The sequence below is a fragment of the Streptomyces mutabilis genome (assembly GCF_046628145.1).
Lineage (GTDB): Bacteria > Actinomycetota > Actinomycetes > Streptomycetales > Streptomycetaceae > Streptomyces > Streptomyces mutabilis.
This window is the reverse complement of sequence record NZ_CP176874.1, coordinates 1,130,903-1,239,799: the sequence shown is the minus strand read 5'-3', so window position 1 is coordinate 1,239,799 and position 108,897 is coordinate 1,130,903. Positions and strand designations below refer to the sequence as shown.

114 protein-coding genes, 5 pseudogenes and 1 riboswitch (1 of these 120 running past the window's edge) are annotated in these 108,897 nt (G+C 73.1%); of the genes and pseudogenes, 51 read left to right on the top strand and 68 right to left on the bottom strand.

Translation table 11 applies throughout. The features are described from left to right. Window positions 1-72: 72 nt before the first annotated feature. On the top strand, window positions 73-1,242 hold the full coding sequence (gene tuf / locus ACLIN4_RS05370) for an elongation factor Tu (protein ID WP_107478422.1): 1,170 nt from the start codon (window positions 73-75) through the stop codon (window positions 1,240-1,242). A gap of 25 nt (window positions 1,243-1,267) precedes the next feature. Next, window positions 1,268-2,113, top strand: a complete 846-nt coding sequence (locus tag ACLIN4_RS05365; protein ID WP_107478421.1) for a spermidine synthase — start codon at window positions 1,268-1,270, stop codon at window positions 2,111-2,113. A gap of 29 nt (window positions 2,114-2,142) precedes the next feature. Here the strand turns inward: ACLIN4_RS05365 and ACLIN4_RS05360 are convergent, their stop codons facing one another. Then, window positions 2,143-3,168 carry a hypothetical protein gene (locus ACLIN4_RS05360; protein ID WP_100044516.1) on the bottom strand — a complete coding sequence of 342 codons (1,026 nt, stop codon included), beginning with the start codon at window positions 3,166-3,168 and terminating at the stop codon, window positions 2,143-2,145. A 36-nt stretch (window positions 3,169-3,204) separates the two neighbouring features. Next, window positions 3,205-4,179: a hypothetical protein gene (locus ACLIN4_RS05355; RefSeq protein WP_107478419.1), complete on the bottom strand. Its 975-nt coding sequence runs from the start codon at window positions 4,177-4,179 to the stop codon at window positions 3,205-3,207. A gap of 86 nt (window positions 4,180-4,265) precedes the next feature. Here ACLIN4_RS05355 and ACLIN4_RS05350 point away from each other — a divergent pair, with 86 nt between their 5' ends. Both ACLIN4_RS05350 and ACLIN4_RS05345 read left to right on the top strand, forming a co-directional pair. After that, window positions 4,266-4,703 (top strand): DUF4442 domain-containing protein, encoded by a 438-nt coding sequence (locus ACLIN4_RS05350; protein ID WP_100044518.1) that lies wholly within the window; start codon window positions 4,266-4,268, stop codon window positions 4,701-4,703. A gap of 109 nt (window positions 4,704-4,812) precedes the next feature. Further along, entirely contained in the window at window positions 4,813-5,436 is a 624-nt protein-coding gene (locus ACLIN4_RS05345) for a DedA family protein (RefSeq protein ID WP_107478429.1), read from the top strand. 88 nt (window positions 5,437-5,524) lie between these two features. Here ACLIN4_RS05345 and ACLIN4_RS05340 read toward each other — a convergent pair whose 3' ends face one another. Beyond that, a complete protein-coding gene (locus ACLIN4_RS05340) occupies window positions 5,525-6,061 on the bottom strand; it encodes a gamma carbonic anhydrase family protein (protein WP_307653145.1) in 537 nt (178 codons plus the stop codon). A gap of 107 nt (window positions 6,062-6,168) precedes the next feature. On the opposite strand from ACLIN4_RS05340, the gene ACLIN4_RS05335 reads away from it, so the two are divergent. From ACLIN4_RS05335 to ACLIN4_RS05325, 3 genes are all read left to right on the top strand, one after another. Continuing rightward, entirely contained in the window at window positions 6,169-6,972 is an 804-nt protein-coding gene (locus ACLIN4_RS05335; protein WP_107478428.1) for an acyltransferase, read from the top strand. A gap of 114 nt (window positions 6,973-7,086) precedes the next feature. Further along, the gene (locus tag ACLIN4_RS05330) at window positions 7,087-7,659 is read left to right on the top strand and encodes a helix-turn-helix domain-containing protein (RefSeq protein ID WP_100044521.1); all 573 of its coding nucleotides are present in this window, start codon (window positions 7,087-7,089) and stop codon (window positions 7,657-7,659) included. A gap of 43 nt (window positions 7,660-7,702) precedes the next feature. Next, the gene (locus ACLIN4_RS05325) at window positions 7,703-8,260 is read left to right on the top strand and encodes a YbaK/EbsC family protein (RefSeq protein ID WP_100044522.1); all 558 of its coding nucleotides are present in this window, start codon (window positions 7,703-7,705) and stop codon (window positions 8,258-8,260) included. A 4-nt stretch (window positions 8,261-8,264) separates the two neighbouring features. Here ACLIN4_RS05325 and ACLIN4_RS05320 read toward each other — a convergent pair whose 3' ends face one another. Further along, a complete protein-coding gene (locus ACLIN4_RS05320; RefSeq protein WP_411575544.1) occupies window positions 8,265-9,317 on the bottom strand; it encodes a cation diffusion facilitator family transporter in 1,053 nt (350 codons plus the stop codon). A gap of 67 nt (window positions 9,318-9,384) precedes the next feature. Between ACLIN4_RS05320 and ACLIN4_RS05315 the strand changes: the two genes are divergently transcribed. After that, on the top strand, window positions 9,385-9,744 hold the full coding sequence (locus tag ACLIN4_RS05315; RefSeq protein WP_179342524.1) for an ArsR/SmtB family transcription factor: 360 nt from the start codon (window positions 9,385-9,387) through the stop codon (window positions 9,742-9,744). A 57-nt stretch (window positions 9,745-9,801) separates the two neighbouring features. On the opposite strand, the gene ACLIN4_RS05310 is transcribed toward ACLIN4_RS05315, so the two are convergent. Then, complete coding sequence (locus ACLIN4_RS05310; protein WP_411575543.1) at window positions 9,802-11,025, bottom strand: 4-hydroxybenzoate 3-monooxygenase; 1,224 nt, start codon at window positions 11,023-11,025, stop codon at window positions 9,802-9,804. Window positions 11,026-11,087: 62 nt separating this feature from the next. Beyond that, on the bottom strand, window positions 11,088-11,495 hold the full coding sequence (locus ACLIN4_RS05305) for a CoA-binding protein (RefSeq protein ID WP_107478414.1): 408 nt from the start codon (window positions 11,493-11,495) through the stop codon (window positions 11,088-11,090). 276 nt (window positions 11,496-11,771) lie between these two features. On the opposite strand from ACLIN4_RS05305, the gene ACLIN4_RS05300 reads away from it, so the two are divergent. Further along, a complete protein-coding gene (locus ACLIN4_RS05300; protein ID WP_411575542.1) occupies window positions 11,772-12,482 on the top strand; it encodes a hypothetical protein in 711 nt (236 codons plus the stop codon). Window positions 12,483-12,553: 71 nt separating this feature from the next. Further along, the gene (locus tag ACLIN4_RS05295) at window positions 12,554-13,180 is read left to right on the top strand and encodes a YigZ family protein (RefSeq protein WP_100044527.1); all 627 of its coding nucleotides are present in this window, start codon (window positions 12,554-12,556) and stop codon (window positions 13,178-13,180) included. Between the two features lie 129 nt (window positions 13,181-13,309). Here the strand turns inward: ACLIN4_RS05295 and ACLIN4_RS05290 are convergent, their stop codons facing one another. Further along, complete coding sequence (locus ACLIN4_RS05290; RefSeq protein ID WP_411575541.1) at window positions 13,310-13,894, bottom strand: hypothetical protein; 585 nt, start codon at window positions 13,892-13,894, stop codon at window positions 13,310-13,312. Window positions 13,895-14,072: 178 nt separating this feature from the next. Between ACLIN4_RS05290 and ACLIN4_RS05285 the strand changes: the two genes are divergently transcribed. Together ACLIN4_RS05285 and ACLIN4_RS05280 are read left to right on the top strand one after the other, a co-directional pair. Then, window positions 14,073-15,233, top strand: coding sequence for an exonuclease SbcCD subunit D (locus ACLIN4_RS05285; RefSeq protein ID WP_381914400.1), 1,161 nt, complete (start codon window positions 14,073-14,075; stop codon window positions 15,231-15,233). Continuing rightward, complete coding sequence (locus tag ACLIN4_RS05280; RefSeq protein ID WP_382085897.1) at window positions 15,230-18,223, top strand: AAA family ATPase; 2,994 nt, start codon at window positions 15,230-15,232, stop codon at window positions 18,221-18,223. The genes ACLIN4_RS05285 and ACLIN4_RS05280 overlap by 4 nt, the downstream gene beginning before the upstream one ends. A gap of 39 nt (window positions 18,224-18,262) precedes the next feature. On the opposite strand, the gene ACLIN4_RS05275 is transcribed toward ACLIN4_RS05280, so the two are convergent. Then, the gene (locus tag ACLIN4_RS05275; protein ID WP_289907800.1) at window positions 18,263-18,709 is read right to left on the bottom strand and encodes an Lrp/AsnC family transcriptional regulator; all 447 of its coding nucleotides are present in this window, start codon (window positions 18,707-18,709) and stop codon (window positions 18,263-18,265) included. A 122-nt stretch (window positions 18,710-18,831) separates the two neighbouring features. Between ACLIN4_RS05275 and ACLIN4_RS05270 the strand changes: the two genes are divergently transcribed. The 3 genes from ACLIN4_RS05270 (at window position 18,832) to ACLIN4_RS05260 (ending at window position 20,777) form a co-directional block, all read left to right on the top strand. Beyond that, window positions 18,832-19,308, top strand: coding sequence for a rhodanese-like domain-containing protein (locus ACLIN4_RS05270; protein ID WP_107479630.1), 477 nt, complete (start codon window positions 18,832-18,834; stop codon window positions 19,306-19,308). Between the two features lie 21 nt (window positions 19,309-19,329). Then, complete coding sequence (locus ACLIN4_RS05265) at window positions 19,330-19,848, top strand: immunity 21 family protein (protein ID WP_107479631.1); 519 nt, start codon at window positions 19,330-19,332, stop codon at window positions 19,846-19,848. Window positions 19,849-19,931: 83 nt separating this feature from the next. Continuing rightward, window positions 19,932-20,777, top strand: a complete 846-nt coding sequence (locus ACLIN4_RS05260) for an SDR family oxidoreductase (protein WP_289907799.1) — start codon at window positions 19,932-19,934, stop codon at window positions 20,775-20,777. A gap of 10 nt (window positions 20,778-20,787) precedes the next feature. Here ACLIN4_RS05260 and ACLIN4_RS05255 read toward each other — a convergent pair whose 3' ends face one another. Both ACLIN4_RS05255 and ACLIN4_RS05250 read right to left on the bottom strand, forming a co-directional pair. Next, on the bottom strand, window positions 20,788-22,476 hold the full coding sequence (locus ACLIN4_RS05255; RefSeq protein WP_107479633.1) for a DUF885 domain-containing protein: 1,689 nt from the start codon (window positions 22,474-22,476) through the stop codon (window positions 20,788-20,790). Window positions 22,477-22,553: 77 nt separating this feature from the next. Next, entirely contained in the window at window positions 22,554-23,045 is a 492-nt protein-coding gene (locus ACLIN4_RS05250) for an Lrp/AsnC family transcriptional regulator (RefSeq protein ID WP_382085894.1), read from the bottom strand. Window positions 23,046-23,105: 60 nt separating this feature from the next. Here ACLIN4_RS05250 and ACLIN4_RS05245 point away from each other — a divergent pair, with 60 nt between their 5' ends. After that, window positions 23,106-24,329 (top strand): trans-sulfuration enzyme family protein, encoded by a 1,224-nt coding sequence (locus ACLIN4_RS05245; protein WP_107479634.1) that lies wholly within the window; start codon window positions 23,106-23,108, stop codon window positions 24,327-24,329. Window positions 24,330-24,339: 10 nt separating this feature from the next. Here the strand turns inward: ACLIN4_RS05245 and ACLIN4_RS05240 are convergent, their stop codons facing one another. The 6 genes from ACLIN4_RS05240 to ACLIN4_RS05215 form a co-directional block, all read right to left on the bottom strand. Next, complete coding sequence (locus ACLIN4_RS05240) at window positions 24,340-25,698, bottom strand: GNAT family N-acetyltransferase (RefSeq protein WP_411575540.1); 1,359 nt, start codon at window positions 25,696-25,698, stop codon at window positions 24,340-24,342. Window positions 25,699-25,813: 115 nt separating this feature from the next. Next, on the bottom strand, window positions 25,814-25,960 hold the full coding sequence (locus ACLIN4_RS05235) for a hypothetical protein (RefSeq protein WP_290014529.1): 147 nt from the start codon (window positions 25,958-25,960) through the stop codon (window positions 25,814-25,816). A gap of 79 nt (window positions 25,961-26,039) precedes the next feature. Beyond that, window positions 26,040-26,162, bottom strand: coding sequence for a hypothetical protein (locus tag ACLIN4_RS05230; protein WP_257101830.1), 123 nt, complete (start codon window positions 26,160-26,162; stop codon window positions 26,040-26,042). Window positions 26,163-26,314: 152 nt separating this feature from the next. Then, window positions 26,315-27,901: an alkaline phosphatase D family protein gene (locus ACLIN4_RS05225; protein WP_289907797.1), complete on the bottom strand. Its 1,587-nt coding sequence runs from the start codon at window positions 27,899-27,901 to the stop codon at window positions 26,315-26,317. Between the two features lie 258 nt (window positions 27,902-28,159). After that, entirely contained in the window at window positions 28,160-29,653 is a 1,494-nt protein-coding gene (locus ACLIN4_RS05220; RefSeq protein WP_411575539.1) for a PLP-dependent aminotransferase family protein, read from the bottom strand. 43 nt (window positions 29,654-29,696) lie between these two features. After that, window positions 29,697-30,602, bottom strand: a complete 906-nt coding sequence (locus ACLIN4_RS05215) for an alpha/beta fold hydrolase (RefSeq protein WP_289907795.1) — start codon at window positions 30,600-30,602, stop codon at window positions 29,697-29,699. A 162-nt stretch (window positions 30,603-30,764) separates the two neighbouring features. Here ACLIN4_RS05215 and ACLIN4_RS05210 point away from each other — a divergent pair, with 162 nt between their 5' ends. Both ACLIN4_RS05210 and ACLIN4_RS05205 read left to right on the top strand, forming a co-directional pair. After that, window positions 30,765-31,652 (top strand): RNA polymerase sigma-70 factor, encoded by an 888-nt coding sequence (locus ACLIN4_RS05210; protein WP_107479639.1) that lies wholly within the window; start codon window positions 30,765-30,767, stop codon window positions 31,650-31,652. A 213-nt stretch (window positions 31,653-31,865) separates the two neighbouring features. Beyond that, a complete protein-coding gene (locus ACLIN4_RS05205) occupies window positions 31,866-32,627 on the top strand; it encodes a GntR family transcriptional regulator (RefSeq protein ID WP_269956423.1) in 762 nt (253 codons plus the stop codon). Between the two features lie 24 nt (window positions 32,628-32,651). Here ACLIN4_RS05205 and ACLIN4_RS05200 read toward each other — a convergent pair whose 3' ends face one another. The 3 genes from ACLIN4_RS05200 to ACLIN4_RS05190 form a co-directional block, all read right to left on the bottom strand. Next, the gene (locus ACLIN4_RS05200; protein ID WP_100046566.1) at window positions 32,652-33,806 is read right to left on the bottom strand and encodes an ROK family transcriptional regulator; all 1,155 of its coding nucleotides are present in this window, start codon (window positions 33,804-33,806) and stop codon (window positions 32,652-32,654) included. Window positions 33,807-33,906: 100 nt separating this feature from the next. Next, complete coding sequence (locus tag ACLIN4_RS05195; RefSeq protein WP_269956422.1) at window positions 33,907-34,569, bottom strand: response regulator transcription factor; 663 nt, start codon at window positions 34,567-34,569, stop codon at window positions 33,907-33,909. Window positions 34,570-34,583: 14 nt separating this feature from the next. Further along, window positions 34,584-35,741, bottom strand: coding sequence for a sensor histidine kinase (locus ACLIN4_RS05190; RefSeq protein WP_411575538.1), 1,158 nt, complete (start codon window positions 35,739-35,741; stop codon window positions 34,584-34,586). 108 nt (window positions 35,742-35,849) lie between these two features. Here ACLIN4_RS05190 and ACLIN4_RS05185 point away from each other — a divergent pair, with 108 nt between their 5' ends. The 3 genes from ACLIN4_RS05185 to ACLIN4_RS05175 are packed head-to-tail and all read left to right on the top strand — an operon-like array spanning window position 35,850 to window position 37,998. Continuing rightward, entirely contained in the window at window positions 35,850-36,770 is a 921-nt protein-coding gene (locus ACLIN4_RS05185) for an ABC transporter ATP-binding protein (protein WP_107479493.1), read from the top strand. A 2-nt stretch (window positions 36,771-36,772) separates the two neighbouring features. Beyond that, window positions 36,773-37,498 (top strand): ABC transporter permease, encoded by a 726-nt coding sequence (locus ACLIN4_RS05180; RefSeq protein WP_107479492.1) that lies wholly within the window; start codon window positions 36,773-36,775, stop codon window positions 37,496-37,498. Window positions 37,499-37,557: 59 nt separating this feature from the next. Next, window positions 37,558-37,998 (top strand): hypothetical protein, encoded by a 441-nt coding sequence (locus ACLIN4_RS05175; RefSeq protein WP_289907792.1) that lies wholly within the window; start codon window positions 37,558-37,560, stop codon window positions 37,996-37,998. Window positions 37,999-38,005: 7 nt separating this feature from the next. Here ACLIN4_RS05175 and mug read toward each other — a convergent pair whose 3' ends face one another. The 7 genes from mug to ACLIN4_RS05140 form a co-directional block, all read right to left on the bottom strand. Next, window positions 38,006-38,557, bottom strand: a complete 552-nt coding sequence (mug, locus tag ACLIN4_RS05170) for a G/U mismatch-specific DNA glycosylase (protein WP_071528787.1) — start codon at window positions 38,555-38,557, stop codon at window positions 38,006-38,008. Then, window positions 38,554-39,996, bottom strand: coding sequence for an adenylosuccinate lyase (purB, locus tag ACLIN4_RS05165; RefSeq protein WP_100046572.1), 1,443 nt, complete (start codon window positions 39,994-39,996; stop codon window positions 38,554-38,556). Before purB ends, mug begins: the two co-directional genes overlap by 4 nt. A gap of 85 nt (window positions 39,997-40,081) precedes the next feature. Beyond that, complete coding sequence (locus ACLIN4_RS05160; protein WP_100046573.1) at window positions 40,082-40,864, bottom strand: SGNH/GDSL hydrolase family protein; 783 nt, start codon at window positions 40,862-40,864, stop codon at window positions 40,082-40,084. Between the two features lie 241 nt (window positions 40,865-41,105). After that, on the bottom strand, window positions 41,106-42,119 hold the full coding sequence (locus tag ACLIN4_RS05155) for a hemolysin family protein (protein ID WP_107479489.1): 1,014 nt from the start codon (window positions 42,117-42,119) through the stop codon (window positions 41,106-41,108). After that, window positions 42,116-43,459, bottom strand: coding sequence for a hemolysin family protein (locus ACLIN4_RS05150; RefSeq protein ID WP_107479488.1), 1,344 nt, complete (start codon window positions 43,457-43,459; stop codon window positions 42,116-42,118). The genes ACLIN4_RS05155 and ACLIN4_RS05150 overlap by 4 nt, the downstream gene beginning before the upstream one ends. 204 nt (window positions 43,460-43,663) lie before the next feature. Then, window positions 43,664-44,089 (bottom strand): GNAT family N-acetyltransferase, encoded by a 426-nt coding sequence (locus ACLIN4_RS05145; RefSeq protein WP_043375498.1) that lies wholly within the window; start codon window positions 44,087-44,089, stop codon window positions 43,664-43,666. 101 nt (window positions 44,090-44,190) lie between these two features. After that, the gene (locus tag ACLIN4_RS05140; protein WP_107479487.1) at window positions 44,191-45,081 is read right to left on the bottom strand and encodes an LLM class F420-dependent oxidoreductase; all 891 of its coding nucleotides are present in this window, start codon (window positions 45,079-45,081) and stop codon (window positions 44,191-44,193) included. Between the two features lie 122 nt (window positions 45,082-45,203). Here ACLIN4_RS05140 and ACLIN4_RS05135 point away from each other — a divergent pair, with 122 nt between their 5' ends. Next, window positions 45,204-45,437 carry a toxin-antitoxin system HicB family antitoxin gene (locus ACLIN4_RS05135; protein ID WP_107479486.1) on the top strand — a complete coding sequence of 78 codons (234 nt, stop codon included), beginning with the start codon at window positions 45,204-45,206 and terminating at the stop codon, window positions 45,435-45,437. A 19-nt stretch (window positions 45,438-45,456) separates the two neighbouring features. After that, window positions 45,457-45,831, top strand: a complete 375-nt coding sequence (locus tag ACLIN4_RS05130; protein ID WP_290014507.1) for a fic family toxin-antitoxin system, toxin component — start codon at window positions 45,457-45,459, stop codon at window positions 45,829-45,831. Here the strand turns inward: ACLIN4_RS05130 and ACLIN4_RS05125 are convergent, their stop codons facing one another. The 4 genes from ACLIN4_RS05125 to bioB all read right to left on the bottom strand — a co-directional run bounded on the left by ACLIN4_RS05125 (window position 45,832) and on the right by bioB (window position 49,876). Continuing rightward, the gene (locus tag ACLIN4_RS05125; protein WP_107479484.1) at window positions 45,832-46,521 is read right to left on the bottom strand and encodes a class I SAM-dependent methyltransferase; all 690 of its coding nucleotides are present in this window, start codon (window positions 46,519-46,521) and stop codon (window positions 45,832-45,834) included. Window positions 46,522-46,640: 119 nt separating this feature from the next. Continuing rightward, window positions 46,641-47,357 carry a dethiobiotin synthase gene (bioD, locus tag ACLIN4_RS05120; RefSeq protein WP_100046579.1) on the bottom strand — a complete coding sequence of 239 codons (717 nt, stop codon included), beginning with the start codon at window positions 47,355-47,357 and terminating at the stop codon, window positions 46,641-46,643. Window position 47,358: 1 nt separating this feature from the next. Further along, window positions 47,359-48,645 (bottom strand): adenosylmethionine--8-amino-7-oxononanoate transaminase, encoded by a 1,287-nt coding sequence (locus ACLIN4_RS05115; protein WP_100046580.1) that lies wholly within the window; start codon window positions 48,643-48,645, stop codon window positions 47,359-47,361. After that, the gene (gene bioB, locus ACLIN4_RS05110) at window positions 48,638-49,876 is read right to left on the bottom strand and encodes a biotin synthase BioB (RefSeq protein ID WP_289907791.1); all 1,239 of its coding nucleotides are present in this window, start codon (window positions 49,874-49,876) and stop codon (window positions 48,638-48,640) included. Before bioB ends, ACLIN4_RS05115 begins: the two co-directional genes overlap by 8 nt. 151 nt (window positions 49,877-50,027) lie before the next feature. On the opposite strand from bioB, the gene ACLIN4_RS05105 reads away from it, so the two are divergent. Next, window positions 50,028-51,155 carry an 8-amino-7-oxononanoate synthase gene (locus ACLIN4_RS05105; protein WP_290014510.1) on the top strand — a complete coding sequence of 376 codons (1,128 nt, stop codon included), beginning with the start codon at window positions 50,028-50,030 and terminating at the stop codon, window positions 51,153-51,155. A 42-nt stretch (window positions 51,156-51,197) separates the two neighbouring features. Here ACLIN4_RS05105 and ACLIN4_RS05100 read toward each other — a convergent pair whose 3' ends face one another. Together ACLIN4_RS05100 and ACLIN4_RS05095 are read right to left on the bottom strand one after the other, a co-directional pair. Next, on the bottom strand, window positions 51,198-51,452 hold the full coding sequence (locus tag ACLIN4_RS05100) for a DUF397 domain-containing protein (RefSeq protein ID WP_107479732.1): 255 nt from the start codon (window positions 51,450-51,452) through the stop codon (window positions 51,198-51,200). A 9-nt stretch (window positions 51,453-51,461) separates the two neighbouring features. Next, window positions 51,462-52,359: pseudogene (locus tag ACLIN4_RS05095) on the bottom strand (helix-turn-helix domain-containing protein). 213 nt (window positions 52,360-52,572) lie between these two features. On the opposite strand from ACLIN4_RS05095, the gene ACLIN4_RS05090 reads away from it, so the two are divergent. After that, window positions 52,573-53,064, top strand: coding sequence for an ATP-binding protein (locus ACLIN4_RS05090; protein ID WP_107479731.1), 492 nt, complete (start codon window positions 52,573-52,575; stop codon window positions 53,062-53,064). 81 nt (window positions 53,065-53,145) lie between these two features. Here the strand turns inward: ACLIN4_RS05090 and ACLIN4_RS05085 are convergent, their stop codons facing one another. The 3 genes and pseudogenes from ACLIN4_RS05085 to ACLIN4_RS05075 all read right to left on the bottom strand — a co-directional run. Next, window positions 53,146-53,619, bottom strand: coding sequence for a C40 family peptidase (locus tag ACLIN4_RS05085; protein WP_107479730.1), 474 nt, complete (start codon window positions 53,617-53,619; stop codon window positions 53,146-53,148). A gap of 3 nt (window positions 53,620-53,622) precedes the next feature. Next, window positions 53,623-53,767, bottom strand: a riboswitch (cyclic di-AMP (ydaO/yuaA leader). A 370-nt stretch (window positions 53,768-54,137) separates the two neighbouring features. Next, window positions 54,138-54,302, bottom strand: coding sequence for a hypothetical protein (locus ACLIN4_RS05080; protein WP_179342695.1), 165 nt, complete (start codon window positions 54,300-54,302; stop codon window positions 54,138-54,140). 7 nt (window positions 54,303-54,309) lie between these two features. Further along, a pseudogene (locus tag ACLIN4_RS05075) lies at window positions 54,310-54,555 on the bottom strand (ATP-dependent Clp protease proteolytic subunit); the annotation flags it as partial. Window positions 54,556-54,821: 266 nt separating this feature from the next. On the opposite strand from ACLIN4_RS05075, the gene ACLIN4_RS05070 reads away from it, so the two are divergent. Further along, entirely contained in the window at window positions 54,822-55,103 is a 282-nt protein-coding gene (locus ACLIN4_RS05070) for a type II toxin-antitoxin system Phd/YefM family antitoxin (RefSeq protein WP_107479728.1), read from the top strand. Between the two features lie 103 nt (window positions 55,104-55,206). Here ACLIN4_RS05070 and ACLIN4_RS05065 read toward each other — a convergent pair whose 3' ends face one another. Continuing rightward, entirely contained in the window at window positions 55,207-56,196 is a 990-nt protein-coding gene (locus ACLIN4_RS05065) for an ABC transporter permease (protein ID WP_107479727.1), read from the bottom strand. Window positions 56,197-56,300: 104 nt separating this feature from the next. Here ACLIN4_RS05065 and ACLIN4_RS05060 point away from each other — a divergent pair, with 104 nt between their 5' ends. From ACLIN4_RS05060 to ACLIN4_RS05025, 8 genes are all read left to right on the top strand, one after another. Next, window positions 56,301-56,954, top strand: coding sequence for a TetR/AcrR family transcriptional regulator (locus ACLIN4_RS05060; RefSeq protein ID WP_411575537.1), 654 nt, complete (start codon window positions 56,301-56,303; stop codon window positions 56,952-56,954). 164 nt (window positions 56,955-57,118) lie between these two features. Further along, window positions 57,119-57,421, top strand: a complete 303-nt coding sequence (locus tag ACLIN4_RS05055; protein WP_100048517.1) for an urease subunit gamma — start codon at window positions 57,119-57,121, stop codon at window positions 57,419-57,421. Window positions 57,422-57,435: 14 nt separating this feature from the next. Next, complete coding sequence (locus ACLIN4_RS05050) at window positions 57,436-57,747, top strand: urease subunit beta (RefSeq protein WP_411575536.1); 312 nt, start codon at window positions 57,436-57,438, stop codon at window positions 57,745-57,747. After that, window positions 57,740-59,461 carry an urease subunit alpha gene (locus tag ACLIN4_RS05045; protein ID WP_382023314.1) on the top strand — a complete coding sequence of 574 codons (1,722 nt, stop codon included), beginning with the start codon at window positions 57,740-57,742 and terminating at the stop codon, window positions 59,459-59,461. Before ACLIN4_RS05050 ends, ACLIN4_RS05045 begins: the two co-directional genes overlap by 8 nt. 8 nt (window positions 59,462-59,469) lie before the next feature. After that, window positions 59,470-60,144, top strand: coding sequence for an urease accessory protein UreF (locus ACLIN4_RS05040; RefSeq protein WP_107479725.1), 675 nt, complete (start codon window positions 59,470-59,472; stop codon window positions 60,142-60,144). A 172-nt stretch (window positions 60,145-60,316) separates the two neighbouring features. After that, window positions 60,317-60,994, top strand: coding sequence for an urease accessory protein UreG (gene ureG / locus ACLIN4_RS05035; RefSeq protein WP_382051992.1), 678 nt, complete (start codon window positions 60,317-60,319; stop codon window positions 60,992-60,994). Further along, window positions 60,982-61,752: an urease accessory protein UreD gene (locus tag ACLIN4_RS05030; protein WP_381914420.1), complete on the top strand. Its 771-nt coding sequence runs from the start codon at window positions 60,982-60,984 to the stop codon at window positions 61,750-61,752. The genes ureG and ACLIN4_RS05030 overlap by 13 nt, the downstream gene beginning before the upstream one ends. 127 nt (window positions 61,753-61,879) lie before the next feature. After that, window positions 61,880-63,493, top strand: coding sequence for an alpha/beta hydrolase (locus ACLIN4_RS05025; RefSeq protein ID WP_411575535.1), 1,614 nt, complete (start codon window positions 61,880-61,882; stop codon window positions 63,491-63,493). A 66-nt stretch (window positions 63,494-63,559) separates the two neighbouring features. On the opposite strand, the gene ACLIN4_RS05020 is transcribed toward ACLIN4_RS05025, so the two are convergent. From ACLIN4_RS05020 to proP, 3 genes are all read right to left on the bottom strand, one after another. Further along, a complete protein-coding gene (locus ACLIN4_RS05020; protein WP_411576735.1) occupies window positions 63,560-64,579 on the bottom strand; it encodes an NAD-dependent epimerase/dehydratase family protein in 1,020 nt (339 codons plus the stop codon). Window positions 64,580-64,664: 85 nt separating this feature from the next. Continuing rightward, window positions 64,665-65,387, bottom strand: coding sequence for a lysophospholipid acyltransferase family protein (locus ACLIN4_RS05015; RefSeq protein WP_107479567.1), 723 nt, complete (start codon window positions 65,385-65,387; stop codon window positions 64,665-64,667). Between the two features lie 162 nt (window positions 65,388-65,549). Then, window positions 65,550-67,064: a glycine betaine/L-proline transporter ProP gene (gene proP, locus ACLIN4_RS05010; protein ID WP_107479566.1), complete on the bottom strand. Its 1,515-nt coding sequence runs from the start codon at window positions 67,062-67,064 to the stop codon at window positions 65,550-65,552. 142 nt (window positions 67,065-67,206) lie between these two features. Between proP and ACLIN4_RS05005 the strand changes: the two genes are divergently transcribed. Beyond that, window positions 67,207-67,662 (top strand): RpiB/LacA/LacB family sugar-phosphate isomerase, encoded by a 456-nt coding sequence (locus ACLIN4_RS05005; protein WP_100048525.1) that lies wholly within the window; start codon window positions 67,207-67,209, stop codon window positions 67,660-67,662. Between the two features lie 6 nt (window positions 67,663-67,668). Here ACLIN4_RS05005 and rocD read toward each other — a convergent pair whose 3' ends face one another. The 3 genes from rocD to ACLIN4_RS04990 all read right to left on the bottom strand — a co-directional run bounded on the left by rocD (window position 67,669) and on the right by ACLIN4_RS04990 (window position 70,343). Further along, complete coding sequence (gene rocD / locus ACLIN4_RS05000) at window positions 67,669-68,895, bottom strand: ornithine--oxo-acid transaminase (RefSeq protein ID WP_107479565.1); 1,227 nt, start codon at window positions 68,893-68,895, stop codon at window positions 67,669-67,671. Next, window positions 68,892-69,713, bottom strand: coding sequence for a dimethylargininase (ddaH, locus tag ACLIN4_RS04995; RefSeq protein ID WP_100048527.1), 822 nt, complete (start codon window positions 69,711-69,713; stop codon window positions 68,892-68,894). The genes rocD and ddaH overlap by 4 nt, the downstream gene beginning before the upstream one ends. 126 nt (window positions 69,714-69,839) lie before the next feature. Beyond that, complete coding sequence (locus ACLIN4_RS04990) at window positions 69,840-70,343, bottom strand: Lrp/AsnC family transcriptional regulator (RefSeq protein WP_100048528.1); 504 nt, start codon at window positions 70,341-70,343, stop codon at window positions 69,840-69,842. A gap of 77 nt (window positions 70,344-70,420) precedes the next feature. On the opposite strand from ACLIN4_RS04990, the gene ACLIN4_RS04985 reads away from it, so the two are divergent. The 4 genes from ACLIN4_RS04985 to ACLIN4_RS04970 are packed head-to-tail and all read left to right on the top strand — an operon-like array spanning window position 70,421 to window position 74,548. Then, on the top strand, window positions 70,421-71,182 hold the full coding sequence (locus ACLIN4_RS04985) for a LytR/AlgR family response regulator transcription factor (protein WP_100048529.1): 762 nt from the start codon (window positions 70,421-70,423) through the stop codon (window positions 71,180-71,182). 3 nt (window positions 71,183-71,185) lie between these two features. Further along, on the top strand, window positions 71,186-71,545 hold the full coding sequence (locus tag ACLIN4_RS04980; RefSeq protein ID WP_100048530.1) for a hypothetical protein: 360 nt from the start codon (window positions 71,186-71,188) through the stop codon (window positions 71,543-71,545). A 28-nt stretch (window positions 71,546-71,573) separates the two neighbouring features. After that, complete coding sequence (locus ACLIN4_RS04975) at window positions 71,574-73,334, top strand: cation acetate symporter (RefSeq protein ID WP_107479564.1); 1,761 nt, start codon at window positions 71,574-71,576, stop codon at window positions 73,332-73,334. Between the two features lie 8 nt (window positions 73,335-73,342). After that, window positions 73,343-74,548 carry a sensor histidine kinase gene (locus ACLIN4_RS04970; protein WP_411576734.1) on the top strand — a complete coding sequence of 402 codons (1,206 nt, stop codon included), beginning with the start codon at window positions 73,343-73,345 and terminating at the stop codon, window positions 74,546-74,548. Window positions 74,549-74,575: 27 nt separating this feature from the next. Here ACLIN4_RS04970 and ACLIN4_RS04965 read toward each other — a convergent pair whose 3' ends face one another. The 6 genes from ACLIN4_RS04965 to ACLIN4_RS04940 form a co-directional block, all read right to left on the bottom strand. Continuing rightward, a complete protein-coding gene (locus tag ACLIN4_RS04965; RefSeq protein ID WP_019327487.1) occupies window positions 74,576-74,746 on the bottom strand; it encodes a membrane protein in 171 nt (56 codons plus the stop codon). 13 nt (window positions 74,747-74,759) lie between these two features. Next, window positions 74,760-76,385 carry a septum formation family protein gene (locus tag ACLIN4_RS04960; protein ID WP_411575534.1) on the bottom strand — a complete coding sequence of 542 codons (1,626 nt, stop codon included), beginning with the start codon at window positions 76,383-76,385 and terminating at the stop codon, window positions 74,760-74,762. Between the two features lie 58 nt (window positions 76,386-76,443). Further along, entirely contained in the window at window positions 76,444-77,394 is a 951-nt protein-coding gene (locus ACLIN4_RS04955) for a cytochrome c oxidase assembly protein (protein WP_290012321.1), read from the bottom strand. A gap of 174 nt (window positions 77,395-77,568) precedes the next feature. Beyond that, window positions 77,569-78,594: a 6-phosphofructokinase gene (locus tag ACLIN4_RS04950; protein WP_019327485.1), complete on the bottom strand. Its 1,026-nt coding sequence runs from the start codon at window positions 78,592-78,594 to the stop codon at window positions 77,569-77,571. A 187-nt stretch (window positions 78,595-78,781) separates the two neighbouring features. After that, on the bottom strand, window positions 78,782-79,510 hold the full coding sequence (locus ACLIN4_RS04945; RefSeq protein ID WP_100049587.1) for a type 1 glutamine amidotransferase: 729 nt from the start codon (window positions 79,508-79,510) through the stop codon (window positions 78,782-78,784). Window positions 79,511-79,533: 23 nt separating this feature from the next. Next, window positions 79,534-80,772 (bottom strand): Mur ligase family protein, encoded by a 1,239-nt coding sequence (locus ACLIN4_RS04940; RefSeq protein WP_100049586.1) that lies wholly within the window; start codon window positions 80,770-80,772, stop codon window positions 79,534-79,536. Between the two features lie 176 nt (window positions 80,773-80,948). Between ACLIN4_RS04940 and def the strand changes: the two genes are divergently transcribed. Next, complete coding sequence (gene def / locus ACLIN4_RS04935) at window positions 80,949-81,521, top strand: peptide deformylase (protein ID WP_100049585.1); 573 nt, start codon at window positions 80,949-80,951, stop codon at window positions 81,519-81,521. Here def and ACLIN4_RS04930 read toward each other — a convergent pair. Then, on the bottom strand, window positions 81,518-82,174 hold the full coding sequence (locus ACLIN4_RS04930; protein WP_100049584.1) for a TetR family transcriptional regulator: 657 nt from the start codon (window positions 82,172-82,174) through the stop codon (window positions 81,518-81,520). The two genes, def and ACLIN4_RS04930, sit on opposite strands and share 4 nt — an antisense overlap. Window positions 82,175-82,343: 169 nt before the next feature. Here ACLIN4_RS04930 and ACLIN4_RS04925 point away from each other — a divergent pair, with 169 nt between their 5' ends. After that, a complete protein-coding gene (locus ACLIN4_RS04925) occupies window positions 82,344-83,570 on the top strand; it encodes an acyl-CoA dehydrogenase family protein (protein ID WP_100048770.1) in 1,227 nt (408 codons plus the stop codon). Here the strand turns inward: ACLIN4_RS04925 and ACLIN4_RS04920 are convergent. The 8 genes and pseudogenes from ACLIN4_RS04920 to ACLIN4_RS04885 form a co-directional block, all read right to left on the bottom strand. Next, a pseudogene (locus ACLIN4_RS04920) lies at window positions 83,533-83,724 on the bottom strand (hypothetical protein); the annotation flags it as partial. The gene ACLIN4_RS04925 and the pseudogene ACLIN4_RS04920 overlap by 38 nt on opposite strands. Window positions 83,725-83,744: 20 nt before the next feature. Beyond that, window positions 83,745-84,959, bottom strand: a complete 1,215-nt coding sequence (locus tag ACLIN4_RS04915; protein WP_411575533.1) for a cytochrome P450 — start codon at window positions 84,957-84,959, stop codon at window positions 83,745-83,747. Between the two features lie 61 nt (window positions 84,960-85,020). Beyond that, window positions 85,021-85,233: pseudogene (locus ACLIN4_RS04910) on the bottom strand (type III polyketide synthase); the annotation flags it as partial. 242 nt (window positions 85,234-85,475) lie between these two features. Next, window positions 85,476-85,712, bottom strand: a complete 237-nt coding sequence (locus tag ACLIN4_RS04905; protein WP_107479698.1) for a DUF6213 family protein — start codon at window positions 85,710-85,712, stop codon at window positions 85,476-85,478. Between the two features lie 25 nt (window positions 85,713-85,737). Next, complete coding sequence (locus tag ACLIN4_RS04900; protein ID WP_381939953.1) at window positions 85,738-87,123, bottom strand: NADP-dependent succinic semialdehyde dehydrogenase; 1,386 nt, start codon at window positions 87,121-87,123, stop codon at window positions 85,738-85,740. Window positions 87,124-87,220: 97 nt separating this feature from the next. Further along, window positions 87,221-87,679: an NUDIX domain-containing protein gene (locus tag ACLIN4_RS04895; protein WP_107479700.1), complete on the bottom strand. Its 459-nt coding sequence runs from the start codon at window positions 87,677-87,679 to the stop codon at window positions 87,221-87,223. Next, window positions 87,676-89,214: an ATP-dependent DNA ligase gene (locus ACLIN4_RS04890; protein WP_381914432.1), complete on the bottom strand. Its 1,539-nt coding sequence runs from the start codon at window positions 89,212-89,214 to the stop codon at window positions 87,676-87,678. Before ACLIN4_RS04890 ends, ACLIN4_RS04895 begins: the two co-directional genes overlap by 4 nt. Window positions 89,215-89,338: 124 nt before the next feature. Continuing rightward, a complete protein-coding gene (locus ACLIN4_RS04885; RefSeq protein WP_179342721.1) occupies window positions 89,339-90,319 on the bottom strand; it encodes an NAD(P)/FAD-dependent oxidoreductase in 981 nt (326 codons plus the stop codon). Between the two features lie 61 nt (window positions 90,320-90,380). Between ACLIN4_RS04885 and ACLIN4_RS04880 the strand changes: the two genes are divergently transcribed. The 6 genes from ACLIN4_RS04880 (at window position 90,381) to ACLIN4_RS04855 (ending at window position 95,715) form a co-directional block, all read left to right on the top strand. After that, window positions 90,381-90,953, top strand: coding sequence for a helix-turn-helix domain-containing protein (locus ACLIN4_RS04880; protein ID WP_100048765.1), 573 nt, complete (start codon window positions 90,381-90,383; stop codon window positions 90,951-90,953). 138 nt (window positions 90,954-91,091) lie between these two features. Further along, the gene (locus ACLIN4_RS04875; RefSeq protein WP_411575532.1) at window positions 91,092-92,072 is read left to right on the top strand and encodes an NADPH:quinone oxidoreductase family protein; all 981 of its coding nucleotides are present in this window, start codon (window positions 91,092-91,094) and stop codon (window positions 92,070-92,072) included. Beyond that, window positions 92,069-93,250, top strand: a complete 1,182-nt coding sequence (locus ACLIN4_RS04870; RefSeq protein ID WP_381914434.1) for an acyl-CoA dehydrogenase family protein — start codon at window positions 92,069-92,071, stop codon at window positions 93,248-93,250. The genes ACLIN4_RS04875 and ACLIN4_RS04870 overlap by 4 nt, the downstream gene beginning before the upstream one ends. Beyond that, the gene (locus tag ACLIN4_RS04865; protein ID WP_107479879.1) at window positions 93,247-94,329 is read left to right on the top strand and encodes an acyl-CoA dehydrogenase family protein; all 1,083 of its coding nucleotides are present in this window, start codon (window positions 93,247-93,249) and stop codon (window positions 94,327-94,329) included. The genes ACLIN4_RS04870 and ACLIN4_RS04865 overlap by 4 nt, the downstream gene beginning before the upstream one ends. A 204-nt stretch (window positions 94,330-94,533) precedes the next feature. Further along, window positions 94,534-95,397 carry a phosphatidylinositol-specific phospholipase C/glycerophosphodiester phosphodiesterase family protein gene (locus ACLIN4_RS04860; RefSeq protein WP_107479880.1) on the top strand — a complete coding sequence of 288 codons (864 nt, stop codon included), beginning with the start codon at window positions 94,534-94,536 and terminating at the stop codon, window positions 95,395-95,397. A gap of 123 nt (window positions 95,398-95,520) precedes the next feature. Next, window positions 95,521-95,715: a hypothetical protein gene (locus tag ACLIN4_RS04855; RefSeq protein ID WP_100048760.1), complete on the top strand. Its 195-nt coding sequence runs from the start codon at window positions 95,521-95,523 to the stop codon at window positions 95,713-95,715. 37 nt (window positions 95,716-95,752) lie between these two features. Here ACLIN4_RS04855 and ACLIN4_RS04850 read toward each other — a convergent pair whose 3' ends face one another. Then, complete coding sequence (locus ACLIN4_RS04850; protein WP_107479884.1) at window positions 95,753-96,121, bottom strand: DUF779 domain-containing protein; 369 nt, start codon at window positions 96,119-96,121, stop codon at window positions 95,753-95,755. 137 nt (window positions 96,122-96,258) lie between these two features. On the opposite strand from ACLIN4_RS04850, the gene ACLIN4_RS04845 reads away from it, so the two are divergent. Together ACLIN4_RS04845 and ACLIN4_RS04840 are read left to right on the top strand one after the other, a co-directional pair. After that, complete coding sequence (locus ACLIN4_RS04845) at window positions 96,259-96,732, top strand: MarR family winged helix-turn-helix transcriptional regulator (protein ID WP_107479881.1); 474 nt, start codon at window positions 96,259-96,261, stop codon at window positions 96,730-96,732. 130 nt (window positions 96,733-96,862) lie between these two features. Further along, window positions 96,863-98,455, top strand: coding sequence for an MFS transporter (locus ACLIN4_RS04840; RefSeq protein WP_307653157.1), 1,593 nt, complete (start codon window positions 96,863-96,865; stop codon window positions 98,453-98,455). Between the two features lie 51 nt (window positions 98,456-98,506). On the opposite strand, the gene ACLIN4_RS04835 is transcribed toward ACLIN4_RS04840, so the two are convergent. The 5 genes from ACLIN4_RS04835 to ACLIN4_RS04815 form a co-directional block, all read right to left on the bottom strand. Further along, the gene (locus ACLIN4_RS04835; protein ID WP_100044849.1) at window positions 98,507-98,896 is read right to left on the bottom strand and encodes a luciferase family protein; all 390 of its coding nucleotides are present in this window, start codon (window positions 98,894-98,896) and stop codon (window positions 98,507-98,509) included. A 134-nt stretch (window positions 98,897-99,030) separates the two neighbouring features. After that, window positions 99,031-100,122: a lytic polysaccharide monooxygenase gene (locus ACLIN4_RS04830; protein WP_382053489.1), complete on the bottom strand. Its 1,092-nt coding sequence runs from the start codon at window positions 100,120-100,122 to the stop codon at window positions 99,031-99,033. A gap of 160 nt (window positions 100,123-100,282) precedes the next feature. After that, on the bottom strand, window positions 100,283-101,419 hold the full coding sequence (locus ACLIN4_RS04825) for a GH12 family glycosyl hydrolase domain-containing protein (RefSeq protein WP_289907771.1): 1,137 nt from the start codon (window positions 101,417-101,419) through the stop codon (window positions 100,283-100,285). Window positions 101,420-101,656: 237 nt separating this feature from the next. Continuing rightward, the gene (locus ACLIN4_RS04820; protein WP_100044852.1) at window positions 101,657-102,682 is read right to left on the bottom strand and encodes a LacI family DNA-binding transcriptional regulator; all 1,026 of its coding nucleotides are present in this window, start codon (window positions 102,680-102,682) and stop codon (window positions 101,657-101,659) included. Window positions 102,683-102,845: 163 nt separating this feature from the next. Beyond that, entirely contained in the window at window positions 102,846-103,931 is a 1,086-nt protein-coding gene (locus ACLIN4_RS04815) for a MerR family transcriptional regulator (protein WP_289907770.1), read from the bottom strand. Between the two features lie 103 nt (window positions 103,932-104,034). Here ACLIN4_RS04815 and ACLIN4_RS04810 point away from each other — a divergent pair, with 103 nt between their 5' ends. Next, a complete protein-coding gene (locus ACLIN4_RS04810) occupies window positions 104,035-104,793 on the top strand; it encodes a YqjF family protein (RefSeq protein WP_107479255.1) in 759 nt (252 codons plus the stop codon). Between the two features lie 34 nt (window positions 104,794-104,827). Further along, window positions 104,828-105,238, top strand: a complete 411-nt coding sequence (locus ACLIN4_RS04805; RefSeq protein ID WP_411575531.1) for an SgcJ/EcaC family oxidoreductase — start codon at window positions 104,828-104,830, stop codon at window positions 105,236-105,238. Window positions 105,239-105,335: 97 nt separating this feature from the next. On the opposite strand, the pseudogene ACLIN4_RS04800 reads toward ACLIN4_RS04805, so the two are convergent. The 5 genes and pseudogenes from ACLIN4_RS04800 to ACLIN4_RS04780 all read right to left on the bottom strand — a co-directional run. Beyond that, a pseudogene (locus ACLIN4_RS04800) lies at window positions 105,336-105,452 on the bottom strand (3-oxoacyl-ACP reductase); the annotation flags it as partial. Then, window positions 105,449-106,420: a fumarylacetoacetate hydrolase family protein gene (locus tag ACLIN4_RS04795; protein ID WP_411575530.1), complete on the bottom strand. Its 972-nt coding sequence runs from the start codon at window positions 106,418-106,420 to the stop codon at window positions 105,449-105,451. The gene ACLIN4_RS04795 and the pseudogene ACLIN4_RS04800, both read right to left, overlap by 4 nt. A gap of 100 nt (window positions 106,421-106,520) precedes the next feature. Then, window positions 106,521-107,459 (bottom strand): VOC family protein, encoded by a 939-nt coding sequence (locus ACLIN4_RS04790; protein ID WP_411575529.1) that lies wholly within the window; start codon window positions 107,457-107,459, stop codon window positions 106,521-106,523. A gap of 4 nt (window positions 107,460-107,463) precedes the next feature. After that, window positions 107,464-108,483: an amidohydrolase family protein gene (locus ACLIN4_RS04785; RefSeq protein ID WP_290012312.1), complete on the bottom strand. Its 1,020-nt coding sequence runs from the start codon at window positions 108,481-108,483 to the stop codon at window positions 107,464-107,466. Further along, window positions 108,480-108,897 carry the 3' portion of an FAD-dependent oxidoreductase gene (locus tag ACLIN4_RS04780; protein WP_107479257.1) on the bottom strand. 713 nt of this gene lie beyond the right edge of the window, so 418 of the gene's 1,131 nt are visible here — the last part of the coding sequence; the start codon falls outside the window, past its right edge; the stop codon is at window positions 108,480-108,482. Before ACLIN4_RS04780 ends, ACLIN4_RS04785 begins: the two co-directional genes overlap by 4 nt.

The following is a 108,897-nucleotide window of genomic DNA, read 5'->3' as shown; positions in this document are numbered from 1 at the left end:
GACCCCGCAGGGGGAGGGTCGGCCAGTCCCCCCTGGGGTCCCACCACCGCCACGAGGCTTCGAGGAACCGCCATGTCCAAGACGGCGTACGTCCGCACCAAACCGCACCTGAACATCGGCACGATGGGTCACGTCGACCACGGCAAGACCACCCTGACCGCCGCCATCACCAAGGTCCTCGCCGAGCGCGGCGCCGGCACCTTCGTGCCGTTCGACCGCATCGACCGCGCCCCCGAGGAGGCGGCGCGCGGCATCACCATCAACATCGCGCACGTCGAGTACGAGACCGACACCCGGCACTACGCCCACGTCGACATGCCGGGCCACGCCGACTACGTCAAGAACATGGTCACCGGCGCCGCCCAGCTCGACGGGGCGATCCTGGTGGTCTCCGCGCTGGACGGGATCATGCCGCAGACCGCCGAACACGTCCTGCTGGCCCGGCAGGTGGGCGTCGACCACATCGTGGTCGCGCTCAACAAGGCCGACGCCGGCGACGAGGAGCTCACCGACCTCGTGGAGCTGGAGGTGCGCGAGCTGCTCACCGCGCACGGTTACGGCGGCGACGCCGTGCCCGTCGTACGGGTCTCGGGACTGAAGGCCCTGGAGGGCGACCCCCGGTGGACGGCCTCCGTGGAGGCGCTGCTCGACGCCGTGGACACGTACGTGCCCATGCCCGAGCGGTACCTGGACGCGCCGTTCCTGCTGCCGGTGGAGAACGTGCTCACCATCACCGGCCGCGGCACGGTCGTCACCGGCGCCGTCGAGCGCGGCACCGTCCGCGTCGGCGACCGGGTCGAGGTGCTGGGCGCGTCGGTCGAGACGGTCGTCACCGGCCTGGAGACCTTCGGCAAGCCGATGCAGGAGGCGCAGGCCGGGGACAACGTGGCGCTCCTGCTGCGCGGCGTCGCCCGCGACACGGTGCGCCGGGGGCACGTGGTCGCCGCGCCCGGCAGTGTCGTCCCGGCACGGCGCTTCCGGGCCCAGGTGTACGTGCTGTCGGCGCGCGAGGGCGGGCGTTCGACGCCGGTCGCCACCGGGTACCGGCCGCAGTTCTACATCCGGACCGCCGACGTGGTCGGGAACGTGGACCTCGGCGAGGCCGGCGTCGCCCGGCCCGGGGAGACGGTCACGATGACGGTCGAGCTGGGGCGGGACGTGCCGCTCGAGACGGGACTCGGGTTCGCCGTCCGCGAGGGCGGCCGGACCGTGGGGGCGGGGACCGTGACCGCCGTCGGCTGAGGCCGGTCCTTGACACAATGGGCGGGTGAACGAAGCCATACCCGTCATGCGTGTCACCGACCACGGCACCGCCAAGCTCATGCCCGACGTCGACCGGGAACGGGCCTGGCTGCTCACCGTCGACGGGGCTCCGCAGTCCTACGTCGACCTGGACGAGCCGGCGCACCTGGAGTTCGAGTACACGCGCCGGCTCGGCCACGTCCTGGACACGGTCGCCGAGCCGGGGCGTGCGCTGGACGTGCTGCACCTGGGCGGGGGCGCGTTCACCCTGCCCCGGTACCTGGCCGCGACCCGGCCCGGATCCCGGCAGGACGTCGTGGAGGCCGACCGGGGGCTGCTGGATCTGGTCGCCGAGCACCTGCCGCTGCCGGACGGCTCGGGCATCACCGCGCACGGCGCCGATGCCCGGGCCTGGCTGGAGGCCGCCCCCGGGGACTCGGCCGACGTCCTGGTCGCCGACGTCTTCGGGGGCTCGCGGGTGCCCGCGCACCTGACCTCCGTCGGCTACGCCCGCCAGGCGGCACGGGTGCTGCGCGCCGACGGCGTGTACGTGGCCAACCTGGCCGACGGGGCGCCGTTCGGCTTCCTGCGGAGCCAACTGGCCACGTACGCCGCGTTCTTCGCGGAGTCGGCGATCATCGCCGAACCGGCGGTGCTGCGCGGGCGCCGGTTCGGCAACGTCGTCCTCGTCGCCGCGCAGCGGCCCCTCGACACGGCCGCGCTGGCCCGGCGTACCGCCGCCGACGCCTTCCCGGCCAGGGTCGAGCACGGGCCCGCGCTGCGGGACTTCACCGGCGACGCGCGACCGGTGGGGGACCAGGAGGCCGTGCCGTCGCCCGTGCCTCCCGCGGGGGCGTTCGGCATCGGCTGAGCGCCGGGACGGCGTCGCGCGTCGGGTCCCTACGATTCGGTCGGCGGTTCCTCGGTGAGGCGGACGGTGCTCAGGATCTTCTGGATCGTGGCCTCCGGCAGCTCCTCGTCGACGCCCTTGGCGCCGTACAGGTTCCAGGTGACGAAGTCGCCCGCGCCGTTCTTGAAGGCGAAGGTGATCGCCTTGCCCTCGGTGTCGCACTTGCCCTTCTGGGGCGTGCCCTGGGAGTACGCCGAGATGACGCTGCCCGCGAGGCCGGAGGCGGTGGTGTACGCCTTCGGCTTGCCGTACTTGACGCTCTTCTTGTCCGGCTGGGTGTAACCGCCGAAGATCCACCACGGCACTCGCGTCTCGGCCGCCATGTCCGCGTCCTTGGCGCCGTTCTCGCCGCGGGTACCGGCGGTGGCGAGGGCGGTGCTCTCCTTGCGGCCGTCCTTGTTCTCGTCGGTCGTGCACCACTCGGACTTGAGGTACGCCGGCGCGGTGACGGTGGTCCGGTCGGTCTTGCCGTCCTCTTCCCACTCGAAGCCGACGCTGGTGTCGGTGCTGTCGAGCTCCCAGTCGGCGGGCACGTCGAACATGGTGCCGAAGCGCGGGTTGGCGACGACCTGCCAGCCGTCGATGGTCGCCTTCAGCTCGCCGCCGCCGCGCGGGTTGTCCCCGGAGCCGGAAGCGCTCGGATCCGCCGACGGGGATTCCGACTTGCCGGCGGTCGCGGTGGGCGAGGGCTTCTTGTCCTTGCCGTCGTCGGCCTGGTCGTCCTTGTCACCGCCCAGCACCAGGAAGCCGGTGACTCCGGCGGCCACCACGACCGCGAGCGCCGCGACGATCGCGACCAGCTTCGTCCGGTTGCCACCACCGCCACCACCGCCGCCGGTGGCCGGCAGCGGAGCGGTGACGGGCTGCGGCGTGCTCCACTGCTGCTGCCCGTACGCGCCGGGCTGCTGCTGGTAGCCGGGCTGCTGATACGGATTCGGCTGCTGGTACCCCGGCTGCTGGTACGGATTGTTCTGCGGGTTCTGCTCGCCCCCGGGCGGCTGCTGTCCTGGCCACATGAGCAGTCACCCTAATGCCGCCCAGACACGATTCGGTCACTGCCCTTTGTCAGGGACGTACCGAACCGTGGCGAGGATCTTCCGGACGGTGCCGTCCGGCACCTCGTCCTCCACGTCCGCGGCGCCGTAGAACGACCAGGAGACGAGATCGCCGTCGGCGGTCTCGAAGGCGAACGTCGTCGCCTTGCCGTCCACGTCGCACTTGTCCGTCTTCTCGACCCCGGACGACCGGGAGGTGGCGACGCTGCCCGCGATGCCGGACGTCGTGGTGAACGAGGTCACCGGTCCCGTCGTCACCTTGTCGCGCGCCGGCTGGGCGAAGGCCCCGTACACCCAGGCCGCCGAGTCCTCGCGGGCGATCTCCTCGGTGCCGCGCGCACCGTCGTCGCCGCGGGTGCCCGCGCTCGCCAGGGGGGTGTGGTCGACCCGGCCGTCCCGGTCGCTGTCCGCCGCGCACCACTTCTCCTGGAGGACGGCCGGGGCCTTCATGGCGACCAGGGGCGTGTCCTCGGGGTCGTCGTTCTCCGACACATAGGTGACCCAGGTGGGTGCCTGCGGCGCCCAGGAGGCCGGTACGTCGAAGGCGATGCCCAGGTCGGGGTTGGTGACGACCTGCCAGCCCGCGACGGTCGGCCGTGGCCCGTCCGCCCCGTTCGCCGGGTCGTCGACGGCGGACGCGGACGGCGAGGAGGCGGTGGGGCCGGGTTCGGCCCGGTCCTCCCCGCCGACCAGGAGGACCGTCCCGGTGACGGCGGCGACCACGACGACCGCGGCGGCCACGATCGCCACCGTCTTCGTACGGCCGCCGCCCGATCGCCCGCCGGACGGCGGTCCGCCCGTGAACGCGGGGGTCTGCCACGGAGCGGCGGGCTGCTGCCCGGGGTGCGGGGCCGCTCCGGCGTACGGGTTCGGGCCGCCGTGGGGCTGGTGCGCCTGGTGGCCGGACTGCCGGTAGGGGCCGGGCTGCTGGGGGTCGGGTCCGCCGGCGGGCGGCTGCTGTCCTGGCCACATGATCGGCAAGCATACGGCGATCGCTCCGCAAGCCTGGCCCTCGGATGCTACTCGCGGGTAACCTGCCGTCCATGAGCGCAGACCAGATGTCGATAGGCGAGTTGCTCGCCGCCACGGTGCCGATGGTCCGGACCCTGAACCTCGAGTACCTGGAGACCACCCCGGAGAAGGCCGTACTGGCCCTCCCGGACCAGAGCGAGTACCGCAACCACGTCGGCGGACCGCACGCCGGAGCCATGTTCACGCTGGGCGAGTCGGCCAGCGGCGCGATCGTGCTGGCCGCCTTCGGCGACCAGCTCTCCCGGGCGGTACCGCTGCCGGTCACCGCGGAGATCGCCTTCAAGAAGATCGCGCTCGGCCCGGTCACGGCCACCGCGACGCTCGGCCGTCCCGCCGCCGAGGTCGTGGCGGAACTGGACGCGGGAAGCCGCCCAGAGTTCCCGGTCACCGTCGCCATCCAGCGGGAGGACGGCGCCGTCACCGGTGAGATGACCGTCACCTGGACCCTGCGTCCCAACGGCTGACGCCCCGCGAACCGGTAGGCTTCCCGGGTCGCCTCGGTCGAGGCGACCCGGGAAGCGGCGAGGCCCACCCGGAACCCATCAGCGGGGGCGCGAACCGGAGGGTGTGGCGTTGCACGTCCAGGAGTGGCTCGACACGGTGCCGGCGGTGGCCGTGTACGCCGTCGTGAGTCTCGTCATCGGTCTGGAGAGCCTGGGCATCCCGTTGCCGGGCGAGATCATCCTGGTCTCGGCGGCCCTGCTGTCCTCCCAGCACGGCGGCATCGACCCGCTCCTCCTCGGCGCCTGCGCCAGTGCCGGCGCGGTGGTCGGCGACTCCATCGGGTACGCCATCGGCCGCAAGGGCGGCCGGCCGTTGCTGGCCCGGCTGGGCAGGAAGTTCCCCAAGCACTTCAGCGAGGGGCACATCGCCACCGCCGAACGGTCCTTCCAGAAGTGGGGCATGTGGGCCGTCTTCTTCGGCCGCTTCGTCGCCCTGCTGCGCATCTTCGCGGGGCCGCTCGCCGGTGTGCTGCGGATGCCGTACTGGAAGTTCCTGATCGCCAACGTCCTCGGCGGCATCGTCTGGGCGGGCGGCACCACCGCCGTCATCTACTACGTCGGCGTCGTCGCCGAGTCCTGGCTGAAGCGCTTCTCGTGGCTGGGCCTGGTGCTGGCGGTCGTCATCGGCGTGACCTCGATGCTCGTCCTGAAGCGCAAGGCGGGCAAGGCCCAGCCGGTGACCGCCGGGGAGTGAGGCGGCCCGAAGGGGGCGCGGAGGCTGTGCCGATCTGCGGCTGCGCCGCGCGGGCGCGGGCGGCCACAGGCAACCCGCGGGCGGCGTCCTACCGACCGCCTCCCACCGCTCCCCGGTGCTCCACAGCCAGCGCCGCGTACATCGTGCCGTTCAGCGTGACCCCCTGACGCTCCTCCTCCGTCAGCTCCCGCTTCACCTTCGCGGGCACCCCCGCGACCAGCGAGCCCGGCGGCACCCGCATCCCCTGCGGGACCAGCGCCTGCGCCGCGACCAGCGAGCCCGCGCCGATCACCGCGCCGTTCAGGACCGTGGCGCCCATGCCGATCAGGCAGTCGTCCTCGACCGTCGCGCCGTGCACCACGGCGTTGTGCCCGATGGAGACCCGCTCGCCGACGGTGACGGGGAAGCCCGGGTCGGCGTGGAGCGTGCAGTTGTCCTGGACGTTGCTGTCCGCGCCGACGGAGATCCGCTCGACGTCGCCGCGCAGCACCGCCCCGTACCAGACGCTCGCGCCGGCCTGCAGCGTCACATCCCCGATGACCGAGGACGTCGGCGCCACGAAGGCCTCCGTGTCCACCTTCGGGTCCTTGCCGCCGATGCCCGTGATCAGCGCCTGCTGCGTCATCTTCGCCTCCTGCTCGGGTGATGTACGGCACCGTACGCCACCCGGTGGGGTGAAGATCACAGGCCTCGGCAGTCATGGCCGTACCGCACGCCGACTACCGTGAGCGGGTGCCGAAGCGCAAGAACACGTTCTCGTCCTGGACCGGCCGGCTCGCGCAGCGGGCCGTCCACGCGGGCTGGGCCTGGGTGCAGCGCACCGGCTCGGTCACCGCCGCCCGCCCCGGACGCTTCCGCTTCGGCGCGCTGGGCACGGGCACCCGGCTCGCCTTCCCCCTCGGCACGGTCTTCGGCGAGCCCTGGATCCACGTCGGCGCCCACTGCATCATCGGCGAGCAGGTCACCCTGACCGCCGGCCTCATGCCTGACCTCGACCTCGGCCCCGAACCGATCCTGCGCATCGGCGACGGCGTCGTCCTGGGCCGCGGCAGCCACGTCATCGCGGACACCGCGGTCACCATCGGCAGCGACTGCTACTTCGGCCCGTACGTCTACGTCACCTCCACCAACCACTCCTACGACGACCCGCACCAGCCCATCGGCAAGCAATGGCCCCGGATGGACCCGGTGGAGATCGGCCCCGGCTGCTGGATCGGCACCGGCGCGGTGATCCTGCCCGGCGCGCGCGTCGGCCGGAACGTGGTGGTGGCCGCCGGCGCCGTGGTCCGGGGCACGGTCCCCGACCACGCCGTGGTGGCGGGCGCCCCCGCCCGCGTCGTACGGCGCTGGACGCCCGACGACGGCTGGCAGCCGCCACTGCGGACCCCGGCCCCCGTGCCGATCCCGGACGGAATCACGCCGGGACAGCTGAGGGCGCTGTCGGCGCTGGACGACGAGGCGGTGGCCCGGCTCGCCGAGCTGGACGACCGGTCGGCGACGGTGGGGAAGCCGGCGGAACCGGCGGGCGAGGGCTGAACGTCGGGCGCCTCGCAGTACAGTTCGGTGAACGTTCGGGTGCGGCCCGGCCGACGGTGGTCCGGGGCACGGCACCGCGTCGTCCGAACCAGTGAACCAACGCATGGACGGAATGTGGCGGACCTCGACCTGCTGACCCAGTCCCTGGCGCGCAACGTCAGGCGCTGGCGCTCCGAGCGCGGCTTCACCCTGGAGGCGCTCGCCGCGCGGGCCGGTGTCAGCCGCGGCATGCTCATCCAGATCGAGCAGGCCCGCACCAACCCCAGCCTCGGCACGGTCGTGAAGATCGGCGACGCGCTCGGCGTCAGCATCACCACCCTCCTCGACTACGAGCAGGGGCCCACGGTCCGCGTCGTCCCCGCCGAGCAGGCGGTACGGCTCTGGCACACGGACGCCGGCAGTTTCAGCCGGCTGCTCGCCGGGGTGGAGGCGCCCGGGCCGCTGGAGATGTGGGAGTGGCGGCTGATGCCGGGCGAGAGCAGCCCGTCCGACCCGCACCCCACCGGCACGGTCGAGCTGGTGCACGTCACCGCCGGGGAACTCATGCTCACCGTCGACGGTGTGGCGCACCGCGTCCCAGCGGGCGCGAGCGCCTCCTTCGAGTCCGACACCCCTCACACCTACGGCAACGAGGGCGACGCACCGATGGAAATGATCATGGCGGTCTCGGTGCCGCCCGTCCGCTGAGACGACCGTCCGTCGTGGCGCCCGCCGTTGCTAGCGTGCGGCCATGCACGCACCCATCGGAAACTTCGACAGTGCCGAGCCCGCCCCGGACGCCCTCGACGAACTGACCCGCCCGGTCGCCGACGCCGTACGCCACTGGCGCGGCAGCGTCCCCGCCGACCAGATCGTCTACGTCGACACCGAGCCGGAGTGGGCCGACACCGCCACCTTCGTCGAGCACTACGGCCGCGAGCTGCTCGAACAGTCCGCCAACTGCGTCGTGGTCACCGGCAAGCGGGGCGGCGGCACGACGCTCGCGGCCTGCGTGGTCCTCTCCACCACCCGGGTCGACGTCAACGGCGTCGTGCGCCGCCACCTCGGCGCCCGCAAGGCGTCGTTCGCGCCGATGGACACGGCGACCGGCGAGACCGGCATGGAGTACGGCGGCATCACCCCCGTCGGCCTGCCCGCCGACTGGCCCGTGCTGGTGGACTCCGCCGTCGTCGACCTGCCGTACGTCCTCGTCGGCAGCGGACGCCGGCGGGGCAAGCTGCTGGTGCCGGGCAAGGCATTCGCCGAGCTGCCGGGGGCCGTGGTGCTGGAAGGGCTCGGCGTCGCCTGACCGCTCACGCGCCGGCGTGGTGGGCGAGCGCCAGATGCGGGTCCGTCTCGCCCGGGGTGGGTGCCGGATCGGCGTGGACCAGGGCCGCCGTCAGCCGCGGCACGGCGTGCAGCAGGGCGTGCTCGGCCTCCACGGCGATGCGGTGGGCCCGGCGGACCGTCACCTCGCCGTCCACCACGAGAGCGACCTCGGCGCGCAGCCGGTGCCCGATCCAGCGCAGCCGCAGCTCACCCACCCCGCGCACGCCGGGGACCTCACCCAGTACCCGCTCGGCACGGTCCACCAGCGCCGGATCGACGGCGTCCATCAGGCGCCGGAACACCTCGCGGGCCGCGTCGCGCAGGACCAGCGTGATCGCGGCCGTGATCGCCAGCCCCACGACCGGGTCGGCGAGGCGCCACCCGAGCGCCGCGCCGCCGGCGCTCAGCAGCACGGCCAGTGACGTGAAGCCGTCCGTGCGGGCGTGCAGCCCGTCGGCGACCAGCGCGGCGGAGCCGATCTCGCGGCCCACGCGGATCCGGTACCGGGCCACCCACTCGTTGCCGGCGAAACCGGCGAGGGCGGCCACGGCCACCGCCGGCAGGTGCGCCACCGGGCGCGGATCGAACAGCCGGTCCACGGCCGTCCACGCCGCGAGGACCGCGGACGCGGCGATCGTCAGGACGATGACGACGCCCGCCAGGTCCTCCGCACGCCCGTAGCCGTAGGTGAACCGCCGGGTGGCCGCGCGCCGTCCCAGGACGAAGGCGACGCCCAGCGGCACGGCGGTCAGCGCGTCCGCCGTGTTGTGCACCGTGTCGCCCAGCAGCGCGACCGATCCGGAGGCCGCCACCACGGCCGCCTGCGCCATGGCCGTCGCGCCGAGCACCGCAAGCGACACCCACAGCGCGCGCAGCCCGCGGGCCGAGGACTCCAGCGCGGGGTCCAGTTTGTCGGCGCTCTCGTGGGAGTGCGGGGTGAGGCGGTGCGCGAGACGGTGCCACCGGCCGTGGGACGGAGTCGGTTCGTCGTGGCGGGGGTGACGGTGGTGACGGTCGTGCCGGTGCGGGTCGCTCACGGGGTGCCCCTTCCGGTTTCCGGTGCGGTGGGTGGACGCCGGGCGCCCACGACGCCATTATGTGCGTATGAGCGCACGCATGCACCTGTCACCTGCGGACGATGCGCACCCGCGCACACCGGGCGAGGAGCAGTTCGCGCTCGCCGCCGAGGTGCTCGCCCTGCTCGGGGACCGCACCCGCCTCACGCTGCTGCACGCCCTGACGGACGGTGAGGCCGACGTCACGACCCTCACCGAGGTGTGCGGGGCGGCGCGGCCCGCGGTCAGTCAGCACCTGGCCCGGCTGCGCCTCGCGGGGCTCGTGAGCACCCGCAAGGAGGGCCGCCGGGTGGTGTACGCGCTGCGGGACGGGCACCTGCGCCGCCTGCTCGACGAGGCGCTGAACGTGGCCGACCACCGGCTCCGCGACCGGCCGCTGCACGATTGACCCCGGGCACGGGCCGCTCCACGACTGATCCCGGGCGCAGGCCGCCGCGCGGATGTCTCAGCCCGACGTGCGGGTGCCGAGGTACTGCTCGGCGAACGCGGTCGCCGCGACCGGTGAGGTGAACAGGCGGCGCATCCGGGCGACCGCGGCACCCGCCCGGTACGGGTCGCCCGACGCCGTGCCGTGGTACAGCTCCGCCAGCCACTGGGAGAACTCCTGGTAGTCCCACGCCTGGGCGACGCACGCGGCCGAGTAACCGGACAGCCCGGTGTCGTCGCCCCTGGTGAGGTGGGCGACCAGTGCGTCCCCGAGCAGGAAGGCGTCGTGCAGGGCGAGGTTCAGGCCCTTGGCGGCGATGGGCGCGGTGAGGTGGGCCGCGTCCCCGGCCAGGAAGAGCCGCCCGAAGACCATGGGCTCCACGACGTAACCGTGCATGTCCAGGACGCGCTTCTCGATCAGCCGCCCCTCCTCGAGCGGCCGCGCGCCCGACGCGGCGAGCCGCCGGCGCAGCTGGGTCCAGACCCGGTCGTGGGACCAGTTCTCCGGGTCGTCGCCCGGCGGGCACTGGAGGTAGTACCGGGTCACCTCGGGGCTGCGCGCCATGTGGCCGGCGAAGCCGCTCGGGTGCATGCCGAACACGACGCAGTCGGAGGAGGGCGGGGCCTCGGCGAGGAGCGCCAGCCAGCCGACGCCGTAGTCGTGGCGAGCCGTGCGGACCCGCCCGGACGGCAGCATCGCACGCGTCACCCCGCGCGCACCGTCGCAACCCGCCACGAACGCGGCCTCCACGACCCGCCGTTCACCGGAGTCGGGGCACACGTACGACACCGAGGGCCGGTCCGACTCCAGCCCGTGCAGGCGGACGCCGCGGACACCGAAGCGGATCCGCCCGCCCCGCACGTCCGCGTACTCGCGCACCAGATCCGTCACCAGGAACTGCTGCGGGTAGATGTAATGGTGGGAACCGGTCAGCGCGGTGTACTCGAACCGGTGCCGCTCCCCGGCGAACCGGAACTCGAACGCGGTGTGCCGCTGCGCCCGCTCCAGCAGGACCCGAGCGAGCCCGCGCCGCTCCAGACCCCGCACGGCCCACTCCTCGATGACCCCGGCCCGGGGCCGCCGCTCGATGAACGCACGGGTCTCGGTCTCCAGGACCAGGCAGTCGATTCCGGCGGCCCGCAGGATGTTGCCGACGGTGAGCCCGGCGGGTCCGGCGCCGACCACGACGACCGGAAAGCGTTGTGAGGCACCCGAGTCGGTGTCGGGGGTGGCTGCGGTCACCCGGACATTATGTCGGCGGCGCGCGGCTCAGGGGGAGAGCCGGGCGGCGGATCGGGCCGGGCTCAGCCGAGCCGGGGGATCTCGATGGCGGGGCAGCGGTCCATCACCATCTCCAGGCCCGCCCCCCGGGTCCGCTCGTAGGCGGGCTCGTCGATCACGCCGAGCTGGAACCAGACGGCCGCGGCGCCCTTCGCGACCGCCTCGTCGGCGACCGCTCCGGCCAGCTCGCTGTTGACGAAGACGTCCACGACGTCCACGTCGAAGGGGATGTCCGCGAGGGAGGCGTAACCCTGCTCGCCGTGCACCGTCTCCGCCTTGGGGTGCACGGGTACGACACGCTTGCCGAACCGCTGCAGCACCTCGGCGACGCCGTACGCCGCGCGCTGCCGGTTGGACGACAGGCCGACCACGGCCCAGGTGTCGCCGAGCTCGGTGAGGATCTTGCGGACGGTTGCCTCGTCGCCGTGCACCGGCGGCCTCCTTGGACTCGTGGACGACTCGCGTGTCGGGCCTTCCGGTGGGACAACGGACGGCGCCGCCACGGGATTCCCGCGCGGCGGGGAGGGGCGGGAGTGATCGGCGGGGAGGGGCGGGAGTCAGGATCGCCTGGGAGGGGCGGGGTTCGCGAGCGGCGGGGAGGAGCGGGAGTCAGGATCGGCGGGAAGAGGCGGAATTCGCGAGCGGCGGGGGAGGGCCGGTGAGCGCGTCCCGCTGCGGCCCGGCCCCGTCCCGCCTACGCTCGCCCCGTGCTGCGCATCATCGACGCCCGAACCGGACAGCCCGTCCCCGCCGCCCCCGCCCGGCGGAGCCCGACCCGGGTCCAGGCCCACGCGCCGGGCCCCGGGGCGGCCGGCCTGCGCGTACTGCTCGTCGCCGACCTGCTGATCCGCGCCCTGGAACTCGACGGCACCCCCGCATGGGCGCTGCTGTCCCACGCGGACGACGTGGACCGGCTGCGCGACGAGGCGACCGCCCTCGGCATCCGCCCCTTCGAGGACGCCGGTGCCTCCGGCCCGGGCGTCGGCCGGACCGTGCACGTGGTGCACGAGGGCGGTGCCGCTGCGGAGGGGACGACGGTCGCGGTGGCCCCCGCGGACCCGGCCGCACCCGACCTCTCCGATCCCGACGCCCTGCGTCTCGCCCTGCTGGAGCGGCACCACCACGCGCGCGTGCGGCTCGATCCGGCCGCGCTGGACGAAGCCCGGGCCACCCTCGCCCGCTGGCGCCGGGCGGTCGCCGCCTGGGCGCGGCAGCCGTCGCGCCCCGTCCCCGGCGAGGTGCGCGACCGGCTGCGGGCCGCCTGGGAGGACGACGTGGACGCGCCCGGGGTGCTGCGGGTCCTGCGCCGGGTGGAGACCGACCCCGGCCTGCCCGACGGAGCCCGGTTCGAGACGTACGCCTACGCCGACCGGTTCCTCGGCCTCCACCTCGCCCGGGACGTCGGGGCCCCGGAGTGACCGCGGTCACCGCCCCCGGCCGGGACGACCGCGCCGGAGGGCGGGACCCGGCGAGCGCATAGGCTGGCCGGATGCAGGACGAGTACCGCACGGTCGCCCGCGCGGGTGTGCACGAAACCGAGATCAACCGCTCCCGTTTCCTGTGCGCCCTCGCCCCGGCCGCCACCGAGCAGGAGGCCCAGGAGTTCATCGCGGGCGTACGCAAGGAGCACGCCGACGCCACCCACAACTGCTGGGCGTACGTCATCGGCGCCGACGCCGCCGTGCAGAAGGCGAGCGACGACGGCGAACCGGGAGGCACCGCGGGCGTCCCGATGCTCCAGATGCTGCTGCGCCGCGACATGCGGTACGTCGTCGCCGTCGTCACCCGGTACTACGGCGGCGTCAAGCTCGGTGCGGGCGGCCTCATCCGCGCCTACGGCGGCGCGGTCGGCGAGGCCCTGGACGACCTCGGCACGCTCACCCGCCGCCGGTTCCGCCTGGCCACGGTGACCGTCGACCACCAGCGGGCCGGGAAGCTCCAGAACGACCTGCGCACGGCGGGACGCGCGGTGCGCGACGTCCGGTACGCCGAGTCCGTCACCATCGAGATCGGCCTCCCCGAGGGCGACGTGGACGCCTTCCGGGCATGGCTCGCGGACGCCACCGCGGGATCGGCCGGCTTCGAACTGGGCGGAGAGGCGTACGGGGACGCCTGACGGAGGACCGGGCGAAGACCCCCGCGCGGGCTGGTCGAGAACGCCGGCCCCCTCCCGGTCTCCGCGCCCCGACGGACCGCTGCCCCGTGCCGTGCCCCCGGCGCTCAGCCGAAGCCGTGTCCCCGGCGCTCAGCCGAAGAGGTCCAGGGCATCCGCCCAGGAGCCGTCGGAGGAGGAGCGGGCGCGCATCGGTCGCGGCTCCGGGTAGGCCGCCGTCGCGGCCCTCGCGCGGACGATCTCCGGCCCGCCGCACGCCGCGACGGCGAAGGCGCCGAAAACCTCGGCGAACGCGCCCGGGTCGCGGAACTCCACGCCGAACGCCCGGCCGTCCAGAAGCGGCACCCACACCACCCGGTCGAACCGTCTCCACTCCAGAACGGGCTGGTCGTCCCCGGTCGACCGCCCCTCCAGCCAGAGCCGTGCCACGTGCAGCAGGTTCACCTCCTCCATCGGCAGCCGCTTGCGCCGCACACGCAGTTCACGCGTCGTCAGGGTGACCCGCTGGTCCTTCTTCGCGTACCAGACGACACCGACCCCGAACGGCACCCACAGCAGGATCCCGATCAGCGGCCAGACCAGAGCGTCGCCCCACGACCGGAGCAGTCCGCCGTCCAACAGGTACAGGACCCCGAAGACCAGCACCCACTTCGCCGTCATGCGCCAGAACCCGGTGCCCTGCCGGTACAGGACTCGCCGCTTACTCGTCATCGTCATGCCCGCACGCTATCCACCGCCGTGTGAGTCGGCGCCGGGGTGGCGGGGTGATCCGAGGCGAGTGGGGGATCAGGGGGCGGCATGCGTTAGCGTGGCATGCGTTGATGGCGAGCCTCGTGCTGGTTCGTGCTGGTCCTGGAAGTGCAGTGGGGGTAAACGTGCAGCTCAGAGCGATTTCATGAGATTGCTGCACACTTCCGACTGGCATCTCGGCCGGGCGTTCCACCGGGTGAGCATGCTCGGTGCCCAGGCCGGGTTCATCGATCACCTCGTCGGGACCGTGCGCGAGCGCGGCGTCGACGCCGTGGTCGTGTCGGGAGACGTGTACGACCGTGCGGTGCCGCCGCTGGCCGCGGTCGAGCTGTTCGACGACGCGCTGCACCGCCTCGCCGGCCTCGGCGTGCCCACGGTGATGATCTCCGGGAACCACGACTCGGCCCGCCGCCTCGGCGTCGGAGCCGGGCTCATCGGCCGCGCCGGCATCCACCTGCGCACCGACCCGGCGGGGTGCGGGACCCCGGTGGTGCTCCACGACGCGCACGGCGACGTGGCCCTCTACGGCCTGCCCTACCTCGAACCGGCCCTTGTGAAAGCCGAGTTCGGCGTGGAGAAGGCGGGCCACGAGGCCGTGCTCGCGGCCGCCATGGACCGGGTCCGCGCCGACCTCGCCACGCGCCCGGCGGGCACCCGTTCCGTCGTCCTCGCGCACGCCTTCGTCACCGGCGGCGAGCAGAGCGACAGCGAGCGGGACATCACCGTCGGCGGAGTGGCCGCCGTGCCCTCCGGTGTCTTCGACGGCGTCGACTACGTGGCGCTCGGCCACCTCCACGGCTGCCAGACCCTCACCGAGCGCGTCCGCTACTCCGGCTCCCCGCTGCCGTACTCCTTCTCGGAGGCCGCGCACCGCAAGAGCATGTGGCTCGTCGACCTGGACGCCGACGGCTCGGTCACCGCCGAACGCGTCGACTGCCCCGTGCCCCGCCCGCTGGCCCGGCTGCGCGGCACCCTGGAGGACCTGCTCGCCGACCCCGGGCTCGCCGCGCACGAGGACGCGTGGGTCGAGGCGACCCTCACCGACCCGGTCCGCCCGGCCGACCCCATGGCCCGGCTGGCCGAACGCTTCCCGCACACCCTGAGTCTCGTCTTCGACCCCGAGCGCGCCCCGGACGACCCCGCGGTGTCCTACGCGCGGCGTCTCGCGGGCCGCGGCGACCAGGAGATCGCCGAGGACTTCGTGACCCACGTCCGCGGCGCCGGACCCGACCGACACGAACGGACCGTACTGCGGGACGCCTTCGACGCGGTGCGCGCCGACGACACCCTGCGGGAGGCCCGGTGAGGCTCCACCGGCTCGACATCACGGCCTTCGGGCCCTTCGGCGGATCGCAGAGCGTCGACTTCGACGACCTGTCGGCGGCCGGGCTCTTCCTGCTCCACGGACCCACCGGCGCCGGCAAGACGTCCGTCCTGGACGCCGTCTGCTACGCGCTGTACGGCTCGGTGCCCGGCGCGCGCCAGAGCGGTCAGGGCTCGGCCCTGCGCAGCGACCACGCCGACGTCCGTACGCGCACCGAGGTGCGCCTCGAACTCACCGTCGCCGGACGGCGGCTGGAGGTCACCCGGCAGCCGCCCTGGGAGCGTCCCAAGCTGCGCGGCAAGGGCACGACCGTGGACAAGGCCCAGACCTGGCTGCGCGAGTACGACGCGGGCGCCGGCACCTGGAAGGACCTCAGCCGCTCCCACCAGGAGATCGGCGAGGAGATCACGCAGCTGCTCGGCATGAGCCGCGAGCAGTTCTGCCAGGTCGTGCTCTTGCCGCAGGGCGACTTCGCACGCTTCCTGCGCGCCGACGCGGAGGCCCGCGGCAAGCTGCTCGGCCGGCTCTTCGACACCCGGCGCTTCGCCGAGGTCGAGAAGCGCCTCGCGGAGCGGCGCCGCGCGACCGAGACGCAGGTGCGCGAGGGGGACGCCGCCCTGCTGGCCGACGCCCACCGGATGCAGCAGGCCGCCGGTGACGCCATGGAGTTGCCGGAGCTGGCCCCGGGCGAGCCGGGACTGGCCGAGGCCGTGCTCACCGCCGCCGCCGTCGCCCGCTGCACGGCCCGGGAGCTGCTGGACATCGCCGACCGACGGCTCACCGCCGCCGAGTCCGCCCAGGCCGCCGCCGAGCGCGACCTGGCCGGCGTACGGGAACTGGACCGGTTGCAGCGGCGCTTCGCGGAGGCGAGGGAGCGGGCGGCGCGGCTGGCCGAGCGGGCCGACGCCCACCGCGCGGCGCAGGAACGCATGGAGCGGGGGCGGAAGGCCGAAGCGGTGGCCCCGGCCCTGGAGCTGCGGGACGCCGCCGATGCCGAACACCGGCGGGCGGCGGACGCGGAGGCACGCGCGCGTGCCCGGCTGCCGCAGGAGCTCGCGGACGCCGGCGCGGCGGGCCTCGCCGCCGCCGCGCGCCGGGCCGCGCAGGAACTGGGCGGCCTCGAATCGGCCCGGCGGGCCGAACAGCGCCTCGTCGAGCTGACCGAGGAGCGGGCCGAACTGGACCGCCGGGAACGCGCCGACGAGGACACCCTGCACGAGGCGGAGGCCTGGCTGGCCGGGTGGGAGACGGCCCGTGAGCGGCTCCAGGCACGCGTCAAGGACGCCCAGGAGGCCGCGACCCGCGCCGAACAGCTCGCCGTACAGCGCGACCCGGCCCAGCGCCGGCTGAAGGCCGCCCGGCAGCGGGACCGGTTCGCCCTGGACGCGGAGGAGACCGGGCGGCAGGCGCTCGTCTCGGCCGAGCGAGCCGTCGAGGCCCGCGCCCACTGGCTCGACCTCAAGGAACAGCGGCTGAACGGCATCGCCGCCGAACTCGCCGCCGACCTCACCGACGGCGCACCGTGCGCGGTGTGCGGGGCCACCGAGCATCCGGCCCCCGCCCGGAAGATCGCCGGGCACGTCGACCGCGAGGCGGAGGAGCGCGCGCTCGCCGCGTACCAGGAGGCCGAGCAGTGCCGCGCGGAGGCCGAACAGCGCCTGGGCACCGTACGGGAGGCACTGGCCGCAGCCACCGCGGAGGCCGGGGACGCGCCCACCGCGCGACTGGCCGAGCAGGCCGAGGAACTGGAGCGGCTGTACGCGGTTGCACGGGCCACGGCCTCCGGACTGCACGCCGCGCAGGAGGAGCTGCGCCGGGCGGAGCAGGAGCGCGAACGGCGCGTCGCCGCCCAGCAGCAGGCCGCCGTCCGAGCCGCGTCCCGGGTCGCCAACCGGGAACGGCTGGAGACGGAACGGGCGGCGCTGGAGGAGGAACTGGTGCGTGCCCGCGGCACCGCCGGCAGCGTGGCGGCCCGGGCCACGCAGCTCGAGCGCCGGGCCGCGTCCCTCACCGAGGCCGCCGACACCTCCCGCGTCGCCGAGGACACGGCACAGCGGCTCAAGGACGCCGACGCCCGCCTGGCCGACGCCGCCTTCCGCGCGGGCTTCGACACCCCGCGCGAAGCCGCCGCCGCCCGGCTCGACGACGCCGCCCACCGCGAACTGCAACGCCGGCTCGACGCCTGGGACACGGAGGAGGCCGCCGTCCGCGCGGTCCTCACCGAGGCCGACACCGCCGCGGCGGCCCAGCGCCCGCCCGCCGACCCGGCCGCGGCGGAACGCACCGCCGCCGAAGCCGGCCGGCGGCTGCGCGAGGCCGCCTCGGCCCGTGACGCCGCCGCCCGGCGCTGCGCCGAGCTGGAACGGCTGTCCGCCCGCGCCACCGCGGCCGTACGCCGGATCGCCCCGCTGCGCCGGGAGCACGAGCGCGTCGCCCGCCTCGCCACCCTCACCGCGGGCACCTCGGCGGAGAACGAACGCCGGATGCGCCTGGAGTCCTACGTGCTGGCGGCCCGCCTCGAACAGGTCGCCGCCGCCGCGACCGCGCGCCTTCAGCGCATGTCCTCCGGCCGCTACACCCTCGTCCACTCCGACGACCGCACCGGACGCGGTCGCAGCGGCCTCGGGCTGCACGTCGTCGACGCCTGGACCGGCCGCGAGCGCGACACGGCCACGCTGTCCGGCGGCGAGACGTTCTTCGCCTCGCTCGCCCTCGCGCTCGGTCTCGCCGACGTCGTCACGGACGAGGCCGGCGGCGTCCGCCTGGACACCCTCTTCATCGACGAGGGCTTCGGCAGCCTCGACGACCAGACCCTCGACGAGGTCCTCGACGTCCTCGACGCACTGCGCGAGCGGGACCGCAGCGTCGGCATCGTCAGCCATGTCGCCGACCTGCGCCGCCGCATCCACGCCCAACTGGAGGTCGTGAAGGGGAGGTCGGGGTCGGTGCTGCGGCAGCGGGGCACCGGCTGAAGGCCGGCGTCCGCGAAAGGGCGCAGCGGGCCCAGCGGCTCAGCGGCTCAGCGGCCGGCGGGGGAGCGGTGACGAGTAGACGACGCTCGTGGTGACCGATCCCAGCGCGCTGATCCGGCCGGACACCTCCTCCAGATGCCGCATGGAACGGGCCGCGACCTTGATGACGAAGCAGTCGTCCCCCGTCACGTGGTGCGCCTCGAGGATCTCGGGAGTGACCGCCACCAGGTCGTGGAACGGCTTGTAGTTGCCGGTCGGATACCTCAGCCGCACGAAGGCCAGGATCGGGAGCCCCAGCCGCTCCGGGTCGACGACCGCCGAGTACCCCTGGATGATCCCCGCCTCCTCCATCCGCCGCACCCGCTCGGTCACCGCGCTCGCGGACATGGAGACGGCACGGGCCAACTCCGCGTAACCGGCCCGCCCGTTGCGCTGGAGGGCGTCGAGGATGAGCCAGTCGGTGGCGTCCGGGAAATCCGTGGCCATCCGGAAAAATTAGCAGGGAATCCCCGGCGGATGCGCGAGATGAACCGGTGGATCTCCCTTCTGGGACGCGCTCGCCGACCATAGGTTTGCGGTCAGGAGAGCCACCGAGGAAAGGCCGGACCTTGAGCGCTACCACCACGAACCCCGTCCTGCGCATCGCCCCGCCGTCCCCCGCCGAGACCGCCGCGTACTTCCGCGCGAGCCTCGCCTTCCACGCCGACGTCTCCGACGTCGCCGGCGCCCTCGCGGCCGACGGCGACCCGGGGTTCGTCCTCGTGGACACCCGCTCCACCGAGTCCTGGGACCAGGGCCACATCCCCGGCGCCGTCCACCTGCCCACCGCGCTCGTCCCCGAACGGGCCGGCCGACTCCTCGACCGGGCCGTGCCGGTGGTGACGTACTGCTGGGGCCCCGGCTGCAACGGCGCGACCCGCGCCGCCCTCGCACTCGCCGAACTCGGCTACCAGGTCAAGGAGATGCTCGGCGGCTTCGAGTACTGGGCGCGCGAGGGCTTCGCGCACGAGACCCGGCGGGGTACCGCGCGCCGCTCCGCCGACCCCCTGACCGCCCCGGTGGACGCGGCCGACTGCGGCTGCTGACAGGCGTGTAGGTTCTGCCGCATGGTGCGATACGCGGAGCCTGGCGCGGTGCAATGGGTGGAGTCGGGCGGCGGTCCGCTCATAGCGGTCCCGGAGACGGTCCTGCCGTTCTGGACCGGCGCCGACGGCGGGGACGCCGCCTCCGACTACGACCGGGCGTGCGAGGTCGACGGCCACGTCGGGCTCCTCCCGGTCGGCGACCGCACCGCCCTCGTCCTCGGCGACGAACCCGCCTCCACCGCCTATCTCGCCGCTCACGGAACCTTCGTCCGCTGGTGCGCCGCGGACTCAGAGGAGGAGGCGCTGGCCGGCGTCCCCGCCGCTCTCGACACGGCCGACTGGGAGCCGGAGGTGTCCTGGCACGTGCCCGGGCCGGTCCTCCTCTTCGACGCGGCCTGGCCCGGCGCCGCCTGCGACCGGGCGGATCACGTGCGGGTCGCCCTCGACCCCGGCCGGTACGCGGTGCGGGCGGCGGAGGTCCGCCCCGGACCGGAGACCTGGCTGAACGTCGTACAACTGCGGCGCCTCGCCGACCGGTAGCCGAGGCAGCCGACCGCGCGCCGCGCAGCGCCGCGGGAATATTGCCATGCGTACCGGCGGTGCGCCGCCCATCATGGGTGCCCATGCCACGACTTCCGCACCCCACCCCCGAAGAGCTGCGCCGCGACCCCCTGCCCCTGCGCGGCCGCACCGCCCTCGTCACCGGAGCCAGCCGACGCGGCGGCATCGGCCACGCCGTGGCCCGGCGGCTCGCCGCCTACGGGGCCAGTGTCTACCTGCACCACCACGTCCCGCACGACGCCGCCATGCCCTGGGGCGCCGACCGGACGGAGGACGTCGTCGCCTCCGTGCGCGCCGCGCTCGGCGACCCGGACGCCACCGTGGTGGCCGGCCCCGGTGACCTCGCCGACCCCGCCGCACCGGGCGAACTCCTCGCCACGGCCGCCGAAGCGCTCGGCGGGCGGCTGGACGTCCTGGTCGCCAACCACGCCCTCAGCGGCTCCGACGGCACCCTCGACACGATCGACGCCGCGATGCTCGACGCCCACTGGCAGGTCGACACCCGCTCGGTGCTGCTGCTCGTCCAGGCCTTCGCCCGGCACCGCGCCGCGCTGCCGCCCCGCACGCCCGGCGGACGCGTCGTGATGATGACCTCCGGCCAGGACATCGCGTCGGGCATGCCCGGCGAGGTCGCCTACGCGCTGCAGAAGGGAGCGCTCGCCTCCATCACGCGGACCCTGTCGACGGCCCTCGCCGAGCACGCGGTGACCGTGAACGCGGTCAACCCCGGGCCGGTGGACACCGACTACATGACCGGTGAGGACTACGACGCCATCGCCGCCCTCTTCCCCGCCGGGCGGTGGGGCATGCCCGACGACCCGGCCCGCCTCGTCGCGTGGCTCGCCACGGACGAGGCGGAGTGGGTCACCGGGCAGGTCGTCGACTCGGAGGGCGGTTTCCGGCGGTGAGCGGCCCGGCTCAGAGCCGCGACAGCTCGTCCACCAGGTCGTCCAGGCCCAGCGACCCCTGGGACAGCGCCGCCATGTGCCAGGCCTTCGGGTCGAAGGCGTCACCGTGCCGCTTGCGGGCGTTCTCCCGGCCCAGCAGCCACGCCCGCTCGCCGAGCTTGTAGCCGATCGCCTGGCCCGGGATCGTCAGGTACCGGGTCAGTTCGCTCTCCACGAAGTCCGCCGGACGGCTGCTGTGCGCGCCGAAGAACTCCTGCGCCAGCTCCGGTGTCCAGCGCTCACCCGGGTGGAACGGCGAGTCCGCCGGGATCTCCAGCTCCAGGTGCATGCCGATGTCCACGATGACCCGGGCGGCCCGCATCATCTGCGCGTCCAGGTAACCGAGCCGCTGCTCCGCGTCCGTGAGGAAGCCCAGCTCGTCCATCAGCCGCTCCGCGTACAGCGCCCAGCCCTCGGCGTTGGCGCTGACCATGCCGACCGAGGCCTGGTAGCGGGACAGGTCCTCGGCGACGTGCGTCCACTGGGCGAGCTGGAGGTGGTGACCGGGGACGCCCTCGTGATACCAGGTCGAGACCAGGTCGTAGACCGGGAAGCGGGTCTGTCCCATCGTCGGCAGCCAGGTGCGGCCGGGGCGGGAGAAGTCCTCCGACGGCTGCGTGTAGTACGGGGCCGCCGCACTGCCGGGCGGGGCGATCCGCGACTCCACCTTCCGCACCCGCTCGGCGAGTTCGAAGTGGGTGCCGTCCAGCGCGTCGATCGCCTGGTCCATCAGGCCCTGCAGCCAGTCGCGGACCTCGTCGACGCCCTCGATGTGCTTGCCGTGCTCGTCCAGGTGCGCCAGCGCCACCCAGGGCGTCTCGGCGCCCGGAAGGATCTTCTCGGCCTCCTGCTTCATCTCGGCGAGCAGACGGTGGTACTCCGACCAGCCGTACGCGTAGGCCTCGTCCAGGTCCAGGTCCGTGCCGTTGTAGTAGCGCGACCAACGGGCGTAGCGCTCGCGGCCCACCGTGTCCGGGGCACCCTCGATGGTCGGCGCGTACACGTCGCGCATCCAGTCCCGCAGCTCCACCACGGCGGCGGTCGCCTCCCGGGCCGCCTCGTCCAGCTCCGCGCGCAGCGCGTCGGGGCCGGCGGACGCGAAGTCCTCGAACCAGCCCCGGCCCTCGCCCGTGTCCGCCCACTCGCCGAGCTGCTCGACGAAGGTGGCGGTCGGGCGTGGCGACGCGTACAGCTTGCGCTCCAGGCCCAGGGCCAGGGACTCGCGGTAGCCCCCGAGCGCCGCCGGCACCGCGCGCAGCCGCTCGGCGATCCGCGCCCAGTCCTCGTCCGTCTGCGTCGGCGTCACCGTGAAGACCTCACGCACCGAATGCGCGACGGTGCCCAGATTGCCGACCGAACGCAGGCCCTCGTCCGCCTCGTGCACGGCGAGTTCGGCGGTCAGCCGCTCCCGGAGCAGCCGGGCGCAGCGCCGCTCCACGTCGCTGTCCCCGCCGGGTCGGCGCTCCGCCTCGTCCAGCCGGGCGAGCGTGGCCCGCGCCAGCTCCGCGAGGGCCTCCTGACCCGCGGGGGAGAGGTCGGGCAGGCGGCTGGAACACTCCTCCACGCCGAGGAACGTACCGGTGACCGGGTCGAGGGCGATGAGCTCGTCGACGTAGGCGTCGGCGACCTCGCGGGGCAGCGGGCTCTTGGTCTCTGACATGCGGACATCCTCATACGGATACCGGTGCCGCGTCAGCCCGCTCTGCCCGGTCGCCGCGGTGGGCGGCCGGATTTCGCTCAGGGCGTGGTGGCGGGCGCGGGGGGCGGCAGCAGGGGGCCGCACTCCCACTGCTGGAAGATCAGCCGCGTCTCGACGCGGGCCACCTCCCGCCGGGAGGTGAACTCGTCCAGGACCAGCCGCTGCAGATCCGTCATGTCCGCGACCGCCACGTGGACCAGGTAGTCGTCCGGGCCGGTGAGGTGGAAGACGGTGCGCGACTCCGGGAGCGCCCGGATCCGTTCCACGAACGGTCCGACCAGCTCACGCCGGTGCGGGCGCACCTGTACCGACAGCAGTGCCTGGAGCCCGCGCCCGAGCCTCGCCGGGTCGAGTTCGAGCCGGTGCCCGAGGATCACCCCCGCCCGCCGCAGCCGGGTCACCCGGTCCAGGCAGGTCGACGGGGCGACCCCGACCTGGGCGGCGAGATCGCGGTAAGTGGTCCGGGCGTCGTTCTGCAACAGCCGCAGCAGATGCAGATCCACCGGGTCCAGTACGACAGATTCCGCCATTGGCCGAACGTAGCACGGTCCTCGGACCCTGTGACCCGTTCGGTGTTCACTCTTCGGTCCATGGACTCCGCGCGCACGCACAGGTCACCGTCCGACGACGTACGCTCCACCGCACCCACGGGCAGGGCACTGGCCACCGAGGCCGTGCACGCCGGTCGCGACGATCTCGCGGCCCTGGGACTGCACGCCCCGCCCATCGACCTGTCCACGACCTATCCGTCGTACGACAGCCGCGGCGAGGCCGCCCGTATCGACGCGTTCGCCACCACCGGCGCCGACCCGGACGGCCCGCCGGTCTACGGCCGCCTCGGCAACCCGACCGTCGCCCGCTTCGAGACGGCGCTGGCCCGGCTGGAGGGCACTGAGGCCGCGGTCGCCTTCGCCAGCGGCATGGCCGCGCTGAGCGCCGTGCTGCTGGTGAGGGCCTCGATGGGGCTGCGGCACGTCGTCGCCGTGCGGCCCCTGTACGGCTGCAGCGACCACCTGCTGACCGCCGGCCTGCTGGGGTCCGAGGTCACCTGGACCGACCCGGCGGGCATCGCGGACGCCCTGCGTCCGGACACCGGCCTGGTGCTCGTGGAGTCGCCGGCCAATCCCACGCTGGCCGAGGTCGACCTGCGGGCCGTCGCCCACGCCTGCGGCTCGGTGCCGCTGCTCGTGGACAACACCTTCGCCACCCCCGTGCTCCAGCGGCCGGCCGAGCACGGCGCACGGCTGGTGCTGCACAGCGCCACCAAGTACCTCGGCGGACACGGGGACGTGCTGGCCGGTGTGGTGGCCTGCGACGAGGAGCTCGCCGGCCGGCTGCGGCAGGTCCGTTTCGCCACCGGCGGCGTACTGCACCCGCTCGCCGGCTACCTGCTGCTGCGCGGACTGTCCACCCTGCCCGTGCGGGTGCGGGCCGCCGCCGCGAACGCCGCCGCGCTCGTCGAGCGTCTCGCCGCCGATCCGCGCGTGGCCCGCGTGCACTATCCGCGCGTCGGCGGGGCGATGGTCTCCTTCGAGGTCCACGGCGACCCGCACGAGGTCATCGGCCGCGTCCGCCTCATCACCCCTGCCGTCAGTCTCGGCAGCGTCGACACGCTCATCCAGCACCCGGCTTCCATCAGCCACCGCATCGTGGACGCCGACGACCGCCGGGACGCCGGGGTCGGTGACCGGCTGCTGCGGCTGTCGGTCGGCCTGGAGGACGTCGACGACCTCTGGGCCGACCTGGACCAGGCCCTCGGGGAGCGGGCCGCCGAGGCGGTCCCGCTGCGGGAGGCGCTGGCGCGGACCGACTGAGGGCGCCGGCTCAGTCCTTGCCGATCCGCTCTCCGCGCGGCGGCCGCGCCGCCGCCCGGGCCGCCGGGTCCAGGCGTGCCGTGATGACCAGGGTCCCCTCCTCGATCTGGTAGTCGAGGGGGAGGCCCAGGCCGCGCATCGCGGCGACCATGCCGGTGTTCGACGCCTGCGTCACCGCGTACACGTGCTCGCAGTCCGTCTCGGCCGCCATGGCCACGAGCCGGCCGAGGAGTTCGCCACCGATGCCCCGGTGCTGCCACGCGTCCTCGACCAGCAGCGCGACCTCCGTCTCGTCGCCGTCCCACAGCAGGTGACCGAGCCCGACGATCCGTCCCGACGCCGTCTGCGCGGCGAGGGTACGGCCGAAACGCGGGCTGAGCAGATGGTCGAGATACCGGTCGACGTCCCCGACCGGGCCGTGGTACCGCATCCCGAGCGTCCGAGCCGAGCACCGCTCGTGCATAGCCTTCGCCGCTGCGACGTCACGTGTGTCGGCCCGGCGGACGGTGATGTCGCTCCCCTCGGGCAACGTCAGCACGTCCCGGCTGCGCGGGATGCGCGGACCGAGCCGGGCGTCCAGCTCGACCAGTGCCCGCGCCCGGGCGAACTCGGCCGGGGTGAAGGGCAGGTACGGCCGCTCCACACTGATCAGCCCGCCCTCCGGGGCCCGCAGCCGCAGCACGGTGTCCTCCAGCGAACCTTCCGGCGGTACGTCACCGGCCGTACCCGCGCCGACCGTCGCGGGAAGCGACCGGATGGTGCAGCGGCCGAGCAACTGCCGCAGTGCCAGAGGCAGTTCCGCCGCGTCCTGGGCCGTCCGGGCGGCCAGACCGAGCACTCGGGTCGGTGCGTCCACCAGGTCGTGGGCGTCCGCCCGCTCGGTCCACGTGTCGGCACCGCCCGCCGCCGACACCACGCCCGCCAGCTCCGAGGCCGTCAGCCCGCCAGGGGCACGGAGCAGGAACTCGTCCACCGTGCCCTCGGCCAACGGGTGTGTCTGAAGGCTCAGGATGTCGACCTGCCGTTCGGCGAGGGCCGCGCACAGCACGGCCAGCGAGCCGGGCGTGTCGCGCACCGTCGTCCGCATCCGCCACAGCGCGCTCTCCGCGACGTCGGAACCGGCACCGGAGCCGGCGTCGGTGCCGGTCGCGGCGGAGGCCTCGACGATGCCGGCACCGTTCCCGGGCGCCGCTGACGCCGGCGGCCGGGCGCCGGTATCGTCCACCGGCGGGGCGTGCCCGTGGCGGCGTGACCACCAGGCGTGGAAGCCCGCCGTGATGATCAGGGCGGCCACCGAGGCCAGCACCATGACGGGCACCGCGGGGCCGTGCTCGACGAGGCGGGCAACGGCGTTCGTCACATCAGACATGTCTCGAGCCATGCGGCCACTGTGAAGGAACGGTGTTGCGTGATCACGAACCCTCTGTGTCCGATGAGTAAAGAAGGCTTCCCGGACTTTCGTTGCATTTTCCGGCGGTGTGGCGTCAGGCGGCGGCGACCTCCCCCGTCAGCGTGCTCCGCAGCCGCCTGGCCCGGGACACCAGCCGGGACGCACCGCGCCGGTCCGCCGCCTCCGCCAGGTGCGGCAGGTCGCCCCGGGCCCCCGTCCGTTCGGCGCACTCGGCCGCCACGGTCAGCCGCTCCAGTGGCGTCCGTCGAGCCGCCCGCCGTCGGCCCACCAACGGCGGGCGATCACCGGTTCGAGAGCCTTCAGCAGGGCGTCGCGGTCCCGGTGGGCGTGCCGGACGTCTCCAGCCCCAGGCGTCGTCCGCCCGCCGAGGACTCCAGCACGGAGGGTCGTCGGTAGGCCACGGCCTGCAAAGATCGCGTCACGCGACAAACCGTAGAGGCGACCACTGACAATCGGTACGACCTGTGGAAACGGCCCCGCCGCCAGAGAAGTTGGGCGGCGCGGGCCACATGCGGAAGCGGGCCGCGCACCGGGGGATGACGCCGGCGCGCGGCACACTCGACAGGCTACGGGACTACTGGCCGACCCGGCCCGGCTGGAGCACCTTCGTGAACAGCACCGTGCCGTCCTGCTCGCGCAGCCGCACCGTCATCTCGGCGCTGTCACCGTCGATGTCGACCTCGCCGAAGAACTGGTAGCCGCCCGCGGGGGAGACGTTCGAGGCGGTCGGCGCCTTTACGAACACCCGCTCCGGGCCGAAGGTGCCGTCCAGGGCGCTGGCCGGGAAGGCTCCCGCGTTGAGGGGCCCGGACACGAACTCCCAGAACGGCTCGAAGTCGGTGAAGGCGGCGCGCGAGGGCTGGTAGTGCTGGGCGGACGTGTGGTGCACGTCGGCCGTCAGCCACACCGTGCCGGTGATACGACGGTGCTTGACGAACCGCAGCAGCTCGGCGATCTGCAGCTCGCGTCCGAGCGGCGCGCCGGGGTCGCCCTGCGCGATCGCCTCGATGTTCGCCTTCCCCTCGCCGCCGTCGGGCACGACCAGGCCGATCGGCATGTCGGCGGCGATGACCTTCCACACCGCACGCGACCGCGACAGCTCACGCTTGAGCCACTCCAGCTGCTCGCGGCCCAGGATTCCCTGCGGATCCACCGTCTCGTCGCCGGGGGAGTTGGCGTTGCGGTACGTGCGCATGTCGAGCACGAACACGTCCAGCAGCGGGCCCTGGCGCAGCACCCGGTGCACGCGGCCCTCCCGCGCGCCGGGGCGCAGGGTGGAGATCGGGAAGTACTCGGCGAACGCGCGCCGGGCCCGGGCGGCCAGGACGTCCACGCTCTTCTCCGTGTAGCGGCTGTCGGTCTCCGCGATGGTCTGACCCGGGTACCAGTTGTTGCGTACCTCGTGGTCGTCCCACTGGATGATCGACGGCACCTGCGCGTTGAAGCGCCGCAGGTTCTCGTCGAGCAGGTTGTAGCGGAAGTTGCCGCGGAACTCGGCGAGGGTCTCGGCGACCTTGGACTTCTCCTCGGTGGTGATGTTCCGCCAGGTGCTGCCGTCGGGCAGCTCGGCCGTCGCGGCGATGGGGCCGTCGGCGTAGATGTTGTCGCCGCTGCACAGGAAGAAGTCCGGGTCCAGGGCGCCCATGGCGTCGTAGATGCGGTAGCCGCCGAGGTCCGGGTTGATGCCCCAGCCCTGGCCCGCCAGGTCGCCGGACCACACGAAGCGCACCGACTCGCGCCGGCGGACCGGCACCGTGCGGAAGGTGCCGGGCACCGGTTCGCCGGTGCGGCGCGGGTCGTCAGGGTCGGCGAGCAGCACGCGGTAGTGGATCTGCTCGCCGGGCGGCAGGCCGCGCAGCCGGGTCGTGCCGGTGAAGTCCGTGTCCGCCCCCAGCAGCGGGCCGTGCCATCTGCGCGGTTTGCGGAACGACTCGGTGGCGGACGTCTCGACGATCATCCGGGCCGGCCGGTCGGAGCGTACCCACACCAGACCCGAGTGGGAGGTCACGTCCCCCGTCTGCACGCCCCAGCCCGCACCCGGCCGCCCGGAGCGCGCGAACGCAGGCGCGGCGCCGAGGGCGGTGGGCAGGGTCAGGGCCGCCGACGCGGCGAGGGAGCCGCGCAGCACGCTGCGGCGACCGGGCAACGGACGGTGTGACATGGATGCGCCTCCAGGGACGGGATCCGGCCAGTGTGGGGGCCGGTGTGCAGAGCCAGACCTACTGGTGCGGCGCGGCGACCACGGAAACTCCGCGTGAACAACCGGCCGTCCGCGCGCGTGTGCGCGCGCCGCTCTGACCTGTTCCTCGCCGGTGACGGTCCCGGCCGTCCGCGCGTGTGTGTGCGTGGCGCTCACCGCGCGGTCTCCCGGGCGGCCACGCGACCACCCGCCCGCGTGTGTGGCATCTGGTGAGCCCGGTCACATCGCCTTCGCCATCCACTCCACCCCGGTCCGGATCCGTCCCGGCGTCAGATGCGCGTACCCCAGCACCAGGCGCACGGCCTTCCCCGCCCCATCGCTCGCTCCGTGCCCGTACTGGGCCAGCGAGCGCACCGCGACGCCGGCTTCCGCCACGCGCGCGAGGAAGCGCTCCTCGGGGCCGTACCGCTCGGGGAGCGTGGCGATGGCGTGGAGCCCCGCGGCGATGCCGGAGACACGGGAGCCGGGGAAATGCTCCGCCAGGGCGGCGACCAGCACGTCGCGCCGCTCCCGGTAGGCACGTTGGCACAGGCGCAGCTGGCGGTCGTACTCGCCGCGCTCCACGAAGCGGGCGAAGAGCGCCTGGTCGAGGGCCGGATGCCCGAGGTCGGTGGTGCGTTTGCGTTCGACCACGTCGTCCGCCAGCCACTCCGGCACCAGCAGCCATCCCAGCCGCAGCCCCGGGGCGAGGGACTTGCTGACCGAACCCGTATAGGCGACGCGTTCGGGATCGAGCCCCTGGAGCGCGCCCACGGGAGCCCGGTCGTAGCGGAAGTCGCCGTCGTAGTCGTCCTCCAGGACGAGACCGTCCACGGACCGGGCCCAGTCCAGCAGTCCGGCGCGCCGCCGCGCGGAGTAGGCGATGCCGGTGGGGAACTGGTGGGCCGGCGTCGTCACGACGGCCCGGACGCCCGACTCGTGCAGCGGGCCGAGGGCGAGTCCCTCGTCGTCGAGGGGCAACGGCACGGTGGCGACGCCGGCCGCCGCGTACAGGGCCTCGTGCTGCGGGCTGCCGGGGGACTCGACGCCGGCGGTGCGCACCCCGCGCGCGTGGAGCACGCTCGCGAGCAGCGCCGTCGCCTGCGCCACGCCGGAGACGACCACGAGCCGCTCCGGGTCCGCCACCACGCCCCGGCGCCGGGTCAGCAGCTCGGCCAGCGCGGTCCGCAGCCGGGGAAGCCCGCGCGGGTCCGGGTAGCCGAGGGCCTCGTGCGGCAACTCCGCCAGCACGCTCCGCTGCGCGGCGCCCCACGCCGCGCGGGGGAACAGCGACAGGTCCGGTGTCCCCGGCACGAAGCCGGCACGGTCGCCTCCGGAGCGCGGGGCGAGATCACGCGCGCGGGGGAGTGCGGCCCGTACCGCGTCACCGACCCAGGTTCCCGCGCCCCGCCCGCTGCGCAGGTACCCCTCGGCCGTCAGCTGTTCGTACACCTCCGTGATCAGTCCCCGCGACACCCCGAGGTCGGTCGCGAGGTCGCGGCTCGACGGCAGGCGGGTGCCCGGCGTGAGCCTGCCCGAGCGGACCGCCTCCCGCAGCGCGGCCTGCAGGGCCCGGCCGCGCGTACGTGCCGGTGCGGAAGCGGCGGGCAGCAGCAACTCCCAGGCCGCGGTGCCGTCCACCGCGGTGACGGTGGTGGCGTCGGAACCGATGGCGTCGCCGGTGTGGCCGGCGGAGTCCGGACGGCCGTCCGGACCGGTCGGTACTGGCGTCATGAAAGCAGTCCCCCGGGCATCGCTCTTCGCGAACGCCGCCACTTTACGAGGGCTTGGCCCCGAGGGGGCGCGGCCCCGGTGCGTGGGACGGGGTGACCGACGAGGCGCTCGCCGCCCGGGCGCGGCTGCCGTCCAGGACGACGCGGGCGACCAGCGCCGGGTCGTCGTTCATCGGGACGTGGCCGCAGCCGGGCAGCCGGACCAGCCGGGCCCGCGGAATGATGTGCTTGGCCCGGATGCCCTGGCGGGGCAGGAGCAGCCGGTCCCGGTTGCCCCACGCCACGGTGACGGGGACACCGGGGAGGTCGTCGGTGAACTGCACCGTCCGTCCGGCCCGCAGGGTCTCGGCGAAGCCCTCGGCGTGCGCGAGCGCGAGCGTCTCGGCGACCACGGCCTCGGGGGAGCGGCGGGCGGGGCGGGCGTAGATCGTGCTGGTCAGCGCGGTGCGGCCGACCGCCGTGCGGGACAGACGCTCGACCAGGGGGAGGGGCAGGCTCCGGGCGGCGCGGCGCATCCCCGTCAGCACCCCGAAGGCGTAGCGCCGCTCGGCCTGGTTCCAGAATCCCGCCGGGGACAGGGCCGTCACCGACCGCACCAGACTCTCCCGGCCCATCTCCAGGGCCAGCAGGCCGCCCAGCGAGTTGCCCGCCGCGTGCGGCCGGTCCAGTCCCAGCGCCGCGCAGAACGCGGCGAGCACCGCGGTGGTCGTCGGCAGGTCGTGCGGCAGTGACGGCGGCAGCGCGGACGACTCCCCGAACCCGGGCAGGTCCACGGCTATCACCTCCCGCTCGGTCGCGAGGATGTCGATCACCGGGTCCCAGGCCTGCCGGTGGTGACCTATCCCGTGCAGCAGGAGCAGCGGTTCACCGGTGCCCACACGCGCGTAGGAGAGGGTGATGTCCTGCGGACCGTACTGGGTGGGGGCCGTGAAGGAGACTGTTGCGGACATGGGGCTCCTTGTCGGGAACGTGAGTGCGATGGCGGCGTTGCGTAGACAGCCTGTCAGCAAGAGCTACCGACGGGTAGCCCCCGGTGCGGCCGTTCTGCGGAGGACGCCGGGTGTGGGCGATTCCGCCTGGACACCGCCGCACGCGTCCGCTGGGATGGACCCGTGACCACCGAAACCGCGACCGACATCTTCGAAGAGCACCGTCCCGTCCTCGTGGGAGTCGCCTACCGCATGCTGGGCCGCCTGGCCGACGCGGAGGACGTGGTCCAGGAGGCATGGTTGCGCTGGTCCGGCGCCGACCGGTCCGCCGTCCGGGAGCCGCGCGGTTACCTGGTGCGGACCACCACCCGCCTCGCCATCGACCGGCTGCGGCAGATCAAGTCGCGCGGCGAGACGTACGTCGGACCGTGGCTGCCCGAGCCCTACGCCACGGACTTCGGCGACGCCGTCCCGGACACCGCCGAGCGCGCCGTCCTCGCCGACTCCGTGTCCCTCGCCGTCCTCGTGGTGCTGGAGTCGCTGTCCCCGCTGGAGCGGGCGGTGTTCGTCCTCCGGGAGGCCTTCGGCTACCCGTACGCCGAGATCGCGGCCATGCTGGAACGCGGGGAGGCCGCGGTCCGCCAGCTCGCCGGGCGGGCCCGCAAGCACGTCGACGAACGGCGGCCCCGCTACGACGTCGACCCGGCGCAGCGCCGGGACCTCACCGAGCGCTTCCTCGCCGCCGCCACCGACGGCGACCTCGAAGGGCTGCTGGCGATGCTCGCGCCGGACGTCCGGCTGGTCGGCGACAGCGGAGGCAAGTCCAGGGCGCCGCTGCGCGTGCTGCACAGCGCCGACAAGGTGGGCCGCTTCCTGCTCGGTGCCGCGCGGAAGGGGATACCCGACCCCTCCTTCCGCTTCCTGGAACTCAACGGCGGCCCGGCCCTGCTGGTCCTGTCCGGGGGCAAGCCGGACTCCGTCCTCCAGCTGGACGTCGCCGACGGCCGCGCACAGTCGATCTACATCGTCCGCAACCCCGACAAGCTGCACCACCTCGCCGGCATCGCATAGCGCCCGGGTCCGCGGCAGACCCCGGACCCGCCCGCCCCGCCGGCCACGCAAGGCACAGAGCCCCCGTCCCGTGACGGGGGCTCTCGCCGTCCAGTCACCGGATTGGTCTTGACCAAGGGTGTGGGCCGTTTTATCGTCGCAGAGAACTGCAACAACCTTTAATAAACAAGGGCGTCAAAACGCCGCCGGACCACGGCGATTGCGGAGGACAGGGTGGGGACCACGCAGTTGGAATCGGTGCCGGAACCGAAGTACTGGCACCTCAGGACCGTACTGAGCGAGGCCCTGGACTCGGAGTTCTCGGTGGGCGAGATCCTGCCCAACGAGCGGGACCTCGCCGCCCGCTTCGGCGTCGCCCGCGCGACGCTCCGCCAGGCCCTGGAACAGCTCGAACTGGAAGGCCGCCTCCAGCGCCGCCGCGGCGTCGGCACGACCGTCGCCCCGCCGCGCGTCGGCGTGGCCGTGGGCACCGCGCAGCACACCTGGCCGGGTGCGGCCGACGACGCCTGGGAACCCACCGACTGCGAGTTCGCGGCGCCGCCCGCGGCGGTCGCCGACGCCCTGGGCACCGCCCGGGACGAGCCGGTGCACACCGTCCGCCGCTCCCGCGTGACGCACGGCCAGCCCGTCGCCGCCGAGCTGCTCTACGTCCCGCCGTCCTCGGTGCCCGACCTCACCGCCATCGACACGCCCTCCGGCACCGCACGCGCGCGTGCGGTGCTGCGCGAACTCCAGCGCGGCGAACTGGAGGGCAGGGACAGCGCCGTGGAGCTGGGATCGGTCGGCGCCGAGGACGCCAAGGAGCTGGACCGCCTCCCCGGAGCGCCCGTCCTCGTCGTCACCACCCGTTACCTGGCGCAGGGCCGCACCGCGGCGCTCTCCGTCGCCACCTACCGCGCGGACACCTGCCGGCTGACCTTCGGGGACTCCGGCGACGTCGAGATCCACCACGGCCCCCAGAGCCGCGCCTCCTGACCTCCCGGGCCGGCGCCCCGCAGGTCAGCGGCGGGCCGTCGCGCCCTCCACGGCGAACAACTGCTCCTCCACGTGGTCGAGGGCCAGCCGCAGCGCGCCCGTCGCCACGGCTGCCTCGCCGAGGAGCGAGAGGGCGACCTTCGGCGGGCGCAGGCAGTAGCGGGCCAGCTCACGGCGGAGCGGCTCCAGCACGCCGTCCAGCCCGGCCGCCCAGCCGCCGACGACGACGAGCTCCGGGTCGAGGGCCAGCACCAGCGCGGCCACATCGTGCACCAGCCGCTGGATGAAGCGCTCGACGGCCGCGCGGGCCCGCTGGTCGCCGTCACGGGCCTCGGCGAAGACCTTGGCGACCGCCTGCTCGTCCAGCGGGTGCAGCGGCTGGTCCGTGGTGGACAGCAGCGTCTCCGGCGTCACGTCCCGGCCCAGCAGATGCAGCGCGCCGATCTCGCCCGCGGCCCCTCCGTACCCACGGTGCAGCCGGCCGCCGATCAGTGAACCGGCCCCCGGGCTGAGGCCGGCCAGCACGAAGACGACGTCGTCGGACTCCGTGGCGGCGCCCTTCCAGTGCTCGGCGACCGCCGCCGCGTTCGCGTCGTTCTCCACCAGCACCGGGCACTTGAAGGAACGGCTCAGCCGCTCGCCGAGGCGCAGCCCCGTCCACTCCGGCAGCGCGGTGCTCAGCCGCACCGTGCCGTCCGCCTCGACGATCCCGGGCGAGGCGGCGCCCACGGCCCGCAGCGAGCCACGCGCGACCCCGGCCCGGCGCAGCAATTCGGCGACCGCGGTACGCAGCCGCTCCAGCCGCTCGTCGGCCGGGGCGCTCTCGTCGACGTCCTTGGCCTGCGCGCCGATCACCCGGCCGTCCAGGTCGGACAGGAGCGCGGCCACGCGGTGCGGACCGATCTCCAGACCCAGCAGGTGTCCGGCCTCCGCCCGGAACCGGAACCGCCGCGCGGGCCGCCCCTGCCTACGGGCCGTCCCCTCGTCGGCGGCCGCCTCGACGACCAGACCCGCCTCTATCAGCCCCTCGACGACGCCCTCGACGGTGGGCCGGGACAGTCCCGTCACCCGGGTGATCTCGGTCAGCGTCGCGCAGTCCGTGGCCCGCAACGCGTGCAGCACGACAGCGGAGTTGATTCTCCGCAGCAGCGACGGATCCCCACCGGTCAGCCCGCCCAACGTCCGTCCTCCCAGCTCGTGCGCGTGTTGGGCGGATCGTACTCGGCCCGCTCCGCCCCGGCGAGTGCCGGTCCGCCCGGACCCCGCCGGCCCGGACGCCTCACCCGGGTGCCACGAACCCCGACTCGTACGCCGTGATCACCGCCTGGGTGCGGTCCCGCGCCCCCAACTTCCCCAGTACCGCGCTCACGTGCGACTTCACCGTCTCGGTGCCGACGACCAGTCGGGCGGCGATCTCCGCGTTCGACAGCCCGCGCGCCATCAGCCGCAGCACCTCGCCCTCCCGCTCGGTCAGCCGCGCCCGCTCCAGCCGCGCGCGGGCGGCGCGGTTCCCCCCGCCGTCGCCGTACTCGGCGGCGAGCTGCCGCACCGACGCCGGGAACAGCAGGGACTCGCCCTCGGCGATCAGCCGCACCGCGTGCACGATCTCGGCCGGCCGGGCGCGCTTCAGCAGGAACCCGTCGGCGCCGGCGCGCAGGGCCTCGTACACGTACTCGTCGTTCTCGAAGGTCGTCACCACGAGGATCTTCGGCGGGTCGGTCATCGTCCGCAGCAGCGCCCGCGTGGCCTCGATCCCGTCCAGCAGCGGCATCCGTACGTCCATGGCGACCACGTCCGGCCGCACCTGCCGCACCAGCGGAATCACCGCCGCTCCGTCGGCCGCCTCACCGACCACCTCGATGTCCGGCTGCGCCTCCAGAACCGCCCGCAGACCCGCGCGTACGAGGGGTTCGTCGTCGACGATGAGCACTCTGACCGGCATCCGGCCAGCGTAGATCAGCGCGGTGGCAGCTCGACGCGCACCTCCCAGTCACCGGCGCCGTCGGGGCCGGTGTGCGCCCGGCCGCCCAGCAGCGCGGCCCGCTCGCGTATGCCGCGCAGTCCGCTGCCGCGGCCGGGGGCTGCTCTGCCGTCCGGCAGTGGATTGCGCACCTCCAGGGTGAGCGCGCCGTCCGCCACCTCGACGCGCACCCGGGTCGGTACGGCGCCCGCGTGCCGGAGCACGTTGGTCAGCGCCTCCTGCAGAATGCGGTAGCCCTCGCGCGACACCGGGCCCGGCAGGGTCTCCAGCGGACCGGTGACCTCGGCGTCGACCTTGGCGCCCGAGGCGCGGGCGGACTCCAGGAGCCGGTCGGCGTCCGCGAGCGTCGGCCGGGCGCTCAGGGGCTGCTCCGCCTCCCGCAGGACGCCCAGCACACGCTCGAGATCCTCCAGTGCCGCCCGGCCCGTCTCCTCGATCGCCGTCAGAGCGCGGTCGGTGAACTCGGGGCTGTTCGCCGCGCGGGCGGCTCCCGCCTGGACGACGGCGACGGTCAGCGCGTGGCCGATGGAGTCGTGCAGCTCGCGGGCGATGCGGTTGCGCTCCAGGAGCTGTTCGGTGCGTTCCTCCAGAGCGCTGAGCCGCTCGACGGAGGAGGGGCCGAGCAGCGCCCGGGCCCCCGCCGTCGCCAGGAACCCGAGGCCGACCACGGCGCCGTACAGCGCGAGGAGGGGAAGCGGCGCGAGGAGCGCGTACGCCCAGTGCGGCGCGGCGTCCTTCAGGAGCGGGATGTCGTCGATCCGGTGCCCCAGGGAGAGCCGGACCAGCTCCACGGAGACGATCGGCAGCCAGACACAGGCACCCGCGGTCAACAGGCCCAGCAGCAGGCGGCCTTGCAGCCACACCACCGTGCGCAGCCGGTCCCGCCAGTTCGCCGAGGGGGCCATGGAGAAGCCGTCGTCCTGGTGACCGGGCGTGAGGAGCCACCGTGCCTGCACGCCCTCGCCGGTCCGCACCGCCGGAATGAGACCGACCGGGATCATCAGGGCCGCCGGCACCCACATGTTGGTGTCGTCGACGAGTGCCCACACGCTCACGATCAGCATGGGCACCCACAGGTACAGCAGCCGTGTGTAGGTGGCTCCTCGCAGGAGCGGGCGGAGAAAGCGGACCATTGCCTCATCGTGCCAGGCGCCACTGACAGCGGCCCTCCCCCGCACGGGGGAGACGATCTCCACCGCCGGGGGAGGACCCGCCCCCGCACGGACCGCCACGCTGGTGCCATGACCAGCATCGACGTCCAGAACCTCACCAAGGAGTACGGCACCCGACGAGCCGTCGACGACCTCACCTTCACCGTCCGCCCCGGCCGCGTCACGGGCTTCCTCGGTCCCAACGGCGCCGGGAAGTCCACCACCATGCGGCTGGTCCTGGGTCTGGACCGGCCGACCTCCGGCACGGCGGCCGTCGGCGGGCGTCCCTACTCCGCCCTCCACGAGCCGCTGCGACACGTCGGTGCCCTGCTCGACGCGCACGCCGCCCACGGCTCGCGCACCGCCCGGGACCACCTGCGCGTCCTGGCGGCGAGCAACCGCATTCCCGCGCGCCGGGTCGACGAGGTGCTGGAGGAGACCGGGATCGCGTCGGTGGCACGCCGCCGGGTGAGGACGTACTCACTGGGGATGCGCCAGCGGCTCGGCATCGCCGCCGCGCTGCTGGGCGACCCCGAGGTGGTGATGCTGGACGAGCCCTCCAACGGACTGGACCCCGAGGGCATCATCTGGATCCGTGAACTGCTGCGCCGGCTCGCGGCCGAGGGACGCACCGTCCTGGTCTCCAGCCACCTGATGAACGAGACCGCGTCCTTCGCCGACCACCTGATCGTCCTCGGCCGGGGCCGGCTGCTCGCCGACACACCGATGCGGGAGTTCATCGACGCGCGCGTGCAGCCGAGTGTCCGCATCCGGACCTCGGACGCGACCGCGCTCAAGGCAGCTCTCGCCCGGCACGGGCACGACGCGGTGGAAGACGACGACGGGTACTGGACCGTGCCGCACGCACGCGTGGACGACGTCGGCCGCGCCGTGTCCGGTGCCGGCGTCCCGATCCTCGAACTGAGCTCGGCGGAGGGCACCTTGGAGCAGGCCTACCTCGACCTGACGGCCGCCGAGACCGAGTTCACCGCACCGCACCAGGAGGCCTGACCATGCACTTCGCACCCGTACTCCGCTCCGAGGCGCTCAAGGTCCTCACCCTGCGCTCGCTGTGCGGCACGCTGCTGGCCGTGTTCGCGGTCACCACCGCCTTCTCCGCGCTGGCGGGAGTCTCCGACACCTCCGATGCGGACTTCGACCCGCTGTTCATGGCCCTCTCCGGCGTCATGCCCGGTCAGATCGCCGCCATCGCGTTCGGCGCCATGGTCGTGTCGTCCGAGTACCAGGGCAACGGGATCCGCCTCTCCCTGGCCGCCGTTCCGCAGCGTGGGCGGTGGTTCGCGGCGAAACTGGTCGTCGTCGCCGTGTCGGCCCTCGTCGTCGGCCTGCTGACCTCGTTCGCCGCCCTCCTCGCGGCCCGGGCGGGCCTCGGCGCGGCGGCGGACGGGCTCACCGCGGGCGAGCAGGTGCGCGGCGCGGTGGGCTGCGGGATCTACTTCATGCTGATGGCCCTGCTCGCGGCGGGCCTGACCACCCTGTTCCGCAGTGGCGTGGCCACGCTGTCCACCCTGATCCCGTTCATCCTCGTCATCGCTTTCGTGATCGGGGACGCGGCGGGCGGTGTCACCGAGTTCCTGCCGGACCAGGCCGGGCAGGTGGTGATCCATCAGACGCACGACGGAACGCTGGGCCCCTGGACGGGACTGGCGGTGACGGCCGGTTGGTCGGTGGCCGCCCTTCTCGTCGGCGCCTGGCGGCTGCGCGGCCGGGACGCCTGACCCCGGCCGGCCGGCTGACGCCCCGCCAATTGTCAGTGGCGGCCGGTTTACTGGACGGCATGGACATCGCGCGGCACATCGCCCTCATCGACGAGCTGTGCTTCCGGCCCTTCCCGGCGGAGCACGGCCCGTCGGACGGGGGCACGGCGGGGCCCGGTCACTTCGTGGCGGTGCTGGAGAGCAGCCACGGCCTGCGCGACGGCGACCAGGGGGAGCGGGCGGTGACCGTGGAGCAGTACGAGAAGTACCGCGACGCCCTCCACGAGCGCCTCGCCCCGCGCTGGGGGGAGACGGATCCTTGGAATCTCCAGACGGTCCTCCTGCGGACCGAACGGGAGGAGATACCCGAGCCGTGGGCCGCCCTCAGCGCCCGCGCGCGCCTGGCCCACCTGTGGGAGGCGGAGGGGACCGGCCGCTGGGTCGCGGTCGCCGTCGCCGACCGGGACGAGACGGACGAGGTGCAGTTGCTGGCCGTCGTCACCCAGGAGGCGCCCCCGTGAACGCCCCCTACGCGTCCGCGTCCGCCGCGGCCCGCAGCCGCGCGAACTCCTCCGCCATCGTCCGCGCGGTCCAGTGGGCGTTGAGTCCGCTCGGATTGGGCAGTACCCACACGCGCGTGTCCCCGATCGTCCGCTCCTGCGGACCCACCTGGGCCTTCCGGTCGTCGAACGCGGCGCGGTACGCGGTGACACCGACGACGGCCAGCCAGCGGGGACGCAGCCTCGCCACCTTCAGTGCCAGCAGTCGGCCGCCCTCCCGGTACTCCTCGGCGGTCAGCTCGTCCGCCCGCGCACTGGCCCGCGCGACGACGTTCGTGATCCCGAGCCCGTACGACAGCAGCTCGCCCTGCTCCGACGGCTTGAGCAGCCGCGGGGTGAAACCGGACAGGTGCAGCACCGGCCAGAAGCGGTTGCCGGGGCGGGCGAAGTGGTGGCCGGTCGCCGCCGTCATCAGGCCGGGGTTGATGCCGCAGAACAGCACGCGCAGGCCGTCCGCGACGACGTCCGGTACGAGACGGTCGCGGGCGGCCTCCAGCTCAGCCGGGGTGAAGCGCGTCAGAGGATCGCTCCGGGGGTGTAGCCCGCGGCCTCCGGGCGCTGCTTGACGATCTCCTCGATCCGGCCGACGACGACGCCGACCTGGTCGGCCGCCGCGCCGGTGAACGACAGCTTGTCGGCCATCAGCGCCTCCAGCCCGGCGCGGTCCAGGGGGATGCGCTCGTCGGCGGCCAGCTTGTCGAGGAGTTCGTTGCGCTCGGCGCCCTGCTCACGCATCGCCAGCGCGGAGGCCACGGCGTTCTCCTTGATCGCCTCGTGCGCGACCTCGCGGCCGACGCCCGCCCGCACCGCGCCCATCAGCACCTTGGTGGTGGCGAGGAACGGCAGGTAGCGGTCCAGCTCCCGGGCCACGACGGCCGGGAAGGCACCGAACTCGTCCAGCACGGTCAGGAACGTCTCCAGCAGCCCGTCCAGGGCGAAGAAGGCGTCGGGGAGGGCCACCCGGCGCACCACCGAGCAGGACACGTCGCCCTCGTTCCACTGGTCGCCCGCCAGCTCGCCGGTCATCGACGCGTAGCCGCGCAGGATCACCATCAGGCCGTTGACGCGCTCGCAGGAGCGGGTGTTCATTTTGTGCGGCATCGCGGAGGAGCCGACCTGGCCGGGCTTGAAGCCCTCGGTGACCAGCTCGTGCCCGGCCATCAGCCGGATCGTCTTCGCCATCGACGACGGCGCCGCCGCCAGCTGCACCAGCGCGGTGACGACCTCGTAGTCCAGGGAGCGCGGGTAGACCTGGCCGACCGAGGTGAAGGCCTGCGAGAAGCCCAGGTGCTCCGCGATCCGCTGCTCCAGCTCCGCGAGCTTGCCGGCGTCCCCGCCGAGCAGGTCCAGCATGTCCTGGGCGGTGCCGACCGGGCCCTTGATGCCGCGCAGCGGGTAGCGGCCCAGCAGCTCCTCGACCCGGCCGTACGCCACCAGCAGCTCGTCGGCGGCGGTGGCGAACCGCTTGCCCAGCGTCGTGGCCTGCGCGGCGACGTTGTGGGAGCGGCCGGCCATGACCAGCTCGGCGTACTCGCCGGCCAGCTTGCCGAGGCGGGCCAGCACGGCCACCGAGCGGTCGCGGATCAGCTCCAGCGACAGCCGGATCTGGAGCTGCTCGACGTTCTCCGTCAGGTCCCGGGAGGTCATGCCCTTGTGGACGTGCTCGTGCCCGGCGAGGTCGTTGAACTCCTCGATCCGCGCCTTCACGTCGTGCCGCGTGACCTTCTCGCGCTCGGCGATCGAGGCGAGGTCGACCTGGTCGAGGACGCGCTCGTAGTCGGCGATCGCGGCGTCGGGCACCTCGATGCCGAGGTCCTTCTGTGCCCGCAGCACGGCGAGCCAGAGCTGCCGCTCCAGCTTCACCTTCTGCTCGGGCGACCAGAGCGTGGCGAGCTCGGCGGAGGCGTAGCGTCCGGCGAGGACGTTCGGGATGCGGGGCTTGGCGGGAGCGGAAGTCACGTGTACGGATTCTACTGGCGATTCCTGCAGGCCAGCGCCACGGGGTTCCTCGTCGGAACCTACGAAGGCGGCGTGCCCCGGACGATCATGGCGTCAGTTCCCCGTAAGGCAGCAGCTCCGGTCGCTTCGGGGGGCGCCCGTCCCCGGACGACCGGCCCGTCAGCCTGCGGCCGATCCAGGGCAGCAGGTGCTGCCGGGCGAACCGGACGTCCGCGGTCCGGCGCATGACCCAGCCGGGCGGCGGCGTCGGCGGGACGGGCGCGTGCCACTCGGGGTCCTCCGGCTCGTAGCCGAGTGACTGCCACACGGCCTCCGCGACCCGGCGGTGCCCCTCGGCGGTCAGGTGCAGCCGGTCCACGTCCCACAGCCGCGGGTCGGCGAGCGACTGTGCGCCGTAGAGGTCGACGACGACGGCGCCGTGCTGCCGGGCCAGGTCGTCGATGATGGCGAACAGCGCCTCCATGCGCGGCCGGAACCGCTCCAGTACCGGACCCTGGCGGCCCGGGCTGCGCATCAGCACCAGCTGCTTGCAGTTCGGGGCGAGCCGCTCCACGGCCTGCGTCAGCAGATCCCGCACCCGGGCCATGTCGCACTTGGGACGCAGGGTGTCGTTGAGGCCGCCGACCAGCGTGATCACGTCGGCTCCCATGGCCGCAGCCACGTCGACCTGTTCGTCGACGATCTGCCCGATCAGCTTGCCGCGCACGGCGAGGTTCGCGTACCGGAAGCCGGGGGAGCGGGCCGCCATCCGGGCGGCGAGGAGGTCGGCCCAGCCCCGGTAGGAGCCGTCGGGCAGCAGGTCCGACATGCCCTCGGTGAAGGAGTCACCGACGGCGACGAGACTGGTGTGGGTGGGGTTCGTCTGCATGGCGACAGAAATGGTAGCCCCACGCACATACCCGACGGTCGGTCGCCCTCCCGATCGACCGGTCCTCCGCCGCCTTGGAGGGCTGACCCTCGTCGCCTTGGGAACGATCGGCCCCCCGTCGCCTCGGAACCGCCGGTCCCGTCGCCTTCCGTCACCTCGGAACCGACGCTCCCGTCTCCTGGAACGGCGGTGGTCGTCACCGTCCGGACGCCCGGTCCCGCCGCGAGCCCGTCCCACCGGTTCACGCCCGCTGCCCGAACAGCTCCCTCAGCACGTCCTCCATGGTCACCAGCCCCGCCAGCCGCCCGTCGGACCCGAGGACGGCCGCCAGATGGGTGCGGCTGCGGCGCATCGCGGTGAGCACGTCGTCCAGCGGGGTGCTCTCCCGCACCCGCGCGATGGGCCGCATGTCCCGCAGCCGGAACGGCAGGTCCCGCGGCGAGGTGTCCAGGGCGTCCTTCACGTGTAGGTAGCCGACGATGCGCCGCCCGTCGTCCACGACGGGGAAGCGGGAGAAGCCGGACTGCGCCGAAAGCCGCTCCAACTGCTCCGGAGTGATGCCCACGCGCGCGTGGACGACGCGTTCCAGCGGCAGGACCACGTCCCGCACCGGCCGCCTGCCCAGTTCCAGCGCGTCGTGCAGCCGCTCCTGGGCCCGGTCGTCGATCAGCCCGGCCTCGCTGGCGTCTTTGACGATCTCGGCCAGCTCCGCGTCCGTGAAGGTCGCCGATACCTCGTCCTTCGTCTCCACCCTGAGCAGCTTGAGCAGTGCGTTCGCGAAGGCGTTGACCGTGAAGATCACGGGGCGCAGCGCCCGGGACAGCGCCACCAGCGGGGGCCCGAGCAGCAGCGCGCTGCGCACCGGCTCGGCCAGGGCGATGTTCTTCGGGACCATCTCGCCGAGCAGCATGTGCAGGTACGTCGCCAGCGCGAGGGCGATCACGAACGACACCGCGTGCCCCGCGCCGGACGGCACGCCCACCGCGTGGAACACCGGCTCCAGCAGGTGCGCGATCGCCGGCTCGGCGACCACGCCGAGCACCAGCGTGCACAGGGTGATGCCGAGCTGGGCCGCCGCCATCAGCGCCGACACGTGCTCCAGGCCCCACAGCACGCTCTTCGCCCGCCGGTCGCCCTCCTCGGCGTACGGTTCCACCTGGCTGCGGCGCACGGAGATCAGCGCGAACTCGGCTCCCACGAAGAACGCGTTGACGACGAGCGTCGCCAGGCCGATCAGGAGCTGTACCGCGGTCACCGCCCCGTCCCCCCTTCGCCCTCGTCACGCGCGTCGTCGAGCGGCGCGTGCAGCAGCACCCGGGCCGCCCTGCGTCCCGTGGCGTCCACGACGTCCAGCCGCCAGCCCGCGACCTCCAGGACGTCGCCGACGGCGGGGATGCGTCCCAGCCCGGCCGCGACGAGCCCGGCGACCGTCTCGTACGGCCCCTCGGGCACCTTGAGCCCCAGACGCGCCAGCCGGTCCACGCGTGCCGCGCCGTCGGCCCAGTACAGCGCGTGGCCCTGCTCGTCGGTGCCGGCCGGATCCAGCTCGGGCGTCTCGTGCGGATCGTGCTCGTCCCGCACCTCGCCGACGACCTCCTCGACGATGTCCTCCAGCGTCGCCACGCCCGCCGTCCCGCCGTACTCGTCGATCACGACGGCCATCGTGCGCCGCCCGGAGAGCCGGTCCAGCAGCCGGTCGACGGTCAGCGACTCCGGGACCAGCAGCGGTTCGCGCATCAGCTCGGCGACCGGCATCCCCGCCCGCCGCTCGGCCGGCACCGCCAGTACGTCCTTGACATGCGCGGTGCCCACCACGGCGTCGAGCGTGTCCCGGTACACGGGAAACCGGGACAGCCCGGTCGCCCGCGTCGCGTTCGCCACGTCCTCGCAGGTGGCCCGGGCGTCGAGGGCGATGACCTGGACGCGCGGGGTCATCACGTTCTGCGCGGTCAGGTCGGCCAGGTTCAGCGTCCGTACGAACAACTCGGCGGTGTCGGCCTCCAGTGCCCCTTCCTTGGCCGAGTGCCGGGCGAGAGCCGCCAGTTCCTGCGGACCGCGGGCGGACGCCAGCTCCTCGGCGGGCTCGACGCCGAAGCGGCGCACGAGCCGGTTGGCCGTGTTGTTCAGGTGGGTGATGAAGGGCCGGAAGGCGGCGCTGAACCAGCGCTGCGGACCGCCCACCCGCTTGGCGACGGCCAGCGGCGAGGAGATCGCCCAGTTCTTGGGCACAAGCTCGCCGACGATCATCAGGAAGACCGTCGAAAGCGCCGTGCCCAGCACCAGCGCCAGCGAGGAGGCGGCCGAACCCGACATCCCCGCGCTCTCCAGCGGGCCCGAGATCAGCGCCGCGACCGAGGGCTCGGCCAGCATGCCGACCACCAGGTTGGTGACCGTGATGCCGAGTTGCGCCCCCGAGAGCTGGAACGTCAGGTTCCGTACGGCCTTCAGCGCGCTCGTCGCGCCCCGCTCGCCGCGCTGAGCGGCCCGCTCCAGTTCACCGCGCTCGACGGTGGTCAGCGAGAACTCGGCCGCGACGAAGGCGCCGCACGCGAGCGAGAGCAGGACCGCCACCAGCAGCAGGAGCACTTCGGTCATCGGGTCACCTCGGATCCATGATCGGCCAGGACGCGGAGGCGCGCGCGGTGTCGTGCTCCGGTGGAGGCACCGACGGAGGTACCGAGGGAGGCACCGAGGGAGGCACCGGTGGAGGCGTCGGCGCGGACGCCGAGGAGCAGCGCCGGGTCCGGCACCCTGAAATCGCCGATGCAGGCTCGCTCATGCGCCGGTGGTCACAGCCTTTCAGTCGGTGAGGGGCTTCACCCAGCGTCGCCACTGTTCCTCGGGCGCGTACCCGGCGGCCCGCCAGGCATGCTGGGCCCGCTCGTTGCGCAGCAGCACCATCGCGTCCCCGCGACGTCCGCCGAGCCGTACGAACCGCTCCTCCGCGGCGGTCAGCAGGGCCGATGCGATGCCCTGGCGCCGGTGGTCGGGATGCACGGCCAGCCGGTACAGGTGGCAGCGCCAGCCGTCGAAGCCGGCGATCACCGTGCCCACCAGGTCCCCGCCCCGCTCGGCGAGGATCAGCGACTCGGGGTCGCGGGCGACGAGCCGCTCCACGCCCTCCCGGTCGTCGCTGATGCTCGTCCCCTCGGCGGCCGTCTTCCAGAAGGCCAGTACGGAGTCCAGGTCCTCGGGCCCGGCGGCCCGTATGCGCAGATCGGTCATGCCGCGATCCCACCACGAGCGGCGCGCGCCGATCCGCGAATTCCGGCATGCGGACTGCCGAGACCATGGGGGCCGTCAGGCCCGCCGGAACCGTGCGGCCCTCAGGCGCCGCGCAGCGCCCGCATCACCGGGGCGAAGGCCTCCATGTACGGCTCCAGCACGGTCAGGTACGTGAACCCGTACCGCTCACGCTGCGCCCGCACCTGCGCGGTGATCTGCTCCAGGGTCCCGGCCAGGAAGATGGGCAGCTCCAGCAGCCGGTCCGCGGTCAGATGCGGCACGTGTTCCAGGAGGGGGCGGACGGCGGCCGCACGGTCCTCGGTCACGACGACCATCTGGATGAGCAGGTTCAGCTCCGCCGGTTCCTCGCGGCCCGCCGCGAACTCCCGGTACCGGGCGACGCGCTCGTCGAGCTCCTCGGCGGTGATGGGCGCCAGCTGTCCCGTCGTGCTGCCCCGCACCGTACGCCCACCCGTGAACGCGGCGATGTCGGCGTGCCGGGCCGTCAGCTCCAGCATCCGGTCGCCATTGCCGCCGATCAGCAGCGGCACCCCGGACTTCTGCGCCGGGCGCGGCAGGTACTCCTCGTCGCCGAGCAGCCGCTCCAGCTCCTCGACGGTGCGCCGCAGATGGCCGACCCGCTCGCCCGGCGAGCCGAACGGCAGCCCCGCCGCGTCGTGCTCCGCCTGTACGTAGCCGGTGCCCAGCCCCAGTTCCAGGCGTCCGCCCGTCAAGGCGTCCGTCGTGGCCACCTCCCGCGCCAGCAGGGCAGGGTTCCAGAAGCCGGCGTTGAGCACGAAGGTCCCCAGCCGGGGGCGCTCGGTGGCCCGGGCCGCGGCGACCAGCGCCGGGAACGGCGCCACCATGCCGAGGTGGTCCGGTACCTGGATGACGTCGTACCCGAGCTCCTCGGCCCGTCGGCACTTCGCGTTCCACTCGTCGGCCGATGCGGAGATCGTCAGGTTGACACCGAAGCGGTACGGGCGAGACATCAACTCTCCTGTCAGGGACGGGAATTCCGGTCGCCCGGAGTCAATCACCCGGGTGCCTCGGCCGCCAGTGCGTTCATGCGCCGCCCTTGCCGCTGCTAGCGTTCCGGCGCTAGCTTCAAGGTATGGCGAAGACCAGGAAGGCCCAGCTGAACGTGCGGGTGGACGAGGGCACCGCCCGGGCCGCCCGGGAACGGGCCGTGGCGCGGGGGATGAGCGTCAACCGCTACATCGAGGAACTGGTCCGGCAGGACACCGGCGAGGCCGGCCGCACCTTCGTGGACGCGGCCGCCGACTTCATGCGGCGGTACGAGAAGGTGTTCGCCGAGGAGGTCGGCGAGGGACAGGGCCGCCGCTGAGCCGTCGTACGCCACCCGGATGAACGACCTCACGATCGATCTCGCCTGGCTGCTGATGCTGGCCGAACAGCGCACCCCCGGAGACCCCCAGGTCACCGACTGGGGAGCCCTCGTCGCGGCCGTCGCCCGCCACCGGGCCGAGATATTCGACACCCCCGTCTATGACGGTCCGCACGCCCGCGCGGCCGCACTTCTCCAGCTGCTGATCCACGTCCCCGCCCTGGAGCGCTCCAACGCCCTGTTCGCCTCGGCGGTCGCCTACGCCTACCTGGTCGCCAGCGGGGTCCGGATCGTCACCACGGCCGAGCACGTGCGGGACCTGGCCCTGCTGGTCAAGAACGGCGACGCGTCGGTCGACGACATCGCGGACGAGCTGCGCCGGTGGAGCGCGTGACTACGCTCCGTCGCCGGGCGGGCGCCACGCCGTGCCGAGCACGCAGTACGAACTCGGCAGGGCCGGTCCGTCCTCCGGCATCATCGTCCGCCGGTAGGGGCCCAGCGTGAACCCGGCCTCCCGCAGCGCGGCGACCGGCTCCCGGGACAGGTGACAGCCGCCGCTCAGCCGGGGCCACAGCGACCGGTCCAGTGCGCGCTGGGTGAAGGTCATCACCCGGCCGCCGCCCCGGCCGTGCTCGAAGAACCGCACTTCGCCGCCGGGCCGCAGCACCCGCCTCAGCTCGCCCAGCGCCCGTGGCACGTCGCGGACACTGCACAGCACCAGCGACACCACGGCCGCGTCGAAGGCCTCACTCTTGACCGGCAGCGCCTCCGCCGCGCCCGGTGCCACGTCCACCGGCACCTGGGCGCGCAGCGCCGCTTCCACGGCCAACTGCCGCAGCACGCGCTCCGGTTCGATCGCGACCACCTCGGAGACGGTGCCCGGGTAGTGGGAGAAGTTCAGCCCGTTGCCCGCGCCGACCTCGATCACCCGCCCGGACAGCCCGTCGAGCAGCCGCTCGCGCACGCGGCCCATGCCCATCCGGGTCTCGGCGCTCACACTGAACCGGGCGTAGCAGCGGGCGAACAGCGGGTGGTGCACGGCATCCCGCGGCACCGCGCGGGAACGGGCGGGTCGCACCGGCATGGGGCCTCCCTCACGAGGTGGTGCCTCACCGCGATTGTCCCCCGCGCACACGCCCCGCACCCACCGCGCGGCGGCCGTTTTCCCGGCGCCCGGGCGCCGCCCCGGACGCCCGCCCCGGTTCAGGGCGCCTCGCGTCTCCCGAACGCCTCCGCGTCCCACGTGCCTTCCAGCCGGGGCGCGAGCCAGTGCGGTGCCGCCGAGCGGAAGGCGGGCGGCGGGAGGGCCGCCGCTTCGGCGGGGACGGCGCCGAGGAGCGGTGCGCCGGCCACGTCGGGGAGGTCCGCCAGGTTGCAGCGCGCGGCGAGGTCGGGGGCGCCGGGCCAGCTGCCGATCACCACGCCCGGCAGCTCCAGGCCGCGGCGGCGCAGCTCACGCGCGGTCAGCTCGGTGGTGTTGAGCGTGCCCAGCCCGGCCGGAGCCACCAGCAGCACCGGCGCGCCCAGCAGACCGGCGACGTCCGCCAGCGTCCCGCCTTCGGCGTCGAAGCGCACGAGGAGCCCGCCCGCGCCCTCGACCAGCACCAGGTCGTGCTCGGTGGCCAGTTTCCCCGCGGCCTCCGCCACCTCGTGCGGGCGCACGGGCGCCCGGCCGGCCCGGCGCGCCGCCGTGGCCGGAGCCAGCGGCTCCGGGAAGCGGGCGACCTCCGCGGTCGTCACCGCGCCCGCGAGGCGCGCCACCTCCCGCGCGTCCCCGGGCTCGTCCGGCCCTACGCCCGTCTGTGCGGCCTTCAGCACGGCCACCGACCGGCCGGCCGCCAGCGCCGTCGCGGCTACGGCGGCGGTCACGACCGTCTTGCCGATCTCCGTGCCCGTTCCCGTGATCACCAGTACCGGCATGTCATCCCTCCCGTGCCGCCGCGCACACCGCGCGGGCGATCCGTGCCACGTCCGCGTCGCCCGTGACGTACGGCGGCATCGTGTAGACCAGGTCGCGGAACGGCCGCAGCCACACGCCCTCGCGCACCGCCGCGGCCGTCGCCGCCCTCATGTCGACGGCGTGGTCCAGCTGCACCACCCCGATCGCCCCGAGGACGCGTACGTCCGTCACGCCCGGCAGTCCGGCGGCCGGCGCCAGACCGTCGCGCAGTCCCGCCTCGATCCGCTTGACCTCCGCGAGCCAGTCCTGCCCGAGCAGCAGCCCGATCGACGCGCACGCCACGGCCGCCGCCAGCGGATTGCCCATGAACGTCGGTCCGTGGGCCAGCACCGGCACCTCGCCCCGGGAGATCCCGTCGGCCACCTCGGACGTGCACAGCGTGGCCGCCATCGTCAGATAGCCGCCGGTCAGCGCCTTGCCCACGCACATCACGTCAGGCGTCACCGCCGCGTGATCCGCCGCGAAGAGGGCGCCCGTACGCCCGAAACCGGTCGCGATCTCGTCGAACACCAGCAGCACGTCGTGCGCGTCGCACGCCTCCCGCAGCACCCGCAGATACGCGGGGGAGTGGAAGCGCATCCCGCCCGCGCCCTGCACCACCGGCTCGACGATCACCGCGGCCAGGTCGTCGGCGTGCCGTTCGATCAGTGACCGCAGACGGTCCGCGTACGTCTCCTCGAACTCGACCGGCGGCGCGTCCGCGAAGACCTGGCGCGGCAGGACGCCCGCCCACAGTTCGTGCATCCCGCCCTCGGGGTCGCACACCGACATGGGCTGCCAGGTGTCGCCGTGGTAGCCACCGCGCCAGGTGAGCAGGCGGCGCTTGTCCGGGCGGCCCAGCGAGCGCCAGTACTGCAGGCACATCTTGACGGCGACCTCGACCGACACCGAACCGGAGTCGGCGAGGAAGACGTGCTCCAGCCCTTCGGGCGACATGTCGACAAGGAGTTTCGCCAGCCGCACGGCGGGCTCGTGGGTGAGCCCGCCGAACATCACGTGACTCATCCGCTCCAGCTGCTCGCGCGCGGCCTCGTTGAGCACCGGGTGGTTGTAGCCGTGGATCGCCGACCACCAGGACGACATGCCGTCGACCAGTTCGCCCGAGCCGTCGGCCGGCCGCAGCCGCACCCCGCTCGCCGACTCCACGACGAGCGGGTCCTGCCGACCTGGCATCGGGCCGTACGGATGCCACACGTGCCGCCGGTCGAGCGCCAGCAACTCGTCCACGGTCAGTCCGGGCTCAGGCATTGGGCGCGAGATCCGTTCCGGCTCCACGGCGGCGTACGGCGACCAGATCCGTACGGGGCTCGCCGGCCACCGCCGGTCCGGCGGGCGCGGCGGAGCCGCGGCCCCCTTCGGCCGGGACGGAACCGCAGACGCTCCCGCCCTCGTGCGACGACCCGCAGCCCCCGCTCTCCCCGTGCGACCCGCAGCCGCCGCCTTCCCCGTGCGACCCGCACCCGCCCCGGCCCGCGACCCGGTGCTCCGGCAGCGTCACCTCTCCGGCGCCCTCCACCTCGAACCCCGCGTCCGCGATCATCTCCAGGTCCGCCCGGCCCGCCTGCCCCTCGCTGGTGAGGTAGTCGCCGAGGAAGATGGAGTTGGCCAGGTGCAGGGCGAGCGGCTGCATCGTGCGCAGGTGGACCTCGCGCCCGCCCGCGATGCGCACCTCGACGTCCGGGCAGACGAACCGCGTCATCGCCAGGATGCGCAGGCAACGCTGCGGGGTGAGGTGCCACTCCTTGGCGAGCGGCGTGCCCTCCATCGGGATCAGGAAGTTGACCGGCACCGAGTCCGGGTCCAGTTCGCGCAGCGAGAAGACCACGTCGACCAGGTCCTCGTCGCTCTCGCCCATGCCCGCGATCAGCCCGGAGCAGGCGGACAGCCCGGCGGCGTGCGCCTTGTTGACCGTGTCCACCCGGTCGGCGTACGTGTGCGTGGTCGTGATGTCCCCGTACGTCGCCTCGGACGTGTTGAGGTTGTGGTTGTAGGCGTCGGCGCCGGCCTCGCGCAGCCGCTCCGCCTGGCCGTCGGAGAGCAGGCCCAGGCAGGCGCACACCTCGACGGCCTCGTTCTGCTCCTTGATGGCCTTGATGGTGTCCGAGACCCGGTCCACGTCCCGGTCGGTCGGCCCGCGCCCGCTGGCCACCAGGCACACCCGCTTGGCGCCCCCGGCCACGCCCGCCGCGGCGGCCTGCGAGGCCTGGTCGGGCTTGAGCCAGGTGTACTTCAGGATCTCGGCCTTGGAGCCGAGCCGCTGCGAGCAGTAGGAGCAGTCCTCGGGACACAGGCCCGACTTGAGGTTGACGAGGTAGTTGAGCTTCACCCGTCGGCCGAACCAGTGCCGGCGCACCTTGCCGGCCGCGGCCACCACATCGAGCAGGTCGTCGTCGGAAGTGGCGAGGACGGCAAGGGCCTCCTCGCGGGTCGGCGACTCGCGCCGAAGCCCCTTGTCCACCAGCGTGTTCAGCAGGTCCATGAGAGCCGATCCTGTCCTAAGGGGCCACCCGGGGCCAAGGAGAGTTTGCACAACACTGACAGATCACCGTGTGGGTATTGCCACACCTCGCGGGGGTGGCGGTACCGCTATCGTCTGTCCACTGCCTACAAAACCGACGGAGGACCGATCCATGGCGTTCGGCTGGATCGACGAGCAGGCCCTGGCGCGCCGCCGGGCGGGCCTCGTACGGACTCTGCGCCCCCGGCCGGCCGACTCGCCGCTGCTGGACCTGGCGAGCAACGACTACCTCGGACTGGCCCGGCACCCGGAGGTCACCGAGGGCGCGGCGCGGGCCGCGCGGGGCTGGGGCGCCGGGGCGACCGGCTCCCGGCTGGTGACCGGGACGACCGAACTGCACACCGAGCTCGAACGCGAACTCGCCGACTTCTGCGGCTTCGAGGCCGCGCTCGTCTTCTCCTCCGGCTACGCGGCCAACCTCGCCGCGGTCACCGCGCTGGCCCCGCACGGCTCCCTCGTCGTCTCCGACGCGGGCAACCACGCCTCGCTGATCGACGGCTGCCGGCTGGCGCGCGGAACGACCCAGGTCGTCGCGCACGCCGACCCGGACGCCGTGCGAAAGGCGCTGGCGACGCACGACGGTGACGCCGTCACCGTGTCCGACACGGTCTTCTCGGTCGACGGAGACGCGGCGCCGCTGGCCGGACTCGCGGAGGTGTGCCGGGAGTTCGGGGCCGGTCTGGTCGTCGACGACGCCCACGGTCTCGGGGTGCTCGGCGAGGGCGGGCGCGGGGCCGCGCAGGCGGTGGGTCTCGCGGGCGCCGACGACGTCGTGGTGACGGTGACGCTGTCCAAGTCGCTCGGCAGTCAGGGCGGTGCCGTGCTCGGTCCCGCCCGGGTGATCGACCACTTGGTCAACGCGGCCCGGACGTTCATCTTCGACACCGGACTGGCTCCCGCGGCGGCGGGCGGGGCGCTGGCGGCGCTCGGACTGCTGCGCCGCGAGCCCGAACGGGCGGCGCGGGCGCGGGCGGTGGCGGCGGAACTGCACGCCCGGCTGACCGCCATCGGGCTCCAGGCGGTACGGCCGGACGCCGCCGTCGTCTCGGTGCGCGCCCCCTCCCCGGAGGGGGCCGTACGGTGGGCGGCCGACTGCCGTGCGGCCGGCCTGGCCGTGGGCTGCTTCCGACCTCCTTCCGTGCCCGACGGCATCTCACGGCTCAGGCTGACCGCTCGTGCGGACCTCTCCGGGGAACAGATCGAACGCGCGGTACGGGTCATCGGCGAAACGCGACCATGAGTCGGCGTGACACGGCCGTGCGCCGCCCGATGCCCGGCCGGATCAGTCGCGGTGGACCGCGGCGGTGAACGACGCCCAGCTCCCGGGGGAGAAGAGCAGCGCGGGTCCCGCCGGGACCTTGGAGTCGCGCACGGCGAGCAGTCCGGTCCAGGGACCGGACGACGGCCGGGCCGTCTCCACACAGTTGTTCGCTCCGGTGCTGTAGCTGCTGCGCAGCCACCGCAGACCGGACAGCTCGGTACTGACGGGGACGCTCCGCACACGTTCCGTCGCGGAGCCTGACGTGGTGCCTGACATGGTGCCTCCTTACGCGCCTGCCGCGGTCGCGGCGATGAAGTCCAACGAGTCCTCGGGCGAAAGGGCATGAACCAGAAGGGCGTTGAAGGCCTCGGTATAGGCCTCTAGGTCTTCTTTCCGTTCGAGATGCAGGCTACTCGTCAAGTGGTCGAGAACAACCACGTCGAGATCAGAAGTGTTCGAAAATGAGAAGATTACGAAAGGGCCGGTGACGCCGATGTGCGCCCCGGCGGCGAACGGGAGTACCCGGAGCCGGACATGGGGCAGGCGCGCGGCCTCGACCAGTCGGTCCAGCTGACGGGCCATGACCTCCGGACCGCCCACCTCGCGGCGCAGTACCGCCTCGTCCAGGACCGCGCTCAGCTCCAGGGGCGGCTCGGCCCGCAGCACGTCCTGCCGGGCCAGCCGGACCTCCACCAACGTGTCCAGCCGCTCCTCGGGCAGTCCGTCCACCGCGGCGCGCGTCACCGCGCGGGCGTACTCCGGCGTCTGCAGCAGGCCGGGGACCACCGTGGTCTCCCGGCGTCTGCAGCAGGCCGGGGACCACCGTGGTCTCCAGTGTGCGCATCGCGCTCGCCTGGGACTCCAGGCTGATGAAGTCGCGGTAGGTCGGCGGGAGCACCCCGCGATAGGCGTGCCACCAGTGGTTGCGGCCGCCCGGCTCGTCGGTGCCGGCCAGCACCACCAGCAACTCCCGCAACTGGGCGTCGTCCACACCGTAGGCGTCCAGCAGTAACCGCACGTCGGCGGGTTTCGCCCCGCTCGTGCCGGTCTCGATCCGGCTGACCTTCGACTGGTGCCAGCCCACCAGCCGGGCCGCCTCACCGCTGGTGATCCCCGCCGACGTCCGCAGGGCGCGCAGTTCGGCGCCCAGCTTCCGGCGGCGCACCACGGGACCGTGCTGCATGGACCACTCCTTACTCCTTATGAGCCGCCCGAATACGCTCTGCCGTCGCAGAGTTCACCGCTTCGAGCGACAGATATATGCATATGTTGGTGGATCGCCACCCTCCATCGCCCCGGTGATGGCACTCTGGCGGCGAAGCACCAGTCCGGGACCGTACTCGAACCATCCGCTCCGTGTCGGACTGCGGTCCCGTGGGAAAGGGACGACGTCGCCATGGCAGACCATCTGGAAGCATCCGTCACTCTGCCGAGCGATCCGGCCTCGGTGGCCGCCGCGCGGACCTACGTGGTCGGCACGCTGGAGGAGTGGGGCCTGCCGGCGGAGGCGGAGGTGTCCGAGACCGTCCGGCTCGTCGTCTCCGAGCTGGCGACCAACGCGGTCCAGCACACCTTCGGCCAGTCGCCCACCTTCACGGTGGACCTCGTGCTCGACCACGACGAGTGGCTGCGCGTCGGCGTCACCGACAGCCATCCGCGTTTCCCCAAACGCCTGCCGGCCGCCGTCCAGCAGGACAACGGCCGGGGCATGGTGATCATTCGCTGGCTGGCGGCGGAGTGCGGCGGCAGGCTGAGAGTGCGCCCCACGCGCGAGGGGGGCAAGACCGTCTCCATCGAACTTCCCTGGACGCCGCCGGATCGTCCGGTGACTCCCGAACCGGCCGCGGCCGTGGGGCGGAGCGCGGGACGTCAGGAGCCCCGGCGGTGACCGCGGGCACCGGGCGCGCGCGTACCCGGCACCCGGGAAGGGCGACGGCGCGTCAGGACACCGTCGCCCTTCCCGGGCGGGCTACTTGACCCGGCCGTACCAGACGCTGCCGGTCCAGATCTTCTGCAGGCGCACCACGTCCCCGGTCTTCGGGGCGTGCCAGATCTTTCCCTTCCCGGCGTAGATGCCGACGTGGTAGACACTGCGGCCCGAGTGGAAGAAGACCAGGTCGCCGACCTTGCGGTTCTTGGCCGAGATGTGCCGGGTCTTGTTGTACTGCTGGGCCGCGGTGCGCGGCAGCTTCTTGCCGGCCTTCTTGAACGAGTACAGCGTCAGCCCGGAGCAGTCGAACCTGCTTGGTCCGGTGGCGCCCCATTTGTAGGGTGAACCCTTCTTGGAGGCCGCGATCTGGAGCGCCTTCGTCGCGTGGCTCGCGGCGGCCGCCTCGGAGGCGACACCGGGAACCACGACGGAGCCGCCCACTGCGGCGAGGGTGAGAGCGGAGGCCGTACCGGCACGGACCATCAGCGACGGGACTCGATTGAGCGCAGACATGCGCAACCCTTCGTCAGCCGCCTGTGAAGGATGACCTGTCGGATTCGGGCTGGCGAAGTTGCCCGGCCGCACGGGTGCGGCTTCACCCCAAGGGCTGCTCGGCCCGGTGCCTGCCTCACGGAGGCGACCGTTCCGGCGACCCGTCGTGCTCGGGTCCTCCACTCCTGCCGATCCACTCCTGTCGACCGGTCGTCCGGGCGGCGGCAGGACTCGGCGTCCGCCCGGACCGCCCCGCCGCTGCGGCGGGGGCTTGTCGTCAGTCACGGATCTTGTCCCGCCCGGGGGGAAATTCCCAACGGAACGTGCCCTTTGTGTTGTTACTCACCACTCACCCGTTCGGGTGGACGGTTCTCTGTTCGACCCCCCGTCGGGTGCGGTGGCGATGCCGGGACCAGCGGCGGAGTGAATCGTTCCGGCTTCTGGGCACGAGGTTTGCGCAAGCCCGGGCAGCCGGAAATCGGAGGTGTTCCTACGCCGAAAGGGGGTACGCCGTTTGGTCCGTTTCGGCGCCGCGCCGCTCAAGTGCCGGGACCCGGCGGGAGGCTGACCCGCGCCGTGCGCCGCTCGCCGTCCAGGGTCGGGTTGATGCGTCCGAGCAGGTCGACGACCTCCAGGTAGCGGTCGATCAGTTCGGCCTCGGCGCGGGTGAGGGCGGGCAGCGGAGGCGGTTCCGGGGGCAGCATCGGCGGCTCACCTCGCGCCGGGCGTGCCGGGCGCGACCCCGCGGCCGGGCACGATCCGGTCCACCAGGCCGTACTCCAGGGCCTGCCGCGCGTCCAGGATCGTGTCCCGCCCGATGTCCGCGCTCACCTGCTCCGGGGTGCGGCCGGTGTGCCGAACGAGGATCTCCTCCAGGAGGCCACGGACGCGGGTCAACTCGTCGGCCTGGATGGCCAGGTCGCTGGCCTGCCCCTGAACGGGTCCGGTCAGGGCCGGCCCGGCACCGGTGCGCTCGGTGAACTCGGGCAGGGCGTGGCGGGCGGACGGGCGGGTCATGACGAACCCCTCCTCGTGGCAGGCGTGACAGAACCGTCGCCGGCTGCGTTGTCTCTGTAAAAAATGTACAGGACGTACGTCGAGTGAGGAGAGTGCCGAGAGGGAACGGGTTCGCCGGCAGCGGGGCGTCGGGCCGACGGCGGGCGGTGTTCGCCGCCGCTCGGTGGCGCGGCCGGTCGCCGGGGCCCGAACCGTAAGCTGGGGCCATGGCCTACGAGATTCCGGTGACGCAAGCCAGGGCTGAGCTCGCCGACCTGATCAACCGGGTGGTGTACGGCGGTGAGCGGGTCGTCGTGACCAGACACGGCAAGCCTCTCGTCGCCCTGGTCTCCGCCGCCGACCTCGAGCGACTGGAGGCCCCGCAGGATCCCCCCGGGGACCGGGTGGCCACCTCGGTCTCGCGCGTCGGCGACACCGCCGCCTCCGCGCCCCGGGAGGGCCATCGCTTCGGCATCGCGGCGGAACGCCGGGGGCCGAACCCGTCCTAGGAGTCGTGGCCCGCCCGCCGGGACGGGCCGACGGGGCCGGTGCGTGCGTCGACGAGCCGTGCCCCCGGCCCGGTGGCCGAGGGTCACGGCGTATGAGTCGGGCTCAGGCGACCGGGGCCGGAGCCGGTGCCCCGTCCGGTGCCGGTGCGTCACCGCGCGTGCGGCGCCCCAGGGCCCCGCCCACCACGACCGCACCCAGGCCCAGCAGCGTCCACCAGGTGAGTGTCAGTGCGGGGCCGGTGGCGGCGGCACCGTCGAAGAACGACACCGATCGCAGCAGTGAGGCGCCCGCGCCCGGCGGCAGCCACTGGCCGATCGCCCCGGCCGGCTGGGGCAGGAGCTCCGGCGCCGAGGAGGCTCCCGAGAAGGGGTTCCCCAGCAGCATCATCACCGCTCCGCTCAGCGCGAGACCCGCGCGGCCGAGCAGTGCCGCCAGCCCGGCGGTGCCCGCGCCCACGGCCAGGACCGACAGTCCGAACACGCCGGCCACGGTCCACCAGTCCCCGGTGACCGCCCCGAGCCAGCTGTGCGCGATCGCCGCCGCGACCAGGCCGGTCAGCGCGGCGGCGCCGACCAGGGCGACGGCCGCGCGGGCGCCGCGCAGCCCCAGCAGGGTCACCACCGCGCCCGTCGCGATTCCGGCCAGCGCCAGCGGCAGCACGCTCGCGCTCAGGGCCGCGCCGCGCGGATCCGCGCCGGGTGCGGGCACCACGTCGACGACCTGGACCGGGGCCCCCGCGGCGGACGCCTGCCCGGTCACCGCCTGCCGCAACAGCTGGGCGACGGTGGGGCTCGCCGCGGAGGCCGTGAGGAGCTTCGGGTCCTTGCCGCCGGCCACCACCGCGCCGTAGACGGTCCGGTCCTCGACGGCGTCGCGGGCCGCGGCCTCGTCGGCGTAGCGGTGGATCTCGAAGGCGCCCTCGCGCTGGGTGAGCCGCTGTTCCACCTGGGCGACCGCGGCGGGCGGACCCGCCACCCCGAGCGGCAGGTCGCGGGGTGCGGTACGGGAGGCCGGCCAGGCGAAGGCCCACAGGGCCAGCGCCACCAGGACCGGGACCAGGACGATCACACCGATCACGCGACGAGTGTCCATGAGGACTCCTCAAAAAGAAGGATCGTTCGTTTTGGTTATGTCACCACCGTGCGACCGTCCGCGGCGCCTTGTCAAGAAGGAACGTTCGTTTTAGGTTGGGCTTCATGGCCCGCGTATCCCAGGAACACCTCGACGCCCGCCGCCGGCAGATCCTCGACGGCGCCGCGCTCTGCTTCGCCCGCAACGGCTTCCACGCCACGTCGATGCAGGACGTGCTGAAAGAGGTCGACCTCTCGGCGGGAGCCGTCTACCGCTACTTCGGCGGCAAGGAGGAGCTGATCGAGGCCATCGTCGCCGAGGTCCTGGGCGCCATCCGGGACGTGTACGAGCGTGCCGCGCAGGAGGACCCGCCGGCCATGCCCGACGAACTCATCGCCCGCACGCTGGAGCACATGGCGCGGGAGCGGCCGGCGCTGACGGACGACGACCAGTGGCTGTTCCCGCGCCTCATGATCCAGGCCTGGACCGAGACGCTGCGCAACGAGACGCTCTCCGCCCTGCTGGACGAGGGCTTCGCCAAGGTCCTGGCGTCCTGGGCCAAGGTCGTCGCCCGCTACCAGGAAGCGGGCATGATGCGCGACGACGTCGACCCGGACGCCGTGGCCCGGACGCTGATGGCGACGGTGCAGGGCTTCGGGGCCCAGTACGCGCTGTTCGGCAGCTTCTCCCCGGAGGCGCTCCAGGAGGGCGTGCGAGGGCTGTTGAGCATGCGGGAGGCCGCCGACGGCACCGGTAATCAGTCGGTCAAGAAAGGGTGACGTGACGGAAACACTGTAGCCCTACTCTCCACCCCTATCCACCTGCGGTTTTTGAACACCGGCGTGTGCATTGCGGCGCATTCATGTGTGTTACATCTAGAGCCGTCGCGGTGGACGCGGCAGCCGGACGCCCGGTCCTGGCGTCATGCCCTGTGAGGTGGTAAATGCAACTGACCCCGCACGAGCAGGAACGACTGCTCATCCATGTGGCCGCGGACGTGGCCGAGAAGCGCCGCGCTCGCGGTGTGAAGCTCAACCATCCCGAGGTGGTCGCCCTGATCACCTCACACATCCTCGAAGGTGCCCGGGACGGCCGTACGGTCGGTGAACTCATGGCCTCCGGGCGCAAGTTGATCCAGCGCGACGAGGTCATGGAGGGGATCCCCGAGATGATCCACGACGTGCAGGTCGAGGCCACCTTCCCCGACGGCACCAAGCTGGTCACCGTCCACGATCCGATCATCTGACGGGGACGGCAGCCATGATTCCCGGAGAGATCCTCTTCGCCGACGAGCCGGTCGCCTTCAACGAGGGACGCCCGAGCGTCCGTCTGACCGTGCTCAACACCGCCGACCGGCCCGTCCAGGTCGGCTCCCACTACCACTTCGCCGAGGCCAACCCCGGTCTCGACTTCGACCGCGGCGCGGCCCGCGGCAGGCGGCTGCACATCGCCGCCGGCACCGCCGTCCGGTTCGAGCCGGGCATCCCGGTCGACGTGGAACTCGTCCCCCTCGCGGGCGCCCGCGTCGTCGTGGGTCTGCGCGGCGAGACCGGAGGTGCCCTCGATGCCTGAACTGACCCGTACCGCCTACGCCGACCTGTTCGGCCCGACCACCGGTGACCGCGTCCGCCTCGCCGACACCGACCTCCTCGTGGAGATCGAGGAGGACCGCTCGGGCGGCCCCGGCCGCTCCGGCGACGAAGCCGTCTTCGGTGGCGGCAAGGTGCTGCGCGAGTCCATGGGCCAGTCCCGTGCCACCCGCGCCGACGGAGCCCCCGACACCGTTGTCACCGGTGCCCTGATCATCGACCACTGGGGCATCGTCAAGGCGGACATCGGCATCCGCGACGGCCGCATCACCGGCATCGGCAAGTCCGGCAACCCGGAGACCATGAACGGTGTCCACCCCGACCTCGTCATCGGTCCCGAGACGGAGGTCATCGCGGGCAACGGCAAGATCATCACCGCGGGCGGCATCGACACCCACGTCCACTTCATCTCGCCGGTCGCCGTCGACGAGGCGCTCGCCTCCGGCATCACCACCCTCATCGGCGGCGGCACGGGTCCCGCCGAGGGCAGCAAGGCGACGACCGTCACGCCCGGCTCCTGGCACCTCGCGCGGATGTTCGCCGCCCTGGAGGCCAGCCCCGTCAACATCGGCTTCCTGGGCAAGGGCAGCACGATGTCCAAGGAGTCCATGCGCGACCAACTGCGCGCCGGCATCCTCGGCTTCAAGATCCACGAGGACTGGGGCGCGACGCCCGCGGTGATCTCCGCCTGCCTGGACGTGTGCGAGGAGTCCGGCGTCCAGCTCGCCGTCCACACCGACACCCTCAACGAGGCCGGATTCGTCGGCGACACCTTCGACGCCGTCGCCGGCCGCACCCTGCACGCCTTCCACGTCGAGGGCGCCGGCGGCGGCCACGCACCTGACATGATCACGGCCGTCTCGCTGCCCAACATGCTGCCGGCGTCCACCAATCCGACCAGGCCGCACACCGTCAACACCGTCGAGGAACACCTCGACATGCTGATGGTCTGCCACCACCTGAACCCGGCGGTCCCCGAGGACCTGGCCTTCGCCGAGTCCCGCATCCGGCCGAGCACCATCGCGGCCGAGGACATCCTCCACGACATGGGGGCGATCTCCATCATGTCGTCGGACGCCCAGGCCATGGGCCGCATCGGCGAGGTGATCCTGCGCACCTGGCAGACCGCGCACGTGATGAAGCGGCGGCGCGGATTCCTCCCCGGTGACCACCGGGCCGACAACCTGCGCGCCCGTCGCTATGTCGCCAAGTACACCATCAACCCCGCCGTCGCCCAGGGCATCGAGCACGAGGTCGGCTCCGTGGAGACCGGCAAGCTGGCCGACCTGGTGCTGTGGGACCCGAAGTTCTTCGGCGTGAAGCCGCAACTGGTCCTCAAGGGCGGACAGATCGCGTACGCGCAGATGGGCGACGCCAACGCCTCCATCCCTACCCCGCAGCCGGTCCTGCCGCGCCCCATGTTCGGCGCCCTGGGCAGTGCTCCGGCCGCCAACTCGGTGGCCTTCGTGGCCGAGGCGGCCATCGAGGACGGGCTGCCGCAGCGCCTGGGCATCGGACGGGAGTTGGTGCCCATCCGGTCGACCCGGGGCCGTACCAAGGCGGACATGCGGCAGAACGACGCCCTGCCGCGCGTCGAGGTCGCCGCGGACTCCTTCGCTGTGACCATCGACGGCGAGCTCGTCGATCCCGCGCCCGTCGCCGAACTGCCGCTCGCGCAGCGGTACTTCCTCTTCTGAGCGGCGTCATGAGCCGCGCAGCACTGCTCGTCCTCGCGGACGGCCGCTTCCCCGCCGGAGGGCACGCCCACTCCGGCGGGGCGGAGGCCGCCGTCCGGGCGGGACACATCACCGACGCCGCGAGCCTGGAGGAGTTCTGCCGGGGGCGGCTGCACACGAGCGGGGCCGTGGCGGCATCGCTCGCGGCGGCGGCGTCCCTCGGCGCCGACCCCGGGGAACTCGACCTCGCCGCGGACGCACGTACGCCCTCGCCCGCCCTGCGGGTGGCGGCGCGCAGACTCGGCCGGCAGCTCATGCGGGCGGCCCGGGCGACCTGGCCGCATCCCGAACTCGACGCGCTGGCGCGGCGGTTCCCGAAGGGCGCCCACCAGCCGGTCGTCATGGGGCTGACCGCCCGCGCGGCCGGGCTCGGGCCGCTGGACGCGGCGTACTGCTCCGCCTACGAGGGCGTGAGCGGGCCGGCCACAGCCGTGGTGCGGCTGCTCTCGCTCGACCCGTTCGACGCGACCGGCGTACTCGCGCGGCTCGCGCCCGACCTGGACCGGGTGGCGCGGGACGCCGTGGACGCGGGGCGGGCGGCCGTGACCGAGGGGGTCGACGTGCTGCCCGCGCGGTCCGCGCCGTTGCTGGAGATCGGGGCGGAGGCGCATGCCGCCTGGGCTGTGCGGTTGTTCGCCTCGTAGAGGGGTTCTTCCGCCCCCGCCGCCCTTTCCCGTTCCCGAATCCAGGGCTCTGCCCCTTCGACCCCGCCAGGGGGCTCCGCCCCCCTGGCCCCCCCTTCGGCCCTGAACGGCCTCGTCCTCGAACGCCGGACGGGCTGCGTCAGCCGGCCTCAGCTTTCATAGGAGCCGTATCGTGCATCTTGGTGATCACCACACCACCACCCCCGCCGTCTCCGCCGACGCCCACCGGCCCGACGGCACCCGCCGTGCCCTGCGTATCGGGCTCGGCGGGCCCGTCGGGTCGGGCAAGACCGCGACCGTCGCCGCGCTCTGCCGGGCGCTGCGCGCGGAGCTGTCCCTCGCCGTAGTCACCAACGACATCTACACCCGCGAGGACGCCGAGTTCCTGCTCCGCGAGGCGGTACTGCCGCCGGAGCGGATCAGCGCCGTGGAGACGGGCGCCTGCCCGCACACCGCGATCCGGGACGACATCTCCGCCAACCTCGAAGCGGTCGAGGACCTGGAGGAGGAGGTCGGGCCGCTGGACCTCGTCCTGGTGGAGTCCGGGGGCGACAACCTGACCGCCACCTTCTCCAAGGGCCTCGTCGACGCCCAGATCTTCGTGATCGACGTGGCGGGCGGCGACGACATCCCGCGCAAGGGCGGGCCCGGCGTCAGCACCGCCGACCTGCTGATCGTCAACAAGACCGACCTCGCCCCGTACGTCGGCTCGGACCTCGCGCGGATGGCGGCCGACGCGAAGGCGCAGCGCGGTGAACTGCCCGTGGTGCTGCAGTCGCTGCGGAGTGAGGACGGGGTGCGGGACGTGGCCGACTGGGTGCGCGCCCGGATCGCCGCGTGGACCGCGTGACGACCCCGGCCGGCGTACGGGCCAGGGCGCGCGTCCTCGCCCGCGGTGACGGGCGGGGCGGCACCGCCCTGCCCGTGCTGGAGGGCGAGGGCCCGCTCGCGGTGCGGCGGACCCGGGGGAGCGGTGCCGAGGCCCACGTCATGCTCGTCGGTGCGATGAGCGGGCCGCTGGGCGGTGACCACTTCACGGTGACCGCCGAGGCGGCCGAGGGTGCCCGGCTGCGGGTCGGCTCGGCCGCCGCCACGCTCGCCCTGCCGGGCCAGGACAAGGCCGGGGCCCGCTACGACGTGCGGCTCACCGTCGGAGACGACGCGGAACTGCGCTGGCTGCCGGAGCAGTTGATCTCCGCGTACGGCAGCGACCTCTCCGTCGCCACCCGCGTCGACCTCGCCGCCACGGGGCGGCTGCTGCTGCGCGAGGAGCAGATGCTCGGGCGGTCCGGTGAGGAACCCGGACGGCTCAGCAGCCGTCTGACCGTACGGGTCGCCGGCCGGTGCGTCCTCGACCAGGAGCTGGCCTGCGGTTCGGGCGCGCCGGGTGGCTGGGACGGCCCCGCCGGGCTGGCGGGACACCGTGCCGTGGGCCAGCTGGTCGTCGTACGGCCGGAGTTCGCTGCCGAGCCGCCGCGGGCGAGCGCCTTCGCGGAGGGCGCGGCCGTGCTGCCGCTCGCCGGGCCCGCCGCGCTGGTGACGGCCGTGGCGCCGGACGGGCTGCGGCTCAGGCGGCTGCTGGAGGCGGGGCTGGCCACGCTGGGCTGAGGCCCGCCGACCGAACGCCCATATCCGTTTATCGGATTGGCAAAGAAGTAGTACTGCCTCTGTTCTCAGGGAACGCACAGCCGCGAAGATCCCCGTACTTGTCGCGAACACGTACGGGGAGGGCCACTTGAGGAAGAGCAGACTGGGGCGGAGGACGGCGGCGCTCGGCACGGCCGGCGCGCTCGTCACCGCCACCCTGATAGCCGGCGCCGTCACGGCGCCCGCCGCGAGCGCCGCTCCGTCGACCGGCCAGGGGAACGCCAAGGGCGGGGACCGGGAGGCCAGGGGAGCCGCCATCGCCGCGGCCCGCGCCGCGAAGGCCGGCGTCGACTGGCAGGACTGCCCCGCCGACTGGAACCTGCCCAAGCCCATCCAGTGCGGCTACGTCACGGTGCCGCTCGACTACGCCGAGCCGTTCGGCAAGCAGATCGAGATCGCCGTGGACCGCATCGGCAACACCGGCACGAAGGCCGAGCGCCAGGGCGCGCTCATCTACAACCCCGGCGGCCCCGGCGGCTCCGGCCTGCGCTTCCCGGCCCGCGTGACGAGCAAGAGCGCCGTATGGGCGAAGGCGGCGAAGGCGTACGACTTCGTCGGCTTCGACCCGCGCGGCGTCGGCAAGTCCACGCCCATCTCCTGCGTCGACCCGCAGGAGTTCGTCAAGGCACCCAAGATGGACCCCGTGCCCGACTCCGAGGCCGACAAGCGCGCCCAGCGCAAGCTGGCCCGCGAGTACGCCGAGGGCTGCCACGAGCGCAGCGGCTGGATGCTGCCGCACATGACGACGCCGAACACCGCGCGCGACCTCGACGTCATCCGTGCCGCCCTCGGCGAGAAGAAGCTCAACTACCTCGGCGTCTCCTACGGCACCTACCTCGGCGCGGTCTACGGCACCCTCTTCCCGGACCACGTGCGCCGGATGGTCGTCGACAGCGTCGTCAACCCGTCCCGCGAGAAGATCTGGTACCAGGCCAACCTGGACCAGGACGTCGCCTTCGAGCAACGCTGGAAGGACTGGCAGGACTGGGTCGCGGAGAACGACGCGACCTTCCACCTCGGCGACACCCGCGCCGAGGTCCAGGAGCAGTGGCTGAAGCTGCGCGCCACCGCCAAGGAGGAGCCCCTCGGCGGGGTCGTCGGCCCGGCGGAGCTGATCTCCTTCTTCCAGAGCGCCCCGTACTACGACTCGGCGTGGGTGCCGGTCGCGACGGTCTTCAGCAAGTACGTCGCCGGTGACACCCAGGCCCTCGTCGACGCCGCCGCCCCCGACCTCACCGACACCGCGGGCAACGCCTCCGCGGAGAACGGCAACGCCGTCTACACCGCCGTCGAGTGCGCCGACGCCAAGTGGCCCACGAACTGGCGCAAGTGGGACCGGGACAACACCCGGCTGCACCGCGACCACCCGTTCATGACCTGGGCCAACGCCTGGATGAACCTGCCGTGCGCCACCTGGCCGGTCAAGCAGCACACCCCGGTGGACGTCAAGACCGGCAAGGGACTTCCCCCGGTGCTGATCGTCCAGTCCGAGCGGGACGCGGCCACCCCGTACGAAGGCGCCGTCGAACTGCACCAGCGGTTCGAGGGATCGCGCCTGATCACCGAACGGGACGCCGGTTCGCACGGTGTGACCGGCCTGGTCAACCCGTGCGTCAACGACCGGGTCGACACCTACCTGCTCACCGGGAAGGTGGACGCCAGGGACGTGACCTGCGCCCCGCACGCCACGCCCAAGCCGTAACGCCTGCGAGGCACCACGGGGGGGGGGAGGGGCGGCCGGACCGATCCGGCCGCCCCTCCCTCGTCCTCACGCCCGCCGTGCCGCCAGCCAGGCGTCCTCCGCCGCGTAGTCGAAGAGGTCGCCGTAGTTCGCGGACATCTTCGGGTACGCCTCCCGCCAGTCCCGCCCGGCCAGCCGCTCCTCGATGAACGCGACCGTCTCCGGCAGGGTCTCGGCGTACTCCACCACCGGGCGGTAGCCCAGCTCCCGCCGCGCCGCCGTCATGTCGCACACGACCGGTACGGGCACCGACCACGGAGTGTCGCCCACGCCGCCCGCCGGCGGACCGTCCAGCAGCACGTCCTCGGTCTCCACGCCCATCACCGCGTCGATCGCCGCCCCGATCTCCGCGACTGTCGGCGCCTCTTCGTCGACCGCGTTCAGGACGCGCGTGCCCGGCCGCGGCGCCGCCAGCCGGATCAGCTCGGCGATGTTGTGCACGCTCGCCGGGTGGAAGCGGCTCGCACCGCCGTACGCGAGGACGCGCCGTCGCCGGCCGTCCAGGTTGCGCTTGACGAAGTACAGCTCGCGCGGGGTGCGGCAGTACGGCCCGTGGACCGCGCCCGCGCGCAGCAGCGTGACCGGCAGCCGGTCGCCCGCCGCGAGAAGTTCCCGCTCCAGTGCCGTCTTGCGGGTGATGTACGACGTGTCGCCCGGAGGAACCGTCCGCTGCTCCTCGGTGACCGGTACCGGGTACTCCGGGAAGCCGTCCGGTTCGGCCTGCGTGTCGAAGTTGCGGCCCTTGTCGTCCTCGTAGACCGACATGCTGGAGATCACCACCGCCGAGCCGACCCGTCCGGCGAGCGAGACCAGCTGCCGCGCGTGGCCCTCCCCGAACGCCACCATGTCCACGAGGACGTCGCAACCGTCGCCGACCGCCGCGGACAGGGCCGCGTCGTCCTCCCGGTCGCACGTCTCCGCGCGCACCTCCTCGGGCCAGCCCGCGTCCCGGCCGCCGCTCCGCGAGAGGGCCGTCACCTCCCAGCCGTCCCGGGCCAGCGCCCCCACGGCCACCCGTCCGATCTGTCCGCTCGCTCCGAGTACCACAGCACGTGTCATGGCGGCGACCGTAGGCGCAGGTCCGGCCGTCGGGCACGTTCTTCTGCCGACGGCAGACGCGGTACCGGGCGCCCTACCGGTGCGGTCGCCGGGGGAACCTCGGCCCCTTCGCCGTCTTCTCGGCCTCCTCGGCCTTCACGTCGGCCGCGTACCGGTCCACGTACTCCTGCCCGGACAGCGACAGGATCGCGTACATGATCTCGTCGGTGACGGCGCGCAGCACGGCCTTCTCGCCCTCCAGCCCTTCGTAGCGGGAGAAGTCCAGCGGTTCGCCGAACCGGATCACCACGGGGTGCAGTCTGGGGATCTTCCGGCCCGGGGGCTGCGCCTCGAAGGTGCCGATCATCGCGCAGGGCACCACCGGCACCCCGGCCCGCAGCGCCATCACCGCGACCCCGACCTTGCCCTTGTAGAGCCGCCCGTCGTGCGAGCGGGTGCCCTCCGGATAGATGCCGAGCAGCTCGTCCCCGGACAGGACGCCCAGGCCCTCGCGGATCGCGGCCCGGCCCGCCTCCTTGCCGGAGCGGTCCACGGGGATCTGCCCGGCGCTGCGGAAGAAGAACGCGGTCAGCCGGCCCTTGAGGCCCGGGCCGGTGAAGTACTCGGCCTTGGCGAGGAAGGTGATGCGGCGCCGGAGCACGGCGGGCATCAGGAAGTGGTCCGAGAAGGAGAGGTGGTTTCCCGCGACGATGGCCGCCCCCGACGCCGGGACGTGGTCCAGGCCCTCGATCCGGGGACGGAAGAGCAGCCGCAGCAGAGGGCCCAGCAGCACGTATTTGAGGACGTAGTAGAACAAGGCGTCGCTCCTCACCCCGGCGGGACGGCTCGTCGCCGTGTTCTCACTGGTCAACCGGCGTCTGCCGGGCTGCCAGTGTAGGTGCGGGCCGGGCCGTCCGGAACCGGACGTGCCCGGCCCGCGGCCGCGTCGTGGGGTCGGGACCCCGGCACCTCGGTGCGGTCAGAACTTCGGCGTCGGCGCCTGCGCCTCGACGATCTCCGCAGCCTCCTCGTCGGTCTGCACCGACGGCGGCGACCCCTCCAGGGGCTGCTGCGCCGTCTCCTTCATGCAGGCCACGGCCACGACACCGACGAGGGCGGCGGCCATGGCGTAGTACGCGGGCATCATGTCGGAACCGGTCACGCTGATCAGGGCGGTGATGACCAGCGGCGTGGTGCCGCCGAACAGGGAGGCCGACAGGTTGTAACCGACCGACAGGGACCCGTACCGGACATTGGTCGGGAACATCGCCGGAAGCGCCGCCGACATTGTGCCGAGCAGGCAGACCAGGGACAGGCCGAGCATCAGCATGCCGGCCGAGACGGCGAGCAGGCTGCCCTCCTGCACCAGGACGAAGGCCGGGGCGGACAGCACGAAGAAGCCGATCATGCCGGTCATGAGCAGCGGCTTGCGGCCGAAGCGGTCGGAGAGCCGGCCCACCTGGTTGATGATCAGCATCAGCAGCACCATCGTCGCGACCAGGATCATCAGCCCGTGGCTCTCGCTGTAGTGCAGCTCGTCCGACAGGTACGTCGGCATGTACGACAGCAGCATGTAGTCGGTGATGTTGTACGCGCCGACCAGCGCGATGCACAGGATCAGCATGCGCCAGTGCGTGCGGAAGATCTTCGCGAGGTCGCCCCGGGCGGTGGTCTCCACCGCGGTCGCCGCCTCCGAGATGTGGACGTTGGATTCCTGCAGCTGGAGGAAGGCGGGCGTGTCGTCCAGCTTCAGCCGCAGGTAGATACCGACGATGCCGAGCGGCGCCGCGACGAGGAACGGGATGCGCCAGCCCCAGGCGTCCATGGTGTCGCTGCCCAGCCAGGCCGTCAGCGCGGTCACGAGGCTCGCGGCACCGGTGTACCCGGCCAGCGTGCCCAGCTCCAGGAAGCTGCCGAAGAACCCGCGCCGCTTGTCGGGCGCGTACTCGGCGATGAAGGTGGAGGCGCCGCCGTACTCGCCGCCGGTCGAGAAGCCCTGCAGCAGGCGGAACAGGATCAGCAGCACCGGGGCCCAGAAGCCGATGGAGTCGTAGCTGGGGATGAGCCCGATGGCGGCGGTGCCGATCGCCATGAGGATCATCGTCAGGGCCAGCACCTTCTTGCGGCCGATCTTGTCGCCCATGGGCCCGAAGACCATGCCGCCGAGCGGACGCACCAGGAACGCCACGGCGAACGTGGCGAACGAGGAGAGCAGCTGCGCCGTGTCACTCCCGGACGGGAAGAAGACGCGGCCGATGGTGCCCGCCAGATAGGCGTAGATGCCGAAGTCGAACCACTCCATGGCATTGCCGAGCGAGGCCGCCTTCACGGCCCTCTTGACCGCGGCCTCGTCCGTGACCGTGATGTCCGACCGGCGCAGTCGGGGGTTCTGCCGGCGCCTGATGGCCCGGAACAGGGCCGGGTGGCGGCGGATCGCCGCGGCGTCGGATTCCTGGCCGTTCTCGTTGGGGGACGTGGCGGCCTCCCTTTCCACGTGCAGACACCCGGGCGGGGCACTGCTCGGTCGTACGATTCTCAGCTCGTACCCGTTCCCCCGATCATGCTGGGTATGGCCGTGACGTCGGTCATGTGGTTGGGCCGATGAGGTGAGCGGGCGGGCCGACTAGGCTTCGCACATGCGGATCGCCGTCTCTTCCGACATGGACGAACCCGTCGCCCGCCTCCTCGTCGAGGAGCTGCGCGCACGCGGACACGAGGTGCTGGCGCACGGAGCCCTGAGCCCCGGGGCGGACCCCCAGTGGGCGGTGTGCTCCGAGCGGGCGGCGCGCGAGGTCGCCGACGGCACCGCCGACCAGGCGGTGGTGTGCTGCTGGACCGGCACCGGCGCGTCCATCGCCGCGAACAAGGTGCCCGGCGTACGGGCGGCCCTGTGCACCGACGCGTACTCGGCGGACGGCGCCCGCCGCTGGAACGACGCCAACGTCCTCGCGCTCAGTCTGCGGCTGACCTCGGGGCCGCTGCTGGGGGAGATCCTCGACGCCTGGTTCGCGGGTGCGCCCAGCGAGGAGGCGGAGGACCGGGGCAACGTGACGTACGTGGAGCGGCTCGACCGGGGCCGAGCCGCTCCGTAGCCGCGCTCAGGACGCGGTGAGGACCTTCTCCAGCGTCCCGAGCGCCCCGCGCAGTTCCTCGGCGGTGACGGTCAGCGGCGGGGCCAGGCGGATCGTGGAGCCGTGGGTGTCCTTGACGAGGACGCCCTCGCGCATCAGGCGCTCGCTGACCTCGCGGCCGGTGCCGAGCGCCGGGTCGACGTCGACGCCCGCCCACAGCCCGCGCGCCCGGAAGCGGACCACGCCCTTGCCGACCAGGGCGTCCAGACCCTCGCGCAGCACCTCGCCCAGTTCGGTCGCCCGGCGCTGGAACTCGCCGGTCTCCAGCAGCTCCACCACCGCCGTGCCCACCGCGGCCGCCAGCGGATTGCCGCCGAACGTCGAGCCGTGCTCGCCCGGATGCAGCACCCCCAGCACCTCCCGGCTGCCGACCACCGCCGACACCGGCACGATCCCGCCGCCCAGCGCCTTGCCGAGCAGCACCACGTCCGGCACCACCGACTCGTGCCCGACGGCGAGGGTGTGCCCGGTGCGGCCCAGCCCCGACTGGATCTCGTCGGCGACGAACAGGCAGCCGGCCCGGCGGGTCAGCTCCCGCACGCCCGCCAGATAGCCGTCGTCCGGGATGTTGACGCCCGCCTCGCCCTGGATCGGCTCGATCAGCACGGCCGCCGTCGTCTCGTCGACCGCAGCCTCCAGCGCCGCCAGGTCGTTGTACGGGACGATCTTGAAGCCGGGTGTGAAGGGGCCGAAGCCCGAACGGGCGGTCTCGTCCGTCGAGAAGCTGACGATCGTCGTCGTACGCCCGTGGAAGTTGTCCGCCGCGACCACGATCGTCGCCCGGTCGGCCGGGACGCCCTTGACGTCGTAGGCCCACTTGCGGGCCACCTTGATGCCGCTCTCCACCGCCTCCGCGCCGGTGTTCATCGGCAGCACCATGTCCGTGCCGGTCAGCGCGGACAGCCGCTCGGCGAACTCCGCGAGCCGGTCGTTGTGGAAGGCGCGGGAGGTGAGGGTCAGCCGGTCCAGCTGGCGGTGGGCGGCGTCGATCAGCGCCGGGTGGCGGTGGCCGAAGTTGAGCGCCGAGTAACCGGCCAGCATGTCCAGATAGCGGCGGCCCTCCACGTCCTCGACCCAGGCGCCCTCGGCACGGGCCACCACGACGGGCAGCGGGTGGTAGTTGTGCGCGAGGACGGGCTCCTCGGCGCGGATCAGCTCCTCGGAGCCGCGGTCCGTGCGGACGGGTGCGGTCATGAGCGGGTCTCCCGGATCTCCTGGGTGCAGCACTTGATGCCGCCACCGGCCTTGTGGAACTCGGACAGGTCGACGGGGACGGGGACGTAGCCGCGGTCGCTGAGCCGGTCCGCGAGTTCCCCGGCCCCGGGGGCGATGAACACGTTGCGTCCGTCACTGACGGAGTTCAGCCCGAACGCCATGGCGTCCTCGCGGGTCGCGATCACCGCGTCCGGGTACAGCCGCTCCAGCACCTCACGGCTGCCGGGCGAGAAGGCCCCCGGGTAGTACGCCACGTTCTCCTCGTCGAGCACGAACAGCGCCGTGTCCAGGTGGTAGAAGTACGGGTCCACCAGCGTCAGCGAGATCACCGGCACCCCGAAGAACTCCTGCGCCTCCCGGTGCGCCTCGGGCGTCGTGCGGAACCCCGTGCCGGCCAGGATCCACCGCCCGGCCGGGACCAGGTCGCCCTCGCCCTCGCAGACCGCCTCGGGGTGCTGGACCTCGAAGCCCTCCGTCTTGAACCACGCCTCGTAGGCCACGGACTCGCCCCGGCGCTCGGGCGCGTGGAAGTGCGAGCCGAAGACCCGGCCCTCGACCACCACCGCGCAGTTCGCGGCGAAGACCATGTCGGGCAGGCCCGGCACCGGCGCGACGGTGTCCACGGTGTGGCCGTGCGCGCGGTAGGCGTCGACCAGTGCCTGCCACTGGTCCAGGGCGCGGATGACGTCGACCGGTCGGCCGGTGCTCATCCACGGGTTGATCGCGTACTGCACGGCGAAGTGTCTGGGTTCGCAGACCAAGAAGCGCCGCCGGCGCGGCACACGGTTCTCGGGCACAGAGGGGTACCTCCGCTTCCTCACGGTGTGTGACTGGGGGTTGACACCACGGTAGGAAGCGGCGACCACGCCCGACAAGCGACAAAGGCTGCGTGTCCACGCACCATCGCTGCGTTGTGCACCGGGTCAGCGCACGTCTGCTGCGCCCTCCGGGGCGAGAAGGCCGGCTCCCGCCTCCGGACTGTCCGGGATCAGGTGGGACAGCACCATCACACTGATCGTCTTGCGGATGAACGGCTCCGCACGGATGCGCTCCAGCACCTCCTCGAAGTGCTCCACGTCCCGCGCCCGCACGTGCAGCAGCGCGTCCGCGCCGCCCGTCACCGTCATTGCCGCCGTGATCTCCGGATAACCGCGCACCACCTCCGCCAGCCGCCTGGGCGGCGCCGCCCCCTCGCAGTACACCTCCACGTACGCCTCGGTGCGCCAGCCCAGCGCCGAGGGCCGTACCGTCGCCGTGAACCCGGTGATCACGCCGGTCTCGCGCAACCGGTCCACCCGGCGCTTGACCGCCGTCGAGGACAGCCCGATCTCCGCGCCGATCTCGGCGAAGGACGTCCTGGCGTTCGCCATCAGGGCGGTGACGATCTTCCGGTCGAGTTCGTCGAACGGGCTGGGCCTGCTGTTCATGCGGGCACTGTATCCAGCGGATACGTCCACCTCGGGGGCGTGTTCAGGCGTACGGATTACTCCTACACTCCACCTTCATGCTGCGCGCCCTGGCTGTCGACGACGAACGCCCCACGCTCGAGGAACTCGTGTACCTGCTGAACGCCGATCCCCGCATCGGCACGGCGGAGGGCGCGGGCGACGCGACCGAGGCGCTGCGCCGCATCAACCGGGCCCTGGAATCGGGCCCCGACGGGCCGGACGCCATCGACGTCGTCTTCCTCGACATCCAGATGCCCGGCCTCGACGGGCTGGACCTCGCCCGGCTGCTGACCGGCTTCGCCCGGCCGCCGCTGGTCGTCTTCGTCACCGCGCACGAGGACTTCGCCGTCCAGGCCTTCGACCTCAAGGCCGTCGACTACGTGCTCAAACCCGTCCGCAGGGAACGGCTGGCGGAAGCGGTCCGCCGGGCCGCCGAACGCCGCGGCACCGCGACGTCCCCGGCCCCGCGCATCCCCGTGCACGAACCCGACCCCGACCACATCACCGTGGAGCTGGGCGGCGTCACCCGTTTCGTCCCCGTCGACGACATCACCCACGTCGAGGCCCAGGGCGACTACGCCCGCCTGCACACCGACAAGGGCAGCCACCTCGTCCGCATCCCCCTGTCCACCCTGGAGGAGCGCTGGCGCGCCCGCGGCTTCGTCCGCATCCACCGCCGCCACCTCGTCGCCCTGCGCCACATCGGCGAACTCCGCCTGGACGCCGGCAGCGTCAGCGTCCTGGTCGGCACCGAGGAACTCCAGGTCAGCCGCCGCCACACCCGCGAACTGCGGGACCTGCTCATGCGGAGGCCGTGAACCGTGCCCCAGGACCCCACCGAACGCCGCGTCACCGTCACGGGCCCGCCCAGGCGCACCAAACGCGCCTCGGGCTACTACCGCCCGCGCACCGAGATCGACGAGCAGACCACCCTCGGCCACACCTACGTCCGCTCCCTCATGCGCAGCCAGCTGCGCGCCGGCCTCGCCGCCCTCGCGGTCCTCGGGCTGCTGGTCGGACCGCTGCCGCTGCTGTTCGCGGCGATGCCCGACGCCCGCCGCCTGGAATGGGCGGTGCTCGGCTTCGGCCTGTACGCCCCGCTCGTCCTCCTCGCCCGCTGGTACGTGCGCCGCGCCGAACGCAACGAACGCGACTTCGTGCGCCTGGTCGAGGACCGATGATCTCGTCGGACGAGCCCGTGAAGGCGCCATGAACTCCAGCTACGCCATACCCGCCGTCGCCCTCGTCGTCGTGGCCACCGTCCTCGTCGGCGCCTTCGGCCTGCGCATCTCCCGCACCACCTCGGACTTCTACGTCGCCTCCCGCACCGTCGGCCCGCGTCTGAACGCCGCCGCCATCAGCGGCGAGTACCTCTCCGCCGCGTCCTTCCTCGGCATCGCCGGCCTGGTCCTGGTCCAGGGCCCCGACATGCTCTGGTACCCGGTCGGCTACACCGCCGGCTACCTCGTCCTGCTCCTCTTCGTCGCCGCCCCGCTGCGCCGCTCCGGCGCCTACACGCTGCCCGACTTCGCCGAGGCCCGGCTCGCCTCCCAGGGGGTACGGCGGCTGGCGGGCGCGTTCGTCGTCGGGGTCGGCTGGCTCTACCTGCTGCCCCAGCTCCAGGGCGCCGGACTGACCCTGACCGTGCTCAGCGGGGCCCCCGACTGGCTCGGCGGGGTGATCGTCGCCGTCGTCGTCACCGCCATCGTCGCGGCCGGCGGCATGCGCAGCATCACCTTCGTCCAGGCCTTCCAGTACTGGCTGAAACTCACCGCGCTGCTCGTCCCCGCGCTCTTCCTGGTCCTGGCCTGGCAGGGCGACGGCGCCCCCGGCCGCGCCTTCGAGGAACCGGCCACCTTCCGCGAGCAGCGCTCCGTGCGGGTCGACGACACGCTCACCCTCAAGCTGGAGAAGCCGCTGACCGTCACCGCCGACGGCACCGTGGACGGCCGCGCCCACGACGGCACCCGGCTCGACCTGCCCACCGGCACCCATCGCATCGAGGCCGGCACCCGTCTCACCTTCGCGAAGGACACCGCCGTCCCGGCCGCCGGACGCGGCGCCGACGACGCCCTGTCGCCCTCCCGGGCGGAGAGCCGCACCGAACGCCCGCTGTACGCCACGTACGGCCTGATCCTCGCCACCTTCCTGGGCACCATGGGCCTGCCGCACGTCGTGGTCCGCTTCTACACCAGTCCGCACGGCGTCGCCGCCCGCCGCACCACCGTCGCGGTCCTCGGGCTGATCGGCGCCTTCTACCTGCTGCCGCCCGTCTACGGAGCCCTCGGCCGCCTCTACGCCCCCGAGCTGACCCTCACCGGGGACGCCGACGCCGCCGTCCTGCTGCTGCCCGACCGGGTGATCGGGGGAGTGGGCGGCGACCTGCTGGGCGCGCTGGTGGCGGGCGGTGCCTTCGCCGCGTTCCTGTCCACGGCGTCCGGGCTGACCATGGCGGTCGCGGGCGTCCTCACCCAGGACGTGCTGCCGTCCCGGGGCGTGCCGCACTTCCGGCTCGGCACGGTCCTCGCCATGGCGGTGCCGCTGGCTGCGAGCGCGCTGGTCGGCGGGCTGCCGGTCGCCGACGCGGTGGGTCTCGCCTTCGCGGTCTCCGCCTCCTCCTTCTGCCCGCTGCTGGTCCTCGGCATCTGGTGGCGGCGGCTGACCCCGCCCGGTGCGGCGGCCGGGATGCTGGTGGGCGGCGGCTCGGCGCTGCTCGCCGTCGCCGCCACCATGGGCGGTTTCCCGGGCGGCGGCGGTGCGCTGCACGCGCTGCTGGCCTGGCCGGCGCTGTGGTCGGTGCCGCTGGGCTTCCTCACCATGGTGCTGGTCTCGCTGGCCACCCCGGCACGGGTACCGGCCGGGACGGCCGCGATCCTGGCCCGCTTCCACCTGCCGGAGGAACTGCGCGCGGAGGAGCTGCGCGCGGAGGAACTGCGTGCGGAGGAGCTGCGCAAGGAGGTGACGCCGTGAGCGGCTCCGTGAGCGGCTTCCTGGCCGGTCTCGCCGTCGCCCTGCTGCCCCTGCTGGCCGCGGGCTTCTGGCTGGGCCGGCGCACGGCCCGCCCGCAGCACCTCGGCGGGCTCGGCACCCCGGTCGAGCACGCCACCTTCCAGACCCTGCACACCGCATCCCTGGCCACACCTCCGCTGCGGGCCGGGCTGACCGAGGAGACGGCCGGCAAGTCCGCCCGCAAGCTGCGCTCCCTGCTGGGCACGGACGCGCTGTGCCTGACCGACCTCAAGGAGGTCCTGGCCTGGGACGGGGCGGGCGCCCACCACCGCACCGAGATCATGGAACGTCTGGCCGGCCCGCTGGAGACCGGCCGCGGCGAGGCGTTCCCCCTCACCTGCGACAGCCCCGACTGCGCGGTGCGCTGGGCGGTCGTCGCCCCGCTCACCGTCGACGACCGCGTGCACGGCGCCCTGGTCGCCTGCGCGCCCCGCGAGTCCGCCGTCCTGGTCCGGGCCGCCGGGGAGGTCGCCCGCTGGGTCTCCGTCCAGCTGGAACTGGCCGACCTCGACCAGTCACGCACCCGGCTCATCGAGGCCGAGATCAGGGCCCTGCGCGCGCAGATCTCCCCGCACTTCATCTTCAACTCGCTCGCGGTGATCGCGTCCTTCGTGCGCACCGACCCCGAGCGCGCCCGGGAGCTGCTGCTGGAGTTCGCCGACTTCACCCGCTACTCGTTCCGCCGGCACGGCGACTTCACCACCCTCGCCGACGAGCTGCACGCCATCGACCACTACCTGGCCCTCGTACGCGCCCGCTTCGGCGACCGTCTCTCCGTCACCCTCCAGGTCGCCCCGGAGGTGCTGCCGGTCGCCCTGCCCTTCCTCTGTCTCCAGCCCTTGGTCGAGAACGCCGTCAAGCACGGGCTGGAGGGCAAGTCCGACCGCTGCCGCATCCAGATCACCGCGCAGGACGCGGGCGCCGAGGCACTGGTCGTCATCGAGGACGACGGCGCGGGCATGGACCCCGACCTGCTGCGCCGCATCCTGGCGCGCGAGGTCAGCCCGTCGGGCGGCATCGGGCTGTCCAACGTCCACGACCGCCTCCGCCAGGTCTACGGGGACGATCACGGCCTCGTGATCGAGACGGCCGTCGGCGCGGGCATGAAGATCACCGTCCGGCTGCCGAAGTACCAGCCGGGCGTGCACTCGGCGGGCCGCGTCGGCCGCGAGTGAGTGTGTGCGAGCGCCCCCGCGCGGGGCTCAGGCGCTGCGCGTGGCGACCATCCCCACGGTGATCAGTCCCAGTACGACCCAGCCGAACCACAGCCAGCCGTTGCTCCCGAGCGCCACCGTGTAGGCCGTCACCGCGACCAGGCCTCCGATGGTGAGCGCCCCCATCGTCTTCGTCGAACTGTCCGTGGAACCGGGCATCGCAACACCCTCCTCATGGTCCGTTCCCCTCCATGGTGCCCCCGTTCTGCCTCCGTACGGTGCAGACGACGAGATGTGCCCCGGATTTCCAGGCGCCGGCGGCCGTCCGGGAGCCGGCCTCGTACAGGGAGGGATCGAATCCGTAGTCGCGGGGCGGGACCTCCCGCGCGCACGCCTCGTCCGCCGCCGAGGGCGCCTCGGCGAGGGTGACGTCCTCGGCCAGCCGGGTGAAACCCAGCACCTGGGCGTCGTACCGGCCGCCGCAGGACACCAGCCGGACCTCCCGCGCGGAACGCACGTCCAGGCAGTCCCGGCGCTGCATGGTGGCGGTGTCCGCGAACACCGAGCCGACCTCACGGTGCCGGCCCAGCGGCCCGTGCACCGGCCCGTGCGCCCCCAGCACCAGACAGGCGGTGCGCCGCCGGGCGGTCTCGAACCCGTCCTCGGCCGGCACGACCGCCACGCTGCGCACGCCGGCCAGCCGGGCCCGGACCTCCCGCGTCCGCTCCTCGCACCGGGCCGGCCCCAGCTCACGGGCCTCCGCGGCGGAGGACGCGGGCACGAACGCCATCACCTGGCCGTCGGGTGCCTCGCCGCGACAGTCCGCGTCCACGGTGAGGCGCGGCGTCCCCGCGAACCGGGTGCCGCCCGGCCAGTGGGCGCGCACGCAGTCCCCGTCCTCCAGCGGCGCCACGAGCCCCACGGCACCGCCGTACGGCGCCCCCGTCCCGGCGGGCCCACGGTCGGCCAGGGCGTACCAGACGCCGCTCAGGGCGAGCACCGCGCCGAGCCCGCCGGCCAGGGCGGCCCGCAGGGCCCGCGGGCGACGACGCCGGTGGGCGCCGGCGGCCGGGGAGGCGGTGGGGCGCCCGTCGGCCCGGTCCGCCCCTCCGGGCGCGGGTGCGGGCGGTCCGGGCACGGCCGCCGCGGACCAGGGCGGCTGCGATCCGGGGTCGGTCCGCGGCCGGGCGTACGTCTCGGTCTGCGGGGTGACGATCCAGGACAGTTCCGCTTCCGCCTCGGCCACCGTGACCCGGGGCGCCGGATCGGCGAGCAGCCTCTCCAGCAGCGGGCCGAGCGCACCGGCCCGAACCGGCGGAACGGGTACGCCGAGGCCGGAGGGCTCGCGGCCCTCGACGGCGTAGTGGAGCGTGCGGCCCAGCGAGCGCAGAGCGTCGCCGTGCCCGGGGCCGTCCGTGCCTCGGTCCGTCAACAGGATCCGCCCGTACGGCGCGCCCGTGCGGTCCGGCGCCAGCAGGATGCCGGCCGGTTCCACGCCGAGTTCCCACCCGGTGGCCGACGCGTCGAGTACGGCGAGCCCGATCCGGGCGCACTCGGCCGGGGCCAGCGGACCACGCCTGGCCACCGCCTCCGTCAGGCTGACGGCGCCGGGGACGTACTCCATGACGATCCACGGGGCGCCCTCGTGCTCCACCACGTCATGGACGGTGACCACGTGCGGATGGGTATGCCCACCTGGCAGGTTCCGGACGCCGGCGCGGGCGGCCCGCAGCGCGACCTCGCCGCCCAGCCGCTGATCGTGGGCGAGCCACACGTGGCCCGCCCCGCCATGGCCGAGCGGACGCAGCAGCAGATAGCGGCCGGCCACGCCCCGGCCCGAAAAGAGGTGACGCGTCATACCGCTCCCCCCGGGCGGTTCCCCCGACGCGCCACATGCTACTGAACGAGGACGCCGTTCAGCCGCCGCGTGTGTTCAGTGAGGCCAGATAGGCGTTGTACGCCTCGAGTTCCTTGTCACCGTCGCGGTCGGCGGCCCGGTCCTTGCGCCGCGCCTGCCGCTCCTCGGAGGCGTACCACTGGAACAGCAGGGCGAGCAGCACCAGCACGGACGGGACCTCGCTGAAGGCCCAGGCGATGCCGCCGGCCGCGTTCTGGTCGGACAGGGCGTCGATGCCGAGCGAGGCGGGCGGGTTCTTGAACGTCTCGACCATGGGCCCGGACGCCATCATCAGCGCGATGCCGAAGAACGCGTGGAACGGCATGCCCGCGAACAGCTCCAGCATCCGCATCACGTAGCCCGGCCGGTGCGGGCCAGGGTCCACGCCCATGATCGGCCAGAAGAACACCAGCCCGACGGCGAGGAAGTGCACCATCATCCCGATGTGCCCGACCTTGGAGCCCATCAGGAAGTCGAAGAGGGGGGTGAAGTACAGCGCGTACAGGCTCGCGATGAACAGCGGGATGGTGAACGCGGGGTGCGTGATGATCCGCATGTACCGGCTGTGCAGCAGCATCAGCAGCAGCTCGCGGGGGCCCTTGCGGCCGCGGCCCGCCGTGGGCAGCGCGCGCAGGGCCAGGGTGATCGGCGCGCCGAGCAGCAGCAGGATCGGCGACACCATGCTGATGATCATGTGCTGGACCATGTGCACGCTGAACATGACCATGCCGTAGTCGTTGAGCTTGGTGCACATCATCAGCAGGACGCTCAGCACACCGACGACGAAGGACGCGGTCCGGCCCACCGGCCACTTGTCCCCGCGCCGGGTCAGCCGGACGACACCCCAGCCGTACAGCGCCAGTCCCAGGAGACAGGCGATGAGGAAGAAGGGGTCCGCCGACCACGCGAGACCTCGCCCCAGCGTGAACGGCGGCAGATCCATCATCATGCCGTGCCCGCTGTGATCCATCCGCCGGCTCCTGTTTCGTGGGGGTTGAGCGCGGTTGAGCGCCGTCTGTCCGAAGCAAGACTAGAACCGCCCCCGGCCACTGTTGTGACCGGGGGCGGTGAAGCGCCCCGTCAGGGGCGCGGGGAACTGCGCGAGCAACCACGTACCAGCTGCGGACGGCGTGTCACGGCAACCTCAGAGAACACACTCCGCCTCCGCGTACCGCGCGTCCGGCACCGTCTTGAGAGACTCCACCGCCTCGGCCAAGGGCACCATCCTGATGTCCGTGCCCCGCAGGGCCGTCATCATCCCGAACTCACCACGGTGCACCGCCTCCACCGCGTGCCACCCGAACCGCGTCGCCAGCACCCGGTCGTACGCCGTGGGCGTCCCGCCCCGCTGCACGTGCCCCAGGATCACCGGCCGCGCCTCCTTGCCGAGCCGCTCCTCCAGCTCGACCGAGAGCTGGCGGGCGATGCCGGCGAAGCGCTCGTGGCCGTAGACGTCCTTGCCGCCCTCGTCGAAGTCCATCGTGCCGGGCTTCGGCTTGGCACCCTCCGCGGCGACCACGATCGCGAACCGCTTGCCCGCCGAGAACCGCTCGCCGACCTTCGCGGTCAGCTCCTCGATGTCGAACGGCCGCTCCGGGACGACCACGGCGTGGGCGCCGGCCGCCATGCCCGAGTGCAGCGCGATCCAGCCGGTGTGACGGCCCATGACCTCGACGATGAGCACCCGCTGGTGGGACTCGGCGGTGGTCTTCAGGCGGTCCAGGGCCTCGGTGGCGACGGTGACGGCCGTGTCGAAGCCGAAGGTGACGTCGGTGACCGCTATGTCGTTGTCGATGGTCTTCGGCACGCCGACGATCGGCAGCCCGTTGTCGGACAGCAGGCGGGCCGCCTTGAGCGTGCCCTCGCCGCCGATCGGGATGATCGCGTCCAGGCCCAGCTCCTCGACGTGGCCGCGGGCGCGTTCCACGCCGTCCCGAAGGTGCTCGGGGCGGACCCGGGAGGAGCCGAGGATGGTGCCGCCGCGGGCGAGTATGCCGCCGACCGCGTCGAGGTCGAGCTTGAGGTAGTCGCACTCCAGGAGGCCCTTCCAGCCGTCCCGGAAGCCGATGACCTCGTCGCCGTGGTCGACGACGGCACGGTGCACGACGGACCGGATGACGGCGTTCAGGCCGGGGCAGTCGCCGCCGGACGTGAGGACACCAATGCGCATAGCCCGAAATACCTTCTCAAGTGGCACGGGTCCGGACCGCGCTGTCCGGCTCGATCCCCGCCACCCTAGCGGCATCGGGGGGCGGGACCGAACCGTGCGTCCGCCTACTGGACGTGCCCGCTCACCTGTGCGGATGACGCATCAGACGGGCCGTCCCGGTGGGTGTCGGGCAGGCGTCTGGCAGCCGTCAGGCGGGCTGCTGCGCGGCCGCGATCCGCTCGTTGCGGAGCGCCTCGTACCACCGGTCGTCGGTCGGCGGCAGCGCGTTCACGTCCAGGGCCAGCTTCAGCAGCAGGTCCGCGATCTGCGGGTTGCGCGCCAGCACCGGGCCGTGCATGTACGTGCCGAAGACCGTGTCGTTGTACGCGCCCTCCGTGCCGTCCCCGGTGCCGTTGCCGTTGCCGAAGCGGACCTGGGCGAGCGGACGGGCGCTGGGCCCGACGTGGGTGACGCCCTGGTGGTTCTCGAAGCCGGTCAGCGGGGGCAGGCCAAGGCGCGGGTCGATGTCGCCGAGGACGTCGCCGACGCACCGCGCGCCCTCGCCGCGGGTGGAGACCACGTCGAGCAGGCCGAGGCCCGGCTCGCGCTGGCCGAGGTCGTTGATGAACTCGTGGCCCAGGATCTGGTAGCCGGCGCAGACGGAGAAGACGATCGCGCCGTTCTCCACCGCCCGGTACAGGCCGCCGTCGCGGCGCAGCCGCTCGGCCGCGAGCCGCTGCGGGCGGTCCTCGCCGCCGCCGATGAGGTAGATGTCGCCGGAGGTCGGGATCGGCTGGTCGCTGCGCACGTCGAGCCGGGCCACGTCGAGGCCGCGCTGCCGCGCCCGGCGCTCCACGACCAGGGCGTTGCCCTGGTCGCCGTACGTGCTGAGCAGGTCCGGGTAGATCCAGACGATGCGCAGTTGGTTGTCGCTCACGAGAGTCCCCTGAAGTTACGCGGTCAGTTGCCGACGCGGCGGCGCAGGTCCTGGAAGGCGGTGTAGTTCGCGATGACCTCGATCCGGCCGGGCGGGCACAGCGACACCGCCTGGTCGAGGTCCTCGCACACCTGGAACTGCTGGTTCGCGACCTCCAGGCGCACCGCGAGGTCCAGCTTCCGGTCGCCGATCACGCAGATCGGGTGGCCGCTCAGCCGGGTGTAGTCGACGTCCCACAGCCAGGACGTGTCGGTGCCGTCGGCGCCGCGCGCGTTCACCGAGAGGATCACCGGGGCGGGCGGCGGGTCGATCAGGGAGAAGGTCTCCAGCCAGCCCGCCGGGTTCTTGGCGAGCAGCAGGCGCAGGTCGCGCCCCTGGAACTGGACGACGTCGTAGCGTCCGGCGACCGCCTGGACCTGGTACATGCGCTCCAGGGCGACCTGGGGCGGTACCCCGAAGACGGCGGCGACGGCGGCCGACGAGGCGGCGTTGGCCTTGTTGGCGCGGCCCGGCAGCTGGAGGTGGATCGGCCAGGCGGAGCCGTGCGGGTCCAGGACGTGGTCGCCGGACAGCGCCCAGCTCGGCGTCGGACGGCGGAAGCCGCACTCGCCGCAGAACCAGTCGTCGCCCGGACGCTGCATCACGCCGCCGCAGGACGGGCAGGACCAGGCGTCGTCCTTCCACATCTGCCCGGCGGCGACCCAGATCACGTTGGGGGAGGAGGACGCGGCCCACACCACCAGCGGGTCGTCGGCGTTGGCGACGATCACGGCCTTCGAACCCGCCAGGCCCTCGCGCCAGTTCTCGGCGAGCATCCGGGTCTCGGCGGCGCGGTCGAGCTGGTCGCGGGAGAGGTTGAGCAGCGCGATGCACTTCGGCTCGGTGGCCTGGGCGACGCCGACGAGGTACTTCTCGTCGACCTCGATGACTCCGTACCGGGCGTCCGAACCGGCCGCGAGGGCCGAGGTGATGCCGGCCGGCATGTTGGCGCCGAGCGCGTTGGACACCACCGGGCCGGCCGCCTTGAGCGCCTCGGCGATGAGCCGGGTGGTGGTGGTCTTGCCGTTGGTCGCCGAGACGAGGGTCACGTCCAGGTGCTGGGCGAGCCGGGCCAGGAGGTCGGGGTCGAGTTTGAGCGCGACCCGGCCGCCGATCACCGAACCGCTGCCGCGCCCGGCGGCGCGAGACGCCGCCGCGACCGCCTTGCCCGCGGTCACGGCGATCTTGGCCCGCGGCGTGAGCGGGTCCGAGTTGCCTGCCATCAGTTCTCGATCCTCCTTGCGTACGCGCCGCGCCTGAAGCCTGTGAAGCCTGACGGCCACGTGGTGGGACCTCAGCCTATCGAGATCCATTCGCACTCCCGAATCGCGGCACCGGCCACGGGGTTCCGACGGTGGCGCGAGCCGCCGGGGAACACAGGGACCTTACTCTTGCCGCCATGCGACACGGCTCCATCCCGGGCTCCCACGGGCGCGTCCGGCCCCTCAGTCTCCTCGGCGACCCCGTCCTGCACGCTCCCTGCGAGGAGGTGACGGACTTCGGTCCGGAACTCGCGGCGCTCGTGGAGGACTTGTTCGCCACGATGTACGCAGCTCGCGGTGTGGGTCTGGCCGCCAACCAGATCGGCGAACCGGTCCGGGTCTTCGTGTACGACTGCCCGGACGACGAGGACGAGCGCCACCTCGGGCACGTGGTGAACCCGCGGCTGGTGGAGAGCGGCGGGCCGGTGGTGCGCGGGCCCGAGGGGTGTCTGTCGCTGCCGGGGCTGGAGGCCGGGACCGAGCGCCACGACGAGGCGGTCGTGGCGGGTCTCACAGTGACTGGGGAGCCGGTCACCGTGCGCGGTACGGGATTCTTCGCGCGCTGTCTCCAGCACGAGTGCGACCATCTGGAGGGCGGTCTCTACGTCGACCGCCTCACGGGGTGGCGCAGGCGCCGGGTGCTGCGGCAGGCGGCCAGGGCGTCCTGGAGCCGTACCGGGACGCCGGAGCGGGCGAGGGACCGGGGCTAGAACCCGGGGCCGCCCGCCTTGTCCCCGGCCTCGGCGAGCCGGCCCCACAGCAGGTCGGCCAGGCTGCGCACCAGCTCCTCCCGGGAACACGGGCGTTCGCCCAGCCACCAGTCCCCGGCGGCGTGCATCATGCCGACGATCCCGTGGCCCCAGACCCGGGCGAGCTGCTGGGTACCCGGCCCCACGTCCAGGCGCTCCTCGATGACCTGGGCCAGCTCCTCGCCCATGCGGCGCAGCAGCGGTGCCGAGTGCTTGCCGACGTCGAAGCCGGACTCGGCCTGGTCGCCCGGAGCGGTGCTGCCCTCGGCCGGATGCATCAGGAAGCGGTACACCTGCGGGCGTGCCTCGATGGCCGCCAGATAGGTGTCCAGGGTGGACTCGACGCGCCTGCGCCGCTCCGCCGGGGCGTCCAGGGCGGCCCGCAGCGAGGACAGGAGCGCGTCGGTGTGCCGTTGCGCGAGGGCGGCGTAGAGTCCGCCCTTGTCGCCGAAGTGGCGGTAGAGGATGGGCTTGGTGATGCCGGCCTCGGCGGCGATGGCGTTCATCGAGGCCTGTGGGCCGTCGCGCAGCACCACCCGGTCGGCGGCCTCCAGAAGCTCGCGCCGTCTGCGGTCGGCGGACCGCTGCTGATCGGTCCGCTGTGTGGTGTCCATGTGCTCTCCCCACCCGTGCTCGTTCGGTGACGCCTGCGCAAACTAACACCCACGGGACGTGGGGCATCGAACGGGAGGGCGACGGGTTCTCGGGAGTTGACTTTTACTACCCGTCGGTAACAGACTCGGGTTACCGCAAGTAACATGCACGTGCGTCACTGGAGGGGACATGGCCGAATTCACCATGGAGCTGAGCGACGAACAGAAGGAGGTCCGGGACTGGCTGCACGGCTTCGCGGCCGACGTCATCCGCCCCGCGGCCGCCGAATGGGACGAGCGTGAGGAGACTCCCTGGCCGGTCATCCAGGAGGCCGCCAAGGTCGGCATCTACTCCCTCGACTTCTACGCCCAGCAGTACTTCGACCCCACCGGCCTCGGCATCCCCATGGCGATGGAGGAGCTGTTCTGGGGCGACGCCGGCATCGCCCTGTCCATCGTCGGTACCGGCCTCGCCGCCGTCGGCGTCCTCGCCAACGGCACCGAGGAGCAGATCGGCACCTGGATCCCCCAGATGTACGGCGACGCGAACGACGTGAAGGTCGCCGCCTTCTGCTCCTCCGAGCCCGACGCCGGCTCGGACGTGGCCTCCATGCGCACGCGTGCCGTGTACGACGAGGCCAAGGACGAGTGGGTCCTCAACGGAACGAAGACGTGGGCGACGAACGGCGGCATCGCCAACGTCCACGTCGTCGTCGCGGTCGTCGACGCGGAGCTGGGCTCCAAGGGCCACGCGTCCTTCATCGTCCCGCCGAACACCCCGGGCCTGTCCCAGGGACAGAAGTTCAAGAAGCACGGCATCCGCGCCTCGCACACCGCCGAGGTGATCCTCGACAACGTGCGCGTCCCCGGCTCCTGCCTGCTCGGCGGCAAGGAGAAGCTGGACGCGCGTCTGGCCCGCGCCCGGGAGAAGGCCAAGAAGGGCGGCGAGCGCGTCAAGAACGCCGCGATGGCCACGTTCGAGGCGTCCCGTCCGGCAGTCGGCGCCATGGCGGTGGGTACGGCCCGGGCCGCGTACGAGGTGGCGCTGGATTACGCCCGGACGCGTGAGCAGTTCGGCCGCCCGATCATCGACAACCAGGGCGTGGCCTTCCAGCTCGCCGACATGCGCACCTCCATCGACGCCGCGCGGCTGCTGGTGTGGCGGGCCTCCTGGATGGCGATCAACGGCAAGCCGTTCACGGCGGCCGAGGGGTCGATGTCCAAGCTCTTCGCGAGCGAGACGGCGAAGAAGGTGACCGCCCAGGCGGTCCAGATCCTGGGCGGCAATGGCTACACGCGGGAGTACCCGGTCGAGCGCATGCACCGGGACTCCGCGATCTACACGATCTTCGAGGGGACGAGCGAGATCCAGCGGCTCGTCATCGCGCGGACGCTGGCGGGGATGCCGATCCGCTGACGTGCCTGAGCGGCGTCAGCTGCTCGATGGCGTACTTCGCGCGCAGCGCCTCGATCGCCGCGTGGTCCGGCGGGCCCCCGTCCCCGAGGATCTCCAGCAGCTCCTCGAAGTAGCGCTCGTGGTCCGGGGGCGGGCCGGCGTGGAAGAACATCTGGCCGGCTCGCCCGGGCCCGCTCACCAGGTCACCGGCAGGGCCTCGGGCCCGCGGATCAGCGCGCCCTTCTTGAAGGAGACCTCCTCGGGCGGCACCGCGAGCTTCATGCCGGGCACCCGGTCCAGGAGGGTGTCGACCAGCAGCTCCGACTCCAGGCGGGCCAGCATGCCGCCGGGGCAGTAGTGCGGGCCGAAGCCGAAGGACACGTGCGGGTTGGGGCTGCGGGAGAAGTCGATCGTGTCCGGGTCCGGGAAGACCTCCGGGTCGCGGTTGGCCGCCAGGTAGGACACGTAGACCGCGTCGCCCGCCCGGATGCGCACACCGTGGACCTCCACGTCCTCCAGCGCGATCCGGGACAGCCCGACCGCGTTGCGGTGGGGAATCCAGCGCAGCAGCTCGTCGATGGCCCGGGGACGGATCCCCGGCTCGGAGCGCAGGCGTTCGGCGAGTTCCCGGCGGGTCAGCAGCAGGTAGAACATCTGCCCGCTGTTGTTGGTGACCGCCTCGCCGCCGATCTGCAGCAGGACGGCGAGCCCGACCGCCTCCGTCAGGGTGATCTCCTCCCTGGCCACGGCGGCACCGAGGAGCGAGGCGACGTCCTCGCCGGTGCTGTCGGACCGCAGCCCGATGAGGTCGGCGAAGTAGTCGTTCATCTCCTGTTCGGCACGCTCGCTGACCTCCGCGCCGTGCGACGAGGAGAGGATCAGCCGCGTCCAGGTGTGCATGCTGTGCCGGTCGGCCGCCGGGACGCCCATCAGCTCGCAGATCACCGCGATGGGGAAGGGGCTGAGGACCGCCTCGGTGAGGTCGGCGGGCGGGCCGGCCTTCAGCATGGCGTCGACGAGTTCGTCGAGCATGGAGCGGGACCGGGAGCGCACCCGCTCGACACCCCGGGCCGTGAACGCGGCGGCGACCGAGCGGCGCAGCCGGGTGTGGTCGGGCGGGTCGAGGAAACCGACCGCGCCGCGCGCCGGGACGAAGTGCGGGGCGAGCCGGGTGACCTGCCGGTCCATGACCGCCTCACGGCCGAACCGGGGGTCGTCGGTGACCAGCCGGACGTCCTCGTGCCGGGTCACCAGCCACGCCCAGCCCTCGCCGTCGGGCAGCGAGACGCGGGTGACGGGCCCTTCCCGCATCAACTCGGTCAGGACGGGGTCGAAGTCGGTGCCCGGCAGGTCGACGGCCGGCCAGTCCCGGACCGGCGGAGCGGCCCGGTCGATCGCTTCTTCAGTCACGCTTGCCTCACGCCTCGCAACTCGTCGGAGGTCCGCTCGTCGGCGGTCTGTCAGCGACCGAGTCCAGGTCCGAGGCGTCCCAGCCGTGGGTGCCCGCGAGATCCATCAGGGCGGGCGCCAGCGGTTCCATGGTGGCCGGCACCCGCTTGTCGAGCAGGAATTGGAAGCCGGTCGCCTTGACGTCGTACATGATCCACTCTTCGGTCTCGGGGATCAGGTACGAGCCGTTGCGCTCCAGCCGGACGCCGGTGCCGCCCCGCCCGCGGACCACCGCCGGGACCCGGGCCTTCGCCTCCCGCTCGTAGGTCTGCACGAAGTCGCCATCAACCGTGCCTGCTTTCGCCTCGCGGAAGGCTCGCGCCCCCCGGCCGGAAAGTGCCGCACCCGTTTCGGGGTGTGTTCACTCACGATCACTCACGCGGGCGGCGATCTCTCGCCGGGCTACTCCGTCCCGGGGACCGGACCCCGGACCGGTCGTGACCGGGGGCGGGCACGGCGCAGGCGGACGGCGGTGCGTCAGGTGGACTGGCCGCTGCTGTGGGCGATGCAGGCCACGTCGATCCGGTCGGCCAGCTTGGCCAGCTCGATGGTCAGCGCCGCGACCGTGTCCTCGTCGAGACTCTCCTCGCCCGCCTCCACCAGCCGCAGCCAGCGCCCGCCCACCGTGCGCAGCAGCTTGCTCACGTCGGACGCGGCGACCTGGAGCGTGCCGCGGTCGTCGACGATCAGAGGCAGGGTCACTTCGCGGTTCACAAAGGGGATCGTAGTCGCGGAAGGCTCACGCTCCGTGCCACACGGTGGTGATGTTGCAGAACTCCCGGATTCCGTGCCCGGACAGCTCACGCCCGTAGCCCGACCGCTTGACCCCGCCGAACGGGAACGCCGGATGGGACGCCGTCATCCCGTTGACGTACACGCCGCCCGCCTCCAGGTCCCGCACGAAGCGCTCGACGTCGGCGTCGTCGCGGGTCCAGACATTGGAACTGAGCCCGAAGTCCGTGTCGTTGGCGATCAGCACCGCCTCGTCCAGGTCGGCCGCGCGGTACAGCGTGGCGACCGGGCCGAAGGCCTCCTCGCGGTGGATGCGCATGTCGCGGGTGACGCCGGCCAGCACGGTCGGCGGGTAGTACCAGCCGGGTCCGTCGGGGCGTTCGCCTCCGCACAGCACCTCGGCGCCGCCGCGCACCGCGTCGTCGACCAGCTCCACCAGGTCCTCGACGCCCCGCTCGCTGGAGAGCGGGCCCACCTCGGTCTCCTCGTCCATGGGGTCGCCCACCCTCAGCGCCTTCATGCCCTCGGTGAAGCGGGCGACGAAGGCGTCGTAGACGTCGGTGTGCACGATGAACCGCTTGGCGGCGATGCAGGACTGCCCGGCGTTCTGCGTGCGCGCGGTCACGGCGACCTCGGCGGCCCGGTCGACGTCGGCGGACGGCATGACGACGAACGGGTCGCTGCCGCCCAGCTCCAGCACCGTCTTCTTGATCATCTCGCCGGCGGTGGAGGCGACCGCGCGGCCGGCCGGCTCGCTGCCGGTCAGGGTCGCGGCCCGCACGCGCTCGTCGCGCAGGACGTCGTCCACGGCCGCCGAGCCGATCAGCAGGGTCTGGAAGCAGCCCTCGGGGAACCCGGCCCGGTGGAACAGGTCCTCCAGGTACAGGGCCGTCTGCGGGACGTTCGAGGCGTGCTTGAGCAGTCCGACGTTGCCGGCCATCAGCGCGGGGGCGGCGAACCGGATCACCTGCCAGAGCGGGAAGTTCCACGGCATCACCGCGAGCACCGGGCCGAGCGGCCGGTAGCGGACCAGGGCACGGGAGGCGCCGGAGTCCTTCACGTCGGCCTCGGCCGGCTCCTCGTCGGCGAGCAGCTCCGCCGCGTGGTCGGCGTACCAGCGCATCGCCTTGGCACACTTCGCGGCCTCCGCGCGGGCCTGCTTGACCGGCTTGCCCATCTCGGTGGTGATGACCTTGCCGATCTCCTCCCGGTCCGCCTCCAGGAGGTCGGCGGCACGGTGCATGAGCCGGGAGCGCTCGTCGAACGCCGTCGTGCGGTACGTGCGGAAAGTGGCCTCCGCGAGCTGGAGCCGGCGCTCGATCTCCTCCTCGCCCATGGCCTCGTACGTCCTGAGCGTCTCGCCGTTCGCCGGGTTCACCGTCGCGATGGGCATGGCCGACCTCCCTGGGTGCGCGTTCGTGCTTCGACCTTGGCGCGCGGTGGGGGGTGCCGCAACGCGTACGGGTCCCGTCGCCGCCGGTCGACTCTCGTCAGTGCGAGTGCTCAGCCAGCCGGTCGAGAAACGCGGCCTGCGCCTTGACGATCACCTCGCGCGCCCGGTCCACCGCGAACCACGCCACCCGGTCCAGCTCCGGGAACTCCTCGATCCGTCCCGACCGCGGCGGCCACTCCATGCGGAAGGTGCCGGGGACGACCGTCGCCGGGTCGAGGTCCGCCTCGACGGCCCACGCCGTGACCACCTTGCCGCCCGCCTGCCGCACCTCGCCGAGCGGTACGGCCCCACCCTCGGGCGGCGGCAGCCCCAGCTCCTCCTCGAACTCGCGCCGGGCCGCCTCCCACGCGGGCTCCGCCGGGTCGTACTCGCCCTTCGGGATCGTCCACGCCCCCGCGTCGCGCCGGGCGTAGAAGGGGCCGCCCATGTGACCGAGCAGCACCTCGGTGCCCTCGGCGCCGGGCCGGTGCAGCAGCAGACCCGCGCTGCGCCTCACGGGGCCACTCCGGGGTGGGTGGCGAGCAGCGCGTCCACCGTGTCCGCGTCCTCGGGGCGCTTGTCCTCGCGGTAGCGGAGCACGCGGGCGAAGCGGAGGGTGACGCCGGCCGGGTAGCGGGTGGAGCGCTGGAGGCCGTCGTAGGCGATCTCGACGACGAGTTCGGGGCGTACGGTCACGCCCCAGGGGTGCTCCTGGACGGCCAGTTCCTGGAGCCGTTCGGTCTGCCAGGCCAGCAGCGCGTCGGTCATGCCCTTGAAGGTCTTGCCGAGCATGGCGAAGGAGCCGTCGGCGGTGCGGGCGCCCAGGTGGAGGTTGGAGAGCTTGCCGGTGCGGCGGCCGTGGCCCCACTCGGCGGCCAGGACGACCAGGTCGAGGGTGTGGACGGGCTTCACCTTCAGCCAGGACGCGCCGCGCCGGCCCGCGCTGTAGGCGGCGTCGAGCCCCTTGACCACGACGCCCTCGTGGCCGCGAGCCAGCGTCTCGGCCTGGAACTCCTCGGCGGCCCGCACCCCCTCCGGCCCCTCCACCACGGTGCGCCGCACCCGCGTCGGCTCGGGCACCAGCCGGGCCAGCTCCGCGTGCCGCTCGGTCAGCGGCAGGTCGAGCAGGTCGCGGCCGTCGACGGAGAGCGCGTCGAAGAACACGACGGAGACGGGCACCGTCCGCGCCGCAGTGGCGACGTCCGTGCGGGAGCCGACCCGCCCGGCGGTCTCCTGGAAGGACCGGGGGCGTCCGTCCGCGTCGAAGGAGATCACCTCGCCGTCGAGGACGAATCGCTCGCCCGGCAGTTCGAGGGCCGCCGCTCTCACCTCGGGCAGCCGGTCGGTGATGTCGTCGAGCGTCCGGGTGTAGAGCCGCACCGAGTCGCCGTCCCGGTGCACCTGGACGCGGATGCCGTCCAGCTTCTCCTCGACCGCGCAGGCGCCCAGCTTGCCGACCGCCTCGGCGACCGACGACGCGCTGTGCGCCAGCATCGGCAGGACCGGGCGGCCCACGGTGAGCCGGAACCGGTCCAGGGCGCCGGGCCCTTCGGCGAGCAGGGCCTCGGCCACCGTCTGCAGCGAACCGGCCAGCATCACCGCGCGCCGTACGTCGGCGGGCGGCGCTCCGGTCGCCGCGGCCAGGCCCTCGACGGCCGCCGCGTCCAGGGCGCCCTGCCGGGTCTCACCGGTGAGCAGACCGATCAGGAACCGCTGCTCCTCCTCGGTGGCCGCGCCCATCAGCTCGCCGACCAGCCGTGTCCGCTCGGCCTGCGAACCGGCGCCGGACACCGCGCCGAGCCGGGTGAGCCGGGCGTCCACGTCGCGCACCGTCAGGGTCGGCCCGGCGGCCGGGGGGACCGGGCGGCTCAGCACCTTCCAGCCGACGCCGATCCGGCCCTGGGGGAGCCGTCCCGCGAGGTAGGGGATGACGACCGGCACGTCCTCCGGTTCCGTGTGCCGGAACAGTTCCGCGAGCAGGGCCGTCTTCCGGGACCGCGCCGAGGTGGCGGCGACCTCCCGGGACACCTGGGCCAACCGGGCGAGCAGCATGCAGTCAGAGTGCACCGGGGAGGGCCGTAACACACCTGCGGACGGGCCCGGGCCGCCCCACCGGGCGGCTGTGCGAAGCAGGCCCGTCGGGCCCTCCGTACACGGATGCTCCCCCTCGACGCCCCTACTCCGCGACGGCCGCGTCCAGGTCCGACATGATCAGGTCGCCGACGACGGCCGATGCCGCGCGGTAGCCGCCGCTCGCCGCGTGGACGACCTGCTCGGCGAAGCCCATCGCGTTGCCGGCGGTCCACACGCCGGGCACAGAGGTCCGGCCCGTCGGGTCCACCACGGGGTAGGCCCCGACCGGGGTCTCCCGCAGCTCGGCGCCGAGCCGCTCCATCAGGCCGGTCTGCGGTACGGCCTTCGGCGCGACGAACACCACCGAGCGGTCGTGGACCGTGCCGTCCGCCAGCCGCACTCCGGTGAGCCGGTCGTTCTCGGTACGCAGGCCGGAGACCTCGCCGGGCACCACCTTGACTCCGGCCGCGGCGAGTCGGCGCAGGTCGTCGTCGGACAGTTCCTCCTCGGCGACGGTGTGCAGGAAGAGGGTCACGTCGTCGGACCAGCCGGACACCATCAGCGCCTGGTGCACGCTCATCGGGCTCGTGGCGAGGACGCCGAAGCGCTCGTCGCGCACCTCCCAGCCGTGGCAGAACGGGCAGTGCAGCACGTCCCGGCCGAACCGCTCGGCGACGCCGGGGACCTGAGGCAGCTCGTCCTTCAGCCCGGTGGTGACGATCAGCCGACGTGCGCGCACGGTCCGCCCGCCGGCCAGCGACACGGTGAAGTCGTCGTCCCGCGTCACGTCCACCGCCCGGTCGCGGACGAGCTCGACGCCGTACCGCGCGATCTCCTCCCGGCCCAGCGCCAGGAACTCCGCCGGTGCCATCCCGTCCCGGGTCAGGAAACCCTGCATGTGGTCCGAGGGCGCGTTGCGCGGCTCACCGGCGTCGACGACCAGGGTCCGCATCCGCGAGCGGCCCAGGACGAGCGCGGCGGACAGGCCGGCCGCGCCGCCGCCCACGACGACCACGTCGTACCGGTCGTTGTCGGTGAACTCATTGTTGCGGTCCTTGTTACGGGTCACGGTGACCACCTCCACGGACAAGGTCGCTCGATATCGCGGGATTGACAAATGAACTTGCTGGTTCTGCAATAAGTGCATGACCGCAGACGATGTTCTCGCCGGTGTCGGACCCAGGCTCCGGCAGGTGCGCAAGGAACGGGAGGTGACCCTGGCGGCGCTGTCCGAGGCGACCGGCATCTCGGTGAGCACCCTGTCGCGGCTGGAGTCGGGACTGCGCAAGCCGAGCCTCGAACTGCTGCTGCCGATCGCCCAGGCCCACCAGGTGCCGCTGGACGAGCTGGTCGGCGCCCCGCCGGTCGGCGACCCGAGGGTGCGGGCCAAGCCGATCGTCCGCCACGGCCGCACCCACTGGCCCCTCACCCGTCAGCCGGGCGGACTGCAGGCGTTCAAGGTGCTGGAGCCGCAGCGCAAGGAGGAGCCGGACCCGCGGACCCACGAAGGCTACGAGTGGTTGTACGTCCTCTCCGGCCGGCTGCGGCTGGTGCTGGGCGACCACGACGTGGTGCTGTCGGCGGGGGAGGCCGCCGAGTTCGACACCCGCGTCCCGCACTGGTTCGGGTCGACGGGGGAGGGGCCGGTGGAGTTCCTGAGCCTGTTCGGTCCGCAGGGGGAGCGGATGCACGTACGGGCGCGGCCCGCGCAGGTGTGACCCGCGAGGGCGCGATGCGGGCGGACGCCACCCGCGAGGCCGTGGCATGCGACTCCTCGCGAGCTGTTCCCTGATCGGCAAGCGACCGCTTAGTATGCGGAGGATCCGGTCGGACGACGCAGTCGGTGGAGGCCCCGCATGCAGGCATGGCAGGTGCACGAGAACGGCGAGCCGGGCGAGGTGATGCGCCTCGCGGACGTGGCGCCGCCGACCCCCGGCGAGGGCCAGGTCCTGCTGAGGGTCCGCGCCGCGAACATCAACTTCCCGGACGCGCTGCTGTGCCGGGGCCAGTACCAGGTCAGGCCGCCGCTGCCGTTCACGCCGGGCGTGGAGATCTGCGGCGAGACCGAGGACGGCCGGCGCGTGATCGCCAACCCGGCGCTGCCGCACGGCGGCTTCGCCGAGTACGCCCTCGCGGACGTCCGCGCCCTGCTGCCCGCGCCGGACGCCCTGGACGACGCCGAGGCCGCCGCCCTGCACATCGGCTACCAGACCGGCTGGTTCGGCCTGCACCGCCGGGCCCGGCTGGAGGCCGGCGAGACGCTGCTCGTCCACGCCGCCGCCGGAGGGGTCGGCAGCGCGGCCGTGCAGCTCGGCAAGGCCGCCGGCGCCACCGTCATCGGCGTCGTCGGCGGCTCAGACAAGGCGGCCGTCGCCCGCGAGCTGGGCTGCGACGTGGTCGTCGACCGGCACGCCGAGGACGTCATCGCGGCCGTCAAGGAGGCGACCGGCGGCCGGGGTGCCGACGTGATCTACGACCCGGTGGGCGGCCAGGCCTACGCCCAGTCCGCCAAGGTCGTCGCCTTCGAGGGCCGGATCGTCGTCGTCGGCTTCGCGAGCGGCACGATCCCCAGCCCCGCGCTGAACCACGCCCTGGTGAAGAACTACGCGATCCTCGGCCTGCACTGGGGCCTGTACAACACCAAGAACCCGAAGCTGGTCCAGCACTGCCACGAGCAGCTCACCGAACTGGCCGCGCGGGGCGCGATCAAGCCGCTGGTGAGCGAGCGGGTGCCGCTCTCCGGCGCCGCCGACGCCGTGCAGCGCGTCGCCGACGGCAGGACGACCGGCCGCGTGGCCGTCGTACCGGAGAACCTGGAGAAGGGAGCCGCCGCATGACCGACGCAGCGGAACTGCGCCGCCTCACCGAGGAACTGCTGGCCGCCCATCCGCCGGCCACCACCGACCGCCTCGACTTCCTGAGGGCCCGGTTCGACGCCGGCCTCGCCTGGGTGCACTACCCGCAGGGCCTCGGCGGGCTCGGCGCCCCACGCTCGCTCCAGGCCGTCGTCGACGCCGAACTGGACGCCGCCGGCGCCCCCGACAACGACCCGCGGCGCATTGGCATCGGCCTCGGCATGGCCGCCCCGACCGTCCTCCAGTACGGCACCGAGGAGCAGAAGCGCCGCCTGCTGCGCCCGCTGTGGACCGGCGAGGAGGTCTGGTGCCAGCTGTTCAGCGAGCCCGGCGCCGGGTCCGACCTGGCCGCGCTCGGCACGCGGGCGGTCCGGGACGGCGAGGAGTGGGTGGTCAACGGGCAGAAGGTGTGGACGTCCAGCGCGCACCTCGCCCGCTGGGCCATCCTCATCGCCCGCACCGACCCGGACCTGCCCAAGCACAAGGGCATCACCTACTTCGTGTGCGACATGACCGATCCCGGCGTCGAGGTCCGGCCGCTGCGCCAGGTCACCGGCGAGGCCGAGTTCAACGAGGTCTTCCTCACCGACGTACGCATCCCCGACACCATGCGCCTGGGCGAGGTCGGGGACGGCTGGCGGGTCGCGCAGACCACGCTGAACAACGAGCGCGTCGCCATCGGCGGTTCCGCGATCCCCCGCGAGGGCGGCATGATCGGCAAGATCGCCGCGACCTGGCGCGAACGCCCCGAACTGCGCACCCACGACCTGCACCAGCGGCTGCTCGGCCTGTGGGTCGAGGCCGAGGTGGCCCGGCTCACCGGCGTGCGGCTGCGCCAGCAACTGGTGGCAGGCCAGCCGGGCCCGGAGGGCGCCGGCATGAAGCTGAACTTCGCCCGGCTCAACCAGGAGATCAGCGGCCTGGAGGTCGAACTCCTCGGCGAGGAGGGCCTGCTCTACGACGACTGGACCATGCGCCGCCCCGAACTGGTGGACTTCACCGGCCGCGACGCCGGATACCGCTACCTCCGGTCCAAGGGCAACAGCATCGAGGGCGGGACCAGCGAGGTCCTGCTGAACATCGTCGCCGAGCGCGTACTGGGCCTGCCCGCCGAGCCGCGCACCGACAAGGACGTCGCATGGAAGGACCTCGCCCGATGAGCGCACAGCCGGATCTTCTCTACTCGGAGGAGGAAGAGGCGCTGCGCGCCGCCGTCCGGGACCTGCTCACCGACCACTGCGACCCGGCCGGCGTCATCGCCCGCACCGAGTCGGAGACCCCGCACGACGTACCCCTGTGGAAGACGCTCGCCGGCTCGATGGGCCTGGCCGGCCTGCTGATCCCCGAGTCGCTGGGCGGCCAGGGCGCCACCCACCGGGAAGCGGCCGTCGTACTGGAGGAACTGGGCCGCTCGGTCGCCCCGGTGCCCTACCTGACCAGCGCGGTCGTCGCCACCGAGGCGCTGCTGGCCTGCGGGGCCGACGACCTGCTCACCGAGTCGGCCTCCGCCACGACCGTCGCCGCACTGGCCGTCGGGCTGCACGTCGCCCCGGGCGGCACCGTCCCGCACGTCCGGCTCGAGGACGGCGCGCTGCACGGCGAGTTGACCGGGATCGCGGACGCCGCGGTCGCCGACGTACTGCTGGTACCGGCGGACGACGGGGGCCTGTACGCGGTCCGCGCCGCCGACGCGACCGTCACCCCGCAGGTGTCCCTGGACCTGACCCGGCCGGTGGCCCGCGTGTCCCTCGCCGGCGCGACCGGGCACCGGCTGGGCGAGAGCGGCCCCGCCGTGCGACGCGCCCTGCGGGCCGGTGCCGGCCTGCTCGCCTCGGAGCAACTGGGGCTCGCCGACTGGCTGCTGACCGAGACGGTCCGCTACCTCAAGGAACGCAAGCAGTTCAACCGGCAGGTCGGCGGATTCCAGGCCCTCAAGCACCGGCTCGCCCGGCTGTGGCTGGAGGTCGCGGGTCTGCGCGCCGCCGCCCGCAACGCCGCCGACGCCCTGGCGACCGGCACGGACACCGACGTGGCGGTCGCCGTGGCCCAGGCGTACGCGGCCCGGGTCGCCGTGCACGCCGCCGAGGAGGCCCTGCAACTGCACGGCGGCATCGGCATGACGTGGGAGCACCCGGTCCACCTGTACCTGAAGCGGGCCAAGGCCGACTCGATCGCCTACGGGACGGCGGGCGCCCACCAGGAGGCGCTGGCCGAGTCGGTGGACCTGCGAGCACCCTGACGTCCGGCCGTCCCGCCCGGTCCATGCCCGTCCCGTCAGGGGCGGGCATGCTCCGTGCCCGTCGCCCCGCTTCCGTGTCCGTCCCCTCGCGCACATGAACGACCGGTGGCGGTCCGGCCAACTCCCCGCACGGCTCTGCTCCCTATGGGCATCGGGACCCCATACTCACAGGCGTCCCGTACGGCACCTCCAGGGAGGCAGAGCATGGCCCTCACCACCCGACGCAGAGCCCTCACCACCCTCGGCGCCGCCCTCGCGGGCGCGGTCGCCCTGCCCGCCGGCACCGCGCTGGCGAGTGAAGGCAGGCACGGGCCGCGCCCGTTGTGGCGTGCCCACGCCCACAACGACTACGAACACCCCCGCCCCCTCCTCGACGCCCTCGACCACCGCTTCGGCAGCGTCGAGGCCGACATCTACCTGATCGAAGGTCAACTCCTCGTCGCCCACGACCCCGAGGACCTCGACCCCTCCCGCACCCTGGAATCCCTGTACCTCGACCCCCTGGCCGCCCGCGTCCGGGCCAACCACGGCCGGGTCTACCGGCGGGACCGCCGCGCCCTGCAGCTCCTGATCGACATCAAGACCGAGGGCGCGTCCACCTACCTCGAACTCGACCGCCACCTGCGCCGCTACAAGCACCTGTTCACCACCTGTGCGCACGGCCGGGTGTTCCCGGGTGCCGTCACCGCGGTGATCTCCGGCGACCGGGCCGCCCGCGCCCCCATGGAGGCCCAGCGCACCCGCCGCGCCTTCTACGACGGCCGGCTCGCCGACCTCGGCAGCTCCGCACCGGCCTCCTTCGTCCCGCTGATCAGCGACAACTGGACGCTCAACTTCACCTGGCGCGGCGTCGGCGCCTTCCCGGAGCCCGAGCGGCGCAAACTGCGGGACATCGTCGGCGCGGCGCACGCCCGCGGGCAGCGGGTGCGGTTCTGGGCCACGCCCGACCTGGCGGGCCCCGCCCGGGACGCCGTGTGGACCGAACTGCTCGCCGCCGGGGTCGACCACCTCAACACCGACGACCTCGCCGGCCTCGAGGCGTTCCTCGACGCCCACCGCGACGCCTAGGCGGCCGGGACTCCGACCGGACACCACTCGTTCGGAGGACAGGTCAGCCGCCCGGACGAACCCTCCGCTACGCCACACTTGCGGCCGAACGCCGCGAAGTGGACGTGGCGGAGGAGGTTGACGATGGCCGTTTCCATCTCTGTGGTGCTGTTGCTGTCCGTCCTGGCGGTGATCTTCCTGCGTAACGGCGGGCTGAAGGTCTCGCACGCCCTGGTGTGCCTGCTGCTCGGCTTCTACCTGGCCGGCACCAGCGTCGCGCCGACCATCAGCAGCGGTCTGACCGCGACGGCGGACATCGTGGGCAGCCTCAGGCCGTGACCCGGGCGCACCGGTGGCCGGGTGAGCTACGGGCCCGCTACGCGCCGACGACGCGCGAGCGGATCAGGAAGCGCACCCCCTCGGGCGCCTCCAGCGAGAAGCCGCTGCCCCGGCCCGGCACGACGTCCACGATCAGCCTGGTGTGGCTCCACACCTCGTACTGGCTGCGCGACATCCAGAAGGGCACGGACTCCTCGACGTCCTCGACCGTCAGCTCGGCGAGCAGGACGTCCGCGGCGCCGGTGCGGAACTCGCCGGCCGGATAGCACATGGGGGCGCTGCCGTCGCAGCACCCGCCGGACTGGTGGAACATCAGCGGGCCGTGCGCCTCACGGAGCCGCCGCAGCAGTGCGGCCGCCTCCGGGGTGAGCTCGACGCGGGGGGTCTCCTCGTATGTGTCGCACATGCCGCCCATGCCAGCACGGAGGAGGTTGCGGAAGGGTTGCGCGCGCCACTCGGCGGCGCGCCGGCGGACGGCCGTGGTCCACGACCCTTCGATTACCTCTTTTGACATACCTATCCAGTCATATCTATTGTGTCCGGGTGACCGACTCCAGCACCCCTCGCCGGGACATCGACCGTGTGGCCTCCGGCCTCGCGGCGTGCCTCCCCGCGCTGCACCGGGCGCTGGACCGACAGGTCACCGCGCGGTACCCGCACCCCAAGCCCCCGGAGGGGCAGATCGCCCTGCTGCGGTTCGTCGCCCAACGCGAGGGCGCCACGGTGGGCGAGGCCGCCGAGGCCCTGCTGATGAAGCCGAACAACGTCAGCGCCCTGGTCTCCCAGCTCACCGAGCAGGGAGACCTGGAGCGCCGGCAGGACAGCGCCGACAAGCGGGTCGCCCACCTCCACCTCACGGCCGTCGCCCGTGAGCGGCTCGCCGAGGTCCGGGCACTGGAGACCGCGTTCATCCGTCAGGCCCTGGCGTCCCTCACCGAGGGTCAGCAAGGCGCGCTCGGCTCCGCCCTGGACGCCCTCGACGCGCTGACGCGGCACCTCCACCCCGCCGCCCGCTGAGCGGGCCCGGTCCAGGCATTCCCGCCGGCCGCGGGCACACCGTCGTGCCCGCGGCCGGCCCGCCGTGCTCCAGGGGGCCGCCCCACGCGTCCCCGCAACACCCCCTGAACCTGGAAGAGAAGGCTCATCCATGTCGTCCACATCCGTGGATCGCCCCACCACGCCCGCGGCCGAGACCGCCCCACCGGCCTCCGGCCGACTGCGGTCCAACCCCTGGCTGACCCTCCTCGCCGTCGCCTTCGGACTGTTCATGGTCCAGCTCGACGGTTCCGTCGTCGCCATCGCCAATCCCGAGATCGGCAGCGACCTGCACGCGTCGACCGCCGAACTTCAGTGGGTGACCAACGCCTACCTGCTCGCGCTCGCCGCCACCCTCATCCTGGGCGGCAAGCTCGGCGACCGGTTCGGCCGCCGCACCTACTACCTGGTGGGCGTCGCCGGCTTCACCCTCGCGTCGATAGCCATCGGCCTGTCCGGTTCGATCGAGGGCGTCGTCGCCTTCCGCGCCCTCCAGGGCCTCTTCGGCGGACTGCTGATGCCCAACACCCTCGGCCTGCTCCGCTCCGTGTTCCCGCCGAAGAAGTTCGGCATGGCCGTGGGCATCTGGGCCATGGTCTCCGCCGTGGCGACGGCCCTCGGCCCCATCGTCGGCGGCCTCCTCGTGGAGCACGTCGACTGGGAGTCGGTCTTCTACATCAACGCCCCCATCGGCGTCATCGCCATCGTCTTCGGCATCCTCGTCCTGCCGGAGAGCCGCAGCGCCACCGGACGGGAACGCTTCGACATCCCCGGTCTTGTCCTGCTCGCCCTCGGTCTGCTGGCCGTGGTCTTCGGCGTGGTCAAGGGCGAGACCTGGGGCTGGACCTCCGCCGGCACCCTCGGCTGCGTCGCGGCCGGCCTCGTGCTCCTGCTCGTCTTCGGCTGGTACGAGACCCGCGTGGCGCACCCCCTGCTGCCGATGCGCCTGTTCCGCAGCCGTGCGCTGACCGTCGGCGCGATCATCACCGCGCTGAACTTCTTCGTCATGCTCGGCGTGATCTTCTTCGTCATGCTCTACCTGCAGAACGTGCGCGGCTTCACGCCGGTCGAGGCGGGTGTGCGGACGCTCCCGCTCAGCCTCGCCTCGCTGGTCGCCTCGCCGCTCGGCGCCGCCCTGACCCAGCGCTTCGGGCCCCGCCTGACCATGCCGCTGGGCATGCTCCTCCAGGCGGCCTCCTGCTTCGGCATGCTCACCTGGCAGACCGACTCCTCCTACGCCACCATGTGGCCGCCGTTCATCGCGCTCGGCCTCGGCGTCGGCATGGTGATGTCCGCGTCCTCCGACGCCATCGTCGGCAACGCACCCGTCCGGGACGGTGGTGTCGCCGGCGGCCTGCAGGCCACGACCCTGCAGATCGGCGGCGCGCTCGGTACGTCCGTGCTGGTCTCCCTGATCAGCGGCAAGGTCGGTGCCACGCTCACCGGCGAGCTGACCGGCGCGGGCGTGCCGCCGGCCGTGGCCCACGGCATGCGGGAGGCCAAGGACGCCGTGGCGATGGGCGTGGCGCCCGTCTCCGGCGACATGCCGGCCGGCCTGCGGGCCGCCGTGGTGGAGGGCAGTGGACAGGCCTTCATGAACGGCGTCCACGCGGCGGTGGTCGTCACCGGCGTCCTCTGCGTGCTCGGCGCGGTCATCGCCGCGGCCGGCATCGGGCGCCGGGTGGAACGGTCCGCTGACCACTGAGACCGTGCACGGCGGTGCCCGCTTCGAGGCGGGCACCGCCGCCGGTGTCTGTCAGACCTCCCCGGCCGTGGCGCGGGGGAGCACCGTCACGCGGTGGAAGTTGCACTCCGAGGCCGGATCCGCCGGAGGCCGGGACTGATGTGCCTTCAGTGCGATGCTCACCAGGCTCAGCAGCAGGTCGACGTCCGCGTCGCAGTCCAGGTGCACCGTCACCCAACGGGAGCCGGGGACCAGGCGGATGGCGCTGGAACCACCGAGGTCGTACTGGAAACGCTGGATGGCCCGGTGGGTCAGATGGAGGTCGACGTCCCGGTCCGAGTGGAAGTGGACGATCTCGTCGCGGACGGAGCGCACGGCCCGTCCGGTTCCGCAGCTGGCCGGACCCGTGGTGAGGTCGGGCCAGGCTTGCAGCCGCTCGAGGGCGCGCTGGGCCAGAGTCATGCCCCCATCGTCGCCCGATCACCGCGCCGCAACCAGAGGTTGAGCGATTTGTAACCGGCACGTGAGGTCGCAGGCGCGGTGACAGCCGGGGGGGAGGCGCCCCGCGAGCGGGCGCGGCGCCTCCCCGGGCCGCACTACGGCATCACGCAGCCGATCGTCCCCACGGGGAAGTCGTTGCCCGTGGACGTGGCGGTGAAGCCGAAGGTCACGCTGCCGTCCGGTGGGATCACGCGGTTGTGGTCCACGTTGCGCACCGTGACCGTACCGTCGGTGCCTTTGGACAGCGAACCGTTCCAGGCCCCGCCGAGCGTGGTCCCGTCGCCGGGCCGCCACCGCACGGCCCAGCCGTTCAGCGGCTCCGTGCCGTGGTTCATCACCTCGACGGAACCCTGGAAACCGCCGTTCCAGGAGTTCTCCACGTTGTACACGGCCATGCAGTCGCCGGAGTGGGTGGGCGGCGGGGTCGTCGGGTCCGTCGGGGTGGGTGTCGGTCCGGGGGTGCCCTCAGAGCCGCGGATGCCGGTCACCTCACCGTTGCCGCCGTCGAAGACGACGTCGGAGCAGGAGAAGAAGTTCTCCTGGCTGTCCGAGCGCACCCACTGCATGAAGATCAGCGCGTCACCCGAGCGGCCCGAGGGCAGCGCCAGGTCCCAGTAGTAGTGGCCGCCGTCGGTGCCGGGCGACCCCTGCTGGGGCGGGTCGGTCACCGTGTCGATCAGCTCCAGGTCGTCCCAGCCCAGCTCGGACGTGGGCGACCAGCCCGGCTTGGTGAGGTAGACCCGGAAGTCACCGGGGTGGGCGGCCCAGTTGCTGTACTGCACCTTGATCGTCGAGCCGGACGTCAGATGCGTGCGGGGCCAGTCGCCGCGAGCGGCGTTGTAGGCGGAGAAATCGTACGGGGAACGGTCGCCGGCACTGCACAGCGTGCCGTCCGGCACGTAACCGGCGCCGCGTCCGCCGGCGTTGGAGTCGAGCACGGCGAACCAGTTGTACAGCGCCGTCGCACCGCTCTGGTCGAGCGCCGCCTGGCAGGCCGGGTTGGTCGGATCGAGGGCGCCGGTGCCGGTCTTGGCGTCCAGCTGGCAGAGGTAGGTCCGGGAGCCGGGCATCATCGCCACCCCGTGCGCCTCGGCCCGTCCCTGTCCGAGCAGGAAGGTCACGCCGAGCGCGCTGAGCAAGGTGGCCAGTACCGCCGCGAGGGTGAGGGATCTGCTGCGTCGAGCCATGGGGTCTCCTGTTCCGGATGCTTCGGGGTACTTCGTCCTTCTGTCGTCGATGATTCGCCTTGATGATCAAGACATGACAAATGCGGGGCGGTGTTGGAGCCCCCGCCCGTCCGGGGAAGGCGTGTCGGCCGGACGGGCGGGGGAGCAGGGGGCCGGGCGGTTACGCCGTGGTGCAGGGGGTGCCGTTCAGGCTGAAGCCGTCCGGTTCCGTGAACGCGCCGCCGTACGTGCCCTGGAAGCCGAACGTCGCGCTGCCGCCGGGTGCGATCCGGGCGTTGTGCCCCACGCCGGTCGCCGTGACGGTGCCGGCGGACGGGGTGACGGTGGCGTTCCAGGCGTTGGTGATCCGCTGGCCGGAGGGGAGGGTGAAGGCGAGCCGCCAGTCGTCGACGGCGGCCGTTCCGTTGTTGCCGACCGTGACGTCCGCGGTGAAACCGCCCTGCCAGACGTTCGTGCCGTACGTCACCTCGCACGCCACCGGGTCGCCGGGACCGGGATCGGGGCCGCCCGGAGTGCCGCCTGTCTCGACGGTGGAGGAGAAGGACTTCACGGTGAGCCCGGTGCCGTTCTGCCACGGCTCGAACCCGGCCTGAACGCTCGTCAGGTACCAGTCGTCCTCCGCGAGTCCGCGCGCGACGGTCGCCCGGACGAAGTCCATGACGTCGAAGCTCCAGTCGGTGATCGCCGACGGGGCCACGAAGGACAGTACGTCGTTGGCGCCGTTGCTGCCCGTCCACACCTCCCAGCTCCGCCCGCCCACGGAGGCCGTGCCGACCCGGGAGCCGATGGGCTGGATCGGGCCCACCCGGTTGAACCAGATCATGATCTCGGTCCGGTTCACCCCGTCCGTCCGGGGGGTCGGGTCGAGCCAGATGTCGTACGAGGCGTTGTAGACGGCGTCGCCGACGTAGCCGTACGAGATGCTCGAGGGTGCCTCGGAGACGGTGTCGAGCCGGGCGGGGAGCTCGGTGCCCGGCGAACAGGTCGTGTAGTGGCAGCCGTTGAAGACCGACGGGTACGACTTCGGCGCCCCGTCGGTCGGCACCGAGCCGTCCGCCTGGCTCACCCGGAAGCCGGTGTCGGTGGCGGTGACGCACTGGGTCGCGCTGGTGCCCCAGCGGTTGTTCTGGACGACGTACCGTCCCTGGATCGTCGTCGTCCCGAACGGCTCGCAGACGGTGGTGTCCGCCTGGGCCGGCGCCGCCGCGGTCACGAGCGACGCGATCACCGCCAGGGTGGCGAGCAGCGCGCCCGATATGCCGCGCAGGGTGCGGACTTGGGGCCGTAACGGTCGCATGGGGGCCTCTCCGGAAGGGTGCGGGGGGAAAGAGGGGCCGGTGCGGGAGCGCTCCCGACTCCCCACTGATGGGAGCGCTCCCACTTACCGGTTGCAGGGGACTGTAGAAGCGGTTCATGTTCCTGACAAGACTGTGCGCGCGAGCGTTGTCGAAGAGAATTCGAAGTGCCAGGTGAGAGCGGTGCGGCCGGGAGCGACCCCGGGAGCGCTCCCGGAAGCCCCTCCGGAGCGGGCGGGTCAGGCGGACTCGCGGAGGACCAGTTCCGTACGGAGGATGACGTGCCGCCAGGCGACGGGCGAGTCCTCCATCTCCTCGAGCAGGAGCCGCACCATGGTCCGGCCGATCTCCTCCAGCGGCTGCCGGACCGTCGTCAGGGGTGGCTCCGCGGGACGCGCGGGATGGAAGTCGTCGAACCCGATCACCGCCACGTCCTGCGGCACCCGCCTGCCCGTCGCGCGCAGCGTGCTCAGCGCCCCCGCGGCCAGGGTGTCCGAGGCGGCGAAGACCGCGTCGATACCGGGGTGACGGGCGATCAGTTCGGTCATCGCCCGGCGACCGCTGTCCTCCGTGAAGTCGTCGCCCTCGACGACCAGCGAGTCCCTGACCGCCCTGCCCGCCTGCTCCAGGGCCTCCCGGTACCCGCGCAGCCGGCACTGGGCGACGTACATGTCGAGCGGTCCGGTGATCGCCCCGATCGTGCCCCGGCCGCAGTTCAGCAGGTGCGTGACCGCGCCCCGCGCGCCGCCGGCGTTGTCCGCGTCGACATAGGTGACGCTCTCGTCACCGGAGCGCCGGCCCAGCATGACGGTCGGCAGTCCCGCCTTGGCGAGCATGTCCGGCAGCGGGTCCTCGGCGTGCACGGACATCAGCAGTACGCCGTCGACCCGGCCGCCTCGCGCGTACTCCACGAAGCGCTGCCTCTCGGTGTCCGTGCGGACCAGGGTGAGCAGCAACTGCACCGGGGTGTCGGTGAGGGCGTCACCGACGGCATGCACGATCTCGGTGAAGAACGGCTCCCCGAACAGCCGCCAGTCCGGCTCCGTCATGACCAGTGCGACGGCGTCCGCGCGGTGCCCGGCCAGGGAACGGGCCGCCAGGTTCGGGACGTACCCCAGTTCGGCGATGGCCCGCTGCACGGCGTGGCGTGTCGAATCCCGTACGCCTGCCGCGTTGTTGATGACCCTGGAGACGGTGCCCCGGCCGACACCGGCGAGGGCGGCCACCTCCTCCAACGTGGGCGTACCGGGATTCCGCCTGCCCATGCGCGCCTCCCCCCCGACGAGATCGTCCGATACTACGGTCACTTCCCCGGCCGGGCCGACCGATCGGGGAGGGAGCCGGGAACTCCGGGCGGCCCGGTGGCGGTGCCGTGAGCGCCGTGGGCCGCCCGTGGAGGACCGGCGGTCCGAGGCGGTCGCCCGGCCGTCAGTCGTCCAGCCGGACCGGCATGAGCAGCGCGAACGTCGTCTCGTCGTCCGTCCGGCGGATCGCCACGGGCGCCGTGGGGGCACCGAACTCCAGCACCAGCCGGTCCCGGTCCGCGGCGGCGATCGCGTCCAGCAGGAACCCCCGGTCGACGGCGACGTCGCCCCCGTCGTCGTCGCCGTCCCCGCACACGGCGACCGTGCCGTCGTCCGTCACCCTGAGCACACTGACGTCGCGGGCCGCGTCACCCGGCTCGCGCGCCGTGACCGAGCGGACGGGACCGGTCCCCAGCTCCTCACGGAAGGCGCCCGCCTCGACGACGGCCCGCCGGCCGGACGGCAGGTGGACGAGCCTGCGGTAGTCCGGGAAGTCATGGGCGAGGCACTGCCCGGCGGTCTGACGGTCCCCGGCCTCCAGCGTCACCCGGTCACCCTCCACGGCGAGACCGACGGGCTCGTCCCCGCCCAGCAGCGCGCGCATCGCCTCGGCGAGCGGGACGGGCACGGTCACCTGCACGCGCGGCCCGCCGTGACCGGAGGTCCCGATCCGTGCGACGGCCATCCGGTACCGGTCGGTGGCCACGAGGTGGAGCGTGTCGCCCTCCACGTCGAACAGGACACCGCCGAGCATCGGCAGAGCGGGGTCGGCGCTCGCCGCGTAGCGGACCGCGTCCAGCGCGGCGGCCAGTTCGGGCGCGGGGGCGGACAGCCGGGCGGTGGTGGTGCGCGGTGCGGTGGTCATGGGATTCTCCCTCTGGTCGAGCAGTGTCCGGAGCGCGGAGAACTCGCCGCGGGCATCGGTCAGCCCTTGTTCGAGGCGGCGCAGGTGCGCCTGGAGGAGCCCGCGTACCAGGTCGGTGTCCGTACCGGACCAGCCGGCCAGCACCAGCCGGATGTCCGCCAACGGCATGCCGGCCCGTCGCAGCCGCGCCAGCAGCCGGGCCTCGTCCAGCTGTTGCGGCGCGTACCAGCGGTAGCCGCTCACCGGATCCACCCAGGCGGGCACCAGCACGCCGGCACGGTCGTAGAACCGCAGGGCGCTCGCGCCCAGTCCGCTGTCGCGGGCCATCTCCCCAATGCTGCGCATCTCGCTCTCCACGTCCACGACACTGAGCCCTTGACCAGGTCGAGGGTCAATCCCGGCCGCCGCCGGGCCCGCGACCGTCCCGGCCGTCTGCCATTCTTGCGCCGTGCACAAGCCCATCCCCGTGACTCCCGACGCCCCCGCGGCCACAGGGGCACCGCTCCTCACCCAGGAGTGGCTCGACCTGGCCTTCGTCCACTGGGCCGTCGAGCCCGCCGCCGTGGCGGGTCTCATGCCGCGCGGCACCGTCCCCGACACCCACGACGGGCTGACGTACGTCGGGCTCGTCGCCTTCCGGATGCACCGGGTCGGCTGGTTCCGGCTGCCCGGGCTGCCGTACTTCGGTTCGTTCCCGGAGACCAACGTGCGCCTGTATTCGGTGGATGCCCACGGCCGGCGCGGTGTGGTCTTCCGGTCGATGGACGCCTCACGGCTGGTGCCGGTGATGATGGGCCGCTTCGTGTTCCGGCTGCCCTACCTGTGGTCCCGGATGAGCGTCCGCTCCGCCGGTGACACCGTGACCTACACCAGCTCCCGCCGTTGGCCCGGTCCGCGCCGCGCGTACAGCCGGATCACCGTACGCACCGGTGAACGCGTCCCCGAGCCCACCGCGCTCGAGTACTTCCTCACCGCCCGCTGGGGCATGCACAACGCGTTCTTCGGCGGGACGGCGTACCTGCCCAACCACCACCCCCGCTGGCCCCTGTACCGCGCCGAACTCGTCACCTGCGACGAGAACCTCGTGGCGGCCGCCGGCGTCCCCGCCCCCACCGGCGCCCCCGTCAGCGTCCTCTACTCGCCGGGCGTCCGGGTCCGCCTCGGCCGGCCCGCACGGCCGGCGGCCCTCTCACCGCTCGGCCCTTGACCTCAACCCGACTCGAGGTACCACGCTGGCCCTCATGAACACAGACACCGCGGACAGCGCCACCACGGCGGACATCGAGGCCGTCCACGAGGTGGTGGCCACCGTCGAGCGCACCCAGCGCGCCAAGGACGCCGAGGGGTTCCTCGCCCTCTTCCACCCGGACGCCCTCTGGACGACAGCCCACGGCAAGGTCCTCCTCGGCTTCGACGCGATCGCCGACTTCACCCGCGTCGTGCTGCCCGGCGCGGAGTGGGACGGCGACGTCACCTACGAGGCCGTCCACGTGCAGTTCCTGCGTCCCGACGTGGCGGCCGTGAAGGTCCGGCAGGTCTACCACTCGGCCGAGGGCGACACGGAGGGCGCGCCCCTGTACGTCATGACCAGGCGGGACGACGGACGCTGGCTGCTGCACGCCTGCCAGAACACCCCGGTGCGGACGGCCTGAGACGGCGCGCCGGCATCATGCCGACGCTCCGCGGCATCATGCCGACGCGCCGGGACCGGTACGGAGGCCCACCCCTGCCGGCGATCGATCCGTACTCGGCGGCGACGTGGGCGCCCTCCCGGGTGAGCGACTCGGCCTCGGCGGCGCCCTGCCCGAGGGCCGCGCCGGTGACGACGACCTTGCCGAGCAGCCTCCCGGGGTGCGGGCCGCTCACGGCCGCTCCCGGGTCCGGCGCCGGCCGGCCGGCAGTGGGACGGGCCCGACACCGGGGACGACGGTGTTGGTGAGGGTGCCGAGCCCCTCGACGGTGAGCGTGACGGTGTCGCCGGGCCGCAGCGGCGGTGGGGTCTGCTCGCCGCGCCGGCCCCAGAGTTCGGCGAGGCAGCCGCCGTTGCCGCAGGTACCCGAGCCGAGGACGTCGCCGGGGACGACGCGGGTGCCGCGGGAGGCGTACGCGGTCATCTCCTCGAACGTCCAGCTCATGTTGGACAGCAGGTCCCTGCCGACGACATCGCCGTTGACCTCGGCGGTGAGCGCCAGGCGCAGGAATCCGTCCGCGTCACGGTGGGGCTCGAGTTCGTCGGCGGTGACGAGGTGAGGGCCCAGGGTGGTGGCGGTGTCCTTGCCCTTGCAGGGGCCGAGCCCCACCTTCATCTCGGCCGACTGGAGATCGCGCGCGGACCAGTCGTTGAAGACGGTGTAGCCGACGATGTGGTCGCGGGCCTGCTCCGGGGTGAGATCGCGGCCCTCCCCGCCGATCACGGCGCCCACCTCCAGCTCGAAGTCCAGCGCGGCCGAGCCGGGCGGCATCGGGATGTCGTCGTGGGGACCGTAGATCGCGTGCGGGTTGGTGAAGTAGAAGGTCGGGGCCGCGTACCACTGCTCGGGCACGCCCGCAGCACCGTCCACGGACCGGCGCACCCCCTCCACGTGCTCCTCGAAGGTCACGAAGTCCCGCACCGACACCGGCTGGAGCGGGGGCAGCAGCCGGACCCGGGAGACGTGCGGGCCGGGGGTCGCGCCGAGGGCGGCCGAGCCGGCGGCGAGCAGTCCGGGAAGCCCGCGGGTCTCCTGGATCAGCGCGGTCAGCGAGGTGACACCGGTCAGGGGGAAGAGGGTGCCGTCCTCTTCCAGTACCGCCACCCCTCGGTGGTCTTGGTGTTGGTAAGCGGCGAAACGCATGGTTGCGGCTCCAGCGGAGTGCGATCAGTGGTGCGGTGCCGGGGACGCGGCGGCGCGCGTCAGGGCAGGGGTCGTGCCGCCGCGTCCCCGGAGTCCGGGTCTAGACCGGCGGGGCGATGAAGACGCCGCGGTCGGGGTCGTTGAAGGACTCCTTGGCGACCAGTTCGTTCATGGGGTTGGCGGTGCCCCACTGGTCGGTGACCTCGGGCCGCGAGAAGTCGTAGACGTGCGGGTGCCAGGTGTCCTCGTCCAGGCACTCCAGCTCGGTGGTGTACTCGATGGTGTTGCCGTGCGGGTCGAGGAAGTACGTGAAGGTGTTGTCACCCGCCATGTGCCGTCCGGGGCCCCAGATCTTCCTGAACCCGGCCCGCATGACGCGCCCGGAGCCGCGCATGTACTCGTCGATGCCGCGCATCTCGAAGGAGATGTGGTGCAGGGCGGTGTGCGGGCCCTGGGCGATGGCCATCGAGTGGTGCTGGCTGCTGATCCGCATGAAGTGCATGACCTCGCCCATGTGCGGCGAGCTGAGCGTGTCGGAGAGGGCGAAGCCGAGGTGGCGCTCGTACCACTCGCGGGTCCTGTTGAGGTCGGGGGAGTTGAGCACGACGTGCGAGAGCTTGACCGGGATGGACTCCTTCTCCTCGATCTTGCGGTGCTGCCGCACCTCCACGTCGGCGGAGACCTCGATGGTGCGTCCGTCGACGTCGAAGAACCGGAAGCCGTACCCGCCGCCCGGCGTGTCGATCCTGCCCGGCCGGGAGATCAGCTGCACGCCCCCCGCGAGCAGTCGCTCGGCGAGCGTGTCGACGTCGGCGGCGGACGCGGCGCCGTAGGAGACGAGGTCGAGGCGCTTCTCCTCGGCCCGGCGCAGCCGCACGACGTACTGCTCCGGGGAGCCTTCGGCGGCGAGGAAGGAGATGCCCGAATCCTCGGTGACCTTGGTCAGGCCCCAGACGCCGGCGTAGAAGTCGAGCTGCTTGGCGTAGTCGGGCACGGCGAGGTCGACGTGCCGCAGGTGGGTGAGCAGGCGTGGGCTCATGGTGTCAGTCCTTCCTCAGGAGGGCGGCGGCGTTGCCGCCCCGGACGGCTCGGAAGTCGGCCTCGGACAGCCGCGCGGCGCGCAGGGCGCCGACCGGGTCCTCGGTGCCCATGTCGAAGGGGAAGTCGGAGCCGAGCAGCACCCGGTCGGCCCCCGCGACCCGGACCAACTCGCGCAGGACGCACGGGTCGTGGACGAGGGAGTCGAAGTAGAGCCGTTTCAGGTAGCTGCTGGGCGGGTGGGCGCAGCCGGCGCCCGCGTCGGAGCGGACCGACCAGGCGTGGTCGCTGCGGCCGATGTGGGTGGGCAGGTAGCCGCCGCCGTGCGCGGCGATCAGCTTCAGGTTCGGGTGCCGGTCGAGGACACCGGAGAAGATCAGGTGAGAGAGGGCGACGGCGTTCTCGGTGGGCTGGCCGACGGTGTTGGACAGGTACCACTGGTCGAGGCGCTCGTCGAGGGTGCAGCCGAAGGGGTGCAGGAAGAGCAGCGCGCCCGTCTCCTCGGCCCGGGTCCACAGGGGCTCGTAGGCCGGGTCGGAGAGTTCGCGACCGGGGGCGTGGCTGGAGATCTCCACGCCGAGCAGTCCCTGGGCGAGGGCGTGGTCGAGCGCGTCGACCGCGAGCGCCGGGTGCTGGAGAGGTACCAGGCCCAGTCCGCTCAGCCGGTCGGGGGCCGCCGAACAGTGCGCGGCGGTCGCCTCGTTGGCCAGCAGGCAGACCTTCACGGCGGTCGGCTCGTCGGCCCAGTAGTGGTAGTGCGAGGGGGAGGGGCTGACCAGTTGTACGTCCACGCCCTGGGCGTCCATCGCCGCCAGCCGCACGGTCACGTCCGTCAGGCGGGGGAAGCGCTCGCGGACCATGGGGCCGCTGACGGCGAGTGCGGCCGGGCCGTTGCGGCGGGCGTCCAGGTCCCGGGCCGCGGCGAGGCCTCGCTCCCCCTCCACGAGAGCCTCGACCTCCGGCAGCAGGACGTGCGCGTGCACGTCGACGGTGGGGGCGGGCGTCCCGGGCTCCGGCGCGGTCACGGCAGCTCCCGGAGCATCGTCATGGTGCGGGCCATCAGGCCGGGCACGTCGGCGTCCCGTACGCCGTCGAGCTGCCACTGACCGATCTGCACGGACGCCTCCACGACCGGGCGGACCCGGGCGATCCGCCGCTCGTAGTACGCCTGGAACAGCGCGTCGTCCCACTCGTCGGTCCCGGTCAGCATCTGGGCGAGCACCCACGCGTCCTCCAGCGACAGGGCGGCGCCCTGGGCGAGGGTGGGCGGGCAGCAGTGCGCGGCGTCACCGATCAGCACGACCCGGCCGCGGTGCCAGGAACCCTCGACCAGCATCCGGTCGAACCAGGTGTAGTTGACCTTCGCCGGATCGGTGATGTGCTCGGTGATCTCCGGCCAGTGGCCGCCGTAGGCGGAGGACAGGCGCCGCATCTCCTCG

Excerpts from the sequence above, each read along its gene's own strand:
- tuf (WP_107478422.1), top strand. The coding sequence starts at position 73 with ATGTCCAAGACGGCGTACGTCCGCACCAAACCGCACCTGAACATCGGC.
- ACLIN4_RS05360 (WP_100044516.1), bottom strand. The coding sequence starts at position 3,168 with ATGTGGCCAGGACAGCAGCCGCCCGGGGGCGAGCAGAACCCGCAGAAC.
- ACLIN4_RS05355 (WP_107478419.1), bottom strand. The coding sequence starts at position 4,179 with ATGTGGCCAGGACAGCAGCCGCCCGCCGGCGGACCCGACCCCCAGCAG.
- ACLIN4_RS05350 (WP_100044518.1), top strand. The coding sequence starts at position 4,266 with ATGTCGATAGGCGAGTTGCTCGCCGCCACGGTGCCGATGGTCCGGACC.
- ACLIN4_RS05340 (WP_307653145.1), bottom strand. The coding sequence starts at position 6,061 with ATGACGCAGCAGGCGCTGATCACGGGCATCGGCGGCAAGGACCCGAAG.
- ACLIN4_RS05325 (WP_100044522.1), top strand. The coding sequence starts at position 7,703 with ATGCACGCACCCATCGGAAACTTCGACAGTGCCGAGCCCGCCCCGGAC.
- ACLIN4_RS05315 (WP_179342524.1), top strand. The coding sequence starts at position 9,385 with ATGAGCGCACGCATGCACCTGTCACCTGCGGACGATGCGCACCCGCGC.
- ACLIN4_RS05295 (WP_100044527.1), top strand. The coding sequence starts at position 12,554 with ATGCAGGACGAGTACCGCACGGTCGCCCGCGCGGGTGTGCACGAAACC.
- ACLIN4_RS05290 (WP_411575541.1), bottom strand. The coding sequence starts at position 13,894 with ATGACGATGACGAGTAAGCGGCGAGTCCTGTACCGGCAGGGCACCGGG.
- ACLIN4_RS05285 (WP_381914400.1), top strand. The coding sequence starts at position 14,073 with ATGAGATTGCTGCACACTTCCGACTGGCATCTCGGCCGGGCGTTCCAC.
- ACLIN4_RS05275 (WP_289907800.1), bottom strand. The coding sequence starts at position 18,709 with ATGGCCACGGATTTCCCGGACGCCACCGACTGGCTCATCCTCGACGCC.
- ACLIN4_RS05265 (WP_107479631.1), top strand. The coding sequence starts at position 19,330 with ATGGTGCGATACGCGGAGCCTGGCGCGGTGCAATGGGTGGAGTCGGGC.
- ACLIN4_RS05260 (WP_289907799.1), top strand. The coding sequence starts at position 19,932 with ATGCCACGACTTCCGCACCCCACCCCCGAAGAGCTGCGCCGCGACCCC.
- ACLIN4_RS05255 (WP_107479633.1), bottom strand. The coding sequence starts at position 22,476 with ATGTCAGAGACCAAGAGCCCGCTGCCCCGCGAGGTCGCCGACGCCTAC.
- ACLIN4_RS05250 (WP_382085894.1), bottom strand. The coding sequence starts at position 23,045 with ATGGCGGAATCTGTCGTACTGGACCCGGTGGATCTGCATCTGCTGCGG.
- ACLIN4_RS05245 (WP_107479634.1), top strand. The coding sequence starts at position 23,106 with ATGGACTCCGCGCGCACGCACAGGTCACCGTCCGACGACGTACGCTCC.
- ACLIN4_RS05240 (WP_411575540.1), bottom strand. The coding sequence starts at position 25,698 with ATGTCTGATGTGACGAACGCCGTTGCCCGCCTCGTCGAGCACGGCCCC.
- ACLIN4_RS05225 (WP_289907797.1), bottom strand. The coding sequence starts at position 27,901 with ATGTCACACCGTCCGTTGCCCGGTCGCCGCAGCGTGCTGCGCGGCTCC.
- ACLIN4_RS05220 (WP_411575539.1), bottom strand. The coding sequence starts at position 29,653 with ATGACGCCAGTACCGACCGGTCCGGACGGCCGTCCGGACTCCGCCGGC.
- ACLIN4_RS05215 (WP_289907795.1), bottom strand. The coding sequence starts at position 30,602 with ATGTCCGCAACAGTCTCCTTCACGGCCCCCACCCAGTACGGTCCGCAG.
- ACLIN4_RS05195 (WP_269956422.1), bottom strand. The coding sequence starts at position 34,569 with ATGCCGGTCAGAGTGCTCATCGTCGACGACGAACCCCTCGTACGCGCG.
- ACLIN4_RS05190 (WP_411575538.1), bottom strand. The coding sequence starts at position 35,741 with ATGGTCCGCTTTCTCCGCCCGCTCCTGCGAGGAGCCACCTACACACGG.
- ACLIN4_RS05185 (WP_107479493.1), top strand. The coding sequence starts at position 35,850 with ATGACCAGCATCGACGTCCAGAACCTCACCAAGGAGTACGGCACCCGA.
- ACLIN4_RS05180 (WP_107479492.1), top strand. The coding sequence starts at position 36,773 with ATGCACTTCGCACCCGTACTCCGCTCCGAGGCGCTCAAGGTCCTCACC.
- ACLIN4_RS05175 (WP_289907792.1), top strand. The coding sequence starts at position 37,558 with ATGGACATCGCGCGGCACATCGCCCTCATCGACGAGCTGTGCTTCCGG.
- ACLIN4_RS05160 (WP_100046573.1), bottom strand. The coding sequence starts at position 40,864 with ATGCAGACGAACCCCACCCACACCAGTCTCGTCGCCGTCGGTGACTCC.
- ACLIN4_RS05150 (WP_107479488.1), bottom strand. The coding sequence starts at position 43,459 with ATGACCGAAGTGCTCCTGCTGCTGGTGGCGGTCCTGCTCTCGCTCGCG.
- ACLIN4_RS05145 (WP_043375498.1), bottom strand. The coding sequence starts at position 44,089 with ATGACCGATCTGCGCATACGGGCCGCCGGGCCCGAGGACCTGGACTCC.
- ACLIN4_RS05140 (WP_107479487.1), bottom strand. The coding sequence starts at position 45,081 with ATGTCTCGCCCGTACCGCTTCGGTGTCAACCTGACGATCTCCGCATCG.
- ACLIN4_RS05135 (WP_107479486.1), top strand. The coding sequence starts at position 45,204 with ATGGCGAAGACCAGGAAGGCCCAGCTGAACGTGCGGGTGGACGAGGGC.
- ACLIN4_RS05130 (WP_290014507.1), top strand. The coding sequence starts at position 45,457 with ATGAACGACCTCACGATCGATCTCGCCTGGCTGCTGATGCTGGCCGAA.
- ACLIN4_RS05125 (WP_107479484.1), bottom strand. The coding sequence starts at position 46,521 with ATGCCGGTGCGACCCGCCCGTTCCCGCGCGGTGCCGCGGGATGCCGTG.
- bioD (WP_100046579.1), bottom strand. The coding sequence starts at position 47,357 with ATGCCGGTACTGGTGATCACGGGAACGGGCACGGAGATCGGCAAGACG.
- ACLIN4_RS05115 (WP_100046580.1), bottom strand. The coding sequence starts at position 48,645 with ATGCCTGAGCCCGGACTGACCGTGGACGAGTTGCTGGCGCTCGACCGG.
- bioB (WP_289907791.1), bottom strand. The coding sequence starts at position 49,876 with ATGGACCTGCTGAACACGCTGGTGGACAAGGGGCTTCGGCGCGAGTCG.
- ACLIN4_RS05105 (WP_290014510.1), top strand. The coding sequence starts at position 50,028 with ATGGCGTTCGGCTGGATCGACGAGCAGGCCCTGGCGCGCCGCCGGGCG.
- ACLIN4_RS05100 (WP_107479732.1), bottom strand. The coding sequence starts at position 51,452 with ATGTCAGGCACCACGTCAGGCTCCGCGACGGAACGTGTGCGGAGCGTC.
- ACLIN4_RS05090 (WP_107479731.1), top strand. The coding sequence starts at position 52,573 with ATGGCAGACCATCTGGAAGCATCCGTCACTCTGCCGAGCGATCCGGCC.
- ACLIN4_RS05085 (WP_107479730.1), bottom strand. The coding sequence starts at position 53,619 with ATGTCTGCGCTCAATCGAGTCCCGTCGCTGATGGTCCGTGCCGGTACG.
- ACLIN4_RS05080 (WP_179342695.1), bottom strand. The coding sequence starts at position 54,302 with ATGCTGCCCCCGGAACCGCCTCCGCTGCCCGCCCTCACCCGCGCCGAG.
- ACLIN4_RS05070 (WP_107479728.1), top strand. The coding sequence starts at position 54,822 with ATGGCCTACGAGATTCCGGTGACGCAAGCCAGGGCTGAGCTCGCCGAC.
- ACLIN4_RS05065 (WP_107479727.1), bottom strand. The coding sequence starts at position 56,196 with ATGGACACTCGTCGCGTGATCGGTGTGATCGTCCTGGTCCCGGTCCTG.
- ACLIN4_RS05060 (WP_411575537.1), top strand. The coding sequence starts at position 56,301 with ATGGCCCGCGTATCCCAGGAACACCTCGACGCCCGCCGCCGGCAGATC.
- ACLIN4_RS05055 (WP_100048517.1), top strand. The coding sequence starts at position 57,119 with ATGCAACTGACCCCGCACGAGCAGGAACGACTGCTCATCCATGTGGCC.
- ACLIN4_RS05050 (WP_411575536.1), top strand. The coding sequence starts at position 57,436 with ATGATTCCCGGAGAGATCCTCTTCGCCGACGAGCCGGTCGCCTTCAAC.
- ACLIN4_RS05045 (WP_382023314.1), top strand. The coding sequence starts at position 57,740 with ATGCCTGAACTGACCCGTACCGCCTACGCCGACCTGTTCGGCCCGACC.
- ACLIN4_RS05040 (WP_107479725.1), top strand. The coding sequence starts at position 59,470 with ATGAGCCGCGCAGCACTGCTCGTCCTCGCGGACGGCCGCTTCCCCGCC.
- ACLIN4_RS05005 (WP_100048525.1), top strand. The coding sequence starts at position 67,207 with ATGCGGATCGCCGTCTCTTCCGACATGGACGAACCCGTCGCCCGCCTC.
- rocD (WP_107479565.1), bottom strand. The coding sequence starts at position 68,895 with ATGACCGCACCCGTCCGCACGGACCGCGGCTCCGAGGAGCTGATCCGC.
- ACLIN4_RS04990 (WP_100048528.1), bottom strand. The coding sequence starts at position 70,343 with ATGAACAGCAGGCCCAGCCCGTTCGACGAACTCGACCGGAAGATCGTC.
- ACLIN4_RS04985 (WP_100048529.1), top strand. The coding sequence starts at position 70,421 with ATGCTGCGCGCCCTGGCTGTCGACGACGAACGCCCCACGCTCGAGGAA.
- ACLIN4_RS04975 (WP_107479564.1), top strand. The coding sequence starts at position 71,574 with ATGAACTCCAGCTACGCCATACCCGCCGTCGCCCTCGTCGTCGTGGCC.
- ACLIN4_RS04965 (WP_019327487.1), bottom strand. The coding sequence starts at position 74,746 with ATGCCCGGTTCCACGGACAGTTCGACGAAGACGATGGGGGCGCTCACC.
- ACLIN4_RS04960 (WP_411575534.1), bottom strand. The coding sequence starts at position 76,385 with ATGACGCGTCACCTCTTTTCGGGCCGGGGCGTGGCCGGCCGCTATCTG.
- ACLIN4_RS04955 (WP_290012321.1), bottom strand. The coding sequence starts at position 77,394 with ATGGATCACAGCGGGCACGGCATGATGATGGATCTGCCGCCGTTCACG.
- ACLIN4_RS04950 (WP_019327485.1), bottom strand. The coding sequence starts at position 78,594 with ATGCGCATTGGTGTCCTCACGTCCGGCGGCGACTGCCCCGGCCTGAAC.
- ACLIN4_RS04940 (WP_100049586.1), bottom strand. The coding sequence starts at position 80,772 with ATGGCAGGCAACTCGGACCCGCTCACGCCGCGGGCCAAGATCGCCGTG.
- def (WP_100049585.1), top strand. The coding sequence starts at position 80,949 with ATGCGACACGGCTCCATCCCGGGCTCCCACGGGCGCGTCCGGCCCCTC.
- ACLIN4_RS04930 (WP_100049584.1), bottom strand. The coding sequence starts at position 82,174 with ATGGACACCACACAGCGGACCGATCAGCAGCGGTCCGCCGACCGCAGA.
- ACLIN4_RS04925 (WP_100048770.1), top strand. The coding sequence starts at position 82,344 with ATGGCCGAATTCACCATGGAGCTGAGCGACGAACAGAAGGAGGTCCGG.
- ACLIN4_RS04900 (WP_381939953.1), bottom strand. The coding sequence starts at position 87,123 with ATGCCCATCGCGACGGTGAACCCGGCGAACGGCGAGACGCTCAGGACG.
- ACLIN4_RS04890 (WP_381914432.1), bottom strand. The coding sequence starts at position 89,214 with ATGCTGCTCGCCCGGTTGGCCCAGGTGTCCCGGGAGGTCGCCGCCACC.
- ACLIN4_RS04880 (WP_100048765.1), top strand. The coding sequence starts at position 90,381 with ATGACCGCAGACGATGTTCTCGCCGGTGTCGGACCCAGGCTCCGGCAG.
- ACLIN4_RS04875 (WP_411575532.1), top strand. The coding sequence starts at position 91,092 with ATGCAGGCATGGCAGGTGCACGAGAACGGCGAGCCGGGCGAGGTGATG.
- ACLIN4_RS04870 (WP_381914434.1), top strand. The coding sequence starts at position 92,069 with ATGACCGACGCAGCGGAACTGCGCCGCCTCACCGAGGAACTGCTGGCC.
- ACLIN4_RS04865 (WP_107479879.1), top strand. The coding sequence starts at position 93,247 with ATGAGCGCACAGCCGGATCTTCTCTACTCGGAGGAGGAAGAGGCGCTG.
- ACLIN4_RS04860 (WP_107479880.1), top strand. The coding sequence starts at position 94,534 with ATGGCCCTCACCACCCGACGCAGAGCCCTCACCACCCTCGGCGCCGCC.
- ACLIN4_RS04855 (WP_100048760.1), top strand. The coding sequence starts at position 95,521 with ATGGCCGTTTCCATCTCTGTGGTGCTGTTGCTGTCCGTCCTGGCGGTG.
- ACLIN4_RS04850 (WP_107479884.1), bottom strand. The coding sequence starts at position 96,121 with ATGTGCGACACATACGAGGAGACCCCCCGCGTCGAGCTCACCCCGGAG.
- ACLIN4_RS04840 (WP_307653157.1), top strand. The coding sequence starts at position 96,863 with ATGTCGTCCACATCCGTGGATCGCCCCACCACGCCCGCGGCCGAGACC.
- ACLIN4_RS04835 (WP_100044849.1), bottom strand. The coding sequence starts at position 98,896 with ATGACTCTGGCCCAGCGCGCCCTCGAGCGGCTGCAAGCCTGGCCCGAC.
- ACLIN4_RS04830 (WP_382053489.1), bottom strand. The coding sequence starts at position 100,122 with ATGGCTCGACGCAGCAGATCCCTCACCCTCGCGGCGGTACTGGCCACC.
- ACLIN4_RS04825 (WP_289907771.1), bottom strand. The coding sequence starts at position 101,419 with ATGCGACCGTTACGGCCCCAAGTCCGCACCCTGCGCGGCATATCGGGC.
- ACLIN4_RS04820 (WP_100044852.1), bottom strand. The coding sequence starts at position 102,682 with ATGGGCAGGCGGAATCCCGGTACGCCCACGTTGGAGGAGGTGGCCGCC.
- ACLIN4_RS04815 (WP_289907770.1), bottom strand. The coding sequence starts at position 103,931 with ATGCGCAGCATTGGGGAGATGGCCCGCGACAGCGGACTGGGCGCGAGC.
- ACLIN4_RS04805 (WP_411575531.1), top strand. The coding sequence starts at position 104,828 with ATGAACACAGACACCGCGGACAGCGCCACCACGGCGGACATCGAGGCC.
- ACLIN4_RS04795 (WP_411575530.1), bottom strand. The coding sequence starts at position 106,420 with ATGCGTTTCGCCGCTTACCAACACCAAGACCACCGAGGGGTGGCGGTA.
- ACLIN4_RS04790 (WP_411575529.1), bottom strand. The coding sequence starts at position 107,459 with ATGAGCCCACGCCTGCTCACCCACCTGCGGCACGTCGACCTCGCCGTG.